General features: G+C 35.4%; 114 protein-coding genes and 5 pseudogenes (2 of these 119 cut by a window edge). 93 read left to right on the top strand and 26 right to left on the bottom strand.

The genetic code is table 11. The annotated features are described in order from the left end of the window. The 11 genes from phnE to F0362_RS17850 all read left to right on the top strand — a co-directional run. Positions 1-593, top strand: the 3' portion of a protein-coding gene (phnE, locus tag F0362_RS17900; protein WP_000047884.1) for a phosphonate ABC transporter, permease protein PhnE. Its footprint begins 211 nt before the window's first position; the window shows 593 of its 804 coding nt (coding positions 212-804); its start codon lies off the left edge, out of view; its stop codon occupies positions 591-593. Between the two features lie 289 nt (positions 594-882). Next, entirely contained in the window at positions 883-2,883 is a 2,001-nt protein-coding gene (gene tkt / locus F0362_RS17895) for a transketolase (protein ID WP_000019759.1), read from the top strand. A gap of 156 nt (positions 2,884-3,039) precedes the next feature. Further along, entirely contained in the window at positions 3,040-3,480 is a 441-nt protein-coding gene (gene sirA, locus F0362_RS17890) for a sporulation inhibitor of replication protein SirA (RefSeq protein WP_000860637.1), read from the top strand. A gap of 78 nt (positions 3,481-3,558) precedes the next feature. Beyond that, complete coding sequence (locus tag F0362_RS17885) at positions 3,559-3,780, top strand: YneF family protein (RefSeq protein WP_001123316.1); 222 nt, start codon at positions 3,559-3,561, stop codon at positions 3,778-3,780. Positions 3,781-3,904: 124 nt separating this feature from the next. After that, positions 3,905-5,656, top strand: a complete 1,752-nt coding sequence (locus tag F0362_RS17880; protein WP_000862305.1) for an ABC transporter transmembrane domain-containing protein — start codon at positions 3,905-3,907, stop codon at positions 5,654-5,656. Next, on the top strand, positions 5,656-7,419 hold the full coding sequence (locus F0362_RS17875) for an ABC transporter ATP-binding protein (RefSeq protein WP_000818435.1): 1,764 nt from the start codon (positions 5,656-5,658) through the stop codon (positions 7,417-7,419). The genes F0362_RS17880 and F0362_RS17875 overlap by 1 nt, the downstream gene beginning before the upstream one ends. Positions 7,420-7,553: 134 nt before the next feature. After that, positions 7,554-8,597, top strand: coding sequence for a GH25 family lysozyme (locus tag F0362_RS17870; RefSeq protein ID WP_001181408.1), 1,044 nt, complete (start codon positions 7,554-7,556; stop codon positions 8,595-8,597). Between the two features lie 276 nt (positions 8,598-8,873). Beyond that, the gene (locus tag F0362_RS17865; RefSeq protein ID WP_000386795.1) at positions 8,874-9,881 is read left to right on the top strand and encodes a nuclease-related domain-containing protein; all 1,008 of its coding nucleotides are present in this window, start codon (positions 8,874-8,876) and stop codon (positions 9,879-9,881) included. A 70-nt stretch (positions 9,882-9,951) separates the two neighbouring features. After that, positions 9,952-10,455 (top strand): hypothetical protein, encoded by a 504-nt coding sequence (locus F0362_RS17860; protein ID WP_002109353.1) that lies wholly within the window; start codon positions 9,952-9,954, stop codon positions 10,453-10,455. 248 nt (positions 10,456-10,703) lie between these two features. Next, positions 10,704-10,850, top strand: a complete 147-nt coding sequence (locus tag F0362_RS17855; RefSeq protein WP_000849372.1) for a BC1881 family protein — start codon at positions 10,704-10,706, stop codon at positions 10,848-10,850. A gap of 108 nt (positions 10,851-10,958) precedes the next feature. After that, positions 10,959-11,714: a sulfite exporter TauE/SafE family protein gene (locus tag F0362_RS17850; RefSeq protein WP_000974639.1), complete on the top strand. Its 756-nt coding sequence runs from the start codon at positions 10,959-10,961 to the stop codon at positions 11,712-11,714. Between the two features lie 318 nt (positions 11,715-12,032). Here F0362_RS17850 and F0362_RS17845 read toward each other — a convergent pair whose 3' ends face one another. Beyond that, a complete protein-coding gene (locus F0362_RS17845; RefSeq protein WP_000624210.1) occupies positions 12,033-12,233 on the bottom strand; it encodes a DUF3903 domain-containing protein in 201 nt (66 codons plus the stop codon). A 140-nt stretch (positions 12,234-12,373) separates the two neighbouring features. On the opposite strand from F0362_RS17845, the gene F0362_RS17840 reads away from it, so the two are divergent. Next, complete coding sequence (locus F0362_RS17840) at positions 12,374-12,787, top strand: NUDIX hydrolase (protein WP_000442987.1); 414 nt, start codon at positions 12,374-12,376, stop codon at positions 12,785-12,787. Positions 12,788-12,798: 11 nt separating this feature from the next. Here F0362_RS17840 and F0362_RS17835 read toward each other — a convergent pair whose 3' ends face one another. Further along, positions 12,799-13,476 carry an LrgB family protein gene (locus F0362_RS17835; RefSeq protein WP_000578968.1) on the bottom strand — a complete coding sequence of 226 codons (678 nt, stop codon included), beginning with the start codon at positions 13,474-13,476 and terminating at the stop codon, positions 12,799-12,801. Beyond that, positions 13,473-13,838: a CidA/LrgA family holin-like protein gene (locus tag F0362_RS17830; protein WP_000872363.1), complete on the bottom strand. Its 366-nt coding sequence runs from the start codon at positions 13,836-13,838 to the stop codon at positions 13,473-13,475. Before F0362_RS17830 ends, F0362_RS17835 begins: the two co-directional genes overlap by 4 nt. Positions 13,839-13,990: 152 nt before the next feature. Here F0362_RS17830 and alsR point away from each other — a divergent pair, with 152 nt between their 5' ends. Continuing rightward, entirely contained in the window at positions 13,991-14,890 is a 900-nt protein-coding gene (alsR, locus tag F0362_RS17825) for an acetoin biosynthesis transcriptional regulator AlsR (RefSeq protein ID WP_000423218.1), read from the top strand. A 92-nt stretch (positions 14,891-14,982) separates the two neighbouring features. Here alsR and F0362_RS17820 read toward each other — a convergent pair whose 3' ends face one another. Then, positions 14,983-15,582, bottom strand: coding sequence for a hypothetical protein (locus tag F0362_RS17820; protein WP_001222411.1), 600 nt, complete (start codon positions 15,580-15,582; stop codon positions 14,983-14,985). Positions 15,583-15,756: 174 nt separating this feature from the next. On the opposite strand from F0362_RS17820, the gene F0362_RS17815 reads away from it, so the two are divergent. The 3 genes from F0362_RS17815 to F0362_RS17805 all read left to right on the top strand — a co-directional run bounded on the left by F0362_RS17815 (position 15,757) and on the right by F0362_RS17805 (position 18,271). After that, on the top strand, positions 15,757-16,332 hold the full coding sequence (locus F0362_RS17815) for an FtsX-like permease family protein (RefSeq protein ID WP_000050640.1): 576 nt from the start codon (positions 15,757-15,759) through the stop codon (positions 16,330-16,332). Positions 16,333-16,422: 90 nt separating this feature from the next. Continuing rightward, positions 16,423-17,334 (top strand): ABC transporter ATP-binding protein, encoded by a 912-nt coding sequence (locus tag F0362_RS17810; protein ID WP_000180632.1) that lies wholly within the window; start codon positions 16,423-16,425, stop codon positions 17,332-17,334. Next, positions 17,327-18,271, top strand: coding sequence for an ABC transporter permease (locus tag F0362_RS17805; protein WP_149889913.1), 945 nt, complete (start codon positions 17,327-17,329; stop codon positions 18,269-18,271). The genes F0362_RS17810 and F0362_RS17805 overlap by 8 nt, the downstream gene beginning before the upstream one ends. Before the next feature lie 37 nt (positions 18,272-18,308). Here F0362_RS17805 and F0362_RS17800 read toward each other — a convergent pair whose 3' ends face one another. Together F0362_RS17800 and F0362_RS17795 are read right to left on the bottom strand one after the other, a co-directional pair. After that, the gene (locus tag F0362_RS17800; RefSeq protein ID WP_000146709.1) at positions 18,309-19,454 is read right to left on the bottom strand and encodes a M20 peptidase aminoacylase family protein; all 1,146 of its coding nucleotides are present in this window, start codon (positions 19,452-19,454) and stop codon (positions 18,309-18,311) included. A 156-nt stretch (positions 19,455-19,610) separates the two neighbouring features. Continuing rightward, complete coding sequence (locus F0362_RS17795; RefSeq protein WP_000947022.1) at positions 19,611-20,519, bottom strand: EamA family transporter; 909 nt, start codon at positions 20,517-20,519, stop codon at positions 19,611-19,613. A gap of 317 nt (positions 20,520-20,836) precedes the next feature. Here F0362_RS17795 and F0362_RS31445 point away from each other — a divergent pair, with 317 nt between their 5' ends. The 3 genes from F0362_RS31445 (at position 20,837) to F0362_RS17780 (ending at position 22,307) form a co-directional block, all read left to right on the top strand. Then, positions 20,837-20,986, top strand: a complete 150-nt coding sequence (locus F0362_RS31445) for a peptidase T (protein ID WP_073990665.1) — start codon at positions 20,837-20,839, stop codon at positions 20,984-20,986. Between the two features lie 16 nt (positions 20,987-21,002). Next, on the top strand, positions 21,003-21,710 hold the full coding sequence (ccdA, locus tag F0362_RS17785; protein WP_001152675.1) for a cytochrome c-type biogenesis protein CcdA: 708 nt from the start codon (positions 21,003-21,005) through the stop codon (positions 21,708-21,710). A gap of 90 nt (positions 21,711-21,800) precedes the next feature. Continuing rightward, positions 21,801-22,307, top strand: a complete 507-nt coding sequence (locus F0362_RS17780) for a CcdC family protein (RefSeq protein WP_001028440.1) — start codon at positions 21,801-21,803, stop codon at positions 22,305-22,307. 70 nt (positions 22,308-22,377) lie between these two features. Here the strand turns inward: F0362_RS17780 and F0362_RS17775 are convergent, their stop codons facing one another. Then, entirely contained in the window at positions 22,378-22,809 is a 432-nt protein-coding gene (locus F0362_RS17775; RefSeq protein WP_000889376.1) for a DUF2621 domain-containing protein, read from the bottom strand. Positions 22,810-22,915: 106 nt separating this feature from the next. Next, a complete protein-coding gene (locus F0362_RS17770) occupies positions 22,916-23,212 on the bottom strand; it encodes a hypothetical protein (protein ID WP_000262403.1) in 297 nt (98 codons plus the stop codon). Between the two features lie 245 nt (positions 23,213-23,457). Between F0362_RS17770 and F0362_RS17760 the strand changes: the two genes are divergently transcribed. Together F0362_RS17760 and F0362_RS17755 are read left to right on the top strand one after the other, a co-directional pair. Next, positions 23,458-24,045, top strand: coding sequence for an AAA family ATPase (locus tag F0362_RS17760; protein WP_002093451.1), 588 nt, complete (start codon positions 23,458-23,460; stop codon positions 24,043-24,045). Beyond that, positions 24,042-24,602 carry a DJ-1/PfpI family protein gene (locus F0362_RS17755; protein ID WP_000725025.1) on the top strand — a complete coding sequence of 187 codons (561 nt, stop codon included), beginning with the start codon at positions 24,042-24,044 and terminating at the stop codon, positions 24,600-24,602. The genes F0362_RS17760 and F0362_RS17755 overlap by 4 nt, the downstream gene beginning before the upstream one ends. Before the next feature lie 25 nt (positions 24,603-24,627). Here the strand turns inward: F0362_RS17755 and F0362_RS17750 are convergent, their stop codons facing one another. Beyond that, a complete protein-coding gene (locus F0362_RS17750; protein WP_001129129.1) occupies positions 24,628-25,575 on the bottom strand; it encodes a class I SAM-dependent methyltransferase in 948 nt (315 codons plus the stop codon). A 195-nt stretch (positions 25,576-25,770) separates the two neighbouring features. Here F0362_RS17750 and hutP point away from each other — a divergent pair, with 195 nt between their 5' ends. The 10 genes from hutP (at position 25,771) to F0362_RS17700 (ending at position 37,776) form a co-directional block, all read left to right on the top strand. Beyond that, complete coding sequence (gene hutP / locus F0362_RS17745; RefSeq protein ID WP_000926519.1) at positions 25,771-26,211, top strand: histidine utilization transcription antiterminator HutP; 441 nt, start codon at positions 25,771-25,773, stop codon at positions 26,209-26,211. 103 nt (positions 26,212-26,314) lie between these two features. Beyond that, positions 26,315-27,832 (top strand): histidine ammonia-lyase, encoded by a 1,518-nt coding sequence (gene hutH / locus F0362_RS17740; RefSeq protein WP_000631856.1) that lies wholly within the window; start codon positions 26,315-26,317, stop codon positions 27,830-27,832. Positions 27,833-27,855: 23 nt separating this feature from the next. Next, positions 27,856-29,514 (top strand): urocanate hydratase, encoded by a 1,659-nt coding sequence (gene hutU, locus F0362_RS17735; RefSeq protein WP_000416716.1) that lies wholly within the window; start codon positions 27,856-27,858, stop codon positions 29,512-29,514. Between the two features lie 12 nt (positions 29,515-29,526). Further along, the gene (gene hutI / locus F0362_RS17730; protein ID WP_149889912.1) at positions 29,527-30,798 is read left to right on the top strand and encodes an imidazolonepropionase; all 1,272 of its coding nucleotides are present in this window, start codon (positions 29,527-29,529) and stop codon (positions 30,796-30,798) included. After that, positions 30,777-31,748: a formimidoylglutamase gene (gene hutG / locus F0362_RS17725; RefSeq protein ID WP_149889911.1), complete on the top strand. Its 972-nt coding sequence runs from the start codon at positions 30,777-30,779 to the stop codon at positions 31,746-31,748. Before hutI ends, hutG begins: the two co-directional genes overlap by 22 nt. Positions 31,749-32,028: 280 nt before the next feature. Further along, on the top strand, positions 32,029-32,490 hold the full coding sequence (locus F0362_RS17720) for a CarD family transcriptional regulator (protein WP_000486323.1): 462 nt from the start codon (positions 32,029-32,031) through the stop codon (positions 32,488-32,490). A gap of 564 nt (positions 32,491-33,054) precedes the next feature. Continuing rightward, on the top strand, positions 33,055-34,182 hold the full coding sequence (locus F0362_RS17715; RefSeq protein ID WP_000204426.1) for an alkene reductase: 1,128 nt from the start codon (positions 33,055-33,057) through the stop codon (positions 34,180-34,182). Positions 34,183-34,249: 67 nt separating this feature from the next. Next, positions 34,250-35,824: an FMN-binding glutamate synthase family protein gene (locus tag F0362_RS17710; RefSeq protein WP_000005149.1), complete on the top strand. Its 1,575-nt coding sequence runs from the start codon at positions 34,250-34,252 to the stop codon at positions 35,822-35,824. Positions 35,825-36,201: 377 nt separating this feature from the next. Then, on the top strand, positions 36,202-37,140 hold the full coding sequence (locus tag F0362_RS17705) for a ring-cleaving dioxygenase (RefSeq protein ID WP_000412734.1): 939 nt from the start codon (positions 36,202-36,204) through the stop codon (positions 37,138-37,140). A gap of 24 nt (positions 37,141-37,164) precedes the next feature. Continuing rightward, on the top strand, positions 37,165-37,776 hold the full coding sequence (locus F0362_RS17700) for an alpha/beta hydrolase (RefSeq protein ID WP_000975464.1): 612 nt from the start codon (positions 37,165-37,167) through the stop codon (positions 37,774-37,776). Positions 37,777-37,829: 53 nt separating this feature from the next. On the opposite strand, the gene F0362_RS17695 is transcribed toward F0362_RS17700, so the two are convergent. After that, positions 37,830-39,362: a BA3702 family sensor histidine kinase gene (locus F0362_RS17695; protein ID WP_000087665.1), complete on the bottom strand. Its 1,533-nt coding sequence runs from the start codon at positions 39,360-39,362 to the stop codon at positions 37,830-37,832. Positions 39,363-39,597: 235 nt separating this feature from the next. On the opposite strand from F0362_RS17695, the gene F0362_RS17690 reads away from it, so the two are divergent. Next, entirely contained in the window at positions 39,598-39,969 is a 372-nt protein-coding gene (locus F0362_RS17690) for a VOC family protein (protein WP_000834553.1), read from the top strand. Between the two features lie 19 nt (positions 39,970-39,988). Here F0362_RS17690 and F0362_RS17685 read toward each other — a convergent pair whose 3' ends face one another. Next, positions 39,989-40,798: a YitT family protein gene (locus F0362_RS17685; protein WP_000617799.1), complete on the bottom strand. Its 810-nt coding sequence runs from the start codon at positions 40,796-40,798 to the stop codon at positions 39,989-39,991. A 144-nt stretch (positions 40,799-40,942) separates the two neighbouring features. Here F0362_RS17685 and F0362_RS17680 point away from each other — a divergent pair, with 144 nt between their 5' ends. From F0362_RS17680 to F0362_RS17670, 3 genes are read left to right on the top strand one after another with little or no spacing between them, the layout of a single operon-like run. Then, a complete protein-coding gene (locus F0362_RS17680; protein ID WP_001223366.1) occupies positions 40,943-41,746 on the top strand; it encodes a protein phosphatase 2C domain-containing protein in 804 nt (267 codons plus the stop codon). A gap of 15 nt (positions 41,747-41,761) precedes the next feature. Then, positions 41,762-42,214 carry a peptidoglycan recognition protein family protein gene (locus F0362_RS17675; protein WP_000402959.1) on the top strand — a complete coding sequence of 151 codons (453 nt, stop codon included), beginning with the start codon at positions 41,762-41,764 and terminating at the stop codon, positions 42,212-42,214. A 17-nt stretch (positions 42,215-42,231) separates the two neighbouring features. Further along, positions 42,232-42,483: a DUF2164 domain-containing protein gene (locus F0362_RS17670; RefSeq protein ID WP_002039315.1), complete on the top strand. Its 252-nt coding sequence runs from the start codon at positions 42,232-42,234 to the stop codon at positions 42,481-42,483. Positions 42,484-42,507: 24 nt separating this feature from the next. Here the strand turns inward: F0362_RS17670 and F0362_RS17665 are convergent, their stop codons facing one another. Both F0362_RS17665 and F0362_RS17660 read right to left on the bottom strand, forming a co-directional pair. Further along, positions 42,508-42,720: a CsbD family protein gene (locus tag F0362_RS17665; protein ID WP_079519475.1), complete on the bottom strand. Its 213-nt coding sequence runs from the start codon at positions 42,718-42,720 to the stop codon at positions 42,508-42,510. 171 nt (positions 42,721-42,891) lie between these two features. After that, complete coding sequence (locus F0362_RS17660; protein ID WP_000061814.1) at positions 42,892-43,704, bottom strand: hypothetical protein; 813 nt, start codon at positions 43,702-43,704, stop codon at positions 42,892-42,894. A gap of 153 nt (positions 43,705-43,857) precedes the next feature. Between F0362_RS17660 and F0362_RS17655 the strand changes: the two genes are divergently transcribed. From F0362_RS17655 to F0362_RS17625, 7 genes are all read left to right on the top strand, one after another. Continuing rightward, entirely contained in the window at positions 43,858-44,061 is a 204-nt protein-coding gene (locus F0362_RS17655; protein ID WP_000810202.1) for a hypothetical protein, read from the top strand. Next, positions 44,058-44,618, top strand: coding sequence for a GNAT family N-acetyltransferase (locus F0362_RS17650; protein ID WP_000634659.1), 561 nt, complete (start codon positions 44,058-44,060; stop codon positions 44,616-44,618). Before F0362_RS17655 ends, F0362_RS17650 begins: the two co-directional genes overlap by 4 nt. Before the next feature lie 266 nt (positions 44,619-44,884). Continuing rightward, entirely contained in the window at positions 44,885-45,673 is a 789-nt protein-coding gene (locus F0362_RS17645; protein WP_000505607.1) for a helix-turn-helix domain-containing protein, read from the top strand. A gap of 143 nt (positions 45,674-45,816) precedes the next feature. Next, on the top strand, positions 45,817-47,430 hold the full coding sequence (locus tag F0362_RS17640; RefSeq protein WP_079519474.1) for a long-chain fatty acid--CoA ligase: 1,614 nt from the start codon (positions 45,817-45,819) through the stop codon (positions 47,428-47,430). A gap of 123 nt (positions 47,431-47,553) precedes the next feature. Continuing rightward, complete coding sequence (locus tag F0362_RS17635) at positions 47,554-48,129, top strand: biotin transporter BioY (RefSeq protein ID WP_001093347.1); 576 nt, start codon at positions 47,554-47,556, stop codon at positions 48,127-48,129. 65 nt (positions 48,130-48,194) lie between these two features. Continuing rightward, positions 48,195-49,658 (top strand): acyl-CoA synthetase, encoded by a 1,464-nt coding sequence (locus tag F0362_RS17630; protein ID WP_000511382.1) that lies wholly within the window; start codon positions 48,195-48,197, stop codon positions 49,656-49,658. Next, on the top strand, positions 49,651-50,742 hold the full coding sequence (locus tag F0362_RS17625; protein WP_001077971.1) for an acetyl-CoA C-acyltransferase: 1,092 nt from the start codon (positions 49,651-49,653) through the stop codon (positions 50,740-50,742). Before F0362_RS17630 ends, F0362_RS17625 begins: the two co-directional genes overlap by 8 nt. Positions 50,743-50,750: 8 nt before the next feature. Here F0362_RS17625 and F0362_RS17620 read toward each other — a convergent pair whose 3' ends face one another. Next, positions 50,751-51,332, bottom strand: a complete 582-nt coding sequence (locus F0362_RS17620; RefSeq protein WP_001247737.1) for a DUF6434 domain-containing protein — start codon at positions 51,330-51,332, stop codon at positions 50,751-50,753. A 104-nt stretch (positions 51,333-51,436) separates the two neighbouring features. On the opposite strand from F0362_RS17620, the gene F0362_RS17615 reads away from it, so the two are divergent. Further along, on the top strand, positions 51,437-51,880 hold the full coding sequence (locus F0362_RS17615; RefSeq protein WP_000432590.1) for an NUDIX hydrolase: 444 nt from the start codon (positions 51,437-51,439) through the stop codon (positions 51,878-51,880). A gap of 199 nt (positions 51,881-52,079) precedes the next feature. Here the strand turns inward: F0362_RS17615 and F0362_RS17610 are convergent, their stop codons facing one another. Continuing rightward, the gene (locus F0362_RS17610; protein ID WP_000435882.1) at positions 52,080-53,282 is read right to left on the bottom strand and encodes a serine-tRNA(Ala) deacylase AlaX; all 1,203 of its coding nucleotides are present in this window, start codon (positions 53,280-53,282) and stop codon (positions 52,080-52,082) included. 136 nt (positions 53,283-53,418) lie between these two features. Between F0362_RS17610 and F0362_RS17605 the strand changes: the two genes are divergently transcribed. Further along, positions 53,419-53,826 (top strand): hypothetical protein, encoded by a 408-nt coding sequence (locus F0362_RS17605; RefSeq protein WP_000965132.1) that lies wholly within the window; start codon positions 53,419-53,421, stop codon positions 53,824-53,826. 67 nt (positions 53,827-53,893) lie between these two features. Beyond that, entirely contained in the window at positions 53,894-55,132 is a 1,239-nt protein-coding gene (locus tag F0362_RS17600; protein ID WP_000676818.1) for an MDR family MFS transporter, read from the top strand. Between the two features lie 50 nt (positions 55,133-55,182). On the opposite strand, the gene F0362_RS17595 is transcribed toward F0362_RS17600, so the two are convergent. Next, positions 55,183-55,563, bottom strand: coding sequence for an Hsp20/alpha crystallin family protein (locus tag F0362_RS17595; protein WP_000516750.1), 381 nt, complete (start codon positions 55,561-55,563; stop codon positions 55,183-55,185). Between the two features lie 125 nt (positions 55,564-55,688). Continuing rightward, positions 55,689-55,811, bottom strand: a complete 123-nt coding sequence (locus tag F0362_RS17590; protein ID WP_000517651.1) for a small acid-soluble spore protein P — start codon at positions 55,809-55,811, stop codon at positions 55,689-55,691. Positions 55,812-55,932: 121 nt separating this feature from the next. On the opposite strand from F0362_RS17590, the gene F0362_RS17585 reads away from it, so the two are divergent. Together F0362_RS17585 and pdaB are read left to right on the top strand one after the other, a co-directional pair. Beyond that, positions 55,933-56,196 (top strand): hypothetical protein, encoded by a 264-nt coding sequence (locus F0362_RS17585; protein WP_001146300.1) that lies wholly within the window; start codon positions 55,933-55,935, stop codon positions 56,194-56,196. A 46-nt stretch (positions 56,197-56,242) separates the two neighbouring features. Continuing rightward, a complete protein-coding gene (gene pdaB, locus F0362_RS17580; protein WP_002039311.1) occupies positions 56,243-56,968 on the top strand; it encodes a polysaccharide deacetylase family sporulation protein PdaB in 726 nt (241 codons plus the stop codon). 39 nt (positions 56,969-57,007) lie between these two features. Here pdaB and sspO read toward each other — a convergent pair whose 3' ends face one another. Then, a complete protein-coding gene (gene sspO / locus F0362_RS17575; protein ID WP_000043210.1) occupies positions 57,008-57,157 on the bottom strand; it encodes a small acid-soluble spore protein O in 150 nt (49 codons plus the stop codon). 290 nt (positions 57,158-57,447) lie between these two features. Between sspO and acnA the strand changes: the two genes are divergently transcribed. Both acnA and F0362_RS17565 read left to right on the top strand, forming a co-directional pair. Further along, positions 57,448-60,171 carry an aconitate hydratase AcnA gene (acnA, locus tag F0362_RS17570; RefSeq protein WP_000238588.1) on the top strand — a complete coding sequence of 908 codons (2,724 nt, stop codon included), beginning with the start codon at positions 57,448-57,450 and terminating at the stop codon, positions 60,169-60,171. Between the two features lie 117 nt (positions 60,172-60,288). Beyond that, positions 60,289-61,946 (top strand): annotated as a pseudogene (locus F0362_RS17565) (ABC transporter ATP-binding protein). Positions 61,947-61,969: 23 nt separating this feature from the next. On the opposite strand, the gene F0362_RS17560 reads toward F0362_RS17565, so the two are convergent. Next, positions 61,970-62,227: a hypothetical protein gene (locus F0362_RS17560; protein WP_001083872.1), complete on the bottom strand. Its 258-nt coding sequence runs from the start codon at positions 62,225-62,227 to the stop codon at positions 61,970-61,972. Between the two features lie 250 nt (positions 62,228-62,477). Here F0362_RS17560 and F0362_RS17555 point away from each other — a divergent pair, with 250 nt between their 5' ends. The 4 genes from F0362_RS17555 to sspN all read left to right on the top strand — a co-directional run bounded on the left by F0362_RS17555 (position 62,478) and on the right by sspN (position 64,580). Next, positions 62,478-63,053 (top strand): redoxin domain-containing protein, encoded by a 576-nt coding sequence (locus F0362_RS17555; RefSeq protein ID WP_000269081.1) that lies wholly within the window; start codon positions 62,478-62,480, stop codon positions 63,051-63,053. 115 nt (positions 63,054-63,168) lie between these two features. Next, positions 63,169-64,116, top strand: a complete 948-nt coding sequence (locus F0362_RS17550; RefSeq protein WP_000528769.1) for a 3'-5' exonuclease — start codon at positions 63,169-63,171, stop codon at positions 64,114-64,116. Between the two features lie 142 nt (positions 64,117-64,258). Next, positions 64,259-64,402 carry an FbpB family small basic protein gene (locus F0362_RS17545; RefSeq protein WP_001254699.1) on the top strand — a complete coding sequence of 48 codons (144 nt, stop codon included), beginning with the start codon at positions 64,259-64,261 and terminating at the stop codon, positions 64,400-64,402. A gap of 43 nt (positions 64,403-64,445) precedes the next feature. Continuing rightward, positions 64,446-64,580 carry an acid-soluble spore protein SspN gene (gene sspN, locus F0362_RS17540; RefSeq protein ID WP_000527987.1) on the top strand — a complete coding sequence of 45 codons (135 nt, stop codon included), beginning with the start codon at positions 64,446-64,448 and terminating at the stop codon, positions 64,578-64,580. 83 nt (positions 64,581-64,663) lie between these two features. On the opposite strand, the gene F0362_RS17535 is transcribed toward sspN, so the two are convergent. Continuing rightward, positions 64,664-65,956, bottom strand: coding sequence for a glycoside hydrolase family 18 protein (locus F0362_RS17535; RefSeq protein ID WP_000614830.1), 1,293 nt, complete (start codon positions 65,954-65,956; stop codon positions 64,664-64,666). Positions 65,957-66,065: 109 nt separating this feature from the next. Here F0362_RS17535 and F0362_RS17530 point away from each other — a divergent pair, with 109 nt between their 5' ends. Next, positions 66,066-66,485, top strand: a complete 420-nt coding sequence (locus F0362_RS17530; RefSeq protein ID WP_000495823.1) for an acyl-CoA thioesterase — start codon at positions 66,066-66,068, stop codon at positions 66,483-66,485. 28 nt (positions 66,486-66,513) lie between these two features. On the opposite strand, the gene F0362_RS17525 is transcribed toward F0362_RS17530, so the two are convergent. Continuing rightward, complete coding sequence (locus F0362_RS17525) at positions 66,514-66,804, bottom strand: HesB/YadR/YfhF family protein (RefSeq protein WP_001054451.1); 291 nt, start codon at positions 66,802-66,804, stop codon at positions 66,514-66,516. A gap of 108 nt (positions 66,805-66,912) precedes the next feature. Then, on the bottom strand, positions 66,913-67,509 hold the full coding sequence (plsY, locus tag F0362_RS17520) for a glycerol-3-phosphate 1-O-acyltransferase PlsY (protein ID WP_000258971.1): 597 nt from the start codon (positions 67,507-67,509) through the stop codon (positions 66,913-66,915). Positions 67,510-67,734: 225 nt separating this feature from the next. On the opposite strand from plsY, the gene F0362_RS17515 reads away from it, so the two are divergent. From F0362_RS17515 to F0362_RS17480, 8 genes are all read left to right on the top strand, one after another. Then, the gene (locus F0362_RS17515; RefSeq protein ID WP_000941742.1) at positions 67,735-69,591 is read left to right on the top strand and encodes an anaerobic ribonucleoside triphosphate reductase; all 1,857 of its coding nucleotides are present in this window, start codon (positions 67,735-67,737) and stop codon (positions 69,589-69,591) included. Next, a complete protein-coding gene (gene nrdG, locus F0362_RS17510) occupies positions 69,588-70,040 on the top strand; it encodes an anaerobic ribonucleoside-triphosphate reductase activating protein (protein WP_000867069.1) in 453 nt (150 codons plus the stop codon). The genes F0362_RS17515 and nrdG overlap by 4 nt, the downstream gene beginning before the upstream one ends. An 18-nt stretch (positions 70,041-70,058) precedes the next feature. After that, positions 70,059-70,736 (top strand): response regulator transcription factor, encoded by a 678-nt coding sequence (locus F0362_RS17505; RefSeq protein WP_001044679.1) that lies wholly within the window; start codon positions 70,059-70,061, stop codon positions 70,734-70,736. 203 nt (positions 70,737-70,939) lie between these two features. Further along, on the top strand, positions 70,940-72,181 hold the full coding sequence (locus F0362_RS17500; protein ID WP_000542629.1) for a S1C family serine protease: 1,242 nt from the start codon (positions 70,940-70,942) through the stop codon (positions 72,179-72,181). A gap of 79 nt (positions 72,182-72,260) precedes the next feature. Continuing rightward, positions 72,261-72,674 carry a CoA-binding protein gene (locus F0362_RS17495; protein ID WP_000151385.1) on the top strand — a complete coding sequence of 138 codons (414 nt, stop codon included), beginning with the start codon at positions 72,261-72,263 and terminating at the stop codon, positions 72,672-72,674. 374 nt (positions 72,675-73,048) lie between these two features. Next, positions 73,049-75,013 carry a DNA topoisomerase IV subunit B gene (gene parE, locus F0362_RS17490; protein ID WP_098647754.1) on the top strand — a complete coding sequence of 655 codons (1,965 nt, stop codon included), beginning with the start codon at positions 73,049-73,051 and terminating at the stop codon, positions 75,011-75,013. 1 nt (position 75,014) lies between these two features. Further along, a complete protein-coding gene (parC, locus tag F0362_RS17485) occupies positions 75,015-77,438 on the top strand; it encodes a DNA topoisomerase IV subunit A (RefSeq protein WP_001147488.1) in 2,424 nt (807 codons plus the stop codon). 267 nt (positions 77,439-77,705) lie between these two features. After that, positions 77,706-78,737 (top strand): oxidoreductase, encoded by a 1,032-nt coding sequence (locus tag F0362_RS17480; RefSeq protein WP_079519467.1) that lies wholly within the window; start codon positions 77,706-77,708, stop codon positions 78,735-78,737. Positions 78,738-78,762: 25 nt separating this feature from the next. On the opposite strand, the gene F0362_RS17475 is transcribed toward F0362_RS17480, so the two are convergent. Next, positions 78,763-79,356, bottom strand: a complete 594-nt coding sequence (locus F0362_RS17475) for a TetR/AcrR family transcriptional regulator (protein WP_001013009.1) — start codon at positions 79,354-79,356, stop codon at positions 78,763-78,765. A gap of 164 nt (positions 79,357-79,520) precedes the next feature. Here F0362_RS17475 and F0362_RS17470 point away from each other — a divergent pair, with 164 nt between their 5' ends. The 10 genes and pseudogenes from F0362_RS17470 to F0362_RS17425 all read left to right on the top strand — a co-directional run bounded on the left by F0362_RS17470 (position 79,521) and on the right by F0362_RS17425 (position 91,261). Then, positions 79,521-80,414, top strand: a complete 894-nt coding sequence (locus tag F0362_RS17470) for an ABC transporter ATP-binding protein (RefSeq protein WP_000626560.1) — start codon at positions 79,521-79,523, stop codon at positions 80,412-80,414. Then, positions 80,407-81,213 (top strand): ABC transporter permease subunit, encoded by an 807-nt coding sequence (locus F0362_RS17465; RefSeq protein ID WP_001041420.1) that lies wholly within the window; start codon positions 80,407-80,409, stop codon positions 81,211-81,213. Before F0362_RS17470 ends, F0362_RS17465 begins: the two co-directional genes overlap by 8 nt. 195 nt (positions 81,214-81,408) lie before the next feature. Beyond that, positions 81,409-81,942, top strand: coding sequence for an RNA polymerase sigma factor (locus tag F0362_RS17460; RefSeq protein WP_000864737.1), 534 nt, complete (start codon positions 81,409-81,411; stop codon positions 81,940-81,942). A 12-nt stretch (positions 81,943-81,954) separates the two neighbouring features. Then, positions 81,955-82,953 carry an ECF-type sigma factor negative effector gene (locus F0362_RS17455; protein WP_000376642.1) on the top strand — a complete coding sequence of 333 codons (999 nt, stop codon included), beginning with the start codon at positions 81,955-81,957 and terminating at the stop codon, positions 82,951-82,953. A gap of 17 nt (positions 82,954-82,970) precedes the next feature. Then, entirely contained in the window at positions 82,971-84,008 is a 1,038-nt protein-coding gene (locus tag F0362_RS17450; protein ID WP_000526735.1) for an LCP family protein, read from the top strand. Positions 84,009-84,027: 19 nt separating this feature from the next. Further along, positions 84,028-84,249, top strand: a pseudogene (locus F0362_RS17445) (cation:dicarboxylase symporter family transporter); the annotation flags it as partial. 347 nt (positions 84,250-84,596) lie between these two features. Then, complete coding sequence (locus F0362_RS17440) at positions 84,597-86,300, top strand: peptide ABC transporter substrate-binding protein (RefSeq protein WP_000730158.1); 1,704 nt, start codon at positions 84,597-84,599, stop codon at positions 86,298-86,300. Positions 86,301-86,604: 304 nt separating this feature from the next. Then, positions 86,605-88,320, top strand: a complete 1,716-nt coding sequence (locus tag F0362_RS17435; RefSeq protein ID WP_000823479.1) for a peptide ABC transporter substrate-binding protein — start codon at positions 86,605-86,607, stop codon at positions 88,318-88,320. 444 nt (positions 88,321-88,764) lie between these two features. After that, complete coding sequence (locus F0362_RS17430; RefSeq protein ID WP_000823458.1) at positions 88,765-90,459, top strand: peptide ABC transporter substrate-binding protein; 1,695 nt, start codon at positions 88,765-88,767, stop codon at positions 90,457-90,459. Between the two features lie 82 nt (positions 90,460-90,541). Next, positions 90,542-91,261: a class I SAM-dependent methyltransferase gene (locus F0362_RS17425; RefSeq protein ID WP_000440863.1), complete on the top strand. Its 720-nt coding sequence runs from the start codon at positions 90,542-90,544 to the stop codon at positions 91,259-91,261. Between the two features lie 40 nt (positions 91,262-91,301). Here the strand turns inward: F0362_RS17425 and F0362_RS17420 are convergent, their stop codons facing one another. Beyond that, on the bottom strand, positions 91,302-91,691 hold the full coding sequence (locus F0362_RS17420; RefSeq protein ID WP_000555014.1) for a hypothetical protein: 390 nt from the start codon (positions 91,689-91,691) through the stop codon (positions 91,302-91,304). 136 nt (positions 91,692-91,827) lie between these two features. Here F0362_RS17420 and F0362_RS17415 point away from each other — a divergent pair, with 136 nt between their 5' ends. From F0362_RS17415 to F0362_RS17390, 6 genes and pseudogenes are all read left to right on the top strand, one after another. Continuing rightward, positions 91,828-92,163 carry a hypothetical protein gene (locus F0362_RS17415; RefSeq protein WP_000842915.1) on the top strand — a complete coding sequence of 112 codons (336 nt, stop codon included), beginning with the start codon at positions 91,828-91,830 and terminating at the stop codon, positions 92,161-92,163. Between the two features lie 160 nt (positions 92,164-92,323). Continuing rightward, positions 92,324-92,656: pseudogene (locus F0362_RS17410) on the top strand (VOC family protein); the annotation flags it as partial. A gap of 257 nt (positions 92,657-92,913) precedes the next feature. After that, positions 92,914-95,013, top strand: a complete 2,100-nt coding sequence (locus tag F0362_RS17405; protein WP_000702105.1) for a vWA domain-containing protein — start codon at positions 92,914-92,916, stop codon at positions 95,011-95,013. A 76-nt stretch (positions 95,014-95,089) separates the two neighbouring features. Then, positions 95,090-98,452: a tubulin-like doman-containing protein gene (locus F0362_RS17400; protein WP_149889910.1), complete on the top strand. Its 3,363-nt coding sequence runs from the start codon at positions 95,090-95,092 to the stop codon at positions 98,450-98,452. A gap of 57 nt (positions 98,453-98,509) precedes the next feature. Beyond that, positions 98,510-98,650 (top strand): hypothetical protein, encoded by a 141-nt coding sequence (locus F0362_RS17395; RefSeq protein WP_001116187.1) that lies wholly within the window; start codon positions 98,510-98,512, stop codon positions 98,648-98,650. A gap of 497 nt (positions 98,651-99,147) precedes the next feature. Next, the gene (locus tag F0362_RS17390; protein WP_000054729.1) at positions 99,148-100,530 is read left to right on the top strand and encodes an APC family permease; all 1,383 of its coding nucleotides are present in this window, start codon (positions 99,148-99,150) and stop codon (positions 100,528-100,530) included. A 79-nt stretch (positions 100,531-100,609) separates the two neighbouring features. On the opposite strand, the pseudogene F0362_RS17385 reads toward F0362_RS17390, so the two are convergent. After that, positions 100,610-101,104, bottom strand: a pseudogene (locus F0362_RS17385) (Ger(x)C family spore germination C-terminal domain-containing protein); the annotation flags it as partial. Then, positions 101,100-102,278, bottom strand: a pseudogene (locus F0362_RS17380) (spore germination protein); the annotation flags it as partial. The pseudogenes F0362_RS17385 and F0362_RS17380, both read right to left, overlap by 5 nt. Before the next feature lie 360 nt (positions 102,279-102,638). On the opposite strand from F0362_RS17380, the gene fdhF reads away from it, so the two are divergent. The 15 genes from fdhF to rarD all read left to right on the top strand — a co-directional run. Next, positions 102,639-105,578 (top strand): formate dehydrogenase subunit alpha, encoded by a 2,940-nt coding sequence (fdhF, locus tag F0362_RS17375; RefSeq protein WP_000999391.1) that lies wholly within the window; start codon positions 102,639-102,641, stop codon positions 105,576-105,578. 14 nt (positions 105,579-105,592) lie between these two features. Continuing rightward, the gene (locus tag F0362_RS17370) at positions 105,593-106,075 is read left to right on the top strand and encodes a helical membrane plugin domain-containing protein (RefSeq protein WP_000729912.1); all 483 of its coding nucleotides are present in this window, start codon (positions 105,593-105,595) and stop codon (positions 106,073-106,075) included. A gap of 115 nt (positions 106,076-106,190) precedes the next feature. Then, positions 106,191-106,535, top strand: a complete 345-nt coding sequence (locus tag F0362_RS17365) for a Na-translocating system protein MpsC family protein (RefSeq protein WP_000163332.1) — start codon at positions 106,191-106,193, stop codon at positions 106,533-106,535. Positions 106,536-106,551: 16 nt separating this feature from the next. Beyond that, on the top strand, positions 106,552-107,349 hold the full coding sequence (fdhD, locus tag F0362_RS17360) for a formate dehydrogenase accessory sulfurtransferase FdhD (RefSeq protein ID WP_000802702.1): 798 nt from the start codon (positions 106,552-106,554) through the stop codon (positions 107,347-107,349). 20 nt (positions 107,350-107,369) lie between these two features. Beyond that, positions 107,370-108,386 carry a GTP 3',8-cyclase MoaA gene (moaA, locus tag F0362_RS17355; protein WP_000836454.1) on the top strand — a complete coding sequence of 339 codons (1,017 nt, stop codon included), beginning with the start codon at positions 107,370-107,372 and terminating at the stop codon, positions 108,384-108,386. Between the two features lie 191 nt (positions 108,387-108,577). Next, on the top strand, positions 108,578-109,357 hold the full coding sequence (locus F0362_RS17350; RefSeq protein WP_000863999.1) for a formate channel: 780 nt from the start codon (positions 108,578-108,580) through the stop codon (positions 109,355-109,357). A gap of 24 nt (positions 109,358-109,381) precedes the next feature. Next, positions 109,382-110,398, top strand: a complete 1,017-nt coding sequence (locus F0362_RS17345) for a molybdopterin-synthase adenylyltransferase MoeB (RefSeq protein WP_000392759.1) — start codon at positions 109,382-109,384, stop codon at positions 110,396-110,398. 18 nt (positions 110,399-110,416) lie between these two features. After that, positions 110,417-111,721, top strand: coding sequence for a molybdopterin molybdotransferase MoeA (gene glp / locus F0362_RS17340; protein WP_000533690.1), 1,305 nt, complete (start codon positions 110,417-110,419; stop codon positions 111,719-111,721). Further along, on the top strand, positions 111,702-112,166 hold the full coding sequence (locus F0362_RS17335) for a molybdenum cofactor biosynthesis protein MoaE (RefSeq protein ID WP_000531609.1): 465 nt from the start codon (positions 111,702-111,704) through the stop codon (positions 112,164-112,166). The genes glp and F0362_RS17335 overlap by 20 nt, the downstream gene beginning before the upstream one ends. Before the next feature lie 4 nt (positions 112,167-112,170). Further along, on the top strand, positions 112,171-112,407 hold the full coding sequence (gene moaD, locus F0362_RS17330) for a molybdopterin converting factor subunit 1 (protein ID WP_000628491.1): 237 nt from the start codon (positions 112,171-112,173) through the stop codon (positions 112,405-112,407). A gap of 118 nt (positions 112,408-112,525) precedes the next feature. Next, positions 112,526-113,575 carry a P-loop NTPase gene (locus F0362_RS17325; protein ID WP_000957522.1) on the top strand — a complete coding sequence of 350 codons (1,050 nt, stop codon included), beginning with the start codon at positions 112,526-112,528 and terminating at the stop codon, positions 113,573-113,575. Positions 113,576-113,590: 15 nt separating this feature from the next. After that, positions 113,591-113,815: a hypothetical protein gene (locus F0362_RS17320; protein WP_000752368.1), complete on the top strand. Its 225-nt coding sequence runs from the start codon at positions 113,591-113,593 to the stop codon at positions 113,813-113,815. A 42-nt stretch (positions 113,816-113,857) separates the two neighbouring features. Continuing rightward, the gene (locus tag F0362_RS17315; RefSeq protein ID WP_000367294.1) at positions 113,858-114,259 is read left to right on the top strand and encodes a hypothetical protein; all 402 of its coding nucleotides are present in this window, start codon (positions 113,858-113,860) and stop codon (positions 114,257-114,259) included. A 182-nt stretch (positions 114,260-114,441) separates the two neighbouring features. Further along, positions 114,442-114,690, top strand: coding sequence for a DUF1294 domain-containing protein (locus F0362_RS17310; RefSeq protein WP_000871326.1), 249 nt, complete (start codon positions 114,442-114,444; stop codon positions 114,688-114,690). A gap of 92 nt (positions 114,691-114,782) precedes the next feature. Continuing rightward, positions 114,783-115,343: the 5' portion of an EamA family transporter RarD gene (gene rarD / locus F0362_RS17305; RefSeq protein WP_000535544.1), read on the top strand. The gene runs 381 nt beyond the window's last position; the window shows 561 of its 942 coding nt (coding positions 1-561); its start codon is at positions 114,783-114,785; its stop codon lies off the right edge, out of view.

The following is a 115,343-nucleotide window of genomic DNA, read 5'->3' as shown; positions in this document are numbered from 1 at the left end:
ATTTATTACATGGTTTGATTGATACGTTGGCAATTGCAATATTAGGTACATTTATTTCTGCCTTTTTATCTGTTCCATTTGCTTTTTGGGCGGCAACGAATATGAGTAGTGGAAAATTAACTTCAGGTGCTGGGAAATTTGTACTTAGTTTTGTTCGTACATTTCCTGAATTAGTTATGGCTCTTTTATTTATAAAAGCTGTTGGGCCAGGCTCTTTTGCCGGAGTTCTAGCTTTAGGGTTACACTCTATCGGAATGTTAGGGAAACTATATTCGGAAGGAATTGAAAATATAGATAAGGGACCGACCGAGGCGTTAATATCAACAGGTGCAAATCGGTTTCAAATACTTTGGTATGCGGTATTACCACAAGTGTTACCAGATTTTCTATCGTATACGTTATACAGGTTCGAAATTAATGTGCGATCCGCTGCGATTTTAGGTGTAATTGGAGCAGGTGGTATTGGTACGCCATTAATTTTTGCATTAAGTTCACGGAATTGGTCTCGTGTGGGAATTATTTTATTGGGCATCATTCTAATGGTAATTATAATCGATTTTATTTCAAGTTCGATTCGAAAACGGATTGTTTAACGGATTTTAAAAGCATCGAAGTCAGATGCTTTTTTGTCTTTTTAAGTGTTTATTAAAAGAAGTCTGTACGTTTGTATAAATATACAGATAATTCCCTTTCTTTTTAAAATAAAAACAATAAAAAAGTATGTCATATTGAATACCCATACATTCCCGAAATCATTGGTTTTTTTATAAAAAATCAAAAAAACATCAACATATTTGTCGATACATGTTGTATAATCTTGCGTGGGAAGCTATCATATAAATGTATAAAACGTTTACTAATATAAGCGAAGGGAAGAATAGCATGTCACATTCAATCGAACAACTTTCTATCAACACGATTCGCACATTATCCATCGATGCGATTGAAAAAGCAAACTCTGGTCACCCAGGAATGCCAATGGGTGCAGCACCAATGGCTTATACATTATGGACTCAATTTATGAAACATAATCCAAACAACCCAACGTGGTTTAACCGCGATCGTTTCGTATTATCTGCAGGTCATGGTTCAATGTTATTATACAGCCTACTTCACCTATCTGGTTATGATGTAACAATGGATGACTTAAAGAACTTCCGTCAATGGGGAAGTAAAACTCCAGGACATCCTGAGTACGGTCATACTGCAGGTGTAGACGCAACTACTGGTCCACTTGGACAAGGTATTGCAACTGCTGTAGGTATGGCAATGGCTGAAAGACATTTAGCGGCTAAATATAACCGTGATGCGTATAATGTAGTAGATCATCATACATACGCTATTTGTGGTGATGGAGATTTAATGGAAGGCGTTTCTGCTGAAGCATCTTCATTAGCTGCTCATTTACAATTAGGGCGTCTTGTTGTGCTTTACGATTCAAACGATATTTCATTAGATGGCGATTTAAATCGTTCATTCTCTGAAAGTGTAGAAGATCGTTACAAAGCATACGGATGGCAAGTAATCCGTGTTGAGGATGGAAACGATATTGAAGCAATCGCGAAAGCAATTGAAGAAGCGAAAGCTGACGAAAAACGCCCAACGCTAATTGAAGTAAGAACGACAATTGGTTTCGGTTCTCCAAACAAATCAGGAAAATCAGCTTCACACGGTTCTCCACTTGGTGTAGACGAAACAAAATTAACGAAAGAAGCATACGCTTGGACTGCTGAACAAGACTTCCATGTAGCAGAAGAAGTATATGACAACTTCCGTAAAACAGTACAAGATGTTGGTGAAACAGCGCAAGCAGCTTGGAACACGATGTTAGGTGAATATGCACAAGCATATCCAGAATTAGCAAACGAACTGCAAGCAGCAATGAACGGTCTTCTTCCAGAAGGTTGGGAACAAAGCTTACCAACTTATGAATTAGGATCAAAAGCAGCAACACGTAATTCTTCAGGTGCTGTAATTAATGCAATTGCAGAGTCTGTACCATCATTCTTCGGTGGATCTGCTGACCTTGCTGGTTCTAACAAAACATATATGAATAACGAAAAAGACTTTACAAGAGAAGATTACAGCGGTAAAAACATTTGGTACGGTGTACGTGAATTCGCAATGGGTGCAGCAATGAACGGTATTGCACTACATGGTGGTTTAAAAACTTACGGTGGTACGTTCTTCGTATTCTCTGACTACTTACGTCCAGCAATTCGTCTTGCAGCATTAATGCAATTGCCAGTAACGTATGTATTCACACACGACAGTATCGCTGTTGGTGAAGACGGTCCAACACATGAGCCAGTTGAGCAATTAGCAGCGCTTCGTGCAATGCCAAATGTATCTGTTATTCGTCCAGCTGACGGTAACGAATCTGTTGCGGCTTGGAGATTAGCTTTAGAATCTACAAAAACACCAACTGCTTTAGTATTAACTCGTCAAGATCTTCCAACATTAGAAGGCGCAAAAGAAGATACGTATGAAAAAGTTGCAAAAGGTGCATATGTAGTTTCTGCAAGCAAGAAAGAAACAGCTGATGTAATTTTACTTGCATCTGGATCTGAAGTAAGTCTAGCTGTTGAAGCACAAAAAGCGTTAGCAGTAGACGGCGTTGACGCAGCTGTTGTCAGCATGCCATCTATGGATCGCTTTGAAGCTCAAACTGCTGAGTACAAAGAATCTGTATTACCAAAAGCAGTAACAAAACGTTTCGCAATCGAAATGGGTGCTACATTCGGATGGCACCGTTACGTAGGTCTTGAAGGAGATGTGTTAGGTATCGATACATTCGGTGCTTCTGCTCCTGGTGAGAAGATTATGGAAGAGTATGGATTTACTGTAGAGAACGTTGTTCGTAAAGTAAAAGAAATGCTTTAATGATTTTAGAAAAATCTCTCCGGCATGGAGAGGTTTTTCTATGTAAATGAGTTTTTTCGACAGAAAAAGTTTTTTATCTCTCCGCAGTCAGACAATCATTGCAAATTTTCTTCTATATAATGAAGAGAAAAGGTTGTCCAGATTGGGAGGCTGAAAATGAAAACGTATGAATTGTATTTAATTCAAGAGGATATTGCGAAAGCTTATTTTGGTCGTGAATATTTGTTTTTTGATTTATTTGCTCGATTTTCAGAATCTGGGTCCCTTTCGGAGAAAAAAGTGTTATATAAACAAATGATGTATATAACGATGCCATTACAAGTAATGAAAATTCATCATAAATTAGAGCAAGCTTTGCGTGTTCTTGGTAAATATGATAGAACACATCATACGCATACACTTTTTACGGGAGCGGAATATGGCGAAATAATAGTGAAACCACACTATATTCGCATGGATACCTCTGGAAATGTCTCTATGGAAACGACTTTCTTTGAGGTGTTAAGAAAGTGTGAACTAACATTTTTAGCTATGGATTATGAAAATACAAAGTACGGATGGTTGAATCCTTTAAAACAAGTACGAACATATGTGTAAAAAATGTCGAATTCTATCTTGTCTTATTGAAAAGGTTTTAGTACACTGTAAGGTAGACAACATGAAGGAGGAAAATATATGCCAATTTGGTTAGGTATTCTAGTGGGCGTAGTAGCACTAGTAGCAGGCGTGGCGTTAGGATTTTTCATTGCCCGCAAATACATGATGAACTACTTAGAAAAAAATCCACCAATTAATGAACAAATGTTAAAAATGATGATGATGCAAATGGGACAAAAACCTTCCCAAAAGAAAATCAATCAAATGATGAGCGCGATGAGCAAGCAACAAACAAAATAAGCGCTAAAGGGCACTCGATAAGAGTGCCCTTTCCTATTGGATTTTGAAAGTATTTAAAACTTTTAAAAATTCTGTATTTTTGTTAAACTGAAAACATCGCTCATTTTAAGGGAGGAGGATAAATATGAAAGTATTTTTTAATTTAGCTTGGTTTTTTAAACAAGAAAAACGAGCGTACATAATTGGGATTATTATGTTATTTGGTGTCGCGCTTCTTGAACTTGTAGCCCCGAAAGTACTAGGTATTGTAGTAGATGAAATTAATAATGGAACATTAACATCTGAAAAATTGTTGAAGTGGGTTATTCTGTTAGTTGTTGTAGGAATTACTATGTACATATTGCGTTATTTGTGGCGTATTATGATTTTTGGATCTTCTTTAAAATTAGCCCGTCAATTACGAAAGAATTTATATGAACATTTTACAAAGATGAGTCCAACTTTCTATCAATCACGTCGTACAGGCGATTTGATGGCGCATGCGACCAATGATATTCAGGCAATTCAGCAAACTGCTGGATCGGGTGTTTTAACACTTGTTGACTCATTAGCAGTTGGAGGATGTGTACTTGTGGCGATGGGGTTTACAATTAGTTGGAAGTTGACATTATTAAGTTTAATTCCGATGCCAATTGTAGCGATTTCTACAAATTATTATGGAACTTTATTGCATAGAAGATTTCATAAAGCGCAGCAATCGTTTTCTGAAATCAATGATAAAGTACAAGAAAGTATGAGTGGGATGAAGGTGATTCGCTCGCTTGGACAAGAGAAAGAGGATTTGGAAGCATTTCGGAAGAAATCAGAAGATGTCGTACATAAAAATATGTTAGTCGCACGTATTGACTCGTTATTCGATCCAACGATTGCACTTATTGTCGGGTTTTCGTTTTTAATCGCAGTTTGTTACGGATCTTTATTAGTAGTACGGGGCGAATTAACTGTAGGAGAGCTAGTAACGTTTACAACATACTTAGGGACTCTTGTATGGCCAATGTTAGCTTTTGGATGGTTGTTTAATATTATGGAACGTGGACGCGCTTCGTATGATCGTGTGGAGAAAATACTTTCACAAACTTCAGATGTAGTAAATAAGGAAAACGCTATAAATACTATAGCAAGTGGTGATGTTTCATTTGCTATTGATTCATTTTCTTATAAGAAAAATGAACTATTAAACTTAAAAGATATTTATGTTAATTTAAGAAAAGGTGAAACGCTAGGTATTGTGGGACGTACCGGTGCAGGGAAGACGACGTTGTTAAAATGTTTAATTCGAGAATATGATCATTTTAATGGTGAATTAAAAGTTGGTGAGCGGGATATTCGAGATGTAACACTTCATGGTGTACGTTCTGCAATTTCATACGTGCCGCAAGATCATTTTTTATTTTCAGCGAGTATTGGAGAGAACATTGCATTCGGAAAGGTCGATGCTACATATAAAGAAATTGCGCGTGCTGCTGAAATTGCTTGTATTCATAATGATATCGTTCAATTTTCAGAAGGGTATGATACGGTAGTAGGTGAAAGAGGTGTTTCACTATCGGGAGGTCAAAAACAGCGGATTTCAATTGCGCGTGCTTTATTAACGAATGCTGAAATTTTAATTTTAGATGATTGTTTATCAGCTGTCGATGCAAAAACAGAAGAAACTATATTATCCGCATTGAAACGGGAAAGAGCAGAAAAAACGACGATTATTACTGCACACCGTTTAAGTGCAATTCAGCATGCAAACATTATTCTTGTGATTGATGAAGGAGCGGTAGTGCAACGAGGAACACATGAACAATTGATGGGAGAAAATGGTTGGTATAAAGAAATGTACGAAAGCCAGCAACTAGAGGCGTTAGTAGAGAAAGGAGGCGTATGATGGCTGAGAAAAAGCGGAGTGATTTAAGAAGATTACTTTCTTATATGAGACCATATAAAAGGTTATTAGCATTAGCATTTTTATTCCTAGTTGGTGCAACTGTAACTGAAATGATGGGTCCTTTTTTAATTAAACAATTTCTTGATGAACATTTAGTACCGCGTAACTTTGATCAATCAGCACTTGTTACTCTATTTGTAGTGTATATAATTGCACATTTATTAAAAGTATTATTTACGTATTTAGATTTATTGTACTTTCAAAATATAGCTTTTAAGATTGTTCAAGATATGCGAGTTGAAGTGTATGAACACGTTCAAAAATTGTCATTAAGTTTCTTTGATCGTACGCCGATAGGTACACTCGTATCTCGCATAACAAATGATACGGAAGCGATTAAGGATTTTTATGTAAGTGTACTATCAACATTCGTAAAAAATGTAGTGTTTTTAGTAGGGATTTTAGTGGCGATGTTTTTATTAGATGTAAAATTAGCACTATTTTCTCTTATATTAATTCCAATTATGTTTGCTATTATGGTGCTATATCGCCGGAAAAGTGCAGCTTTTTATTTAGAAGTACGTAATCAATTAAGCGTATTAAATGCGAAGTTAAATGAGTCCATTCAAGGAATGAATATTGTTCAAGTATTCAGACAAGAAAAACGTATGAGAAAAGAATTTGAAGAGGTGAATAATAAACATTATAGTGCAGGACGACGCACGTTAAAGTTAGACGCATTACTTTTACGTCCAGCAACGGATTTAGTTCATATTGTAGCAATTGCATTAGTACTTGGTTTATTCGGAATTGACGCTTTAAAGAGTCCCGTTGAAGTAGGAGTTTTATATGCGTTTGTTAACTATATTCATCGTTTCTTCCAACCTGTAAATGAGATGATGATGAAATTATCATTTTTCCAACAGGCACTTGTTTCATCATCACGTGTATTTCATTTAATAGATGAGAAAGATTTAGCGCCGGTTCAAAAAGGGGATGGGAATCCTCAAGTAGTTAATGGAGATATTGAATTTAAAAATGTTACTTTTTCGTATGATGGAAAGCGTGATGTTTTAAAAAATGTATCTTTTCATGTGAAACAAGGGCAAACGGTTGCTTTTGTTGGGCATACTGGTAGCGGAAAAAGTACCATTATGAATTTACTAATGCGATTTTATAATATTAAGTCGGGAAACATTGTAATAGACGGTGTAGATTTAGAGAAATTTGAAGAACGAGAAATTAGAAAGAGAATAGGACTCGTATTGCAAGATGCATTTTTATTTGCAGGAAATGTAAAGCAAAATATTCGTATGTACAATGAAGAAATTACAGATGAAGAAGTAAAAGAAGCTGCGCAATTTGTGCAAGCCAATACGTTTATTGAAAAATTACCAAAGCAGTATGAAACAGAAGTAGTAGAAAGAGGAGCTGAATTTTCTAGTGGTCAACGACAATTAATTGCTTTTGCTAGAACGATAGCAACTAATCCGAAAGTGTTAGTATTAGATGAGGCAACAGCTAATATCGATACAGAAACAGAAGAGGCTATTCAAACAGCGTTGCAGCAAATGAGAAAAGGTAGAACGACGATAGCGATTGCTCACAGGTTATCTACAATTCAAGATGCAGATCAAATATTCGTTATGCATGATGGAGAGATAGTAGAAAGGGGAACACATCAAGAGTTACTGAGTGAGCAAGGGTTGTATTATAATATGTATTTACTACAAAATAAAGGAAGCTTGCAAAAGGCCTTGTAATATACAAGGTCTTTTTTACTTTGTATATAAAATATATTTACTCTTTGTTTTTATAGCATACATGTCGTGTCCATTTAGTAAAGTTGTACATATTGTATGTATACGGAATGAAAAAATTTGATAGGAGATTTTATATGCAAAACAGATCGAGTTCAAATGTTACGTTTATCGATGTGTCTCATTGGGAAGGGAGTATTGATTGGAATGCAGTGAAGGCATCTGGCATTCCAGCAGCATATGCAAAAGCGACAGAAGGTGTAAAGTATCTTGATCCTACTTTTGTTCAAAATGTACAAGCGGCACGAAATGCGAATGTATTAATCGGTGCATACCATTTTGCACATCCAGAACAAAATGATGCAATTTCAGAAGCGAAATATTTTGTGAGTATATTACAAAGCAATCAAACAGACTTAATGCCAGTTCTAGATTTAGAGTCACCAACAGATCCGAGTAATAGTAATTTAACTGGTACCGCTATATCTAATTGGGCAAGAAGTTTCATAAATTATGTGAAACAGGCTACTGGAAAAAATGTAATGTTATATACAGGAGTTTGGTATATTAATGAGTTTGGAATTAACGGGTTAAGTGATATTCCACTTTGGATTGCTAGATATTCTAGTACACCGCCTGCTGATGCTGGTGGATGGACAGAGTGGACAGCGTGGCAATACACTGATTCTGGTCAAATTTCAGGTGTAGGAAATTGTGATGTATCAGCAGCAGTTTCATTAGAAGCTTTGCAAGGGAATGGATCGAGTGGTGGAGGGAATGTTTCTCCGCCTAATAATGCAACTCCAGTTTACGGTGTTGCTGTAATTAATGGCGATAATGTAAATTTACGGACTGGACCATCTTTACAATCTAGTGTAATTCGCCAGCTAAATCGAGGTGAATCATATGAAGTTTTGAGCGAACAAGATGGTTGGCTTGCTTTGGGTGGAAATGAATGGATATACTATGATTCGAGTTATATTCAGTATAAACATTATGTGGCGACTATTACTGGTGACAATGTGAATCTACGGGATGCTCCATCATTAAGTGGAAATGTTATAAGACAGTTACATCATGGTGAGGCATATCGAGTATGGTGTAAGCAAGATGGCTGGCTCGGATTAGGTGGAAATGAATGGATATATTATGATTCGAGTTATATTCAGTATGGTGTATAATAAAGTCAACGTAAAAGGTATCTCGCCTGAGATACCTTTTATCCCGCGATTTGCAGGCAGTAAGAATCTCGGCGAATGCGAGGAAGATAGGTGGGAGTTGCCCGTAAAAGGCCGATTGGTGAGGGCTAATAATGAGTGGGTGATAGAACAAAACACTGATTAAAGTGTCACTCTATGAAAAAAGTAATTTTCACAAGTTGTATATTAAAAGCATAGTATAATACAATGGGGATATTTATAAAAAATAATCAAAAATTGAAATAAAGGAGTAAAAATATGGATTATGTGCTAATAGGTGTAATTTTAATATTATTAGCTGCAGTATTCGTACTGTTTTATAAAAATAAACAGTTGGAATCAGAGAGCCAGCAGGTGGAATTTGAAAAAAAGCAAGCGATTGAAACGTATGAAAGTGAAATTGCAGCCACGGTTACAGAACATAAAGAGCAACAAAATACGTTAAAAAATATGGAACAGAAAAAGTATAATGATTTACAAGTTAGTACAGCTAGAGAACTTGAAAATATGCGTATGATGAAAAATCAATTAGCTATGCAACATAGTAAAGAACGTAGTGAAATGCAAGATAAACATAGTAATGAAATACATATGTTTCAAAAGTTAATTGCAGATTTACGAGAGTATACTAAAAATAGCGCTGAAGTAAATACGCATGAAACATTACATTATATGAAGCAAGGATTTTTAGAACAAGAAATCATACAAGAAGATGAATTTCATATTATGCCGAATGTTTTTATTAGAGATAAACTTGGAATAAACGATATTCGAATCCATCATCTTATCTTATATAAAACTGGTATGTATTTACTTGAGACGAGAGAGTGGACAGGAAAATTAATTCATGGTGTAACGAAAGAGAATGCTAGTATATATTCATTTATGCTTGATGAAATAGGTAAGTATCAACAAGAAATTAAAAAAGAAGAGACGCTTGAATGTATTACAGGTGAAGATTCGTTAACTATACAAGTGAAAAATGAAGGGAATCCAGTATATAAAGCGAAGAAACAATCTCAAATTTTATACAATTGTTTGAAAGAATTGCAAGTTGATATTGTAAAAGAAAACGTAAAGCCAATTGTATATTTTTATAATGAGAGTGGTAAAGAAGTACTAGATCTTTCTAATGAGGACACACCTAGATTAAAAGATAGGGAGCAAATCGTAGCGTTTTTCAAAAATGAAGTTTTAACAGGGGAAGTAATATATACAGCGCAAGAGTTACAAAAGATAAGAGAAATGCTTTGCCAGGTGAATTAAAAAGGGGGAGATTTTTCTGGGTGCTCTATTACATGGGATTTTGTATGTTTATTTTTGTTTGTATATAGTCATGTACATTGCGTTTATTTTCGTTATCGATATAGTTCATATGTCATTAAGTGTAAAGAGTATTTTTGTAGTAGTTATGCCATTTATTTTATTAGTCATGATTCAAAGAGTCATCTTACGTGCTTCTACAAGTCGTAATAAAGAAAAGAAACAAATGTTACGTGTAATGATAGTAGGGATCATTCCATTAATAGTGTGTGCTGTACAATTAAGTATGAATGAGTACACTTCCAATTTTAATCGAGATCGGTGGTTAAATGACGAAGAGAAGCGGGTACATATGGTAGATGATTTCATGCAAAAATATAAATTAATAGGGAAATCAAATGAAGAAATTACACAATTGTTAGGAACGCCTACTGAAACGAGAAATGAGGAAGAAGGGGTCATCACTTTGTACTATCTTGGGACAGAACGTGGCTTCATTCCAATAGATAGTGAACAGCTTATTTTCCAATTTGATAGAGATGGTAGAGTTTTGACATATAAGGTACAGAGAGGGTAAAGAAACTTAGAGAGAAGCTATATGTTATAGCTTCTTTTTATTTTTCAATATGTTATAGAAAGGGAATATGAATTTTGGATGGAATAAGGAATGAAAGTGGAGGTGATGCATATATATGGATGTATTGGGTTGTTTTTATCTCGCAAAAGCCTGGTTGATGAGGGCTAATAATCAGTGGGGGTGGCCAAAACCCCCACTGATTAAAGTGTCGCTTTATCATATTGTATAAATGAAAAGGAGGTAAGACGGTGAAGACGATACCGACTGAAGTCCTGAGTAAAGAATTGATGGAAAGAGAAGGTGTTATATCTATTACAGTAAAGGAATTTGAAAAGATAGAAGTAGCTGGAGTAGTCGTTGCTGGTCCTGCTGTTATTTTAATTAATCAAGATTGATTACATATTTTCAATATAGAAAAGTAGTGAAAGCATCCGGATAGGATGCTTTTTATTTGTATGGAAGAGGGCGTATAGTAGATAATTGGGATACTGGAGGGAGAGTATGTGGCAATTATTATAACGATGTTATTAATGGGTATTTTATTAGGATTTGTTGGAGCAGGGGGAGCTGGATTTATTATCGCGATACTCACTTTAGTATTTCATATTCCTATTCACGTTGCACTTGCAACATCTTTAACTGCTATGGCATTTACGACGTTATCTGGAGTTATAAGTCATTATCGTGAAGGAAATGTTGTACTTATGATAGGCGGGATTGTTGGTGGATTTGGAGCGCTTGGTTCTTATATCGGTTCAAAGTTTGGTTCGCTTATACCAGCACATCTTCTCCATTGGTTTACAGCTGGGATGTTATTTTTATCAGCAATTTTTATGTTTATTAAATTGATTATGTCTCTAAATAAGCAACAGCCACCCTTATGTGGACAGAAAAAACTTTCAAAAAACAACTTGATGAAATGTATATGTTTAGGATTAGTTACTGGAATGTTGGCTGGTTCATTCGGGATTGGTTCAGCCCCTTTTATACAACTTGGACTAATGGTTCTTTTAGGATTAACGATACAGCAATCTGTAGGAACGACTATGCTTGTTATATTACCCATTGCAATTGGAGGCGGGATTGGATATAGTTCGGAAGGGTATTTAGATTATATATTGTTATTGCAAGTATTAATTGGGACGATGTTAGGAGCATATATCGGTGCGAAGTTTACAAATTATGCACCACGCATGCTGTTGAGATTTTCAATGATTATGACGCCAGTTTTAGCCGGATGTATGTTATTGATGGAATAAAACTACTATAGCAAGATATTAATATATTTTACGAATGAATTATATAAGTAATTCATATTTCCCATATAAAAGAATTTGCATTAATATTATGAGTATAAAGTTCGAGTATTCGAAGTACTACTTGAATTATATCCCTATCCCTTTTCTAAAAATGCGAACAAGTTTTGCCCTATTCTATTCAATACTTAATTGCATAGAAATATATTGTTCGATGACCATTATGGAACGTACATAATGGGAAAATCCCGATCCTTAAAGAGGATGCCCCTAATCTTCATGTGAAAATATGATCGGACAAGAAAGCTGGCCAATTGATGGTCAGCTTTCTTTTTGTTCCAAAACTATTTCTTCTTTAACCTCTGTTTGCAATAATAACGTTTTTCCAAAGCGACGTTTACATTCAGCTCGAACTTTTTGAATAGCTAGTAGTTGAGAAGTGGCGGGAACTGTGACGGTAGCTTGGCGAGGTTTTCGATTTTCTTCACAAAAGACACATTCCACAACATATTTAGAAATCATAATTTCATCCTTCCGTTTTTAATTTCTAAGAAGGGACTGCCTATGAAGTTGATGTATTCTTTCGTCACCGTTTATTTTTTTCCTCTTTTTTCAAGGGGAAAATAAAAAAGAAGGCGAATTTTAGTAGGGGAGGGATGTTTATGGAGAGATGGATAGGTACGGCAGCTATATGTATGAATGACAGAAATGAAATTTTAATGGTGCTGCAAGGCAAAGAAGGGGAAGAAAAAAGGTGGTCTGTACCAAGTGGAGGACTTGAAAAGGGAGAAACACTAGAAGAATGTTGTATCAGGGAAGTTTGGGAGGAAACAGGCTACAATGTGGAAGTTGTAAATAAAATATACGAAAAAGAAGGTATTACATACGGAATTCCAGTGTATGTTCATTATTACTTTGTTAAAAAAATAGGCGGTAGTATGAAAATTCAAGATCCTGATGAGTTAATACATGAAATTGACTGGAAAGGGATACAGGAAGTTGAAAAATTATCGCTAGCTTTTCCGGAGGATTACGAGTTAATATGTCAATATATAAATGAAAAAGCAAGTATGTAAATACTTGCTTTTTAATGTATCCAAGATAAGAAAAGCGGAACGATAACTAAACTAGCACCCGCTGTTAAAAGCATGGATAAACTTGCGATTGTTCCTTCAACAGGGCCGATTTCGAATGCTTTTGATGTACCAGTTCCATTTGCGCTCGTTCCTAACATAATACCTTTTGCGAGCGCGGTTTTAATGCGGCAAATACGTATAAGGGAAGGGCCGAGTAATGCTCCTGTTAAGGCAGTTAAAACGACAAATACAGCTGTTAATTGTGACATGCCACCAATCATTTCTGAAATAGCCATTGCGATTGGTGTCGTTACAATATGCGGTGCTAAACTATGTTCTAGTGACGAATCAATTTGAAAATAATTTGCTAGTAGTGCCGAAGTAATAACTGATAAAAATGAACCAACGATGACGTTAAGTAAGATGGCGATTCCGTGTTTCTTTAATAAATCAAAGTATTTATAGATTGGCCATGCAAAAGCAACTGTTGCAGGTTTTAATAATTCTGTTAGCCATTGACCACCAGATTCATATGTTTCATAAGGTGTGTCTAGTCCAAGCAATAAAGCGATTAAAATAATGGGACAGACAAGGAGAGGAGAAAGTAAGCTCCAATTCCAACGTTGATATATTTTTTTAGATATCCAATATGTCAATAGTGTTAATAGTAAACAAAGAAAGCCGATCATTGCGTTGATCCTTTCCGCTTAAGTAGCAATTCTGTTAATAGTCCTGTTACGAGAGTAACACAAAGTGTACTAATCATAATAATTAAAATGAGATCGATTCCATATTGTGATAGTGTATCTTTGTAACGAATAACAGCGACTGCAGAAGGAATAAAAAATAAAATAAGTTCTTTTAATAAAAAGTCTGCTCCGTCCTGTATCCACTCTTTTTTAACTAGGTTAAATTTTAATGAAATTAATAATAAAAAAATACCGATTATACTTCCTGGAACTGGGAGGTGTGCCTGTTTTGCGATCCATTCACCTGTCCAAGCGAAACAAAATAATAATAAAATTTGTCCACTTAACTTCCACCATTTCATACAGTAACCACCTCTTTCTTTTTTTACATAAAAATTGTAAAAAAGAATTAACAATTTCTACTATACGTTCATTCAAAATATTTGTCTAATATATAAATTATATGTTATTAATATATTAGACGTATTAATTGAAATTGAAAAGGGTGTCCAAAATGGAATTACGGCATTTGCAATATTTTGTTGTTGTGGCAGAAGAGTTACACTTTGGACGAGCGGCTGCTCGTTTACAAATGACACAACCGCCACTTAGTCAACAAATTCAGCAATTAGAAAAAGAAATGGGAGTTCTGTTATTTTCAAGAACGAAGAGAAAGGTTGAATTAACAGAAGCAGGAGAAATGTTTTTAAAAGAAGTAAAAAAAGCGTTTGAGCAAATTGAAAAAGCAGTAGAAGTTGCACAAAGTGCGCAAAGGGGAGAAGTTGGATCACTCTCAATTGGTTTTGTAGGTGCGGCGATATATGATATTTTACCGTCTATCGTCAGGGAGTATAGAAAGAAATTTCCGAGAGTGTCTGTCGCATTACATGAATTATCTACACCAGATCAAGTGCATGCACTTCATGATAATCGTATTGATATTGGATTTTTACGGCCGCCAATTTCAACACAATTATTAGAGTTAGAACCAATTCAAAGGTTATCTTGTACTTTATGTTTGCCAAAGGCACATCCACTTGCAGAGAAAGATGAAATACATATAGAAGATTTACGCGATGAACCGTTTGTTTTTATTACGAGACCAGTATGGCCGGCGTTGTATGATACAATTTTATCTCTTTGTCGAGAGGTTGGCTTTAGTCCTCAAATTGTACAAGAAGCAACAGAATATCAAACAGTTATGGGGCTTGTAGCAGCAGGGATTGGGATTACAGTAATCCCTGTATCGGCAAATAAATTATATAAAACAGAAGTTGTATATAAAGAATTATATGATTCTAATTTTGTTGCAGAAATGTCGGTAGCTTATAAAAAAATGAATAGTAATCCAGAGCTGTTAGAGTTTTTAAAAATTGCAAGAGAGAAGAAACGAATAGAAGTAGAAGATGAGTAATATTAGTAACGGTAAATAGATTTAATTCGAATATATAAAAGTACACCTTATTAAACAATAAAGCGGAAATGCAGCTTAAGTGCATTTCTGTTTTATTTTTCTTTTTTTAGCTCGATACTGAAAAGATAAACGTGTTCATTTTCTTTTAAGAGTAGATCAATACCTGTTTCTTCATCAATTGTAGGGACGCTTACAGTTTCTTTACTTGTTTGGATTACAGCAGCTAAAATTGTTTTCTGATTATATCTTAAATTTTTTGCAGATTGAATTGTAATAGTTGCAGAACTATTTACACCTAGAGGTGCTTCTTCAGGAGCAAGCGTTGAACCACCGTCAATATTAATATACCATTGACCTTTTTCTTTTACATCTTTATCAAATTGGAAATGTGGTGGTATGAAAGAGAGTTTTATTTTCTTTTCTAGAAAATGTGATGAAGCGATGTTAGTAATCTCTTTTACTTTTTTACCATTTTGATAATAATCAATCGTAGCATTTATTTCATCTTTATCATTATTAAGTGTAACGTTATAAAACATACTATTTCCTTCTTGAATAGGCGTCATTTGTAAAATAGAAGACTGTTCTTTTGTTAACTTGTAAGCTTCTACAGAAGCAACTTCATTATTTTGTATTTGGTTACAACTAGTAAAGAAAAGTAAAGATAAGATAAATAATACGTTTATACGCATAGTATAAACCCTCCTCTTTTTACAATTATAATTTAAATATGAATAAATTCCCATTTTCCTTTCTAGGACTAAAGACTTAGAAAAGATTCAGATTGTAGTGCGATGTTTGTAATGTCATATTTTTATACACTAGTAGTATAGAATGCGTATGTTATAAGGTAGGGGAAGAAATTTATGTCTTTATGTCGGTTAGCGAGAAAAAATATAAGAACATTTGCTGTCAAAAGGATGAAGCAATTCATGTGGATTGCCATGTGTACTGCAATTTTGTTTTTTATGATGTCGCTACAATTTAATGAACTAGCGACTGGGAAAGTAGGGGCAACATTTTTGTTTCAAATGTGTTTTTACACGCTGTTTATTTTATTGATTTTTATATGTATTTTTATTGCGTATAAAATGACGAATTCTCTTCTGCAAGTGAGGAGAGAGGAATTTAAATCTTATGTAGTAGGGAATATGAAAAAAAATGAAATACTATGTTTATTATGTCAGGAGCAATTATTCATTTATGGAGCAGCGTCTGTTTTCGGTCTAGTTCATGGGATGTTATTTTTGAAATTATTCACGATTATCTTTATGAAAATAGCAGGGATACAAGGGATAAATAGTGCACCAATTACAATATATGCAATAGCAGTTGTTAGTATAATTATGATGGCTGTCGTCGTATTATCGATGATGCAATGTTGTCGATTTGTTCGAAGTTTAAAAGACGGAAATTTGTTTCAGTTTGAGAAAAAGGCATGAGAAATCATGCCTTTTTCTATTTTACACATGAAAATAATCGTGTTAGAGTGAAAAGACCTGACAAAGAATGGGAAGGAAAGGTTGTATAGAATGACAAATGAACAATCAATTGTAAAAGTTGAGCGGTTAACGAAGCGAATCGGTTCAAAGACACTTGTAGAAAATATTAGTTTCGAAGTTAAAAAAGGTGAAGTTGTTGGCCTGCTAGGACCAAATGGTGCTGGAAAAACGACTTTAATGAGAATGATGGTCGGTATGATCCGTATGACAGAAGGTGAAGTATGGATTGATGGTCAATCTGTAAAACAGCAATTTGAAAAAACTGCTGCGAAAATTGGTGCAGTAATTGAGACACCGGAATTTTATCCTTTTTTGAGCGGCTACGAAAATTTAACATATTTCGGCCGAATGAATGGGAATGTGACAGAAGAACGTATCGATGAAGTAGTGAAATTGTTAGGAATGGGACAAGTAATTGACCGTAAAGTAAAAGCATATTCACTCGGTATGAGACAACGTTTAGGGATTGCTCAGGCGCTTATTCATAATCCAGATGTATTGGTACTAGATGAACCAACGAATGGACTAGATCCAAGTGGAATACATGAAATGAGAATGTACATAAAGAAAATTGCACATGAACAAGGAAAAGCAGTACTTGTATCTAGTCACTTACTTTCAGAAGTTGAATTAATGTGTGACAGAGTTATTATTATTCAACACGGAGAATATGTAGCGACGCAAAATATTCAGCATAGTCATAGTGAAGAGATGGAGACGATCCGTATACGTGTAGATGATGCAAATAAAGCAGCGGAAATGTTAGAATGTGATGTTGTAATAAAAGGTAATGATCTACTTATCAATGTAAAAGATGAAGAAATCCCAAATGTTATTCGTACTTTGCTTGAGAAAAATATTCAAGTTTATCGTGTATATGAAGAAAGAAAAACGTTAGAAGAGCAATTTTTAGAATTAACAGGGGGAAAAGATATTGTTTAATTTAGTGTATAACGAGCTGTATAAAATATTTAAGCGTAAAAGAACGATTATTCCTTTTGCGGTTATTGCAGTATTAATAATTGGATTAGGATGGGTTACGGTAAAGTATTTAGAACCAGAAACAAAGGGTTGGAAAGCAGATTATATAGAACGTACGGTAGAAATTGAGAAAAAGCTTGGTATGAAAAAAGAAGCTATTTTAGCAGAAAGGTCGGGGGACGAGCTTGTAAAGGAATATCAGCTTAAAATGAAGCATTTAGATACGGATATAGCACCAGCAAGCAGTTCTCCACTTTCTTTCATGAGAGATACAGGTTTTATCGTATTTCCAATTTTGCTTCCATTTATCCTCGTGTATGCAAGTACAATTTTTGCGAATGAATATAGCTGGGGAACATATAAATTTTTAACAATCCGTCCGGCAAGTCGATTTAAAATTTTAACAGCAAAATTTTTAGCAATCGTTATATTTGCAGCTTTATTGTTTATATTTAATATGATTTTCTCCGCTTTAAGTGGACTTGTTATTTATAAATTCCAACAGCCTGCATGGAGTGAATTTATTTTTCAAGATGGAAATATTATAAAACAAAATATTTTTGTGGAAGTAAGTAAATATTACATTTTATCGTGGTTGCCAACTCTTGTGTACGCAGCGTTTGCATTTATGATTTCTGTGTTAACAAGATCTAGTGGGGGCGCAATCGGTATTTCACTGTTTCTTGCTTTATCAGGAAATATTGCGTTACTAGCAGCAACTAGATATAATTGGGTGAAATATTTATTGCCGGCAAACACAGATTTATACGGTATTGCCAAGAATGGAAGTTTTATTGAAGGAGTAACCTTCCCATTTGCTTCATGTATGTTATTGCTGTATTTATTTGTATTTTTAAGTATTTCCTATACAGTATTTTTAAAACGCGATTTAACTTAATAAGAAAAGCCGTTAAGTACCCCTTAACGGCTTTTTTCTATGAGAATTGTTTAAGAGCTTTTTCAGCTAGCAAAGCAAAGTATTTTGCACTTATAGGGAGTGCTCGTTCATCAATTGTAAAAGAAGGATGATGCCACTCATGTGTACCGCTCGTTCCCATAAAGACGAATGAACCTGGTATTTCTTGTTGGTAAAAGGAGAAGTCTTCTCCGGCCATTGATGGGTTAGGAGAAATAATATTTAAATTCATTTTTTCGGCAACTTGAGTAGATAAGTCGGTTAGAGATGTATCGTTATGAACAGCAGGAGGACCTGAATAAAAACGGAATTCTGTTTTTACGCCTAATGCATCAGAAACTCCTTTAATAATACGTTCCATTAAAGCTGGTATCTTTTCTCGTGTTTCATTTTGGAATGTACGAACTGTTCCTTCTAATGTTGCTTTTTCAGGAATAACGTTCCACGTATTTCCTGAATGAATGTTTGTAACACTTACAACGGCATTATGTGAAGAGCTAATATTTCGACTTACAATTGTTTGTAGTGCCATAACAATTTGAGAGGATGCGACGATAGGGTCAACACCAGCATCTGGTACAGCTGCGTGCGTCCCGACACCGTGAATTTCAATTTCAAATCGATCTACTCCAGCCATTAGTGGACCATCTTTAATGCCAATTGTACCTACTGGTAAATCAGGTTTATTATGCATACCGAAAATAGCTTGTACATCATGTAAATGTCCAGCTTCAATAACTTTGCAAGCACCGTTGCTACTTTCTTCAGCTGGTTGGAATATAAAGCGAACCGTTCCATTTAGGGAAGATTCCTTTTCTTTTAATAAGAAAGCTGTACCTAAAATAGCTGCTGTATGAAAATCATGTCCGCAAGCATGCATTTTACCTTGAATTTTTGAAGTGTATGGTAAGTTTGTTTCTTCTTGAATAGGAAGGGCATCAATATCAGCACGAATTGCTATAATTGGACCATTTTGATTACCAGAAATTTCTGCGATAATTCCTGTTTCTAAATTGGAATCAATAATAGTAATATTTGCTTCTTCTAACCAAGTTTTTATCGCTTTTGTTGTTTCAAACTCTTCATATGATAGTTCTGGATACTCATGTAAATGTCGGCGAATGGAAATAAGTTTTTCTGTTAGTTGATTTGGAATAGATGCCACGTATTATGCCCTCTTTCTTAAGCGAAGTATTTACTATAAGTATACAACAATAAAAGAGAGGATTCTCAAATGAAAATCCTCTCTCGTTAATGCCCGAGTGGTGTGAGCTAATAATCAGTGGGGATGAACAAAATCCCCACTGATTAAAGTTTTACTTTATGCTGCCACTTTTTTATGTGTATGATGTTTTTGATAACGTCCACGCCTTGCATATGCAATTTGCGGAATTGCAATACCGATTAAAATAAGTGATACACCTATCCACTGTGAAGATAGTACAGCTTCTTTTAAAACGAATACAGACATAATTGTTGTAACTGGTAGCTCTGCTGCACCAAGAATAGTCGCTAAGCCAGAACCGATTTTTGGAATACCAATTGTAAAGGCAATAGACGGAATAACGATACTAAATATTCCTAATCCTAAGCCGTATTTCCAAAGTCCTTGAGAAATGGCACCGTTCATAATAAATGTTGGTGGGAATACGATCATAACTAAAGTTAAAGCGCCAGCCATTAACAGGACACCACGTGGTAATGAAGGTACTTCAACAGCAACTTTTCCGCTCACAAAAATGTATGTTGCAAATGTAATAGCAGATAATAGCCCTAAAATGATTCCTGTTGTATCGAAAGTACCTGCCGATTTTTCCAGTAAACCACTTGATAAAAATGTACCTACAAGTAAGAAAATAACCGAAATAACTTTTTCCCTTGAAGGTAATGTTTTTGTTACAATAGCTTCAATAATAATACCGACCCAAACGAATTGGAACAAAAGAATAATTGCGATAGAAGCTGGTACAGTTTTTAATGAAGCATAATAAAAAATTCCAGTAAAACTTGCAGATGTTCCTGCAACGAATAAAATTAATGCTTGTTTTAATGGAACGCGGTGTCTAGAAAATAGAAGTGTAATAGCCAGCAAAATAATCCAACCGAACAAATATTGGCTGCCAATTACCTCTCCAAGTGAAAATCCTTCTGCATATGCAAGTTTAACAAAAATAGCTAAAATTCCATAACTACACGCTCCTAATAAAACTAAAAGAGAATAACGAAGCATGAAAAATTCCTCCCATCTATGTGAAGTTGTTCCGTAACGAAAATATATCTAGAGGGAAGTATACAAAATTAAAAATGTAGGGTCAAATAAAAGAAAAGTGCGACATTTTATAGAATAATAATAAAAGTATGATATTTATGCATAATCTTGAAATTGTTAATTATAAAAGTATTGTAAAATCAGCTTTGTATTGTATAAAGACAGCATTTGAAAAAATATTTTTTAAATCAATATGTATATAAACGTACGTATACGTGCTAATCATTTGAGAAACTATGTTACCTTTGTTATGTTAATAACAATTAAAGGGTTTCCTAATCCAATTGAGATTTTTCTATATAATAGAAGGAAATGAAAACGTTTTATTAGAAACTGTGAGAAAGAGTGGTTTTTCTTATTACCACGTTGTAAAAGTGAGTTCACGAATTGTTCATAGTATTTTTATGTGTTTTTGCTACAATATGTAAGGAGAGGAGTGGAATTATGCAAGATATTAGTATTTTTTTAGCGTTTGGCGCTGGGTTCTTATCATTTATTTCCCCATGTTGCTTACCGCTTTATCCGGCATTTTTATCGTACATAACAGGTATGTCGGTTTCTGAATTGAAAGAAGAAAATGCAATGCTTCGCAAAAGAAGTATGATACATACAGCGTTTTTCTTACTTGGATTTTCAATTATATTTATTGCAATTGGATTTGGTACAAGTTTTATTGGAGGAATCTTTACAGATTATAAAGATTTAATTAGACAGCTAGGTGGTATATTTATCATCGTGTTCGGTCTTATTATTGTTGGGGTATTTAAGCCGAAGTTTTTAATGCAAGATCGCAAATTTACATTTAAAAATCGTCCGAGTGGCTATTTTGGATCAGTTCTAATTGGATTGGCCTTTGCTGCAGGATGGACGCCATGTACTGGACCTATTTTAGTGTCCGTAATTGGATTAGCAGCAACAAACCCAGAATCAGCAATGATTTATATGATTGCTTACATACTTGGATTTGCTATCCCATTTTTCGTGCTTTCATTCTTTATTACGAAAATGTCTTGGATTAAAAGAAATAGTATGGCCTTTATGAAAGTCGGAGGATACATTATGATTGTCATGGGTATCTTCTTATACTTTAATTGGATGACGAAAATTATCGTATATTTCTCAAGTTTATTTGGTGGTTTTACCGGTTTTTAGTATTATTCTGTGAAAATGTTGGAAATACTAACGGAAAAGCATATAATGAAAGTATATTTTGCATATAGCCACAAAAAAGGATGAGAAAATATGAACATAGTTCTTTTATCAAGTATCGTTGCTGTTTGTATGGCTGTCGGTGCGATGTTTATTCGTTTAAAAGCAGCTAAGAAACCTGCAACATTGAAAAAAATTATACTTCCGCCATTTTTTATGAGTACGGGAGCATTGATGTATGTTTTTCCTGAATTTCGATTAACTCCAGCAGAAATGTTAGAAGCAATTGGTGTTGGTTTGATTTTCTCTATTTTTCTTATTAAAACATCTAAATTTGAAATTAGAGGACAAGAGATTTACTTGAAGCGTTCAAAAGCATTTGTTTTTATATTAATTGGATTACTTGTAGTACGGATTGTATTTAAAACATACTTAAGTCAATCTCTTGATTTAGGACAACTTAGCGGCATGTTCTTCTTACTTGCGTTTGCGATGATTGTATCATGGAGAATTGCGATGTACCGTTCCTTTACGAAATTACAGAAGGAAATGGAAAAAGAAGATGGTTTTTATAATGAAAAAGATATGAAGCTAACTTAAAACTGTATATGTATAAAATAAAAAAGACAGCGTCAAAGGCGCTGTCTTTTTTATCGAAAATAATGTGAAGTTATTTTGCGAGTAAAGACTTGTAGTTTGAATAATCAATCTCTTTTTCTTGTAGTTTTTTTACTAAAAATTTATGATCACGCTTTGGTGTGGCAATAATATATCCTTTAATAATTAAGTCTTGTGTAATTTGAGAGGCATTTTCTTGTAATGCAAGTTCTCCAATTTTACCAGCGATTTTGGATTTGGCAACGTCGCGAAATAGTTCTGGAACAGGACTTACAAGCTCTTCTAGCAATTGTTTTTGTTCGTCAGCCCATAAATGTCTCGTTTTATTTATGTAGTGTTCTTCCCAATCTAAAATGGACATACCATCTTCTTTTGGTAATCGTTTTAAAAATTTTCTGAACATAAAGTATCCACCGATAGACATAAGTCCTAATAAAATGACAGTCCATAATACAATGAACCAACTGAACCATCCTTCGAGCAAGTATATCCCCCCCCTTAAATGATTTCGATTTTCTTTTATTCATATTATAAACATTGAGATTCATAGAAAGCAAGAACGCTTGGTCATTTTGACCAAGCGTAATCATTTAAACAAAGTATAGTTGTTCAACACATAAATTATTATTATCGTCTTCAACATACTCAATAATAAGTGTGCCAACTTTACGATCTTTATCTTCAGTTGTGAAAATAGAGTAAGAAGTAAAACGTGCTGTTGATAGGCCGCTTATATGTGTAGGTAAAGAAATGTAGTCGTTATCGCGGAAGAATTCCATTAGTTCAATATCTTCAAATTCTTTTCGGTCAACTTGTTTGTTTGTATAGCGGCGTTGAAGTTGTTTTAAAGATTCATTCCAAGAAATTGCTTTTGTGTCGTATACCATTGTTCTATCTCCTTACTGTATGTAATCGTTAAGAACATACGTTCTAATTTAGTATACTCTTTTTATTAGAAAAGGGAAAGCAAAAAATAATGTAAGCTTGGATTTCCAAGCTTACATTATTTTTGCGTTCGTCATAATCTCTATCTTTTATTATAAGTTACATAAGAATAAGAAACAAGATGATATATATTTTGTTGATAGTTTTCAAAATTATGTATATTATCAATATATTATATGGAAAGGGAATGAGTGGGATGGCATATGTAATTTCACTACAAGGACCGATGGCAAGTGGGAAAACAACAGTAGCTAAAAGGCTAGAGCAACATGGGTTATCGGTTATATATGAAAATCCATATCGAATTGTAGAAAAGCGAATAGAATTAAATTTAGATATGAATTCAAAAGATGGTTTTATAACAAATCAAAAAATGTTCATTGGAGCAAAAATAAAAGAGTTTCAAAATATCCAGGAATCAACGGTGATTTTTGATCGTGGGCCAGAAGATATTGAGTTCTATACACTTTTTTATCCGAAATTAATAGGAAAAGAGTGGGATATAGAAACAGAATTGCAAGATGATTTATGTGAACTAAGAAAATGCCGTTCGGATGCAATTTTTTATTTAGACGTTTCGAAAGAGAATGTATATGATAGAAAAAATAATGATAGGGTAAGAAACCGAAGTACATTTGAAGAACAACTTAAATTAGTAGAAACTGAAAAAGAATGGTATAAACAATTTCCTGTAACTTATGTGGACACGAATGCATTATCAGTGGACGAATTAGAAGCATATTTTATACGATGGCTAAAGGAGAGAGGGCTATGAAGAAAATAGTATTATTCGTATACCCAACATTTGCGGAGTTTGAAATAACGGTAGCAACGGCATTGCTGAGAAATAAATATGAAATCATTACAGCAGGTTTAACTAAGGAATTGGTTATAAGTGAAACGGGGTTGCAAGTGCAGCCGCATATAGAATTAAGTGAAGTGCGTGTAGATGAGTATGAAGGGATACTTATTCCAGGTGGAGAAGAAGTACAGTTGAAAGATGCAAAACCTCTTTTTTCAATCATTCATCAATTTTATGAACAAGAAAAATTAGTGGCAGCAATTTGTGCTGGACCGTATGCGTTGGCAAAGGCAGGCTTATTGAAAGGGGGATCTTATACAGCGACCATAGATTATAAAAGATTCGATTGTTTTCCAGTAGAAAATTTCGTGTATAAAGAAGTTGTGCAGCACTCAAATATAATTACAGCACAAGGGCATGCATTTGTACCATTCGGAATAGCGATTGCTTCTTATTTTGGAGTAGCAGACGAACATAATACAAATTTTTATTGTGGTAAAGGCAATGTAGTGATGGAGAAACTTTTATGAGAAAACGTGTAAAAGCTAGCATTTGCTAGCTTTTTTCTTTTTTACATCGATAAATCGCTACCGTTTTCGGATCATGCCATATACCGTTATGAAGTGATAATTCATTTTCTATTTCTTTTTGTAGCCATTCCTTCATTTCGGCGTGAAGATACATATTGTCTGGTATATTCAGTGATGGGAACATGCTAGAAATATAGTTTACGATCGGAGTAGCGTGATGAAAAACGAGTGCATTATGAATAACTGTTTCTGCAACAGTTGGAAAAACAGATTGTAATATCTCCTTACCATTTTCTAAACAAAATGGAGCAACCGCTGCTGATGTTTGCGGTAAATCAAATGCGGCTAACATCTTGTTACACATTTCAACTATACGAGGTAATGAAACGTTAGAATTTGTTGTAGCTAAAAGTGTACCGCCAGGACGAATGACTTTATAAAAGTCTTGAATGGTTCTTTTTACATCTTTCACGTGGTATAACATATGTCTTGCGATTATCCAGTCATAACAATTATCTTCGAATGGAAGTTTACTAGCATCACCCTGTTTCCATTCAATTCTATTACTTTTTTTAGCGGCTTCAGAAAGCATGGCTTTCGATTGATCAAATCCGGTTAATTGGCCTTTATGACCGTTAGTTTGTAAAAGGGAAAGGAATTTTCCACTCGCGCACCCAACTTCTAATATGTTTTCTTTTCCTTGAAGTTGTAAATGTTCAAGGACGACTTCATCTAAATTCACTTGTTTCTCTTCGAAACGTTTATGCGTATGGATACGTGTTTGTAAATGGTTGCTGACGCTGTATTGGCGTTTTACATCATTCATTTTTTCGGATTCCACCTTCGTGCAAAATTGCTGAATCGCATGTGTTAATACATCTGTCTTCTTTAAGCCTTCGTAATGGAGTGCTGCTTCAAACCTTTCAAGTAAATTTTCTTCAATTCGAAAATGAATATCTTTTCGTTTCGCCACTGAAAACTCGCCTCTTTTCATCTGTTAGTGAAAATATAGCATGCCTGGAAATTTTGTGTAAATAATTTGTGTACACAAAATTAGGGGAGGTGAAAAAATGTTTGAATATGAGTTTAAACTATTGACGATTTAACCGTTTTCATTTATTCTTAAATTAAGAAATATTCAAATAATTAAAAGAAATGAGAGAGTCACATGCTTCTTCAAGGAACACATCGAATTGGTCGTATGGCCATGCTGTTGGCACTTGCGGATGAGAATGAAAGCCCTGTATTATCTATTCCAAAAGGTTGGAAATATTGTACAGGGAAAGTGGGTTCTATGAATTCGCAAAAGGTCGTAGCGGCAATGGAAACAGCGGCTAAAAGCAACCGAGTTATTGAAACGGATGTTTACAGAGAAACACATGCACTTTATCATGCAATAATGGAAGCTTTGTACGGAGTGACGAGAGGTCAAATTCAGTTAGCAGACGTTCTTCGTACAGTAGGACTTCGTTTTGCAATTGTGCGCGGTACACCATACGACGGAAAAAAAGAAGGCGAATGGGTTGCTGTTGCACTTTATGGAACGATTGGTGCACCTGTAAAAGGATCTGAGCATGAGGCGATTGGTTTAGGAATTAATCACATATGATTTGCCCATAGTCTATTAGTTAGAAGGGGGCCTTACTTTTTAGGACAGAAGTCTGTCTTAAAAAGATAAGGTCCCCTTTTGCCTTTTTAAGGAGGAAAAAAGAATGATTACGTTAACAGGACATACATTGACAGTTGAAGAAATGAAGAAGTTATTACTTGAAGGGGAAGGTGTAACAGCTTGCCCAACTAGTATGCAAAAGGTGGCGGAGTGCCGCGAAGTAGTTGAGAAAATCGTAGAAGACGGGAAAGTTGTTTACGGTATTACAACTGGATTTGGAAAGTTTAGTGATGTGTTTATTCAAAAGGAGGATGTAAAGGCACTTCAACACAATTTAATTCAGTCACATGCATGCGGGATAGGCGATCCATTCCCTGAAGAAGTATCACGCGGTATGTTAATTTTACGAGCGAACACGATGCTTAAAGGAGTATCTGGCGTTAGACCGCTTGTTGTAAATATGCTTCTTGAGTTTGTAAATCGCAAAATTCACCCAGTCGTTCCGCAACAAGGTTCACTTGGTGCGAGTGGAGACTTAGCACCTTTATCTCATCTTGCGCTCGTATTATTAGGCGAAGGTGAAGTGTTCTATAAAGGGAAAAGAGTCCATGCAATGGTTGCTCTTACAGAAGAAGGTCTTGAACCGATTGAACTTGAAGCGAAAGAAGGGCTTGCATTAATCAATGGTACACAGGCGATGACAGCGCAAGGAGTTCTTTCTTATATAGAAGCAGAAGCAACTGCATATCAAGCGGAATTAATTGCTTCGATGACAATTGAAGGATTACAAGGCATTATTGATGCATTTGATGAAAATGTTCATAAAGCACGTGGTTATAAAGAGCAAGTGGAAGTCGCGAGCAGAATTCGTGACATCCTTCAAGATAGTAAGTTAACAACAAAACAAGGAGAACTACGTGTACAGGATGCATATTCACTTCGCTGTATCCCGCAAGTACACGGTGCTTCTTGGCAAGTTTTAAATTATGTGAAAGAAAAATTAGAAATTGAAATGAATGCAGCAACAGATAATCCGCTTATCTTTGATGGCGGAGAAAAAGTAATTTCGGGTGGTAATTTCCATGGTCAACCGATTGCGTTTGCGATGGACTTCTTAAAAGTAGGAATGGCGGAACTTGCAAATATTTCAGAACGTCGTATTGAGCGTTTAGTAAATCCGCAATTAAATGATTTACCTCCATTTTTAAGTCCAGAACCAGGACTGCAGTCTGGTGCAATGATTATGCAATACGCAGCTGCGTCACTTGTTTCTGAAAATAAAACGTTAGCACATCCGGCGAGTGTTGATTCAATCCCGTCATCAGCTAACCAAGAAGATCACGTAAGTATGGGAACAATCGCTTCACGCCATGCACATCAAATTATTCAAAATGTAAGACGTGTTCTTTCAATTGAGATGATTTGTGCGATGCAAGCAGCGGAATATCGCGGAATTGAAAACATGAGTACAGTGACGAAGAGCTTCTACCATCAAGGCCGTCAGCAAGTACCTTCTATTACAAATGACCGTATATTCTCAACAGATATTGAAAATATTACGCATTGGTTAAAAACGAATGATTTGATAAAAGAAAGATTAGATGTAAACGCAGCACTATAAAATGAGAAAAGGGAGAGATTGAAATGGAAAAAGTAAAACAAACAATTCGCGCGCCAAGAGGTACGGAGTTACAAACGAAAGGGTGGGTTCAAGAAGCTGCACTTCGTATGTTAATGAACAATTTAGATCCTGAAGTTGCTGAAAAACCAGAAGAATTAGTTGTATATGGCGGAATTGGCCGTGCAGCTCGTAACTGGGAAAGCTATCAGGCAATTGTAGATTCATTAAAAACGTTAGAAAGCGATGAAACGTTACTTGTTCAATCAGGGAAACCAGTAGCAATCTTCAAATCACATGAAGATGCACCTCGCGTTCTGTTAGCGAACTCAAACTTAGTACCAAAATGGGCGAACTGGGATCACTTCCGTGAATTAGAGAAAAAAGGTCTTATGATGTACGGACAAATGACAGCGGGTAGTTGGATTTACATTGGAACTCAAGGGATTTTACAAGGAACATATGAAACGTTTGGTGAAGCGGCTCGTCAACATTTCGGTGGTTCATTAAAAGGTACATTAACACTTACTGCTGGTTTAGGTGGGATGGGTGGTGCACAGCCTCTTGCTGTAACGATGAACGGCGGTGTTGTCATTGCTATTGATGTTGATAAGCGCAGCATTGATCGTCGTATTGAAAAGAGATACTGTGATATGTATACAGAATCATTAGAAGAAGCGTTAACTGTTGCGAACGAGTATAAAGAGAAGAAAGAACCGATTTCTATTGGTTTATTAGGAAATGCGGCAGAAATTTTACCAGAACTAGTGAAGCGTAATATTACGCCAGATTTAGTTACGGATCAAACATCTGCTCATGATCCATTAAACGGTTATATTCCAGTAGGTTACACATTAGAAGAAGCAGCGAAACTTCGTGAAGAAGATCCAGAACGTTACGTACAATTATCAAAAGAAAGCATGACAAAACATGTGGAAGCAATGCTTGCGATGCAAGAAAAAGGCGCAATTACATTTGATTATGGAAATAACATTCGCCAAGTTGCTTTCGATGAAGGTTTGAAAAATGCTTTTGATTTCCCGGGATTCGTTCCAGCATTTATTCGTCCATTATTCTGTGAAGGAAAAGGACCATTCCGCTGGGTAGCACTTTCTGGTGATCCAGAAGATATTTATAAAACAGACGAAGTAATTTTACGTGAGTTCGCTGATAATGAACATTTATGTAACTGGATTCGTATGGCTCGTCAGCAAGTTGAGTTCCAAGGTCTTCCATCACGTATTTGTTGGTTAGGTTACGGTGAGCGTGCGAAGTTTGGCCGCATTATTAATGAAATGGTGGCGAATGGTGAATTATCAGCACCGATCGTTATCGGCCGTGACCATTTAGATTGCGGATCAGTAGCATCTCCAAACCGTGAAACGGAATCGATGAAAGACGGTAGTGATGCAGTAGCAGATTGGCCAATTTTAAATGCATTAATTAACAGTGTAAACGGTGCAAGCTGGGTATCTGTTCACCACGGTGGTGGCGTTGGCATGGGGTATTCACTTCACGCTGGAATGGTTATCGTTGCAGATGGAACAGAGGCGGCAGCAAAACGTATTGAGCGCGTATTAACTTCTGACCCTGGAATGGGTGTTGTTCGTCACGTAGATGCTGGATATGACTTAGCTGTTGAAACAGCGAAAGAAAAAGGCGTTAACATTCCAATGATGAAATAAGGAGGAGAAAACATGCTGGACACTTTACTAATAAATATCGGTCAATTACTAACAATGGATCAAGAAGATGGCTTGTTAAGACGGGAAGCGATGAACACGCTTCCTGTTATTGAAAACGGTGTGGTTGGAATTGAAAATGGCGTAATCACTTTCGTTGGAACAGCGGAAGAAGCAAAAGGAATACAAGCGAAAGAAGTTATTGATTGCGGCGGTAAAATGGTTTCTCCTGGTCTTGTTGACCCGCATACTCATCTTGTATTTGGTGGATCTCGTGAAAATGAAATCGCGCTAAAATTACAAGGAGTTCCGTACTTAGAAATTTTAGAACAAGGTGGAGGCATTCTTTCGACTGTAAATGCAACGAAACAAGCATCGAAAGAAGAACTTGTTCAAAAAGCGAAATTCCATTTAGACCGTATGCTATCTTTCGGTGTGACAACTGTAGAAGCGAAGAGTGGTTACGGATTAGATGATGAGACGGAATGGAAACAATTAGAGGCAACTGCACAATTACAAAAAGAGCATCCAATCGATTTAGTTTCAACATTTTTAGGTGCCCATGCAGTTCCGAAAGAGTATAAAGGAAGATCAAAAGAATTTTTACAATGGATGCTAGGCCTACTGCCAGAAATGAAAGAGAAGCAATTAGCGGAATTCGTTGATATTTTCTGCGAAACAGGTGTGTTCTCTGTAGAAGAATCAAAAGAGTTTTTATTAAAAGCGAAAGAACTTGGCTTTGACGTGAAAATTCATGCAGATGAAATCGACCCTCTTGGTGGTGCGGAAGCATCAGCTGAAATTGGTGCAGCATCAGCGGACCATTTAGTTGGCGCTTCTGATAAAGGAATTGAAATGCTTGCAAACTCTAATACAGTAGCAACGCTATTACCAGGAACAACTTTCTATTTAAATAAAGAAAGCTTTGCTCGCGGTCGTAAAATGATTGATGAAGGTGTTGCAGTTGCGTTAGCTACAGACTTTAATCCAGGCAGCTGTCCAACTGAAAACATTCAGCTTATTATGAGCATCGCAATGCTCAAACTGAAAATGACACCAGAAGAAGTTTGGAACGCGGTAACAGTTAACTCTTCGTATGCTATTAATCGAGGTGATGTAGCTGGGAAAATTAGAGTTGGTCGCAAGGCAGATTTAGTTTTATGGGATGCTTACAATTTTGCTTACGTACCGTATCATTACGGCGTAAGTCATGTGAATACAGTATGGAAGAATGGTAATATCGCATATACAAGAGGTGAACAATCGTGGGGCACGGCCACTATTTAAAGAAAAATGCAAAGTTTATTGATCGTGAAGTGACGAAATGGAGTGAGATGATTAAAGATTGGGAGGAAGGCGTGGAAATATTCGGTGCTGCCTTAATTGGAGCACCCCTTTCTAAACCATCTATTAGTCATTCAGGAGCAAGTTTTGCTCCAAAAACAATTCGTGCGATGTTAGATGCATATAGCACGTATGCAATTACAGAAGAACACGATATGAAAGAAAGTGTTTTATATGATTGCGGTGATATTACGATGCATGTGACAAATATAAAAGAAAGTCATGACCGAATTGCGAAAACGGTTGGGCATCTAACGAAAGTAAATCCAAACATGATACCAATCGTTCTTGGTGGGGACCATTCGATTAGTTTTCCGAGTATAACAGGATTTGCAAATAGTAAAGGAAAGATCGGTATTATTCAATTTGATGCTCATCATGATTTGCGCAATTTAGATGATGGTGGTCCATCAAATGGTACACCGTTCCGTAGTTTACTAGAAAATGGTGTCATTACAGGAAAACAACTCGTTCAAATTGGAATTCGTAATTTTTCTAATGCACGTGCGTACCATGAATATGCAAAAGAGCACGGTGTGACAGTGTATACAATGAAAGATGTACGAGAGCGAGAAATAAAAGATATTATGACAGAAAGCATTGAAGTATTAAGAAAACAAGGTGTGACTTCTATTTACATTTCTCTTGATATGGATGTACTAGATCAAGCATTCGCGCCAGGTTGTCCAGCAATTGGCCCTGGAGGAATGGATAGCTCAACTTTACTTGATGCGATTGAATTTATTGGCAAAGAACCCCTCGTGCAAGGGATGGATATAGTAGAAATTGATCCAACTCTTGATTTCAGGGATATGACGAGCAGAGTAGCTGCGCAAGTAATTATGAGTTTTCTTTTAGCGCGAGAAACGATTCGTAAGCAAGTTAGTATATAGGTTGGAAATTAAAAATGAATCTTTAGCTATGTCTTATAAAAACACATTACTACTTATATTGTAGTAATGTGTTTTTGTATTGTAAGAGGTTTGTAAAATTAAAATGGGTGCTTATGAAAAAGTTGGAGGAATTGCGGTTTTGTAGTGTTATTTTGTGGATTAATTAAATTGTTTTGAATGAATTGACACGGGAAATAATTTTATGATAAAATAAAAATTTTGCTAAAAAAATGAATATATGTTAAGCTTGAGAAGGTTACCATATATGGAGGTGGATTATTTGTTTCAAATTGGGGATAACATTGTGTATCCAATGCAGGGAGCAGGTATAATTAAAGCCATAGAAGAGAAAGAAATCGCAGGAAAAAAACAACAATATTATGTTATAAAAATGTCGGCTAATAATATGGAAATAATGATTCCTGAAGGGAAAATATTGAATTCAAATATACGACCAGTTACGGATATCACGGCATTAATACACATAATAGATATTTTTCAGCATGGGGAATCAGATAGATTACTTACGTGGAAACAAAGGTATAAAGTGAACACTGATAAAATAAAAACGGGTAAAATGCAAGAAGGTGCTGAAGTTGTGCGTGATTTAATGCGTATACAAAAAGAAAAAGCACTTAATGCAAGCGAAAAGAAAATGTTAGATAACGCACATGAATTTTTGATTAGTGAACTTGGATTAATTGAAGGTATCACAGAAAATCAAATAAAAAGCTTTTGTTAAGGTTCATTACAAATAATGTATTGCATCCCAAAAAAGGTCTTGAATTTTTTGGGAACATAATTATAGGCAATTAATCATTTCAAAGACATTCAACTCTTTCAAACCACTTTTAAAGCATTAACCTCTTTTGTTATTACTACAATCAAATCCATTTTTATTTTAAATTTCTTTTACGAATGTTCGAAGTTTAATTCAATACTTCGATAAAATAGTTACTTGATTTTTGCAATCCTGATTCACACTGGCACGGACGAGGAGCCGTAAGGATGAAAGAGAGGTAGGGCTTTCATTGTTTTAGGTATATGAGTTATTATTTTTAGAAGAATACAGAACCATTTTCACTTCTATTGATAAGGGATTCTTTATGTTAAGGAGATAGACGAATTGATAGCCATATATGGTCAACTAAAAAGGTTTCCTACTAAGGAAACCTTTTTAATTTTATTTAGAGCATTCTATTTTTTTGATATTCGAATGTTTCATGGCAAAGTCGTATAAATTGACGCTACTATTTAAAAGTAAGTATGATGCAATTATAGTAAGAATTTTTTAGGGGGAAGAAAAATGACAAGTTCAAATAATAAAACCGCAAGTATTTATGAAGGAACGAATATAAACGCTGGTGGAACTTTTGAAAACGTTGAAGAAACGAAGTTATTTAATCCGATACAAATTGGGTCTTGGTCTCTTCGTAATCGCATAGCGATGGCACCGATGACGAGATGCTTTGCAGACAGTGAAACGGGTGTAGTTGGTGCTGACGTAGTTGAGTATTATCGCAAGCGTGCTGCTGATAGCATTGGGTTAATTATTACAGAAGGAATTGTCATTAGCCCAAGAGCAAAAGGGAACCCAGGGGTACCAGGTATGTATACACAAGCACAAATAGATTCTTGGAAACCTGTTACGGAAGCAGTACATAAAGAAGGCGGGACTATTATTGCTCAAATATGGCATGTTGGACGTATGAGCCATCACGAAATAATTGGCGGTCAATTACCACAAGCACCGTCAGCAATCGCTGCAGAGGGAAATGTTCCGCGTTTCCGTAAAACGTTTGATACACCAGAAGCAATGACAATAGAAGAAATAAAAGAGGTTATTGGTCAATACGCACAAGCAGCGAAAAATGCGATTGAAGCAGGATTCGATGGTGTAGAGATTCACGGTGCGCACGGATATTTAATAGATCAATTTACTTATGAATTTGCGAATAAGCGAACAGATAAATATGGCGGTGATTTAAAGCAAAGGTTAACATTTATGAAAGAAGTAACTGAGGCTGTAATAGAAGCAGTTGGAGCTGATAAAACACTTCTGCGCTTCTCTGCTTTCAAAGGTGATAATCCTACTTATATGTGGGGAAATCCAGAACTTGCAATTGAAACGTTTGTAAATATGTTCAAAGAAGTTGGATTAACGATGATTCACCCTTCAACGATGAATTATACGCAAGTGATTGCTGATGGCAAAAATTTTCATCAATTAGTAAGAAAATATTGGGATGGCACGATTGTTGGGGTTGGTAATTTAAATCCGAAAGAGGCTGAAGAAGCGTTGCAAGAAGGAACGATTGATGTAGCGGCATTCGGAAGACCATTGATCGCTAATCCAGATTTTGTTCATCGAATTAAACATGCTGAAAGTTTAGTTGAATATGACGCGAAAGAGCATCTTGCTACATTAGTGTGAATAAAGATAAAAGGAGAACATATAAAGTGTTCTCCTTTTATTATGGAATTTCATAGGGGGAAGCGGGATGAGTGAAACGCTACTCGTTATTATTAGTATATTGCTTTTTTTGATGTTGCTTTTAATCGTATTTTTTATTATTACATTTTTTATAAAAAAAAGAACGCATCACTCTATATTAAAACTTCATCCATACTTAGGGAGAATGCGCTATTTACTTGAAAAAATAGGGCCGGAATTTCGGCAATATTGGTTTGATCATGATACGGATGGAAAACCTTTTTCACGTTACGATTTTCAAAGTGTTATGTTTTTAGCGAAATATCGTTCTGAAATACTTGGTTTTGGATCGAAACGAGATTTTGATGCATCGGGCTATTATATTGCGAATACATTGTTTCCAATTTTAACAGATGAATTAAGTGTGAATCTTAGGCAAGAACGTGAGGGGAAAAAATATGTGATTCATAAAGAAGGGTTATTTTCAAGAAGAGAGAAATTGACAGCGGATACAACAAATCTTTGGTTATATGAAGATGACGATGCAATTATAGTCGGTGAAAATCGCAAATACCAATGGGAATTACATGGAATGTTTGGAGCATCAGCGACATCTTACGGTGCGATTGGAGAGAATTATATTTTAGCGAGCGGTTTTGGTGCGAAAATGGCAGGCGGATCGTGGATTAATACTGGAGAAGGTGGCGTAATTCCAGAACATTTACATACAGGTGCGAATATCGTTGCACAAATTGGCCCTGGATTATTTGGATACCGTGATGAGAATGGCAATTTTTCAATGGAGAAATTTATGGAGAAAGCGAAAGAAAGTAATATCAAGGCATTCGAATTAAAATTTGGGCAAGGTGCGAAAATACGTGGTGGTCATCTAGAGGGACAAAAAGTAAATGAGAAAATTGCCTCTGTTCGGAATGTACGAGAAGGAGAGACAATTAATTCGCCGAATCGATTTTCATTTTTAAATAATGCAGTGGATACACTTTCTTTTATTCAGCAGTTGCAAGAAAGTGGTGGTAAACCAGTCGGGATGAAAATTGTAATTGGTCAGCAGGAGCCTTTGGAAGATTTAATAAAAACAATGAAAGAATTAAACATTTATCCAGATTTTATTACAATAGACGGTTCAGAAGGCGGATCAGGGGCAACGTATAAATCGATGGCAGATAGTATGGGACTGCCGCTTATTCCAGCATTACTTACATTTATTGATACAGCGAATCATTATAGTGTCCGTGATAAATTCAAAGTGTTTGCTTCTGGGAAGTTAATAACACCGGATAAGGTGGCAATTGCTTTAGCAATTGGAGCGGATGCTGTAAATTCAGCCCGCGGATTTATGATGGCGAGCGGCTGTATTATGGCGCTTCAATGTAATTCCGGACAGTGTCCATCTGGGGTTGCAACGACGAATCCGCACTACCAAAAAGCGTTAGATCCGTATGAGAAGAAATGGCGAGTGATGAATTACATTATTAGTATGAGATATAGTCTGTTTTCATTAGCGGCAGCAGCGGGGGTGAAAAGCCCGCGCCATTTAACGAGGGAGCATATTATATTTAAGGATGAAAGAGGAGGAATTGTACCGCTGTCAGAATTGTTCCCTATAGTAAATAGGAGATAAAATATATGTGTTAAAAGTCATACATTTGTATGACTTTTTTATTCGATAATAAAGTTAATCAAGAGAACAATAATTTAAATAAGGAACAGATTGACAATGAAAAATAAGTAACTTATAATAAATCTTGAGTTCGAGATAAATCGTATTCTAAATAAAGACTTATTATGATTATAAATCGAACAAATATATTTTTGTGAATTATCTCGAATTCGAGATAATTCCAGTGAATCGAATGTTAATGTGTAATTTTAAAGTGTTTATCTCGGATTCGAGATAAAATTATAATAGCGGATTTTACTTTGCAGTATCGACAAAATGAATAATGAATTTGAATGTAAAACAAATTTTTATAATGAAATAAAAAAGGAGTGGCAGAAATGGAAAAGAAAACAATGGGGATTCATCATATTACAGCAATTGTAGGGCACCCACAAGAAAATGTAGACTTTTATGCTGGTGTATTAGGATTACGTTTAGTGAAACAAACAGTGAATTTTGATGATCCAGGTACATACCATCTTTATTTTGGTAATGAAGGAGGAAAACCTGGAACAATTATTACGTTTTTCCCATGGGCAGGTGCTCGCCAAGGAATTATTGGAGACGGTCAAGTAGGCATTACTTCATATGTCGTACCAAAAGGTGCAATGGAGTTTTGGGAAAGTAGACTAGAAAAGTTTGATGTTTCATATACAAAGATGACTCGATTTGGGGAGCAATATTTAGAATTTGATGATCCACATGGTTTGCATATAGAATTAGTTGAAAGAGAAGAAGGCGAATTAAATAATTGGACTTTTGGAGAAGTTACGCCAGAAGTAGCAATTAAAGGATTTGGCGGTGCTGTTCTTTTATCTGCACAACCTCAAAAAACAGCTGAATTGTTAGAACACGTTATGGGTCTTGAGAAAATTGGAGAAGAGGGTGAATTTGTCCGATTCCGTTCTTCTGCTGATATTGGAAATATTATTGATTTAAAATTATCAACAATTGGACGCGGTCAGATGGGCGTTGGTACAGTTCATCATATTGCTTGGAGAGCGAGCGACGATGCTGATCAACTAGATTGGAGAGAACATGTATCTCGCTTTGGGTACGGTGTAACTCCTGTACAAGATCGAAATTATTTTAATGCAATTTATTTTAGAGAACACGGTGAAATTTTATTTGAAATTGCAACAGATCCTCCTGGTTTTGCTCATGACGAATCGTTAGAGACGATGGGTGAGGAATTAAAGTTACCGGAGCGATATGAACCAAATAGAAAACAGATTGAACAAACACTTTTACCATTTGAAGTGAGAAATTTAGATTAAAGTAATTGAAAGGGGAAAAGGATTATGATGAAACATGTTTTTCAAAAAGGAAAAGATACTTCAAAACCAGTGTTGTTATTACTTCATGGTACGGGCGGTAATGAACTAGATTTATTACCACTTGCAGAAATAATTGATCCGGGAGCTTCGGTATTAAGTGTTCGTGGAAATGTATTAGAGAATGGGATGCCACGTTTCTTCCGTAGATTAGCAGAAGGTATTTTTGATGAAGAAGATTTAATTTTCCGTACGAAGGAGTTAAATGAATTTTTAAACGAAGCGGCAAAAACATATGAATTTGATAGAAATAACATTATAGCTATCGGTTATTCAAATGGAGCGAACATTGCAGCGAGCTTATTATTCCATTATGAAGATGCGTTAAAAGCTGCTGTTCTTCATCATCCAATGGTGCCTAGAAGAGGAATCCAATTGCCTAATTTAGCAGAAACAGCGGTATTTATCGCAGCTGGGACAAATGATCCAATTTGTGCGCCTTCTGAGTCAGAAGAATTGAAGACGTTATTAGAAAATGCAAACGCTAATGTAACAATGCATTGGGAAAATAGAGGGCATCAATTAACAATGGGTGAAGTAGAAAAAGCAAAAGAATGGTATGACAATACAGTATTATAGAAGGAAATAAAAAAGAAGCATTTGCTAATCGTTAGCAGATGCTTCTTTTTTATTTAAGACTGGATTGCAAGATGGGATGAAGAAAGTGGTAATTGAATATCAACGATGGTACCTTTGTTTAGTTCACTTGAAATGTGTAATTTACCATGGTGCTCTTCAATTATTTTGTAACACATCATGAGTCCTAGGCCGGTACCTTTTTCTTTTAAACTATAAAACGGTTCACCTAAACGTGATATACGATCTTCTGGAATGCCACAGCCTTCGTCAATTATACGAATTACGATGAAATTATTGTCTAACGATTTGATTTGAATGAAAATATTACCGCCATTTGGCATCGCTTCTATTGCGTTTTTTAATATGTTAATAAAAACTTGTTTTAATTGATTACCGTCGCATTGAATGTCATGTTTATGGTTAAAATGATCCATAATAATATGGACGCTATGCATGATGGCAGTCGGTAAAAGAAATGTGACTACCTCTTCAATTAAAGTTTGTATGTTGTAAGTTTGAACGGATAAAACTTGAGGTTTAGACATCGCCATAAATTGACTCGTAATGGATTCCATTTGTGATATTTCACTTAGCATAACATCTACATACCATTTATTCTCCTCATTTATTTCAGGAAGTAGCAATGTTAAAAAACCTTTTAGAGAAGTGAGTGGATTTCGAATTTCATGGGCAATTCCAGCTGTCAGTTGTCCAACTACGGCGAGCTTTTCTGATTTCCGTAATAATTTTTCAGTCTCTTTTAGCTCGGTAACGTCCCTTCCCATCACGATAAGGCCTTTACGGGAACCGTCAGGATGATAAAGAGGGACTTTTGATATACTTAAGATGAGGTCGAAATCATCTCTGTGTATAATAAATTCCTCCCCGTGAAGAATTTGTCTTTGTTGCCATGCTAGTTCATCTACTTCTTCACAGTGTAAAAAAGCTTCTCGGTACGCTGCATTATATTGAATGAGTTCACTGTCCTTTTTCCCGTGATAAGGTACATGATGGAAATTAAAGCAGGAAAGTGCATAGTCATTTGCTTCAAGCCAGCGACCTTCATGATCTTTAAATATAACAAACGCAGGCATTGCATTCATTAATGTACGTAATCTTTTCTCGCTTTCTTGTAACATTTTTTCGATTCTTTCTGATTTTTCAAGAGGTTTCATAATCGCATAGACACCTGTTAGACGATGTTGGACAAAAATAGGAACTAGTTTTGTTACGACGTCTAATAAATAGCCCTCTTTATGATAAATAGATAGGATATACTCTTGCTGATTGTCTGCTTCGGTATTCTTTATATACTGTAATACTTGCTCAGAAATATGAGCTTCTAAAATAGAGATAATGTTTTTCCGTTCTAATTCTAAAGAAGTGTAGCCTAGTATTCTTTCTGCAGAAGGATTGATATGTAGAATAGTTCCCTCTAAATTCAATGAAATAATACTATCAGGATTATGTTCGAACAGAGATGCGTACATTTCTGCTAAAGAACGATCTTGTATATGGTTTCGCAAACGTCCAGAAATGTTCGGATGACGTTTTCTTAGAGTTGATGAATATTTTTTACGACTCATAATATTTCCTCCGTACAACTAGCATCTAAAAGATTTGTCTAATAATAACTATAATATAGATGTAATGTGTATTTCTATAAAAAATGGAAGTTACAGAAAAAAATTTGTTTTCTTTATTTTTTGCAAAAGGAATATAAGGTGGTAATAAGGGAAGCTTATATTGTTTTATAAAGTTTTTGTAAGTTACAGGGGTGTGTTTTCTTTATAATATTAGAATAGAAGAGGGGGAGAGAAAATGAAAAGTTTTATTCAAGGAATCGATCATGTACAAGTAGCTGCACCTGTAGGGTGTGAAGAAGAGGCACGTGCATTTTATGGTAAAAAAATTGGTATGGAAGAAATTCCAAAGCCAGAAGAGTTAAAAAAACGAGGTGGATGTTGGTTTAAGTGTGGGAATCAAGAAATCCATATTGGTGTGGAACAGAATTTTACACCAGCTAAAAAGGCACATCCAGCTTTTTATGTGACTCAAATTAATGAATTTAAGCAAATGCTTATAGAACAAGGGATTGAAGTGATTGATGATCATGCCCGGCCAGATGTGATTAGATTTTATGTGTCTGATCCATTTGGAAATAGAATTGAATTTATGCAAAATAAAGACTAGGTGGCTTCCCACCTAGTCTTTAACCTCTTCTGAAAAGCCCTAATACTTCTACAGTTTCTGTAATATTAACGAACGCATGCGGATCAATTTCAGAAATTGTTAGTTTCATACTTGCTAATTCTTCACGAGAAACGACTGTCATAAGTACACGTTTTTTCTCGCTTGAATAAGCACCTTCTCCATCAAGTAATGTAATACCACGTACAACAGTTGAAAGAAGCTGTTTTTTCATTTTTTCCGCTTCATTTGTTACAATCATAAGTGTAACTTTACGATGTTTCGTATGAACAGCATCAATTACTTTACCAGTTACATAAATTGAAAGTAAACTTGTAAGTGCAACATCCCAAGTGAAGAAGAATCCTGCAATTACTACAACGACTGCATTTAAAACAATAAGGAATCCACCAAGTTTAATGTCACGCTTACGAGATAACAACATACCGATAATATCAAATCCACCAGTGGATCCATTACAATTAAAAACAAGACCAATACCAGCTCCGGCAATAACACCTCCGAAGATAGATGATAAAAGTGGATCTGTTGCTACGATTTTTACTGGAACGTAGTATAATGCAACAGATAATACAATTACAGAGATAACTGTGTTAAAAATTACTTTTTTTCCAAGACCTATGTATCCTAAAATAAGGATAGGTAAGTTTAATACGAAGTTAATAATACCTGTGTTTACAGGAGTTACAATCCCTAAAATAATAGCAATTCCGCCAATTCCACTACTTAAAATTTTGTGGGGGATAAGGAAAAGATTAAAGGCAATCGCAATAATAAAAGAACCAATAATAACACCGAGAAATCTGATCATCTTTTTCCCGTCCTTCACTAAAAAATTCATATTATTTCAAGATTATATATGATATTGAAAGTTTTGGGTAAAAACAGTTTATTTCGGAAAATTAGATTAATCGAAACAATTTGATTGTTTTGTAATTTGAAAGGGGATACAGAAATGAGGATAACGACTTATCAACAAAAAAGCCCGTTGAAGCAAGAGTGTGAGGATTCTTATTTTTGTAATGAAGACAAAAATATTTATGGTGTATGTGATGGTGCAACACCGCTCGTTCCGTTTCGTGACGAAAAGGAACATAATGGAGCATACATCGCTTCACATTTATTTGCAAGACATTTTACTTCATTACGGGAAAATCTTAGTTTACAAGTCGCAGTTGCAAGAGCAAATGAGTTATTGCAGAACAAGATGCTAGAATATAAGGTTGATACGAGAAAAAAAGAGCATTTGTGGTGTACATGTATTGCAGCAGTTCAAATAAATGGTGAGAAAATTGAATATGCGCAGTTAGGGGACTGTATGATCGTTGCAATTCTTCAAAATGGAACGATGCAAGTAGTAACGAAAGACACAGTTAAAGGAATTAGTAAACGAGCTAAAAAGAAGAGAGAAGAAGATCGTAAAAAAGGTTTATTTGTGCCAGAAGAACATGTTTTTCAAGATGTTCGAGAACAGTTAAAATACAATCGTTATCTTGCAAATATGGAGGGCGGGTATTCCGTTGCAAACGGAATGAAAGAAGCCATCCATTATTTACAACACGGTGAATTACATATAGATGAAGTGAGTGGGATTTTTATTTGTTCAGATGGGTTATTTCATCCAGATTGGTCACTCGAACAAACTGTTGCATATATAAGAAAGAATAGTATAAACGAATACGTAGCAATCATTGAAGAGTTAGAAGGGAAAAAGAGAATAAGGCCAGATGATAAGACAATTATTATGATCGATTTTTAAGAGGAGGAAGTTCATATGGAAATTAAATGTGTAAATTTAATATTTCAAGATGAGTTAGTTCCTTTAGGGAAAGTAAATAAACTTATTATTCACCATACGTCAGAAGATGGATGGGATGTGTATAAAACACATGAATTTCACCAAACTGTAAGAGGGTGGAGCGGGATTGGTTACAATTATTTTATTGAAGAGGACGGAACGGTAATTGAAGGAAGAGGGTTACATATTGGAGCACATGCGAAAGACAATAATCGAGATACAATTGGAATATGTATGACGGGTAATTTTGATAAGTATGATCCAACTACTGCACAAATGAATGCATTATATTCTTTATGTAAAATGTTTATGAAACAGTTTGCTATAAAGAAGGAAAATATACTAGGTCATAGGGAGCTAGTAGGAGTAACAAAAAGTTGTCCTGGAAATCGTTTTTCTATGGTAGAGTTAAGAAAAATAGTATCTTAAATATAGAGGAGTAACAAATGATGATGAATATAAAAATACCAAATGATAAAAAAGAAGAGCTTGTAGCACAAATTCAGCAATTCTTCATGGAAGAAGATTTAGATGAAATTGGACGTTTCCAAGCAGAACGTTTAATAGAAGAAATGATAAAATTAGTTGGTCCATTTGCCTATAATCAAGCAATTGGAGATGCAAGAAAGCTTGTAAGCGAGAAATTAACGAATATTGAAGAAGATTTGTATGTGTTAGAGAAGAATGAAGGGAAATAAAAAAAGAGCCGAATGGCTCTTTTTTTATTTGTCTTCTTTATGTTCTTTATACTCGTGTGCTTTTTCTTTTACATTACCGACAGTGCTTTTTGCATTGCCTTTTATTTTATCCCATTTTCCTTCGGCTTGTAATTTTTTGTTATCCGTTACTTTCCCGACAACTTCTTTTACTTCACCTTTTACCTTATCAATGGCACCTTCTACTTTTTCTTTTAAACCATGATTATGCTTTGTCATACATTTCTCCTCCTTGTAGTTTGATTAGAATTCTCTTTTCATATTGCAAGTTGAATGATGTATCTAATAATAGCGTAACAAATCTAGTTTGAATATTCAAATGATTAATAGGATAGAAAAGGAATTGTCAAACAATGTATAAAATTGTAATGGAAAGAGAAAGAATGTTAATTACATGTCTTTTGCAGTCCATATTGATTTTGTATAAGCGATTTTCAAATGAGCGCGTTCCATATTATTTTGACTACTACTACCGAACCTTGCTTGTCCAATTATTAAATTACAATCGGATTTAATAGCTGCCTCAATTCTTTTTTGAATTAATGTAGTGTGACAGCCTATACGCTGAAATTCTGGCAAAGTAGCAGAAGCAGCTAATGATGCAATTCCCTTATTTATATATAGGACACCAATGCCCGCAGGAATATTTTGAACTTCTGCTATGAAAAAATACCAGCCTGGTTCATTGTAAAGAATTTCGTTATTTTGACGTACACCATCCTTTGTAAAGGAAGGCATATTAAATCCGCGTACATATATGTCTGCAAAAATATCAAATTCATTTTTTTTTAGTTGGCGCACTGAAATGTTAGAAGGAATAAGGGATGGATCTTCTTTCGGTATACTATATAAAGCGGTATGGAAGCTAGATTGATAAAAACCTTTTTTTGATAAGTATTGAAATAGTTCAGCTGTACCTTGCGCTGGTGTAATTTCAAAACGGCAAGGGATTTGTAGTGATTCATAATAAGAGATGATTTCATCTATCGCATCTGTATTTGTATATGTAATGCCTTTTACTGTATTAAAAGCAGGACCAGTAATTACTTTTGATGAAAAGGCAGTGGCACTCCCGAAATTTTTCATTTGTATTTGCATTGGATTTCCGCTTATTGCTTGTAGTAGCGCTAATCTAGAAGAGAGCATATCTATTTCTGCGTTTTCAATTTCTTGTGCTACATTGAATGTCATAATCATACTCATAAGATTCCTCCGTCAATTAATATAGTTCATAGTACATATACGATTTTTATTCTGAGATTCCTGTTGAAATGTAAGAGAATAAGAGGTTTTTTGGAAGGGAAATGGAAGTGAACTGTCGAAGGGAAGTGGAAACAGATTAAAGGTGGTGCTCTCATGAAACAGAAAGACGTGCAGACATGCCCTAATTGCGGCTCTCAAAACATAGGAGAAGGTGAGTTTATCGGTTATGCACAAATACGGAAAAAGGAAACGATGTTCACATCTTCACCAGTAGATGCTTATATTTGTACAGATTGCGGGAATATCCTTTCATTGAAGGTACGGAATTATGAAAAGTTTAAGCAGAAGCCGTTATGATTGTTGAGAGGTGGTCATATCCAGCGTTGTATACGAAACATCTTATATTACGGGGAATTAATATGAGTGATATTTTACATATATATGAGTATGCCTCAGATAAAGAAATGTCAACGTATACTGTATGGGATGCTCATCAATCGTTACATGACACACAAAAATATATAGAAGAAATTGTGAGTCAATATGAAAAAGAAAAAGTAGCCCCCCTTGGAATTGTATTAAGAGAGGAACAAAAACTCATAGGGACTTGTGGATTTATAAAATATGATGTAATTGAACATAAAGCGGAAATTGCATACGCCTTATCACGAAAATATGGGGGTAGAGGATTAGCTACTGAGGCGGCGTCAGCTTTTTTTAGCTATGGTTTTAATGAGTTACGTCTTAATAGTATTGAAGCAGGATGTAATTCAGAAAATGAAGCATCTGAAAAATTAATGAAACGTTTGAATATGGAATACGAATGTACAATTCAAAAGGATTTGTTCATTAAAGGTAAGTATCGTGATACGAAAAGATATTGTATATCTAGGGAAAGATATATGAATCAATGAAATATTTTATATTGAAAACTCCTTTAATTTAATAAGGGGGTTTTTATTTTTTATAACAATAATTACCTTTAATTGTTATAATTGGTTATTGAAAGGTATTGTGTTTCTTAATATCACAATTATAGAAGAAAACTAGCTAAATCGTATAGAAAACCTCTATATAACATGATCGCAACCGTAAGTTGACAAAGTGCAACCGCAGGAAGATAGAGATAAAGACAATGTTTACATACAATTTAGTTAAGAAAATAAAGGGGGACACACATATGGGATTTGGTGAAAAGCTTTTTAAATTAAGAAAGGAAAAGGGCCTTTCTCAAGAAGCGTTAGCTGAGAAACTAAACACGACAAGGCAAGCAGTTAGTAAATGGGAAAACGGTCAAGGTTTTCCTGAAACTGAAAAGTTAATAATGATTGGAAATGTATTTGAAGTCTCTCTTGATTACTTATTAAAAGAAACTGCCGAGCAAAGTAATGAAAAGGAAAATGGTTATTATGTAAGTAAGGAAATGGCGGAAGGGTATGTAGTGTATGGACAAAAAATTTCTAAATATATCGCATTAGGATTTAGCTTGCTTATTTTATCTACAATACCGTATTTATTATTTAAAGAAAATGCAACACTGTCTACATTTCTTGTCATTATCATTGCGGTCCTTGGAATTGGAGCAATGATGGTACCTGTAACACTAGAAGAGAGTCGATACAATGTATTAAAAAAGGAAGAATTACTGTTTGATCAAAACTTTCTAAAAGAATTGACAAAAAGATATGCGACTATTAAGAAGAAGTATGCAGCAGTAGTGATCGTTGGATTTTGTTTTATCGCAGCAGGAGCAATACCATTTTTATTTGAGAAAAAACGAATCACGTCAGGAGAGCTCGTGCAGTATTACCCTTATTGTGTTGTACTTATTGCTATTGGAGTTTATCTTTTTGTTCGTGTGTTAGGCGTGTTAGAGACGTATCGAATTTTAGTAGAAAATAAAGAATATAGTAATCGTTTTATCTTTAAACTCAAAAAGAAAGTAAGAAAAAAGGTAGATAGTTTATAAGCAAGAGAAAAACATGTTTTTTATTGTTCTGAATTATTTCCAAAGAAATAATTCAGAAAATACAGAAAAATATCGTAATTATTTGTAGAAGTCTGTTATAATATACGAAAATGAAAACGCTTTAAAGGGAGGCTGTAAACAATATGATGATGAATGTACCGCTAACAATTAGTTCTATGATGGAAAGAGCAGAGAAACTGTTTTCGAAGAAAGAAATTGTTTCACGGACACATGATACAGTTACAACGTTAACGTATAAGCAGTTAGGGGAAAGGACGAGAAGACTTTCAAGTGCGCTAAAAAAATTAGGAATAAAAGAAGGCGAGCGTATAGGAACGTTAGCGTGGAATCATCATCGACATGTGGAGGCGTATTTTGCTATTCCAGGTATTGCTTCCGTTTTACACACAATTAATATTCGTTTATCTCCTCAACATATTTCATACATTATTCAGCACGCAGAAGATCGCATTCTACTTATAGATGAAGATCTCGTACCACTCGTTGAAAATATTCAATCACAATTATCAACTGTACAAGCCTACATTATTATGACTGATAAAGATGAACTTCCAAATACTACGCTAGAACCTGTATATCATTATGAAAAGTTATTAGAAGAAGGCGATCCAAATTTCCAATTTGTAAAAGATATTGATGAAAATACACCTGCTGGTATGTGTTATACGTCAGCGACTACAGGAAACCCAAAAGGTGTTGTATATACGCATCGTAGTACTGTATTGCATTGTATGGCACTTGGTTTAGCGGATACAGCTGCTTTATCGGAAAGTGATGCGGCGATGGCAATTGTACCGATGTTCCATGTGAACGCTTGGGGGCTTCCTTTCGCTGCTACTTGGTTTGGAACAAAACAAGTTCTCCCAGGACCGATGTTTACGCCAAAAATTTTATTAGAAATGATTCAAGCTGAAAAAGTAACGATAGCAGCAGGTGTGCCGACAATTTGGCTCGGTGTATTACAAGAGTTAGAAAATAATAGTTACGATTTATCTAGTATAACGAGAATATTATGCGGTGGTGCAGCTGCACCGAAAAGCGTTATTAAAGCATTTGAGCAAAAATATAATGTTCCTTTCGTACATGCATATGGTATGACTGAAACGAGTCCACTCGTAACGCTTGCACGTTTAAAAAGTTATGAAACAGAATTATCATATGAAGAGCAATTAGAAATCCGCTCCAAACAAGGATATCTTGTACCTGGTGTAGAGATGAAAGTAGCCGGTACAAATGGTGAAGTGAAGTGGGATGGTACGGAGATGGGAGAATTATGTTTACGAGCACCTTGGATCGCTGAAAGCTATTATAACGATGATCGTACTGTCGAAGGATTCCGTGACGGTTGGTTATATACTGGCGATGTCGTTACAGTTGATGAGGAAGGCTGCGTGAAAATTGTTGATCGTACGAAGGATGTTATTAAAAGCGGGGGCGAGTGGATTTCTTCAGTCGATCTTGAAAATGCTTTAATGGCACATGATGCTATATTTGAAGCGGCTGTCGTTGCAATTCCTCATCCGCAGTGGCAAGAACGCCCAGTTGCCTGCGTTGTTCAAAAGAAAAATAGTACGGTTACAAAAGAAGAAATATATGAGTTTTTAAAACCGCAGTTTGCGAAGTGGTGGTTACCAGATGATATTGTATTTATGGAAGAAATACCGAAAACATCTGTTGGAAAGTTTTTAAAACAGGCACTTCGAAAAGAACTTGAGCATTTGCATAAAGAGAAATAACAGAATTGTCATTTGTAAACTTATATTAATTTATGGTTGACAAAAGAAAAATAGGAAGATAATATAACTCCTATAATATGTTATCTAAAAACGATTTTAAGTTTACAAATAGGAGAAGCAAATATGAATACAAAAAATTTAGTTTTCGTCGCTTTATTTAGTTCTATTATGGGAGTGTTAGGGTTAATACCTCCAATTGCTCTTTCTATCACACCAGTTCCGATTACATTACAATCACTTGGTGTTATGCTTGCAGGTGGCCTGTTAGGATCACGTCTTGGGGCATTAAGTCAGCTCGTTTTCTTACTTATAGTTGGAGTTGGAGCACCATTACTTGCGGGTGGACGTGGGGGTCCAGGTGTATTTGTTGGACCAAGTGCAGGATATTTACTTGGTTATATCGTTGGAGCGTTTGTAATTGGATATTTAATTGAGCGTTTACGTGAAGTTTCTATTATAAAAGTATTATGTATTAATATAATTGGTGGTATTTTCGTAGTTTACGTATTTGGCATTACTGTACAAGCTTTCTTAATGGATGTTTCTGTATGGGAGACAATGAAAGTGAGTGCTGTGTTTTTACCAGGGGATTGCATAAAAGCAATTATTGCAGCAATTCTCGTGACAAAATTACATCGTTCATTGAAACACATTATTACGCCCGCTTTAAAGAATGGAAAATATACAAATGCGGGATGATAAAGAGAAGAAACACGTTCATTACGTGTTTCTTTTTGTTATTTTGTAAAGAAAGGACATCTCAAATGGGGATTATAAAAGAATATAAAAAGCATGCCTCTTTACAACCGAATAAAATAGCGATAAAGGAAAATGATAGAGCTTTAACATATAAAGAGTGGTTTGAATCAGTTTGTAAAGTAGCAAACTGGTTGCGCGTAACAGAATCGAAGAATAAAACAATAGCAATTGTATTAGAAAATCGTATGGAGTTTTTACAACTATTTGCGGGTGCTGCTATGGCTGGGTGGGTTTGTGTACCATTAGATGTGAAATGGAAAAAGGATGAGCTAAAAGAAAGACTAGCAATTAGTAATTCGGATATGGTTGTGACGGAAGGGTATAAGTTAAATGATATTTTAGATGAAGAAAGAAGAGTATTTGCAATTGATGAATGGAAACAAATAATAGAGAACTACCTTCCTAGAGATTATCTCGGAGAAAATGTACAAAATGCCCCTTTTTATATGGGGTTTACATCAGGATCGACTGGAAAGGCAAAAGCATTTTTGCGTGCACAACAATCGTGGGTTCATAGTTTTGATTGTAATGTATATGACTTTCATATGAGAAAGGAGGATTCTATTTTAATAGCTGGAACGCTCGTTCACTCTCTTTTCTTATACGGCGCAATAAGTGCATTATATGAAGGACAAACGGTGCACGTTATGAGAAAGTTTATTCCAGATCAAGTGTTGGATAAGTTAGAGACTGAAAATATTTCGGTCATGTATACAGTACCAACAATGCTGGAGTCTTTATATAAAGAAAATAGAATAATAGAAAATAAGATGAAAATTATTTCGTCAGGAGCAAAATGGGAAGCTGAAGCGAAAGAAAAAATAAAGAGTATATTTCCTTATGCAAAAAAATACGAATTTTACGGTGCATCGGAACTAAGTTTTGTAACAGCATTAGTCGATGATGAGAGTGAAAAAAAGCCAAATTCAGTAGGGAAACCCTGTCATAATGTGCAAGTTCGAATATGTAATGAAGCAGGAGAAGAAGTACAGCTAGGTGAGATAGGAACAGTTTATGTGAAAAGTGATCAGTTTTTTATGGGATACATATTAGATGGTGTTTTAGTTCCAGAGCTAACTGAAGAGGGCTGGATGACAGTACATGATGTAGGCTATCAAGATGAGGAAGGGTTTATATATATAGTTGGTAGAGAGAAAAATATGATTCTATTTGGTGGAATTAATATTTATCCAGAAGAGATAGAAAGTGTGTTATATACGCATCAAGCTGTTGAAGAAATTGTTGTTGTTGGTGTAAAAGATAGTTATTGGGGTGAAAAGCCTGTCGCTATCGTAAAAGGAAGTGCTACGAAGCAACAATTAAAGAGCTTTTGCTTACAGAGATTATCCTCTTTTAAAATACCGAAAGAATGGTATTTTGTAGATGAAATACCTTATACAAATAGCGGGAAAGTAGCCCGCATTGCAGCCGAAAGTATAGTTAGAAATCAGGAGAAGATACATGAATAGAGCAGTTATTGTAGAGGCGAAAAGAACGCCCATTGGTAAGAAGAATGGGATATTGAAAGACTATGAAGTTCAGCAATTAGTAGCACCACTTCTTTCATTTCTAGGTAAAGGAATTGAGAGGGAAATAGACGATGTTATATTAGGGAATGTTGTTGGACCAGGGGGTAATATTGCAAGATTATCTGTTTTAGAAGCAGGACTTAGTTATCATATTCCTGGTGTAACGATTGATCGGCAATGTGGTGCTGGTTTAGAAGCGATTCGTACCGCGTGTCATCTCATTCAAGGTGGGGCAGGTAAGTGCTATATCGCCGGGGGAGTAGAGAGTACAAGTACGTCACCTTTTCAAAATAGAGCGCGATTTTCACCTGAAACAATAGGTGATCCTGATATGGGAGTAGCGGCTGAATTTGTTGCAGAGCGTTATAACATAACGAGAGAAATGCAAGATGAGTACGCTTGCTTAAGTTATAAGCGGACGCTACAAGCATTAGAAAATGGATATATACAAGATGAAGTATTGTCACTTAATGGATTACTAGATGAAGTAATAAAGCGAGAAATGCAGTATGAAAGAATGATTAAGAGAACAAAACCTGCATTTTTACAAAATGGAACGGTGACGGCAGGGAATTCGTGTGGTGTAAATGATGGGGCGTGTGCTGTACTTGTAATGGAAGAGGGGCAAGCTCGAAAATTAGGATATAAGCCAGTTCTTCGTTTCGTTCGCAGTGCTGTAGTTGGAGTGGATCCAAACCTCCCGGGAACTGGTCCGATATTTGCCGTGCAAAAACTACTTAGAGAAATGAATTTAGCAATAGAAGATATTGATTGTATTGAGATGAATGAAGCGTTCGCTTCGAAAATTGTTGCTTGTGCAAAGGAATTACAAATTCCATATGAGAAGCTCAATGTGAATGGTGGTGCAATTGCGCTCGGGCATCCGTACGGTGCATCTGGCGCTATGCTTGTGACACGTTTGTTTTATCAGACAAAAAGAGATTCTATGAAATATGGAATGGCGACATTAGGAATTGGGGGCGGAATAGGACTTGCTCTATTATTTGAGAAAGTAGAAGACTAGCAAGATAACTAGTTTTCTACTTTTTGAGGAATATAAGCATTGCTACCAGGTTTTACTTTTATTTCGTTCCAAGCAACGATAACGTCAGCTTTTGATTTTCCTTTGTTATTTGGATCTTCAAAAAAATCGCGAATAAAACGATTGTATTCAAACTGTGTACCAATAGTTGTTTTATACGCAGGGTCTTTTTTACGTTCGTTTTCCTCATACCAAAACGTTATAGCGTCTTCATATGTTCTTCCGATATTTTCTTTAAAAAACTTTTGAAGAGCTACTGTAAAGCGGAAGTTTTCTCCAATTTTTTCTTTAAAAAAAGCACGTACATCTTCGCTACATCGATGATTTTCAGTGATAATCGTTTGCAGGGAAAGATCTTTATTGGATAGGGAAGCTTTACTCACCTTTTGATGAGAACTGTTTTTTAATACTTTACCTGTAGTTAAATAATGTGAGATACGACCGCTTATTTCGATCTTAGAGCCACTAGCTGGTAAATCATACTCACGACAAAATATTTGTAGTTCAGCTTTCAACCAATAATAGTTTTGGAAATCTTCAAGAGATATAGACTTTGTTAAAGGTGGACGCATGAATGTAACAACTTCTTTCTTCCATAATTTTCTTTAATTATAAAACGTACGTTCTTTTTGTGGAAGGATTAATTTGTAAATGTAATAGGAAGAGGAGATTACATATGGAAAATGTAATGCAAGTTCGTGTTACTGGAATTTTAATTGAAAGCGAAAAGGTATTGCTAGTAAAGCAAAAAGTTGCTAATCGAGATTGGTCTTTACCTGGGGGAAGGGTAGAGAATGGTGAAACGTTAGAAGAAGCGATGATTCGAGAAATGAAAGAAGAAACGGGATTAGATGTTAAGGTTAAGAATTTATTGTATGTTTGTGATAAACCAGATGCTCTCCCGTCTTTATTACATATTACATTTCTGCTTGAAAGGATGGAAGGTGAAATCACTTTACCTTCTAACGAGTTTGATCATAATCCAATTCAGGATGTACAAATGGTGCGAATAGAAGAATTAAGTAGTTATGGTTTTTCTGAGAAATTTACTAAACTTGCATCTGAAAAATTTCTGAATGCAGGAAGTTACCAAGGTTTAAAACAAAATATTGGCTTGTAAATATAAACTACTTTGAATATTGCTTTTTTCGGTAAATCGATATTTCTTGTCGAATCGTCGATATATGGTAAGTTATGATTGATAAAGTCAAAATGTCGTTCCTGAAATTTCATTTATCGTATTACTATGTATGAAGCAAAAAATAAGGAGATGTCCCTAGTTTGAAATTTCGCTAGAAGACATCTCCTTAAGAAATGTTTTACACTGCAGATTGTAAAGAAGAAATAAGCTGATGTAAAAACTCATCACCGCTCATAATCGCTTTCCCACCACCGCGAGCGCTCTTTTTATTTCCGCCACCTTTTCCTTCAATTGCAGGAAGTGCATCTTTTAAAAGAGCATTCATATCGAGCGTTACTGTTTTTCCACAAGCGAGGATGCATTGTAGTTTGTCATCATTTTCAATGACGAAATATGTAATTGCATGCTCTTGTTGTTCTATAATGATAGCAGATAGTTTGGCAACTTCTTGCATAGAACGATTTGTAAATACTTTAGAAATAAGGAATCCAGCATGTATTTCTGCAGGCTGTTGTAATAGTTCATTTGCCTCTGCAAATAATAATTTTTCATTTATTGTCTGTATCGCTTTTTCGTTTTCTTTTTGAGAGATAAGAAGTTGTGCTACTTTTGCTGGAATATCAGTTTCGCTACTATTTAATTGTTTAGAAACATCTTTCATAATTTGTTGCTGTTGTCCCATTAATTTCAGTGTGCGCCAGCCAGCGATAAACGTTAATCGAATACCACCTTTATTGCGCTCCCAATTAAGTACTTGAATAAGACCTACTTCACCTGTACGTCTCGGATGAGTTCCACCACAGCCGTTATAATCAAAGTTTTCGATAATAACAACGCGTATGTTTTCGGTTAAAGTCGGTTCTTTACGAAGAGGTAACGTTTTCGCTTCCTCTAAGTTCATCCACTGAATACGGATTGGGTGGTTTTCAAAAACAATATTGTTGGCAATTTGCACTGCTTTTTCAATCGTTTCTGCAGGAAGATTTTCTGTTTCTAAATCAATTGTCACCGTTTCTTTTCCAAGATGGAATCCGATAGTGGGTATGTTAAAATGATCCCAAAAAGCAGCAGATAAAATGTGCTGAGCTGCATGTTGCTGCATATGATCAAAACGGCGCTCCCAATTAATTTTACCTTCTACTTCTGCTGTTTCTAATTGTTCTGCAATGAAGTGGCGGATTTCTCCATTTACTTCTTCAACATTAGTGACTAAGGTACCATTTAGTGTGCCAGTATCATATGGTTGTCCACCGCCTGTTGGGTAAAATGCCGTTTCATTTAAAACAACATATAAGTTATCTTCTTTATCATAATCTTGCTTTATAATTTTCGTAGTAAAGTCTTTCGTATAAGCGTCGATGTAATATAATTTTTGCTCCAATTTTCTTTCCCCTTTCGTATTCACTAGTTTCATTGTAAAACAATTGAAATAAGTTTCCTAATATTTCAGAAGAAAGAAACTATTTTTAGAATTTTCTTGCTATAATAAGAAAAAGAAAATGCGGGGGTGGAATGAAATGCTATATGAAAACGGCGTAGATAAACTGCTTAGTTTAAACAGAAATATTTCTGAATTATACCGAGAATTAAATGAAATGACCCGGATTTTAACGGAGTGTAATCGAGAAAGCGTGAAATTTGATCGGTTATATGTAAAAGAGTTACTGTGGAAAAAAGAAGATGTGATAGAGAAGTATGATCAATTACTTGTGCAGCTTTGTATGAATGAATGCTTTGATTTAAAAAGTGTAATTACTGGCGAATATAAGTATACATATGAAGAAGTAGAAAGTATTGTTTTACAATTTAATGAAAAGTATAACGTAGCAATTTTAATTAAAGATATTTGTAAAGAATTACAGTTTACATATGGAATTGATATGGACATATCGAGAGCGGCTCGGGTGCAAACATCTCAAGTATAAAAAGGAAAAAGAAAGCAGATCCTTTGCTTTCTTTTTTTATGTAAGAAAAGGGAGAGTAGGTTTAAAGATGAAGGGGAAGTTACAAAATATTCATCCACTTGGCATGACAATTATAATAGGGACATTATTTGCGAGGTTTGCAACTTCAATGAGTATTCCTTTTTTAGCAATTTATTTAACAACTGTTAAAGACGTTTCAGCTGGAATGACGGGTGCTATTATTGGAACGAGTGCGCTTGTTGGAGTGTTTGCTAGTTTTATTGGGGGCAATTTATCGGATCGATTTGGTCGGAAGATGATTATAATATGGTCCATGATTGTTTGGGTGTTTGTATTTATCGGATTTTCAGTTGCAGATCATGTTTTGAGTTTCTTTTTATTAAACGCTTTGAATGGATTATGTCGTTCTTTTTTTGAACCGACATCAAGAGCGTTATTATCAGATTTAACAAAGCCAGAGTATCGGTTACTCGTCTATAACTTACGATATGGTGCAATAAATGTTGGGGTTGCGATTGGACCAATTGTTGGATTACAGCTCGGAAGTGCAAAATCAACAATTCCTTTTTTAGTAGCCGCTGGAGTTTACATTCTATATACAGCTATATTAGCACTGCAATTTAAGAAATATCCACTTAATAAAAAGAAAATGAATACAGAAAATCCTGTTACAATGCTAAATGCAATTCGTATATTGCGAAAGGATGTAGTATTTTTAGTTGCGTTAGTCGGTATTATTTTGAGTAATAGTGGTTTTTCACATTTAACGACGACAGTATCTCAATATTTTGCTAATGCACATATATTTCAGGATGGGGTAAAGTTGTTCTCATATATGCTAGCTTTAAATGCAATTGTAGTAGTGGTTATTCAATACCCTGTCATTCAAATGTGTAAAAAGTATACACCGTTAGCATCAATTATGGTTGGAACGTTATTTGTGAGTGGGGGATTATTTGGATTTGGACTAGTAGAATCTATGTTAGGAGCAGCTATTTGTACCATTATTTTCACATTTGGAGAAGTTTTAATGTTTTCAATGACAGATGTATTTATTGATGAGATCGCTGATTCCAACCTGAAAGGAACATACTTCGGAGCGATGGGCTTTTCAGGAATTGGAGGAGTAATTGGTCCTTGGTTTGGGGGAGTACTACTCGATTATTACGGGTATCAAAATGGGTTTGTAGTATTTTTAGCGCTAGCCCTATTTTCAACTGTAGCATTTCCTGTACTTTTAGTTACAAAAGGTTTATTGAAAAAAAGGTACGATAGAAATTATAATATAGAAATACAAGTGAAATAAAATAAGCCCCAGCAACTTGCTGGGGCTTATTTTTGTATTTACGTTAACTCTCAATTTGAAAAAAGAACCTTCTTTTCATGCTTATTGGCAACTTCATTTTTGGAAATATGAATGGCTAAAAATCCATTCTCTAAGCAGGCTAGCATCTTCTTATAAATGATAGTAGTAGGTAAAGAGATTGTTCGCTGTAAAGAAGTATTTTTATGAAGTATGCATATATTTAGGCCTGTCTCCATCTTTTTAATGCGTACATTTTGTTCAGTCACATTTGGTACATCTGTTTCCAAAATGTATTCTTCCTCTGTTTCACAAAGATCGATATGAATTTCATTTGGAAAACTAAAGTTGCTACAAGTATCAGAACAAAATTGATCCATCCATTCTTCGAAACCATCAACATGAAAAAGACAATCCTTCTTTTTCTTGCCCATGTAAGACACCCTCCGTAAAATATCAATTCATATCATGTTATGCATGAATGAAATAGAGGTGAAGAATAAATGGCAAAATATAAACATTTTATGTCGAATATACACAGTATGTGAATATTTTCTTATTACATATCATGATGCGCATGGTTTTTTTGGCGTGAATGGTTACGATTTTTTACTTTATGAGATCCGCTTAATGGTTCAGGTTGTCCTTTTTTTTCTTTCGATTCACGATTGTTTTTTCCCATTGTATGTGACACCTCCTCTTTCTATTTAGAATGAGAGAAGTTTGTAAATTTATACGAGAATGTTTTTAGAAAAAAGGGTAAAGATAAATGGGACTAACTATTATGGAAAGGGGATTGTATAATGCCATATCATAAAGATAAGCAACAAGCTTTTCAAGCAGCGCAGCAAGGGGTTACACAAGCAGAAAATTCATTTAACAATATCGTGAAAAATGATCCGAACTACGGTCATGATTTAAAAGAGTTACGTCAAGAGGTTCAGGAAGCGTATGAACAAATTCAAAATGCACTAGAAGTAGCTTCGGAAACACAACGTCCACAACTTGAGCAATACGAAAATAATCTTCAAAATATTATGCGAAATGTAGATCAACTAGAAAAGTAAAAGAGGTTGTTGCGTATTCGACAACCTTATTACTTTAACGAACGCTATGTTAAAACAAAAGGTTTTTCTATTAGTTTTTTCTTTACTATGTGCAGTACATATATTTCAAGTGGAAAAAGTGGAAGCGAAAATGTTGCTTAGAAAAGAGCTAGAACCAACTGGCTATGTAACGTGGGAAGTACCTAATAGTGAAAAAATTATCGCAATTACATTTGACGATGGACCTGATCCAACTTATACACCACAAATATTAAATTTATTACGTCAATATAAAGCAGAAGCGACTTTTTTTATGATTGGATTCCGTGTGCAGCGTAATCCATATTTAGTAAAGCAAGTGTTAAAAGAGGGGCATGAAATTGGAAATCATACGATGAATCATTTGTATGCGAGTAATTCATCTGATGAAAAATTAGAAAATGATATTTTAGATGGAAAGAAATACTTTAAAAAATGGGTGAAAGAACCTTTGTTGTTCCGTCCTCCAGGCGGATATATTAACGATGCTGTATTTAAAACAGCTAAAGAAGCTGGTTATCAAACTGTTCTATGGTCGTGGCATCAAGACCCTCGTGATTGGGCGAATCCAGGTACTGAGTCCATTGTAAATCATGTTGTGAAACATGCTAAAAGTGGAGATATTGTACTGTTGCACGATGGAGGAAGTGATCGTAGTCAAACAGTGGCAGCGTTATCGAAAATTTTACCTGAGCTTAAAAAGCAAGGATATCGATTTGTAACGGTTTCGGAGTTATTACGTTATAAGCATTAGAAAAAAACCAAAAGGCAGACATACCTTTTGGTTTTTTTGTTACTGATTCTTTTTACGTTTCTTATTATTTTGTCGCTCTGCTGGAGTTAAAGCCTCATTTGAAAACTCTTCGTTATAACCAGCACCTTGTCCTTGTGCGGATGCAACATTCATTCCTGAAATAGTATGATTTGCTTTTTGTTTACTCATTTTTCTCACCTCTATAATGTTTTTTTATAGATAAAACATGAGTTGTTCATAACATATATGAACGTAAAGTAAAGCGCTGAAAGAGTACTTTACTTTATGGTAATAGTATTCATAAGGAGCATGAACACTATTCAAATTTAGAAATATAAAGAAAACTTATGATAATCCATAAGTTTCTTATTATTTACTTATTTAGAAAGTTGTAATAAGATATTATCGTAAGGTATTGAAAAGTTTGTCTACATTTTATATTCAGACAACTTAGTCACGTTTAACAGGGGGGAAACATAATGGTCAAACATAATCCATTTCAATCACGCGCAACTTTCGAAGTAGATGGAAAAACGTATCATTATTATCAATTGAAAGCGCTTGAAAACGCAGGGGTTGGCAACGTATCTCAATTACCATATTCCGTGAAAGTTTTACTTGAATCTGTACTTCGTCAAGTAGACGGACGCGTAATTACAGAAGAACATGTTACAAATTTAGCGAAATGGGGAACGAAAGATGTTCAAGATATCGATGTTCCATTTAAACCATCTCGTGTAATTTTACAAGACTTCACAGGTGTTCCAGCTGTTGTAGATTTGGCTTCGCTTCGTAAAGCAATGGCAGACATGGGCGGAGATCCTGATAAAATTAATCCAGAAATTACTGTAGACCTTGTAATTGATCACTCTGTACAGGTTGATAGAGCGGGTACGGCAGATGCGCTTGCATTCAACATGGACTTAGAGTTTAAACGTAATGAAGAACGTTATAAATTTTTAAGCTGGGCACAAAAATCATTTGATAACTATCGTGCAGTTCCACCAGCAACAGGTATCGTACACCAAGTAAACCTTGAATATTTAGCACCAGTTGTTCACGCGGTGAAAAATGCTGAAGGCGATTTAGTTGCATACCCAGATTCATTGGTTGGAACAGACTCACATACAACGATGATTAACGGTATCGGCGTTCTTGGATGGGGCGTTGGTGGTATTGAAGCAGAAGCAGGAATGCTTGGACAGCCTTCATACTTCCCAGTACCTGAAGTAATCGGTGTGAAATTAACTGGCACACTTCCAAGTGGTACTACAGCAACTGATGTTGCATTAAAAGTAACACAAGTATTACGTCAAAAAGGTGTAGTTGGTAAATTCGTTGAGTTCTTCGGTGATGGACTAAAGAGCATGCCTTTAGCTGACCGTGCAACAATTTCAAACATGGCACCAGAATACGGTGCAACTTGTGGATTCTTCCCAATTGACGATATTTCATTAGAATACTTACGTTTAACAGGTAGAGATGAAGAACAAATTCGCGTTGTTGAAGAATATTGTAAAGCGAACGGCTTATTCTATACAGCGGGCAGCAAAGATCCAATTTACACTGATCTTGTTGAAATTGATTTAAATACAATTGAATCTAACCTTTCTGGACCGAAACGCCCACAAGATTTAATTCCACTTTCAGATATGAAAGATGCGTTCCACAAAGCTGTTGTAGCACCAGTTGGAACACAAGGACTTGGATTTAATGCGCAAGAGTTCGATAAAGAAGTGAAGGTTACATTAGAAGATAAAGAAGTAACGATGAAAACAGGTGCAATTGCAATCGCTGCAATTACAAGCTGTACAAATACATCAAACCCATACGTATTAATTGGGGCAGGTCTAGTTGCGAAGAAAGCAATTGAAAAAGGGCTTGTAGTACCTGAGTACGTAAAAACATCATTAGCACCAGGATCTAAAGTTGTTACTGAGTACTTAGATAAATCAGGTTTAACAACATATTTAGATCAATTAGGTTTCCAAACAGTTGGTTACGGCTGTACGACTTGTATCGGTAACTCTGGTCCACTAGCAGAGGAATTAGAAGAAGCAATTGCAGCAAACGATTTATTAGTAACATCTGTTTTATCTGGTAACCGTAACTTTGAAGGTCGTATTCACCCGCTTGTAAAAGCAAACTATTTAGCATCACCACCACTTGTTGTGGCATATGCACTTGCAGGTACTGTTGATATTGACCTGAAAAATGATGAAATTGGTAAAGATGCAAATGGCAATGCTGTATACTTCAATGATATTTGGCCATCAGCTAAAGAAATTGAAGATGTAGTTCAAAGTGTTGTTACATCTGAACTGTTCAAGAAAGAATATGCACAAGTATTTAATAGCAATGAGCGTTGGAATGAAATCCAAACTTCAAATGAAGCTTTATATACCTGGGATAATGATTCAACATACATTCAAAACCCACCATTCTTTGAAGGATTATCTAAAGAACCAGGTGAAGTTGAAACATTATCAGGTTTACGCATTGTTGGTAAATTTGGAGATTCTGTAACGACAGACCATATTTCACCAGCAGGTTCAATTGGTAAGCACACACCAGCTGGACGCTACTTATTAGAAAATGGCGTACAACCAGTTGACTTTAACTCTTACGGTTCTCGTCGTGGTAACCATGAAGTTATGATGCGTGGTACATTCGCGAACATCCGTATTAAAAACCAAATCGCACCAGGAACAGAAGGCGGATATACAACATATTGGCCAACTGGTGAAGTAACATCTATCTATGATGCTGCTATGAAATATAAAGAAGATGGCACAGGCCTTCTAGTTGTTGCTGGTAAAGATTACGGTATGGGAAGTTCTCGTGACTGGGCTGCGAAAGGTACAAACTTATTAGGTATTAAAGCAGTAATCGCCGAAAGCTTCGAGCGTATTCACCGTAGTAACTTAGTGTTAATGGGTGTGTTACCACTTCAATTTAAAGATGGCGAAAGCGCTGAAACGTTAGGTCTTGTTGGTAACGAGTCATTTGAAATTCAAATTGACAAAACAGTTAGACCACGCGATCTTGTAAAAGTAGTTGCAACTGATGCAGATGGCAACGAAAAACAATTTGAAGTAGTAGCTCGTTTCGATAGTGAAGTTGAAATTGACTACTACCGTCACGGTGGTATCTTACAAATGGTTCTTCGTGAGAAAATTGAAGAATCTAAAGTGTCGAACTAAATAATTGAAATGAACGAGAAGGAAGCTAACAACTGTTAGCTTCCTTATTTTATGGAAAGGGATGAAACCATTTGGTTTCATCCCTTTCTTTTTACTATAAAAAATGGAGGAAACGTCATGAAAGAATATAAAAGAATACTGTTACCGTTACAGAAAGAAAAATTATTAGTAATAGCAGCTGTATGTAGTGGATGCTTTGCTGCTTTGCTGCTATTTTAAACTTATCCCGTCCACTATTCATGGGGCTAATTGTAGATAACCTGATTCAGCGGGAGTTAAAAGCTGCGTATGTATATATTGCATTGTTTGCGGGGAGCCGCTTGTTGATGTGGGTGAACAATCTTTCATTTGATTATGTAAGCTCAAAAGCGAGTCAACGAATATTGCGAAAGAAGCGTATATATGTATTGCGTCATTTTTTCTTATTACCATTTGAAGAGAGTGAGAAGATTAAGCAAGGAGAGTTAGAGACGCTAGTTGTGTCTGATATTCCGAATTGGGTCAGATTATATGGTTCTATATTAATAGAATATATACACGCTATTGCGCAATTTATAGGTGCGTTCATAGCACTACAACATATAGATATGAAGTTTATATTGTGGGTAACTCCGTTTTTATTTTTTAGTGCAATGGTTCCGATGTTGATGGGGAAAAAGGTCAGGAATATCGCAAGCATCGCTCAAAACAATCAATCAAGTGTTGTAGAGATGGTGTCGCAGTTTGTAAAAGGCGTACAAGATTTACGTAGTTTGCAAAAAGAAAAGTGGGCCATTCGCTTATTTAAAGGAGTAACAGCACAATCCTATAAAACAGAAGTAAAGAAGACGATGATGCAACACTGTATTGGAGTAGTTGGAACAGTGATTGAAACAGGGGCATATATCGTTGTTCTCATTATAGGCGCGCAAAAAATAATGAAGGGGGAAATGGAAGTTGGCGCACTTGTTGCCGTGTTAGCTACAATTGAAATGCTCTTTTTTCCAGTTCGTTACGTTGGCGATTTATTAATGATGACACAAGTTGCAGCTGCTTCGGCAAATAGAGTTTTTTCTTTTTTAGATAAACGAGGGGCAGATAGTAAGGTAGAAAGAGCGATGGGGATGACGATAACAAATGTTTCATTTCAGGAAAGTGATGGAGAGAAATGCAGAATTCATAATATTGATTTGCAAATTCACCCTGGTGAACTTGTTATTATTGTGGGAGAAAGTGGCGCAGGAAAGACGACGCTTTTAAAATTAATGACAGGTTTGTATAAACCATCTAACGGTAGCATTGTTTATTATGGTAATGAGGCTCGTATGACTACAGTGTGGCAAGAACCTTGTTTCTTTCGGACGACAGTAAAAGAGAATGTGCATTTCGGAGAAGAGTATTTAGAAAATCAATTAGAAAAAAATATTGAACTTGTAAATGTGAAACCGATTATTAGAGATTTATCAGAAGGGATTGAAACTGAACTACATAAAAGCGGTGTAGAATTTTCTGGAGGGGAAAGAAAACGTCTTGCATTATTACGTGCCATTGTTTCAAATCCGAATCTTATTATTTTAGATGAACCAACTGCGGGATTAGATCCGAGCAACCAAGAAACTGTTTGGAATATGATAGAAGGATTAGGAAGAGAGGTCACGAGAATTGTGGTAACACATGATGTCGAGAAAGCGATATTAGCAGATCGTGTTGTCATAATGAAGGAAGGACGTATTGTTGCAGGTGGAAGTCCTGAAAAATTAATAAATAGTCATTCGTTTTTACAAAGATATGAATAAAGATAAGAGCAATGCCCTTATCTTTATTCAGCGTCATTTATTTGATACTCGATAGATTCGGAGTGATTTAGATCAATGTTAAAAGTAGCAGTCATAAGGAAAGTTGTAATTCCAAGGATTACGAAAAGGACGAATGAGACTAGAGAGATGTAGAGACAAATACGCCCTACTTTCTTTTTTTTAAGATCTTTACTAAAGAGTGAAATGATCCATGTAATAATGCCGATTGGGTATAAAAGAAAACTAAGAATATATAATGTTATTTTTTCGAATGAATTCATAAACAATCCCCCTTTTGTTGAAGGTTATATAACTACGAGAGTAAATAGGTAAGTGGGTCAATAAGAAGATAAAATACCTCATCTGTTTTTCTAATTATATGATAAAAAGGAAAAAAACTCACTTTAAATGAGAATATTCTAATTATTTTGACTGTGAATATTTCCAAGCTCGTCCGTATAAGCTAAAATAAGGTATATAGTATTTTGATGAATTTGTTAAAAGTACATAAACACGTTAGGGTGATATAAAATGTGGCGGAAGCTTACGATTATTGTAGTGTTACTTTGTTTAGCGGGATATGCAGCTTATGAACAGTTCGGTAATAAAGATCAGGCGGTACAAGGGAAGCAAGAAAAAAGTGAAGCTGCTATGAAAGAGATGATTGCAAGTAATGGTATTGAAGTAGGAAAGAGTGCACCAAACTTTGAATTAACTAAGTTAGATGGAACGAATGTAAAGCTATCGGATTTAAAAGGAAAGAAAGTTATTTTAAATTTTTGGGCAACGTGGTGTGGGCCTTGTCAGCAAGAAATGCCTGATATGGAGGCTTTCTATAAAGAACATAAAGAAAACGTAGAAATTTTAGCAATAAATTATACGCCTTCAGAAAAAGGTGGGGGAGAAGAAAAAGTAAGCAATTTTGCTAAGGAAAAAGGGATTACTTTTCCTATTTTATTGGACAAGAACATTGATGTGACAACAGCTTATAAAGTAATTACGATCCCAACTTCGTATTTTATAGATACGAAAGGCGTCATTCAGGATAAGTTCATTGGACCGATGACGCAAAAAGAGATGGAAAAACGAATTGCTAAATTAAAATAACGGTGAAAAGGTAGAGGTGGAGAGTTCCCATTTCTGCCTTTTCTTTTTCAAGTAGTAATAACTTCATGATATGATGTAAGAAATATAAACGTTTAGAGATAAAGGAGTGTATGGAGTGGGGAATGTATCCTTACCGTTAGATTATGTTGTAATTGATTTTGAAACAACAGGATTTAACCCTTATAATGATAAAATTATTCAAGTTGCAGCTGTGAAATATCGTAATCATGAACTGGTAGATCAATTTGTTTCATACGTGAATCCAGAGCGTCCGATTCCGAGCCGAATTACGAGTTTAACAGGTATTACAAATTATCGTGTTTCAGATGCACCCACGATTGAAGAAGTTTTACCTTTATTTTTAGCATTTTTACATACAAATGTTATTGTGGCTCATAATGCTTCTTTTGACATGCGCTTTTTGAAAAGTAATGTAAATATGCTTGGGTTTCCTGAACCTAAAAATAAGGTGATTGACACTGTGTTTTTAGCAAAAAAATATATGAAGCACGCACCTAATCATAAACTTGAGACGTTAAAGCGAATGCTTGGAATTCGTCTAAGTTCTCATAATGCATTTGACGACTGTATTACGTGTGCAGCTGTTTATCAAAAATGTACATCTATTGAAGAAAAAGGGAAACGAAAAGTAAATAAGGCTGTGCTTGATGAAACTGCGGTATACGAAGCGGTGAAAGAAATACTTGTCCGCAATAAACGCAATGTAGAATGGCTGCGTTGTATGAACGTAGGAAGTTATTTAGATATAAAAGCTTTTTATCCAGTTATGAGATTAAAAGTAAAAGGACGAAAGAAATACGTATTAACAGAAATAGTAGAAGATGATGTGAAAGAAATATGTACGAGCTTAATATGTGAACCAGCTCTAAAAAGTGAAGTTGGTAATACAAGAGTTATGCTTAATAGCTTAGCGGATGTCTTGAAATTAGAAAGTTATATTTTAGAACAGTATGATTTTGTATTACAAGCACTTGATACGTATAGAGAAAATGAAACGAATGCAGATGAGAAGCTCAAAGAGTATTTAAATGTTATGGTATAAAAAACGCTATGTACAAATTATTGTACATAGCGTTTTTTTTTTAGGAGTACTAAAACATAAAATTTTCTTGCAAATCTGATTAAAGAGTTTTTTGTTTGCTCATACTATGTAGTAAGAATGAGAAAGAGAGAGGGTGAACAGCATGAGAAGAAGTCGCCGCAAATCGTTTGAAGAACTTGTAAATGAAAATAAACAACAATTATTAAGCGATCGTGATGCAATTGATCGCATTGAAGAGCGTATTGAGAAACGTTATGAAATGAAACTTTTTAAGCAAGCTGAATAATTCTTAACACTAGTACGATACTAGTGTTAAGGAGGCGATAGTAATGGGTAATCCGAAAAAGAATTCAAAAGATTTTGCACCGAATCATATTGGAACGCAATCGAAAAAAGCTGGTGGCAATAAAGGAAAACAAATGCAAGACCAAACTGGTAAACAACCGATTGTTGATAACGGTTAAAAGGAGAATGTTATCATTCTTCTTTTTTATGAGGGAATGAAAGACGTTTTGTAACAGTAATATGAAAAAAGGGCTGACAAAAGTCAGCCCTTTTTTGTAATCGTAAAGTTTTCAACGAGTAAACGCCAATTTTGCGGGAATGGTAAACCAATCTTCCAATAACTAATACCACCGATGCCCTGTTCTTTCATTAAATTAAATTTACTTTGTACGGACCGTGAATCTTCAAACCAAACTTCGTGTTGTACGCCGTTTTCGTCAAAGTAATTGAAATGAGGAGCTTGAGCCGTGAAATCATAGCGGATAGGAACATTATATTTACGAGCTAGTGCAACAGCTGCAACAGAGCTGATTGCTTTTGCAGGTGGATTTCCTTGTTTGAACGGAAGTTTCCAATCGAAACCATATAAATTTTGCCCCATCATAATTTTTTGTGGTGGCATTTGAGATTTCGCATATTGAAGTACTTCTTTCACAGGACCAATAGGAGAAATCGCCATCGGTGGCCCGCCTTGCCAACCCCAGTCGTATGTCATAATGACGACGAAATCAACAATTTGTCCTTGTGCTTTATAATCGTGAGCCTCAAAAAATTTCCCTTTTTGATTGGAACTTGTTTTCGGTACAAGCGTTGTACTTAATGTGTACCCGCTAGGTAAGCGTGTTTTCACATTTCGTAAAAAGCGATTGTATGCCTCGCGGTCTTCGGGTGCCACACTCTCGAAATCGAAATGAATGTCTCGCATGCCATATTTTTCAGCTGTTTGCAAAATGTTAGTAATAAACTTGTTTTGGATTGTTGCATCGCGTAAAATAACCGATGTCAGATCGGCACTGAAATTTCCATTTTCAATATTTGTAATAACGAGCATAGGGATGGTTTTACCTTGCGTTGCAATATTAGCGATTTTCGCTGTTTCCGTTGGTTCTTTTAAAGTGCCGTCTCTTTTTGCTTCAAAGCTGAAGTAGGCTAAATATGTTAAAAATGGATTAATAGCACGTGTAGCATTTACTAAACTTTCTTTTATCGGTATTGTTGAAGGCTGTAAATAAGCGATGGATTCTACTGCTCGTTTTGTACCTTTTGGTATATATAATTGTTGTCCGACATGGAGAATAGATTTTAATGAAAGATTATTAACTTTAGCTAAGCTAGCGAGAGGAACGTTATACGTTTGAGAAATTCGATATAAGCTGTCACCAGGCTGTACATAATAATTATTTCCTTTTGTATTAACGATAAGTGCCTGACCAACAACGAGTGTTTCAGCAGGATTTAGTCCATTGTCTTTTACAATTTCTTCAGGTGTAGATCCGTACTTTGATGCTAAACCATAAACACTATCACCGCTACGAACAGTTACAATTTGGATCATGTGTTTGCCCCTTTCGGTAAAAGATTCACTGTTTTTATTTTATTTTTGATTCCACTGTATTATGATTAAATGTATGCAAGGTAGCAGAAGTGAAAGAAGGCGAATAGAAATGTTTGTAGCAGAATATGAAGTTGAAATCCGCTATGCGGAAACAGACCAGATGGGTGTTGTTTACCATTCAAACTATTTAGTGTGGCTGGAACTTGGGCGCACGAAACTTATACAAGAATTAGGATTTTCATATGTTGAAATGGAGAAAGAGGGAATTATTTCTCCTGTATTAGACTTGCAAATTTCATATCGTAAAGCGATGCGTTACGGAGAAAAAGCAATTGTGAAAACGTGGATTGATACTGTGAGCCCGCTTCGTGTTGTATATGGTTATGAAATATATAACGGTGATGGTGAGCTTTGCATTACTGCAAGTACAACGAATATTTGTGCGAAAAAAGAAGGGTTCCGCCCTGTATCATTTAAAAAATTATATCCTGAGTGGTATGCGAAATATGAGGAAATTAAAAAGAAATAAAAAAAGCGTGGCAGAAGCCACGCTTTTTTTATTTCTCATAATTAAATTGAGGGAAATCATCACCGTCGTTAAGTGTAACAGATAAATTATGTCCATCGAAGAACCACTCATCATCGCCTTCAATAAAGAAGTTAATACCTTCTTCTTGAGTTTGAACAGCAGGATGTGCAGGGTCATCTTTACGAATACCTAAAGAAAGTCCTTTTTGCACAGTACTGCAACCGCCGTATTGTACGAAAAGGCGTAGTGTTTCACCTGATTGTAAATTTAATTCGTTTTTATACCATTGTGCTGCTTCTTTTGTTACGGAAAGATTCATGTATAGTTCCTCCAAATTATGTTGCCTTTTCTTTAGTATAAAAAATAACGCAAAAAGACGCTATTAATATGCTTCACGTTTTCTTTTTGCGTTATGTGGGTTACAACCTTATTTTTGCTTTTTTGAGAAGTTTGCTTTCGGTTCAGTTTTATTTATAATTCGTCCGATATTTGCACGGTGTTTATAAATAACCATACCTGCTAATAAACACATCGCAATAATGAAGATTTTATCCCCGCTAACAATGGATGCAATAACAGCAACGACAGCTGTTACCATAGAAGAAAGTGATACGTATCTTGTTGTAAATAAAAGGGTGAAAAATACAACAGCTAATATTGCAAAAACAACTGGTGAGTAGCATAATAGCACCCCGGCAGAAGTTGCAACTGCTTTACCACCACGGAATTTTGCAAAAATCGGATATACATGTCCAAGAACAGCTGCTAATCCGAACCATAGTGGGTGAATATCTAATCCGAAAATTATCGGTAGACCTGTTGCTAATGTCCCTTTTAAAATGTCAGCAATTGTAACGGTAAAACCTGCTTTTTTCCCTAATGTGCGGAATGTATTTGTTCCGCCTAAATTACCGCTTCCGTGCTCACGAATGTCGATTCCATAGCCGATTTTTCCAACGACTAATGCAAATGGAATCGAGCCAAGTAAGTAGGCAACGATAAATAAAAGATATGTAGTAACCATAAGTTCAGTCTCCTTTATTCAAATGTGTTGATAAAGGGTAAAAAGAGTTTTTCCCGTTTATTGTACCATACATTTGTAAAGAGCACATTTCTTTTTTGTAAATGAAAAATTCATTATTTCGTGAAAAAAAATTCACAGGAATGTTACATTTCTCACAGAAACAACAAGACTATATGTTGTAACATTTTAATCAAAAGATAACAACATATTGATGGAGGGTTATAAATGTTACAACGAAATACACGTGGAGAAGAATTAATGAAAGTGTTTGGGACAATTGTCCACGGCAATGAACAAGATTTAATGCAAGAGAATGCAAATGTAGATGGGCGCTCTCCGATGGGAGTAATGGGAACGTTCGCATCTGAGAGTGCAAAATATTATGCAGTTGAAAATTTATTGTCAGACCAAGTGAAAAAAGCGATAAATGAAAATATATTATATCCACATGATTTAGATTTTTATGCGACAGGAACGACGACTTGTTCGCAAATTCCGTTAGCGCAAATGCTTGCGAACGGTTTTCATACCGGACATGGGCATATGAGACAACCGCAGGATATTAAAAGTGCATTGGCTCTTTCGTCTATTATTTTTCAGGCGAATCAAAATATGCAGCACGGTGGTCAATCGTTTGCACTCTTTGATATTGATTTAGCTCCATATGTGAGAAAAACAGTAGCGAGACATAAGAAACGATTACAGTCATATTCGCTTACGAAAGAACAAATAGAAGAATTTGCATGGAAAGAAACAGAAAATGATACGTATCAGGCGTGTGAAGCTTTCGTTCATAATTCAAATAGTATGCACAGTAGGGGCGGGGGACAAGTACCGTTTATTTCTATTAATTATGGAACAGACACATCAAAAGAGGGACGGTTATTAGTTAGACAACTTTTAAAAGCGACACAAGCTGGTCTTGGTAAAGGAGAAACACCAATTTTTCCGATTCAAATTTTTAAAATGAAAAAAGGTGTGAACTTTGAAGAATGTGATCCGAACCATGATTTATTTGAATTAGCGTTAGAGACAACGGCTGAACGATTATTCCCTAACTTTTCATTTTTAGATGCGCCATTTAATGCAGTGCATTATGACGGACGACCGGAAAGTGAAGTATGTTATATGGGATGTCGTACCCGTGTCATGTCTAACATACATGGAGAAGAAACAGCGATTGGGAGAGGAAATTTATCATTTACGTCTATCAACTTAGTGAAATTAGCGTTAATTAGTGGTTCAAAAGAAGCATTTTTTGAAGCGTTAAATTATTACTTAGATTTAGGGATTAAGCAATTATTAGAGAGATTTGAGTATCAATGTACGAAGCGAGCAAGAGATTTTCGATTTTTATATTCACAAGGTGTATGGCGCGGTGGAGAGAAGTTACAGCCTGAAGATTCTGTAGCATCCATTTTAAAGCAAGGGACGTTAAGTCTTGGTTTTATCGGTCTTGCGGAGTGCTTAGTAGCTTTAACAGGAAAGCATCATGGAGAAGATGAAGAATCATGGAAACTCGGGTATGAAATCATTTCCTTTATGAGAGATAGAATGGATAAAGCAACGGAAGAACATGAACTGAATTTCTCAGTAATTGCAACTCCTGCAGAAGGGTTATCAGGGAAGTTTGTGAAAAAAGATAGAGAAGAATTTGGGGTGATTAGCGGTATAACGAACCATAATTATTATACGAATTCATTCCATATCCCAGTTTACTATAGCATTCAAGCGATAAATAAAATTCGTTTAGAAGGACCTTTCCATGCTCTATGTAACGGGGGACATATTACGTATATTGAGCTAGACGGAGCAGCGATGCATAATCAAAAGGCGTTAAAACAAATTGTACAAGCGATGGCAGAGCATGGCGTTGGGTACGGTTCAATTAATCATCCTGTTGATCGTTGTACATGCTGCAGCTATCACGGAGTTATTGGAAATGAATGTCCAAGCTGCGGAAATGAAGACGAGACCAATATAGAAAGAATTCGCCGTATAACTGGCTATCTTGTGGGAGATATGTCGAAGTGGAATAGTGCGAAACGTAGCGAAGAGATGGATCGGGTGAAGCATAAATGAAAGTGATGAATATCATTCATGATAGTGTAGTAGATGGAGAAGGGTTGCGGACAGTCGTGTTTTTTGCGGGCTGTCCGCATCGTTGTTTCGGGTGTCATAACCCGAAATCTTGGAATATTTGCAATGGAACTGAAATGACGGTAGAAGAAGTTGTGAAAGAGATTGCAAGTAATCCATTAACTGATGTAACATTTTCAGGTGGAGATCCGTTTTTTCAAGCTGTTGAAGTGAAAAAAGTAGCAAAAGCCGTGAAAGATTTGAAAAAAAATCTATGGATGTATACAGGTTATACGTTAGAAGAGATACAGAGTTCTCAAAATAATGATATGATAGAGTTGTTACACTATGGGGATGTTTTAGTCGATGGAAGATTTGAAATCGAGAAAAGAGATTTAACACTTCCATTTCGCGGAAGCTCCAATCAACGTATTATTCGATTGAAAGAGTAAAAAGGCGGGATAGATTATATGAATAAAACAGTATTACTTGTTGAAGACGAAAGAAGATTACGTGAAATTGTTAGTGATTATTTTCGTAATGAAGGCTTTGAAGTGATTGAAGCAGAAGATGGAAAAAAAGCGCTAGAGTTATTTGCAGAGCATGAAATTGATTTAATTATGTTAGATATTATGTTACCAGAAATAGATGGATGGTCTGTTTGTAGACGAATTAGAAAAGAATCAGCAGTACCAATTATTATGCTAACAGCACGTTCGGATGAGGATGATACATTGCTAGGTTTCGAATTAGGTGCAGACGAGTATGTAACGAAACCATTTAGCCCGAAAGTGTTAGTAGCTCGCGCGAAGACGTTATTGAAACGTGCGGATGGTGCGGTAGGAGTAGCGGAGGAAAATGCTATGTCTTTAGCCGGAATAGAAGTGAATCGTCTATCTAGAACTGTTTTAGTAGATGGAGAAGAAATTATATTGACGCATAAAGAATTTGAACTTCTTGTTTATTTAATGGAGAACAAAGGAATTGTGTTGTCACGTCAACATTTATTAGATCAGTTATGGGGATATGATTACTACGGTGATGACCGAACGGTTGATACGCATATTAAAAAATTGCGAAATAAGCTAGGAGATAAAGCGAAGCATATCGGTACTGTTATTCGAGTTGGTTATAAATTCGAAGAATAATCTGGAATGACTTGTGCACTTTAGCCTGGGAATTTAGCAATTTTATATCCTCTTTTTGAAGGTAGAATGTTCAAAAAATAATTTTCTTGTCTACAATGGTAGATAGGAGTATTTTTTTAATTGGATTTCACGATGAGTTCACAAGAAGGACACAAAACGTGACTATACTGAAAATACGAATTCACCAGAGAGGGGAAATAAAAATGGGATATTACGACGGACCAAATTTGAATGAAGAGCATAGTGAAACGAGAGAAGTGAAAAAATCAGGAAGTAAAAAAGGTTATTTCTTCACAGGTTTAGTGGGAGCTGTAGTCGGGGCGGTTTCGATTAGTTTTGCAGCACCTTATATGCCATGGGTGCAAAATAATGGAGCGGCAGTTTCATCATTCAATTCTAATAAACAAGTAGAAGGTACTGTAGTTCCTGTTGTCAATAAATCAAAAAACGAAACTGATTTGCCAGGTATGGTTGAAGGTGCGAAAGATGTTGTTGTAGGTGTTATTAATATGCAACAAAGTGTCGATCCATTTGCAATGCAACCGACAGGTCAAGAACAACAAGCTGGTTCAGGATCAGGTGTTATTTATAAAAAAGCAGGAAATAAAGCATATATCGTAACGAACAACCACGTAGTAGATGGAGCGAATAAACTTGCTGTGAAACTAAGTGATGGAAAGCAAGTTGATGCAAAACTAGTTGGTAAGGATCCTTGGTTAGACTTAGCTGTTGTTGAAATTGACGGATCTAATGTAAATAAAGTTGCAAGTCTAGGTGATTCCAGTAAACTTCGTGCTGGTGAAAAAGCGATTGCAATTGGAAACCCACTTGGATTTGATGGCAGTGTAACGGAAGGTATAATCAGTAGTAAAGAACGCGAAATTCCAGTTGATATTGATGGGGACAAACGCCCAGATTGGCAAGCACAAGTTATTCAAACAGATGCAGCGATTAACCCTGGTAATAGTGGTGGTGCATTATTTAACCAAAACGGTGAAGTAATCGGTATTAATTCGAGTAAAATTGCGCAGCAAGAAGTTGAAGGAATCGGATTTGCAATTCCGATTAATATTGCAAAACCAGTCATCGAATCGCTTGAAAAAGATGGAGTAGTGAAACGTCCAGCGCTTGGAGTAGGTGTCGTTTCATTAGAAGATGTGCAAACTTATGCAGTAAATCAGCTGAAAGTGCCAAAAGAAGTAACAAATGGCGTTGTATTAGGTAAAATCTATCCAATATCACCGGCAGAAAAAGCAGGTTTAGAGCAATATGATCTTGTAGTAGCATTAGATAATCAAAAGGTAGAGAATGCTCTTCAATTCCGTAAATATTTATATGAAAAGAAAAAAGTTGGCGAGAAAGTAGAAGTTACATTCTATCGCAATGGTCAAAAAATGACGAAATCAGCTACGTTAGCAGATAATTCAGCTACTAAGAATCAATAATCGGAATAAAAGAAAGTCTCTTTCATGTTGAAAGAGACTTTCTTTATCGGATATACTAAAGGAATAGGAGGGACTAATTATGACAATTGAAAACCCAACTCGTACGGAAATTGGTGAAGTATTGAAGAAAAGTAAAACGATTGCGGTTGTTGGATTATCAGATAAACCAGAACGTACATCGTATATGGTTTCAAAAGCGATGCAAGATGCAGGGTACCGCATTATACCGGTAAATCCAACAGTTGATGAAGTACTTGGAGAAAAGGCAGTTCCTTCACTGGCGGATATTAAAGAACATGTTGATATCGTAAACGTATTCCGCCGTTCAGAATTTTTAATGGGTGTTGCGAAAGAGTTTGTAGAGATTGATGCAGATGTTTTTTGGGCACAACTAGGAGTACAAGATGAAGATACGTATAAACTTTTAAAAGAAAAAGACTATACTGTAATAATGGACCGTTGTATTAAAGTAGAACATGCGATGACAAAATAGTATAGATTTTAAAGATAGAAAGATTGATTCAGCCCTCGTTATAGATAAGTAGGGCCGATGAACGAGGTGTTCATCATGAGATTTTTTAAAGGCTGTTTTTGGGGATTGTTACTTGTTATCCCGTTTTGGATATTGATCATTTGGATCATGATAAAGGTTTGGAATGTGTAATCTTGGAATACATATCCATTTCTCGTTGACAAACGATTATTTTTCTGAAATAGTAGCCTAGAGGAATCCTTGTGAAAAAACAAGGATTTTTCTATTGAAAATGGTATATAAAAGAGATAAGATAACTTGCCAAAACTATAGTCGAGGCGTTATTCTATAATAGAAACATATGTTCTGATTTGATTAGGAAAGGGGCAAGGAGTTTGGCGAAGCATCAGTTCCAATACAATGAAGATGCAATTCAAGTGTTAGAAGGACTTGAAGCCGTTCGAAAACGCCCGGGTATGTATATCGGGAGTACGGATAGCCGTGGATTGCATCATTTAGTATATGAAATAGTAGATAACTCCGTTGACGAAGCGTTAGCGGGATTTGGCGACGAAATTTCTGTCGTAATACATAAAGATAATAGTATTAGCGTTATTGATAAAGGGCGAGGAATGCCTACGGGAATGCATAAACTTGGGAAACCTACACCTGAAGTTATTTTAACTGTACTTCATGCAGGTGGTAAGTTTGGTCAAGGTGGCTATAAAACGAGTGGTGGTTTACATGGTGTTGGGGCATCAGTTGTAAACGCCTTGTCAGAATGGTTAGTAGTAACAATTAAACGTGATGGTAACATTTATGAACAACGCTTTGAAAATGGTGGCGTTCCTGCAACGACGTTAGAGAAAATCGGGAAAACAAAAGAGTCTGGTACGACAATGCACTTCAAACCAGATACAACGATTTTCAGTACGACAAATTACAATTATGAAACATTATGTGAGAGATTACGTGAATCTGCATTCTTATTAAAAGGAATGAAAATCTCGATAAAAGACGAACGTAATGATTTAGAAGATATATTTCATTATGAAACAGGAATTGAAGCTTTCGTTTCATACTTAAACGAAGAAAAAGATTCAATTCATCCAGTTGTATATTTCACTGGTGAACAAAATGGGATTGAAGCAGAACTAGCATTCCAGTTTAATGATGGTTACTCAGAAAATATTCTTTCGTTTGTAAACAACGTACGTACAAAAGATGGTGGAACACACGAAGCTGGATTTAAAACAGCGATGACACGTGTGTTTAATGAGTATGCTCGTAAAGTTTCATTATTAAAAGAAAAAGATAAAAACTTAGAAGGTACAGATATTCGTGAAGGTGTAGCGGCTATCGTTTCTGTACGTGTACCAGAAGAAGTACTGCAGTTTGAAGGACAAACGAAAGGGAAACTGGGTACAAGTGAAGCTCGTTCTTCTATTGATGCAATTGTATCAGAGCATTTAGCTTACTTTTTAGAAGAAAACCCGGATGTAGCTACACTTCTTGTAAGAAAGGCAGTTAAAGCAGCGCAAGCACGTGAGGCTGCTCGTAAAGCGAGAGAAGAAGCACGTAGTGGTAAGAAAAAGAAAAAATCAGAAGGTACTTTAAGCGGGAAGTTAACACCTGCACAATCACGTAACCCTCAAAAAAACGAATTGTATTTAGTAGAGGGTGACTCGGCCGGCGGTTCAGCAAAGCAAGGGCGAGATCGTCGTTTTCAAGCGGTACTACCGTTGCGTGGTAAAGTAATTAACACGGAGAAAGCAAAGCTTGCTGATATTTTTAAGAATGAAGAGATTAATACAATTATTTATGCAATTGGCGGCGGAGTAGGAAATGAATTCGTTGTTGAAGATATTAACTACGATAAAGTTGTTATTATGACCGATGCAGATACGGATGGAGCTCATATTCAAGTATTGTTATTAACTTTCTTCTACAGATATATGAAACCACTTATCGAAGCTGGTAAAGTATTTATTGCACTTCCACCTTTATATAAAGTAAGTAAAGGGAAAGGGAAAAGTGAAGTAATTGAATATGCATGGTCTGATGAAGAATTAGATGGTGTAACGAAAAAGGTCGGTAAAGGTTATATGTTGCAGCGCTATAAAGGACTTGGTGAAATGAATGCAGATCAGTTATGGGAAACGACGATGAACCCTGAAACGCGTACATTAATCCGAGTGAAAATTGATGATGCAGCAAGAGCAGAGCGCCGCGTTACGACATTAATGGGTGATAAAGTAGAACCGCGCCGTAAATGGATTGAGCGTAATGTACAATTTGGTATGCAAGAAGAAGGAAATATTTTAGAAAACGAAATGATTATGGAGACGGAGGTGGAATAACATGCAGGCAGAGAAGTTTCATGACCTCCCGCTTGAAGACGTGTTAGGTGACCGCTTTGCACGTTATAGTAAATATATAATTCAAGACCGCGCGCTTCCAGATGCGCGTGACGGTTTAAAGCCAGTACAAAGACGTATATTATATTCTATGTATGTAGAAGGAAACGTACATGATAAAGCGTTTCGTAAATCAGCTAAAACAGTTGGTAACGTTATTGGTAATTACCATCCACATGGTGATTCCTCTGTATATGAGGCGATGGTACGTTTAAGTCAAACTTGGAAAGTACGTAATGTTTTAGTTGAAATGCATGGTAATAATGGTAGTGTTGATGGTGATCCAGCAGCGGCAATGCGTTATACAGAAGCCCGTTTATCACCAATCGCATCAGAGTTATTACGTGATCTCGATAAAGAAACAGTAGAATTCGTTTCAAACTTTGATGATACGAGTGAAGAACCAGTTGTATTACCTGCAATGTTCCCGAACTTATTAGTGAACGGTTCTACAGGGATTTCTGCTGGTTATGCAACAGAAATTCCACCGCATCATCTTGGAGAAGTAATTGATGCTACAATGATGCGTATCGATCAACCGAATAGTTCTGTGGATGACTTGTTAGCGGTTATTAAAGGACCAGATTTCCCTACAGGTGGTATTATTCAAGGGATAGATGGCATTAAAAAAGCATATGAAACAGGTAAAGGTAAAATTATTATTCGCGGAAAAGCAGAGGTTGAAACGATTCGTGGTGGAAAGCAACAAATCGTTATTACAGAAATTCCGTATGAAGTAAATAAAGCAAATCTTGTTAAAAAAATGGATGAATTACGTCTAGATAAAAAATTAGATGGCATTGCTGAAGTGCGTGATGAAACAGATCGTACAGGTCTCCGCATCGTTGTAGAATTAAAAAAAGAAGCAAATGCTGAAGGTATTTTAAACTATTTATATAAAAATACAGATTTACAAATTCCATATAACTTTAATATGGTAGCGATAAATAATCGTCGTCCAACACTTATGACATTACCTAAAATTTTGGATGCGTATATTGGCCATCAAAAAGAAGTTGTTACGAGACGCTCACAATATGAATTAAGAAAAGCAGAAAATCGCCAACATATTGTAGAAGGTTTAAAGAAAGCATTATCAATTTTAGATGAAGTGATTGAAACGATTCGAGGGTCTAAAGATAAACGTAATGCGAAAGATAATTTAAGCGCACGATTTGGATTTACAGAAGCTCAGTCAGAAGCAATTGTTTCACTGCAACTATATCGTTTAACGAATACGGATATTACAGCGCTAGAGCAAGAAGCAGCTGAACTTAATAAGAAAATTATAGAGTTACAGGCGATTTTACAAAGTGAAAAAAGACTTCTTCAAGTTATTAAAACAGATTTGAAGAGAGTAAAGAAAACATATAGTGATGATCGTCGTGCGATAATTGAAGAGGAAATTGAAGAAATTAAAATCGATGTGGAAGTTATGATTCCGCAAGAAGATGTCATCGTTACTGTAACGAAAGAAGGATATGTGAAACGAACTGGTTGGCGTTCGCATAATGCATCGAACGGGAAAGACTTCGGTATGAAAGAGGGTGACATCTTACTTGAGCGTTTCGATACCAACACGACAGAAACCGTTCTTTTATTTACGAACAAAGGAAATTATATTTATCTTCCTGTATATGAAATGCCGGAAATTCGTTGGAAAGATTTAGGTCAGCACGTTGCAAATATTGTTTCACTTGACCGAGATGAAACAATTATTTGGGCAACTGTCATACCGAACTTTGAGGAAGAAAAACGATTTATCGTATTTGTAACGCGGAATGGTATGATTAAGAAGACGGAATTAAATCAATATAAAGTTCAGCGCTATTCAAGGGCATTCGTTGCTGTAAACTTGAAAAAAGATGATGAAGTTGTTGATATATTTGCGACAGATGGAACGAGTGATATCGTTCTTGCGACACATGGTGCATATGCACTGATTTTCCATGAAGATGAAGTAAGTCCAGTTGGTGTAAGAGCTGCTGGTGTAAAAGCGATTAATTTAAAAGAAGATGACTATGTCGCTTCTGGTAAACCGTTAAATGGTGACAAAGATCAACTTATTCTCGTAACGCAACGCGGTGCTATAAAGCGTTTAAAAGCATCAGAAATTGAAAAGTCAACGAGAGCGAAGCGAGGTCTTGTTATTTTCAAAGAGTTAAAACGTAATCCATACCGTATTGTAGGTATTGAAATTGTACGAGACGATGAACTAGTTTACATGAAGACAGAGAAAAATATTGTAGAAGAGGTTGATCCGAAAGCGTATCGAAACAAAGACCGGTATAGTAATGGTAGTTTAGTACTAGATGTTAATGATACTGGTGAAGTAGTAGAAACGTGGACGAAGAAAAGACCGGAATAAAGGAAGCATCTTGCTATGAATAATAGCGAGATGCTTTTTTCTAAGCGAATTATTATGTATATGAAAATAATCTTGTTATAATAGTGAAATGAAATCGTTCTCATAAAGTGAAACTTTAATCAGTGAGGGGCTTTATTCCCTACTGATTATTAGTTGAACTAATCGGGCTTTTACGGACAGTAAGGCCCTCACCTAACTTTTTAGTTTTCGCTGAATTTTGAGGAGGGATCTTACTGTCCGTTAGTGCGGGATAATTGGAGGGGCAACATGAAAAAAATAGGTGTAGGGATTGTAGGATTTGGATTTTCTAGTACAACATTTCACATCCCGCTATTACAAACGATAGAAGAATATGATATTCGAGCTATTTTATCTTCAAAAGAAGAAGTAGTGAAACAAACTTTACCAAATGCTGCTGTTGTTGACACAGTTGATGAATTAGTAAAGCGATCTGATATTGAACTAGTTGTCATTACTTCACCGAATACAACTCATTTTCCATATGTAAAAGAAGCGATTTTACATGGTAAGCATGTTGTAGTGGAAAAACCATTTGTTGTTTCAATTGAAGAAGGGGAAGAACTTATCTCATTAGCAAAGCAGTATAATGTGATGTTAAGTGTATATCATAATCGTCGTTTTGATAATGATTTCCTAACAATTAAGAAATTGTTAGAAGAAAATAGAATAGGAAATGTATACGCATATGAAGCGCATTTTGATCGTTTCCGTCCACATGTACGCGATCGATGGAGAGAAAAGAATTTACCAGGTTCAGGTATATTATATGATTTAGGATCGCATTTAATTGACCAAGCGCTATCATTATTCGGAAAACCAGATGCGATAAGCGCAGATGTAATAAAACAAAGGCCAGGTGCGGAGATTGATGACTATTTCCACGTAATACTTCATTATGGAGTTAAGCGTGTCATTTTACGTAGTAGCAGTTACGTGAAACAAGCAGGACCGCATTTTACATTACATGGGGACAAAGGTTCTATCGTGAAATACGGTATGGATTCGCAGGAAGAACAATTAAAAAATGGAATGAAGCCAGGCGATATAGGTTATGGGGTAGATGCTGAAGAGAATTTTGCTACTTTAGAAACAGAAGAAACTTTAAATCGTATTTCAACAGAAGTCGGTTGCTATGACATGTACTATAAAGGTGTAAGAGATAGTATATTAAATGGTGAGAAACTACCTGTAACAGCGCAAGATGGTTTAAATGTTATTAAACTAATTCAATTAGCGGTTGAAAGTAGTGAAACGGGTAGAGTCATTTCGGTAAAATAAAAAAGACACGAATTTCGTGTCTTTTTTATTTTGTTGGAACAGAAAGGCCGTAAAAGAACATCGTAACGATATCTTGTATATGTTTTTCTCGATCTCCTTCAAGAAGCTGTGCCCCGAAATCATCACCTAACTTAGTAAACATTTGAATGTAAAGTAACATCATTTCTTTCGTAAGGTGTGGATTAATTTCGTTTTTACGCTGAGCTCGTTCTAATATTTCTAAATACCAGGGAAGGATTTTTTCATTTTGATAACTATAAATAAACTTACGGAGTTCTTCGTCCCTTTGCATCATTTGTAGTAACATATCAGGTTGAAATAACCCGCCAGTATTCATTTTTCTTACAATCATTTTTTGCATCATATCATGAAAAGGTAATTTTTCTTCTGCAAGCCCTTTATAATATTGAAATTCAGATATGATAAATTCTTGTATAAGCTCCCTAAATAACGCATCTTTACTTCCGAAATGATTATAAATTGTAACTTGAGAAACGTTTGCTTCTTTTGCAATATGTTCTATTTTTACTTCATTAAATCCACGTTCTGAAAATAATACGAAGGCCGCCTCTTTAATGGCGCGTTTTTTCTTTTCTTTCACTTTTTCAAAGCCGTTCAATGTAATCACCTCACTTAAAATATACAAGAAAAAATAATGGAAAACAATATTTTTGAAATATGGACTAATAAATATTTCAAAAAGTTGTTGCGAATATGAAAGATGAGGAGTACAATAATTTTGAAATATCATATATTAAATATTTCAAAAAATGAGGTGGACTTATGATTTCAGTTCAAGATGTTACAAAACAGTTTTCGAATGGAAAAGGTTTGTTTCATATTACATTTGATGTAAAAGAGGGAGAAGTATTTGGTTATTTAGGACCGAATGGTGCCGGAAAATCAACGACAATTCGTAATTTAATGGGATTTATAAAACCGACAGCTGGTAAAGCGACAATTTTTGGATTAGATTGTTGGAATGAAGCAGCGAAAATTCAAAGGGAAGTTGGTTATTTACCGGGTGAAATTTCTTTTATTGACGGAATGAACGGATTAGAGTTTTTAAAATTAATGCAAGGAATGCGTGGATTAAAGGATACGAAAAGACGAGATGAACTGATAGATCGTCTGCAATTTGATGTGAAAACACCGATTCGCAAAATGTCTAAAGGAATGAAGCAAAAAGTAGGGATAGTCGCTGCATTTATGCACGATCCAGAGGTGTTAATTTTAGATGAACCAACATCTGGACTTGATCCACTGATGCAGCAAGTATTTATAGAACTAATAGTAGAGGAAAAACAAAGAGGAAAAACGATTCTTATGTCTTCACATATTTTTACTGAAATTGAGAGAACTTGTGACAGAGTAGCTATTATTAAAGATGGTCGACTCGTAACAGTTGAAAATATTCATGATTTACAAAGTATGAGACGACAGGTAATAGATGTAACTGTATCATCGCAAGAAGAAATTGAATCTCTTACAAAGTGTAATTTGCAATTTGAAGCGGTAAAAGGCAGAGAGGCATCTATTATTGTACAAGGAAACTATCAAACTGTTTTACAAACACTTTCAAACTATAATGTAACGGCACTTCAAACGAGAGCGATGGATTTAGAACATTTATTTATGCATTATTACGATAAGAAAGAAGGGGTAACGCATGAATAAGCAATTGTTTTTAGCTAGTTTGAAAGAAACACAAAAAAGTATTTTTAGTTATGCGATTGGTGCGGCTCTCTATTTATGGTTATTAATTTGGATATTCCCATCAATGGTATCAGCGAAAGGATTAAATGAATTAATAAGTGCTATGCCTGATAGTGTGAAAAAAATTGTTGGTATGGAAAGTCCGATTCAAAACGTAATGGATTTTTTAGCTGGGGAGTATTACAGTCTATTGTTTATTATCATTTTAACAATTTTTTGCGTAACAGTTGCGACACATTTAATTGCGCGTCATGTAGATAAAGGAGCGATGGCATACTTGCTAGCAACGCCTGTATCCAGAGTGAAAATTGCTATTACGCAAGCTACTGTTCTCATATTGGGGCTACTTATCATTGTAATTGTCACGTATGTAGCAGGTATAGTAGGAGCAGAATGGTTTTTAAAAGATAATAATTTAAATAAAGAATTATTTTTGAAGATTAATGTAGTCGGAGGGCTCATATTTTTAGTCGTTAGTGCATATTCATTTTTCTTTTCTTGTATATGTAATGATGAAAGAAAGGCACTTAGTTATTCAGCAAGTTTAACTATATTATTTTTCGTACTAGATATGGTAGGGAAATTAAGTGATAAGTTAGAGTGGATGAAAAGCCTATCTTTATTTACGCTGTTTCGTCCGAAAGAAATTGCTGAAGGAACATATAATATATGGCCGGTAAGTTTAGGTTTAACCGTTGGGGCAGTTTGCATCTTTTTGTTAGCAATAGTTATGTTTAGAAAGAGAGATTTACCGTTATAAAGTAGCAAGTCCACTGTGAAAGTGGACTTTTTTGTTTGTAAATTTGAACCGATATGTTCATTGTGTGCCACCATAAAAAGGATATTTATCTTTTTATTTACAAAAATATTCGAAAAAATGAACCTTTTTATAGGCTACGCAGTCTAATACGTGTAAAGTTAAATTTGAAGTGAGGATGAAACAGGAGGAGCAATTGTGAAAGTAATCCCTTTATATAAAATGATTGTAAAAGAAGAAACGGATGTTTCCTTAGCGAAAAAAGGTGATCATGAAGCCTTTATGGCGCTTATACATACGGAGAAAGTGAAGATGTATCGCATTGCAAAGGCGATGTTACATGATGAGACAAACATAGAGGATGCGATACAGACAACAATTTTAAAAGCTTATGAAAATATAAAAAAACTAAAAAAAGAAGCGTTTTTTCAAACTTGGTTAATTCGAATTTTAATAAATGAGTGTAACAATATAATTAAGTCATATAAAAAACTAATTATAATCGAGGATCATGATAGTAGTATGGTAGCGTTCGACCGATATAAAGATATTGATCTTTGTAATGCCATTCAGTCTTTAACGGAAGAATTAAGAGCTGTAACTGTACTTTATTATTATGAAGATATGAATCAAGAGAGTATTGCGTCCCTTTTAGAAATTCCAAAAGGGACGGTTAAGTCAAGGTTGTCACGTGCAAGGGAACTATTAGAAGAGCGATTAAAGATGGAATAGGGGGTGTATAGAATGGATAGTGAAAAATCATTTGATGAGAAATTAAAAAAGAGAATAAAAGATGAAAATGTTATTTTACCGCCAAAGTTAAATGGAAAGATTAATGATACACTGCATAATCTTCCAGTAAAAAAGAAGAGTTACAGAGTTCATATGATGGTAATTAGTGCCGCGGTTCTAGCGCTTTCTATTGTTTCTATGTCTGAATTTTCTATACAAAGCTTTGCACAAAATGGTGGAGTATTTGAATATGTGAAGAAAAAGGCGTTTTCTGATTATGAAAATGAAGAAGAAATAAAATTGAATGTAAATTATCCAGATAAGGAAAAAATTCATATAAAGATGTTGGATTCAATTGATCATTTTAAAAATATTTCAGGACAATTTGAGGAATATTCTAGCTCTACAAGAATGGCTACAACATACAAGTATGCGATTGATACGGAGAAACAAAGAGGCATTGCATCTCAAGAAGATAAACGATTGAAAAAAAGAACGATTATATATAACGAGGGTAGAAAAAAAGAGTTTGATGATGAGAACTATACATATAAAGAGTCAAAATGGAGCCCAGAGGAAAGAAATAATGAACTATTAAAACTAAATCCTACGGAAAGATTGTTGAGAAAATCAGGTGAGAGGAAACGGTATGATGGCGAATATGTGGGATTGGCTAAGCATAGTATTCAATCAGAATTCGCAGATTTGTTAATTCGATATAAAGATTGGAATTATAAAGAAACGAAATATCTAGGACTCGATTGTTACAAAATTGAAGGGGTAATTAATATAGAGATGCCTATTAGCGCCTCTGAAGATGTAAGAGGGAAATTTGAAATGGTTGTGGAGAAAAACACAGGGGTTATGTTAAAGTTTCTTAGTTTTCATGAAGGTATGATTCAATATTCAGTTACTACCGAATGGATACAAATAGATAAAGGGCTGAAAGAAAGTATGTTTCAAAAGGATAGCACGAAATATGAAAAAATGAAAAATATATTGGATGAATAGAAACAGGAGGAGAATAAATGGGGAATCATTCGTCTTCAAGAGAAGAGAAAAATAAGCGGAAATATAAAAAGACAACGATAATAAGTTTACTACTAGGAGTATTACTATTTGGCGGGGGTGGATATGGCACCTATGTATATATGAAAACTTCTAATCTTGTACAAAAATCTAATTTGAATTTAGCGCGTGGTGAAAAATCAAATTTACGTGAGAAAGCAGTAAAACCAATTGCAAACAATGTTTCACTTTTAATTATGGGCATTGATGAAAATCAAGAACGTCAAAAGGAGTATAGTGGTGCATTTCATACAGATGCGTTATTGCTGGCAACTTTTAATAAAGATGATAAGACAGTGAAATTAACAAGTATACCACGTGATACGTATACATATGTCCCGATTGAAAAGAAAAAGGATAAAATAACGCATGCATATGGAAGAGGGCTTGTTAAAAATGGTAAAGATGGAGGGCCACAAGCATCTGTTGAAGCAGTAGAAAAATTGTTACAAGTCCCCGTTGATTATTTTGTGAAGTTTAATTTTAGCTCATTTATTAAAATTGTTGATGGATTAGATGGTATTGAAATAGATGTCCCAGTTGAATTTACAGAACAAAATAGTAAAGATGAACCTGATGCGATTCATTTGAAAAAAGGACTACAAAAATTAACAGGAGAAGAAGCACTTGCGCTGGCAAGAACGCGTCATATTGACAGTGATGCAATGAGAGGGCAACGTCAACAACTTGTTATTGAAGCGATGTTAAATAAATTAAAAAGCGCGGGTTCGATTACAAAACTAGAGAAAATGGTTGAGGCGGTTGATGGTGATTTTAAAACAAATTTAGCCATGGATGATATTTTATCTTTTTATAAATATGGTTTAAATGGTTCAGTTGAAAAGACTCAATTAGCTGGTGATGATCTTTATTTACCTAATGGCCCAAATGGACAACGTGTCTATTACTATAATCCTAATAAAAAAGACCTACAAAGTTTGAGTGATACTCTTAGAACACATCTAGGATTAAGTGCGAAGCAGATTGAGGAGAATTAAAGCAGACGAAATGTCTGCTTTTTTATTAGCATCTACTCTATCTGCAATGAATGTTATCTCATTAGAAGGGTTAGCGCTACTACTTGGGGGAGATCGTTTCATGTCAGAAGCACGTGCTATCGTTAATTTAATTGGTAACGGTATTGCGACTGTAGTTGTTGCAAAAAGTGAAAATGAGTTTGATGATGAGAAGTATAAGAGAGTGGTAGAGGAAATGAAAAGAGAAAAAATTGCCGGGTAAAAAAGTCAGTTTAGCTGACTTTTTTATTTTTGTAGAAAAGATGTTTTTAGATATATGCATTATTTATTAGCAATAATTAACAAGTATTCAAGCGGTAAATGAGATGAAAGTGATTAAATCAATGAATGTGTATAAAGGAGAAGTAAGGTTTGAACAACTTATGGCATTTTTATGAATATTACTGTAAAAAAATAATTTTTTAAAAATTTTCAATAATAATACTTTACAAAAATTAAAAAATTAGTAGAATAAGAATTAGTAAGAATCGTCTGATAAATATATAAAGAAAAACAGAATTATCAGAAAATTCTTTAATAGCTATCGTTAAGAATTAGGGAGGGTACAAAATGAAAAAGAAACAAATGAAAAAACTAACAGCAGTTGTAGCACCAGTTTTAGCAATGAGCATGGCGTTAACAGCATGTTCTACATCAGGTGGAGATAAGAAGACAAGCACAAACTCTAGCTCTAGTGGAGATAGTAAATCTGAAGGAAAACTAGCAGCGAAACAAGTGCTAAATCGTACAGAAACAAATGAGATCCCAACAATGGATACTTCAAAAAATACAGATACATTAGGTTCTCAAATTTTAGGGAACACAATGGAAGGGTTATATCGATTAGATAAAGATAATAAACCAATCCCAGCTGCAGCAGAATCTAGCACAAAAAGTGAAGATGGTAAAAAATATACATTTAAACTACGTAAAGATGCAAAATGGTCAAATGGTGATCCTGTAACTGCAAAAGACTTTGCGTACGCTTGGCAACGATTATTAGATCCAAAAACAACTGCAGAATATGCGTTTATCGCATTCCCGATTAAAAATGCAGAGGCAATTAATAAAGGTGAAAAACCAGTAACTGAACTAGGAGTTAAGGCGGTAGATGACTATACATTAGAAGTTGAATTAGAACAAGCGGTACCATACTTCTTAAACTTAGTTGCGTTCCCATCGTACTACCCATTAAATGAGAAGTTTGTAAAAGAAAAAGGGGATAAATTCGGTTTAGAGTCTGATACAACAGTATATAACGGACCATTTGTTCTTACTGATTGGAAGCACGAGCAAGGCTGGAAACTAAAGAAAAATGATCAATATTGGGATAAAAAGACTGTAAAGTTAGATGAAATCAACTATAGTGTAGTAAAAGAAATAAATACAAAGGTCAACTTATTTGATACAGGTGCAATTGATTTCGCACTTCTATCAGGTGAATTCGTTGATAAATATAGAAATAACAAAGAGGAGTTTGGCACATACTCACAAGTAAGTACATACTTCTTACGTATGAACCAAAAACGTGGTGGACAAGATACACCATTAAAGAGTCAGAAATTACGTGAAGCAATCGCGCTTTCTATCGATAAGAAAAACCTAGCAAACGTTATTTTAAATGACGGATCTAAACCAGCTGACTTCTTAGTACCGAAAGGGTTAGCGACTGGACCAGACGGCAAAGACTTCCAAGAAACATTTAAAAATGGTATCAAACCAGATGCGAAAAAAGCTGCTGCTGCATGGGAAGAAGCGAAAAAAGAACTTGGTAAAGACCAAGTTACAATTGAGCTATTAAACTATGATACTGGTAATGCGAAAAAAGTAGGGGAATATGTAAAAGACCAAATTGAGAAAAATTTAAAAGGTGTAACAGTTAATATTAAACTTCAGCCATTCAAACAAAAACTAAAACTAGAAACAGAGCAAGATTATGATATATCATATGCTGGTTGGGGACCTGACTATGCTGACCCAATGACATTCTTAGATATGTTCCAGTCTAAACATTCTCATAACCAAATGAGCTTCGCTGATCCGAAGTATGATGATATGATCAAAAAAGCTGGCACTGAATTAATGGGTGACGCGAAGAAACGTTGGGAAGAGTTAGGGAAAGCTGAGAAATTACTTCTTGAGCAAGATGTAGCACTTGTACCTTTATACCAACGTGGTGATGCATATGTTCTAAAACAAAATATTAAAGGTATTGTAAAACATAATATCAGTCCGGAATATAGCTTTAAATGGGCATATGTTGCTGAAAAATAAAAGAGTTGAAAAAGCATTTCAAAGTAGCTTAGCTACCTTGAAATGCTTTTTTGTATATTGGAAATTAAAATGTAAATTTGTAGTATAGCAAAATAGAGAAGAATAAGGAGTAAAGTATGTACATATGGTAGATGGGGGATAAATCATACTAAATTACGAAGTTTAAAATCAGAATATTTAAAATAAAACTATTTACAAATGTGAAAAAAAGAGTAGAATAACATTAGTTGTAATTTTCTGAAAAATATTTAACAAGGAGTCTCTCAAGGTTGGTAATGTACATATAATTAGGGAGGGTTAAAAAATGAAGAGAAAAAAAATGAAAAAATTAACAGCAGTTGTAGTACCAGTTTTAGCGATGAGTGTTGCATTGACAGCGTGCTCTAGTTCAGGTGGAGAAAAGAAAACGACTACTACATCTAATAGTGGGGAAGAAAAAACATCTGATATTAAATATGCAGCGAAGCAAGTATTGAATCGTACGGAAAATCAAGAAATTCCGACGATGGATACTTCTAAATCTACTGATACGTTAGGGGCACAAATTTTAGGAAACACGATGGAAGGCCTATATCGTCTTGATAAAGATAATAAGCCAATTCCTGCTGCGGCAGAATCTAGTACGAAAAGTGAAGATGGTAAAAAGTATACGTTTAAACTGCGAAAAGATGCAAAATGGTCGAATGGAGATCCTGTAACAGCGAAAGATTTCGTTTTCGCATGGCAGCGCTTACTTGATAAGAATACTGCGGCAGAATATGCATTTATTGCTTACTATATTAAAAATGCAGAAGCGATTAATAAAGGTGAAAAACCTATAACTGAATTAGGAGCGAAGGCGGTAGATGATTACACGCTAGAAGTAGAATTAGAAAAACCGGTACCGTATTTCTTAAATTTATTAGCATTCCCATCATACTATCCATTAAATGAAAAATTCGTAAAAGAAAAAGGCGATAAGTACGGTTTAGAAGCAGATACAACTGTATATAACGGGCCATTTGTTATGTCTTCATGGAAACATGAACAAGGTTGGCAGCTGAAGAAAAATGATAAGTACTGGGATAAAAAGACTGTGAAATTAGAAGAAATTAATTATAGTGTTGTAAAAGAAGTAGCTACAAAAGTAAATTTATATGATACAGGATCAATTGACTTTACATTACTATCAGGAGAATTTGTAGATAAATATAAATCGAATAAAGATGAGTACGGTGAGTATGCAGAATCAAGTACATTCTTCTTACGTTTAAATCAAAAACGTAACGGACAAGATACGCCATTAAAGAGCAAAAAGCTTCGTGAAGCAATTGCATTATCAGTCGATAAAAAAGGATTGGCGAATGTAATTTTAAATAATGGATCAAAAGCAACGGATCAATTGGTTCCGAAAGGGCTTGCGACAGGACCTGATGGAAAAGATTATCAAGATACATTTAAAAATGGTCTGAAATATGATCCGAAAAAAGGTGCAGCAGCTTGGGAAGAAGCGAAAAAAGAACTTGGAAAAGATCAAGTTACAATTGAATTACTAAGCTATGATGATGGAACTGCGAAAAAGATTGCTGATTATGTTAAAGATCAAATTGAGAAAAATTTAAAAGGTGTAACGATTAATACGAAAATTCAGCCGTTCAAACAAAAATTAAAATTAGAGACTGCACAAGATTATGAAATCTCTTATGCAGGTTGGAGTCCAGATTATGCGGATCCAATGACATTTATTGATATGTTTGAATCGAAGAGCCCGTATAACCAAATGAGTTATTCAAATCCAAAATACGATGAAATGGTAGGAAAAGCAGGTAATGAATTAATGAGTGATGCGAAAAAACGCTGGGAAACGTTAGGGAAAGCTGAAAAATTATTCCTTGAAGAAGATGCAGGATTAGTTCCTTTATATCAAACAGGAAGATCGTACGTAATGAAACCGAATGTAAAAGGAATCGTGAAACATAACATCAGTCCAGAATATAGCTTTAAGTGGGCGTATGTAACTGAGGATGGCGGAAAAAAATAAAGTGAAAGCATTTCAAAAGTGGCTGAGCTGCTTTTGAAATGCTTTTTAGTATGTATAAGGGAAATATATCTCGTTAGCCTATTGAGAAACGGGTAGGGAATTAGGAAGATTCTATCGGAGGACATTAGAGAGAGTTCAGTAAGTAGTAAGACAGATGAATGATAGTAAGAGATCTCATGCTAATAAGAAAAATATAGAACGTAGTAATAGAGTGGAATAAGGGGAGGGATGTTTACATATAGTAGACGGGGGATAATTCATAAAGTAGTTAAAACAACAAGTTACTATCACAAAAAAATAAATATTTAGAAAATTTACAAAAATACTTTACAAAACTCAGAAAAATAGTAGAATATTAATTAATAAGAATTTTCTGATAACGAAAGTTAATAGAGAATTTCTAAATGTTAATATCGTACATATAATTGGGGAGGGTACAAGAAAATGAAGAGAAAAAAGATGAAAAAATTGACAGCGGTCGTAGCACCAGTTTTAGTAATGAGTATGGCATTAACAGCTTGCTCTGGATCAGGGGAAAAAGATAAGGCAAGCACAACACCAAAAAGCGGTGAAAAAGAAGGCGGAAAATTAGCAGCGAAGCAAGTGTTGAATTTAACAGAGAGCCAAGAGATTCCATCTATGGATTCTGTTAAAGCGACAGACCAAGTATCGTTTCTTGCTTTAAACAACGTAATGGAAGGTTTATATCGACTGGATAAAGATAATAAAGCAACACCAGGGGTTGCTGAATCATATAAAAAGAGTGATGATGGTAAGAAGTATACATTTACATTAAATAAAAATGCAAAATGGTCAAATGGAGAGCCTGTAACAGCGAAAGATTTCGTATTTTCTTGGAAACGTGCTGTAGATAAAAATACAGCAGCGGAATATGCATACATTATGTTCGATGTAAAAAATGCAAAAGCAATTAATGAAGGAAAAGCAGCGCTTGATACGTTAGGTGTAAAAGCTGTAGATGACTATACGTTAGAAGTAGAATTAGAAAATGCAGTTCCTTACTTTGTTGAATTAACTTCATTCGGAACATTCTATCCACAAAATGAAAAATTCGTAAATGAAAAAGGTGCAAAATTCGGTTTAGAAGCAGATACAACATTATACAACGGACCATTTACATTAACAGACTGGAAACATGAAGAAGGTTGGAAATTAAAGAAAAACGCACAGTACTGGGATAATAAAACAGTTAAGTTAGAAGAAATCAACTTTAACGTAGTAAAAGATAGCGGTACACGTGTCAACTTATATGAAAGTGGACAGATTGACCGTTCAGGATTAGTATCTGAATTTGTTGACAAATATAAATCGAATCCAGATTTCTATACACAAAAAACACCATCAACGTTCTTCTTACGTTTAAATCAAAAACGTGGTGGTCAAGATACGGTGTTAAAGAACAAAGATTTACGTTTAGCAATTGCAAAGGCGTATGATAAAAAAGGTTTAACGAATGTTATTTTAAATGACGGATCTACACCTGCAGATTACTTAGTACCAAAAGAATTTGCTAAGAGTCCGGATGGAAAAGACTTCCGTAAAGAAAATGGAGATATTTTAAAAACGGATGTGAAAAAGGCAAAAGAGCATTGGGACAAAGCGAAAAAAGAGCTTGGAAAAGATCAAGTAACAATTGAGCTGCTAAACTATGATAGCGATAATGCGAAAAAAGTAGGGGAGTTCTTAAAAGGAGAGCTTGAGAAAAACTTACCAGGCTTAACAGTGAACTTGAAAAACCAGCCGTTTAAACAAAAATTAAAATTAGAATCAGATCTAGATTATGATTTATCTTACGCTGGTTGGGGACCTGACTACTTAGATCCAATGACATTCATTGATATGTTCGTTACAGATGGACCTCATAACCAAACTGGTTACTCAAATAAGAAATATGATGAAATTGTAGAAAAAGGTAAAGGTGAGCTATTAACGAAAACGAAAGAGCGTTGGGATAGCTTACTGAAAGCTGAGAAAATGTTACTTGAAGATGCAGCAATTGCACCATTATATCAACGTGGTGATGCAATTGTTCAAAGAGCGAAAGTAAAAGGAATTGTTCACCACCCAGTTGGTGGAGATTACAGCTACAAATGGGCATATATCGGTGAGGAAAAATAAGCTGAGGGGGCGCGTGATGCGCCCTTTTTTTATGCACTTTTCATTCTTCCTTGAATATATAAAATAAAAAAGGGAGAATCCCATGGAACGAAATACTTACATCGATTTCTTAGCTTATTACGGAATAGGAAGTGCTCATCCTGGTGGTTTTACGTTAACAAAACAATTGCTAGCACAACTGCCTCTTAGACAAGGAGCGGATGTCCTTGAGATAGGTTGTGGTACGGGGAAAACAGCGGCTTACATGACAAAAGAATTCGGTTATAAAGTAACAGCGATTGAAAAGAATGAAATTATGATTCAAAAAGCGAAAGATAGATGGTTGTTTGAAAGATTGAATGTACAATTGATTCAAGGTGATGCAGAGCGATTACCTTGTTTAAATGATTCATTTGAGTTTGTGCTTGGGGAATCGATACTCGCTTTTACAGATAAAGAAAGGGTTATATCAGAGTGCTATCGTGTATTACAGAAGGATGGTAAGCTTGTTGTCATTGAAATGATTATTAATACACATATTGAGAAGAGTGAGGAAGAAAAAATTGCCCAATTATATGGCATGAAAGAATTATTAACTGAGAATGAGTGGGTACAACTATTTCAGAAAGCAAATTTCAAAAGAATTACAATTGCTGGCGGTGGTACAATTGCAGAAACGATATCTAGCTATATAGAAGAGCCGGAATGGAATGTATCAACATATATTCCGAATGAGTTATATGAGGCATGGGTACAACATGAAAACGTACGACGTATGTACCAACATGTTTTAGGACACCGTATATTTATATGTGAAAAGTAGAGAAAAAGAGTTGGCTAAAGGTAGTCAACTCTTTACTATGTTAAATGAAAAATAATGCAGCTAAAGTAATTCCGAAGATGAAACCAAATCCAAGTTCAACGCCCCAGCCACAACCGCCACCCCAGCCGCCACCACAATTACCGCAACCACGACCGCCACATCCACAGCTACTGAATCCACCACCGCAACCGAATCCGCAACTATCACATCTGCTAATGCCGCCGCAAAGATCACAACCACCGTTTGTATATGCATCATAGTATCCGAATCCTGTATCAAAAGATGAGCGCTGTTGCATTGGTTCGATCCATACAGATTCATTTGTCACATCGATTATTTTGCCTAAGTGAATGCGACCATCACGATCTTCAATTCGAACAACTTTACCGAAATAACGTCGGCACGTATCATAACATCTTTGTCTATGCATGTTCTGTCCTCCTTCCCCCTTACAGTAATACGATATGTAAGGGGGACAAGTGCGGCTTGTACGAATGACCTACCTATCATAATTGTTATATGAAAGGGGAAATATAAAGAAAGGATATAGTAAGGAGGGAAAGGCAATGAAATCTACAGATCAGTTTCAAACATACGAAGTACCGTGGAAAGAATTTATAGAAGCATTGCGAGATGAAATGAAGAAAAAAGTAGGAGCGGATATTATTGATACAGTAGTTTGCAATTTAGAAGATGGATTTGAAGTGTATACATATATACAGGGGGATTTAGAGTTTGAATATAAAGAAGCGCTTGAAAGAAAATACGGAAGTGATGCTAAGACTCCTAATTTGTTAACGATTATGCTATTAGCCAGCATTTATAATACGAGTGAAGCGAATATACGCTTACATGCAGATAACAAAGATAATCCAATTGTTGAAGTATATGTGAAGCAATGAAACACGCTGTGAAAGGCGTGTTTTTTATTTATTCCGCTATTTTTGGGCAGTAAAACTCCTACCAAAAAATTTGGCTGGAGCAAAAAAGTTAGGGGGAGCCAGACTGTCCGTAAACGCCCCACTGATCAAAGTTTTACTTTGTATGATAAAGTATTAGAAAGTTAGGCATCTTAATTTAACGGTTACAGATGTAGTAGCTACTAGAGAATTTTTAGAAAAATATTTTGGATTAATTTGAAGTGGAACGAGGGGAAATGGCTTTGCAGTTATGCGTGATAAGGATGGGTTTATACTAAATTTAATGAAAGGGAAAGAAGTTCAGTATCCTAAAACATTTCATGTAGGATTTCCGCAAGAAAATGAGGAACTAATAAATAAAATGAATCAAAGATTGAAGGAAGATGGATTTTTGGTTGAACCTCCTAAACATGCACATGCGTATACGTTTTATGTTGAAGCGCCTGGTGGATTTACAATTGAAGTAATGTGCTAATTAAAAAATCAAACTTTTTGTTGTGTGTTTTTAATATGAAAAGTAGGAAAAGTCTGTTTTAAGTATGAAGCTTAGACAGGCTTTTTTGCCTATATAATTGGATAGAAAATGCTATAAAGAATATTACCAAGTGTATATATATGTTTACATAATAAAGTTATGGTAGGTTAGTTGTCCTAAAATACAAGTCATATATCTTGTTTCCTCTCATAAATTTAAACATAGGAATTTGTCTACAAAGGTGGCGAAGCCTCATCATGAAAATTCGAATTTGTGCCACATTCATGTTGTTTCTATTTATATGGTTACATCCTTATTGGACTTTTGCAAAAGGAGAGGAGGCAAAGGAAAGGGTCGTTTCACTTGTATATGATGATTCGGGCAGCATGAGAAATAACGATCGCTGGAAATATGCCAATTACGCTTTGCAAAGTTTAGTTGCGCTATTAGATGAAAAAGATACATTTTCTTATGTTCCAATGAGCAAGCCGAATAATCCGTTAAACATTTCGTTAACGAAGGATAAAAGGCAAACAGAAATTGAAGGAATTGGAGCGTGGAAAACGTATTTAAATACTCCTTTTAGCGCAGTAGAGACGGCGATGCAATCTATAAAAAAGGAAGCAGATATAGATGGAAAACGTGAATTTTGGCTTATTGTATTAACTGACGGGGCATTTAATGATCTAGAAAAAGATAAAGTTGGCGGAAAAGAACAAATTACAAAGAAACTAACAGACTTTAAGAAAGAAATGGATGTAAAAAAGATATCTTTACATCCTATCTTAATTACGATGGAAGAGGATTTAGGGCAGCAAGAAAAAGAACAATTAAATACGTTTAAAGAAATATGGAAGAAAGAGATAAACGGAGTTACAATGCCGTCAAGCGGAGAGGATGGTATTGTAAAAAGTGTAAATCAAGTGGCAGCATTAGTTGCGAATCGTGATCCATTCTCCTCCGTTGAATCGATTGTAAAAACGAAAGTAGTAGGAAAGAAAGTAGAGATTACAACGCCGTTCCCATTAAAGCGTATGACACTTGTACGACAATCGCCTTCGCTGTCTAATTATCAGGTCACACAAATTTCGAAACCATTACAGTTACAGTCTTCTTTTTCCATACATGCACCCGGAGAAGCGAAATTATTCGGAAATATAGTTCATATAAGCACGGAAAATCAGGAAGTCATTAAACCAGGAACATATACGATAGAAGTGGATCGGGATATTGAGAAAGAAGGATTGCAAGTACTTGTTGAACCAGCGCTTAACTATACGGTTTCTACTTATGACAAAGATGATAATAGTCAAAAAAATGTTGAACAAATGTACGAAGGTGTTACTGCTGTTATTGAAGCAAAGCCTACTGAGTTACCAATTCAGTCTTCTTACTTTCAAGCAGAAGTAGAAATAGACGGAAAACAATATCCGATGAAGTGGAACGATAAGAGGCATGTGTTTTATTACGAAACGAAGATTGGTAAAGGGTTAGTACGTGGAAAAGTTCATATGAATATAAAGGGATTTTACAGACAGACGAAAGAATTCAAAATTGAAACAACAGAAAAGCCAAAATTATCACTTCAAACTGTTACGAAAGATTATGAAGAAAAAGTAACGAATTTAGAGAATAGTAAACCGTTTATTTTACAACCAAAGTTAGATGGTAAGCCGATGACAGAAGGGGCTGTAAAGAAACTATTAAAATCTACTGGTGTCACATCTAAACAATCAATCAACTATGAAATAAAACAACGTGGTAATCAAATTTACGTTTATCCTCGTCCTTATTACTCCGACACATTCAATTTCACAGATACTGGCACCGTAGAAGCTACCATCGTTATACAAGATGCGAAATTACAAGAAGTAAAGAAGCAAATATCACTCCATATTCAAAGTGCGCCGTTTTATGAAAAGTATGCGCTTATTTTTAAGTTTGTCATTCCTATCACTTTATTGCTGCTAGTAGTAGGCATAATCGTTTTAGGATGGATTGTTCGTCCAAGATTTCACCGGAAAGCACTATTGTATTACGAATGGGATCAAGAAGTAGCGAAAGATTGGTTATATCAATCTGAACCAGAATTACTTCGAAATAAATGGTGGAAACATTATTTTGGTATCCCATTTCGAGCAGAAAGAAAAACTGTGCAATCCGTTACGTTTATAGCGAAGAAAGGTTCGAAATCTGTCTTTGTAGCGAAAGAGTCACAAGTAGTAGGAATGATTATTGATGGGATGTTTATAACAGAGGAAGAAGTAGGAATGGAGCATAAGACACTATATCCAAATGAACTTTTATTAATTGATAGAGGATATGGTAAGGAGATTTACAAATATGAATGTGAATAGTAGGTAGGGATAAGAGGGGAGTCTTAGCTTTCTTTCCCTTTCTTTTTAAACAAGCAAGAATAGGAAGGTGGTTCACATGACATTACAAGTTCCAACGATATTAATTGGATTAGGTGGAATCGGTAGTACTGTGACGCATCAAATATATGAAAAACTGCCTGAAGAGCGCCGAAAAAAGGTAGCGATGCACGTATTTGATACAGATGTGAATACATTGAGTAAATTTGATCATATTCGAAAGTTTAAGACACAAACGAGTTCAAGTAAAACGCCTAGAGAGTATATTGCAGGAGATCCAACGATTCCAGAGTGGTTTCCAATGGATCCAACTATACTTGATAAACCATTAACAGAAGGAGCAGGACAGTTACGCGTCATTTCACGTTTAGCGTTACGTGCTGCGATGAAAGAAGATAAATTGACGTCCTTTTGGCAAGAAATTGAGAAGATTTTTCCGGTTACAAGTGATCAAACGGAATATGGTGTGCGAGTTATTATTGTAACATCACTAGCAGGCGGAACAGGTTCGGGGATGTTTCTGCAAATTGCATTATATTTACGTGAAATGCTTCGGAAAAAACTGCAGCATCATAACATTTTAATACGCGGTGCATTTTTAATGCCTGATGTGTTAGTGAAGACGAGAACGGTTAGTGCGAAAGAATTTGAAACGGTGCAAGCAAATGGTTATGCGTCTTTAAAAGAATTGCATGCCATTACGCTCGGTTCAACTGGAGAATTATCAAAACGCGGTGGTGTAACGATTGAATTAGAATACCGTCCGGATCAAGTAGATGAGGATGGAAGAACGAATCATACGATTAAACAACATCATTTACCGTACAATTATTGTTTCTTATACGATTACGAAAACTTACATGGACACCATTTACACAATTTATCGGATTATATGGAGCAGATGGCAAATACGATTTATTTACAGTTATTTAGTCCGATGTCCACAAGTCATTTTGCACAGGAAGATAATCAAATTCAGCAATTGGCAGAATCAAGCGGGAAAGGACGATATTGCGGGGCAGGAACAGCAAAGCTCATTTATCCATATGAACATGTGTTAAAATATTGTGCTTTAAAATGGGCTGTGCAAGGTTTAGACGAATCGTGGCTTCATTTGGATCAACTCTTTCAAGAAAAGAAGCAAAGGTACGACCAAGATGTAAAACGTGGTATGCAGCGTGAAAAGCCAGAGCGTGGCAAAAGTTATTTAGAGGATTTAGAACATCTTGCTACCCGTCCAGAACAAGCCCATATTTTCTATAGACAAATGTACAATGAAACGCGTGAAGGAGCAGAGGGCGGTAAGCTCGGAGTTGCGAAATCTAAACTGTTTTTAGAAGCTGTAGAAAGCTATGTACAGCGCACAGTGCAAAAAGATGAGGAATTAAATCGTTTGCAGCACGAGTGTAAAATTTCAGCTACGAAACTAAAAATGATGGAACAAATGAAAGGAGAAGTAGCGAGAGTAGATCATGCGGTTCGTTTATATGCGTATGCGATTCCGAGCCGTGTACATGAACATGTAACGACACTTTTATATGACATGATTGAATCAGACCGTTTTTCACCAAGTGGGTCTGAAGGACAGTCCTATCAATTAAATACATGGTTTTTAAAGAAAACAGACCCTGTTCATCCAGTAGCAGCGCGTTTTATGTTATATGAAATTCGAAAGCAGTTAGTAGAAAAAATGAATCGACTACATGAAAATAATGAACAGAAGCGTAATGTAATTCAAAATTATGATAAAAAATTTAATGTAGGTAATATAGATGGAACGGTAACTGCTGTACGCCGCGTTGAAATCGCTCAGCAACAAGGTTGGTTTGGAAAAATGGTGAATAATCAACAACGTTTATTTAAAAAAGAATTTGAAGATATCGTAACGCAATATGTACACAAATTAAATGAGTACAGAAAAGAAATGCTGTTAGAACTCGTTTATCAATCGTTATATCAAGCAGTTAATAAAATGATTCAATATTGGGAAAGGTTTTTTGATAATTTACATGAAACACGTGAAAATTTATTGTTTGAAATTCAAAAAAGAAGTAAGGAGTTTGAAGGGAAAACAAACCCAACGAATGTATACGTATTAGCGGAAGAGAAGTTGCAAGAAAAAATATGGCAAGATATGCAGCAACATTTAAATTTAGGTGTATTGCCGAAAGATATATCAGCAGAAATTTATATGAGTTTGTATGGGGAATATTGTCGGGATGCGAAAACGGAAGAGATTCAATCGAAAAAGGTAGAAGATTTTTATCGTGAACATATATTGAGCTATTGTTATGATGAATTACAAGTACGTTATCGTGATAAATTAGAACTTAATATTATAGAGGCATTGCGAAAAGAAGCGGATTATAAGAAGCGTGATCGTGATGAATACGTTCGTGAAAAAATTGAAGATCTGTTCCATTTAGCTAGTCCATTCGTGCCGAAAGTTTCTCACCATAGGGAATTACAATATTGGGGTATACATCCAACTTTAAAGAAAGAACTGCAAGAAGAATTAATTCAAGAAATGTTTAAAGAAAAAGATACAGTACATGAAGCTTTTTCACCATTTGAAGTGATCTGTTACCGGGCACATTACGGTTTATCATTGCAAGATTTTCCTAAATTATCATCAGGACACATTGCGAACGGTTTTATGAATGATAAAGGTGACTACTTCCAATCATATTATCGCCGTGTGAACAAATTAAATAGTAAAAAATCTAGTTTAACGCCGCATTTAGATAAGTATTGGCACTTACCAGCCTTTATGCCCGACTTGAATGCGACTCAAACGAAGTTAGACTACGATAAATGTAATCGTGCCCTTCTATATGCGTATATGTATCGCTGGATTAGTTTAGTTGCTGTTGATGGGCAGTTTGTGTATCAATATAACGGCGTTGGACGTAGCTTCTTAATTCAGTCGATGGGGAAAAATATTTCAAGTGAAAGTTATAAATTACACAGAGCATTACTTCATAATCCGTTTATTTATGAAAACATCTTGTCCAGATTTGAAGAAGAGCAAGAAAAGGCAATGATTCAAGGTGGACATTTATATACACATCCGTTCGTATTAGGAGCTCAAGATGTAAGATGGCTTAGAAAAGAACATGTTCACAATCTTTTAGATATGATTTTAATGTATGACCGTGAGGCGAAGTATGATCCGACGTTAGAAGAAACGTCAGATGAATTATTAAGATTATTCCTTGATGAAATCGAACTATACTTCCAAAACTATTACGGTACAGGTGCAGATATGGTTGCGAAGAAAGAGAAAGAAATGTTTATTAAACAATTGTGGGATCGTTCGTATGCGAAAGGGTATGTGGATCCAAATAGCGCTCCTTATAAAAAGTGGCAAAATTTATTAAGTGTTCAAGATGAAGAAGAAACGCCAAAAACGAATGTATAATGAATGAAAAGGGAATCCTTAAAAGTGGCAATACAACTTTAGAAAAGAGGGATTCTGATGCCGTTTTTAGGAAGTGTATATCAAATATTTGGATTGTATCCAGAACTTTATTATGGAATGATTTCAGCTGAGATAGAAGAAGAAGCTCAGAAAGAGAATCTTGAAAATAGTAGTGCAGAAGCTGAAATGAAAGAATAAAAAAAGTGCAGATGAAAATCTGCACTTTTTTATTCGCTTAAAAAGGTTGCATAACTTCAAATGAATTATTATTTAAAGATAGTATTTTGATTAAAGGTATGATGATTTCATTTGAATTCTATGTAATGAAAATTGTATGAAAATCAGTGAGGGAAAATGAATATGAACATGAAAACAGAAAAAAACAATGTTTTCGAGAAAATAATTATGTTTAAAAATAACATTTGATACATAATTAACCGTCTTTGTTTAATTAATTATATTGTTGACAATATAATTAATTGTATGATAAATTCAATCAGCATTCTTAGAGATGTATTTTCGCAATAATTATTTTTAAAATTTACTATGAGTTAAAAAGATTGATTTTTCTGTTTTTAAGTTTGCTAAGTCTATAAGAGAAAAGGAGTAAATTGTGTATAATTTTATTTTCTAAACAGAACAGTAATAAAGATTGTAATTAGTAAGAGATAAACTTGAAAAAGAGGTTTCAATGAATGAGTCTTTTAATAAAGAAAACAATGGATGAAGAAAAGAAAAAAGTATTGAATCAAACTTTAGGAGCGATTGATTTAACTCTTTTAGGAATTGGAGCGATTATTGGTACAGGGATTTTTGTATTAACTGGTATCGTAGCGGCGAAACATGCTGGTCCAGCGATTGTATTATCATTTATATTAGCGGCCATTGTATGTGCATGTGTAGCTTTCTGTTATGCTGAATTTGCATCTGCAGTCCCAGTTTCAGGAAGTGTATATTCGTATACATATATGACATTAGGTGAGATTTTTGCATTTATAGTTGGTTGGTGTGTGATGTTGGAGTACTTATTAGCAACTTCTGCGGTGGCAGCAGGATGGTCAGCTTATTTTCAGTCATTGCTACTAGGGTTTAATATTCACATCCCTACAATCTTTGCATCAGCACCTGGCATGGGGAAGGGTGGAATTATTGATTTACCAGCAGTTCTGATTATTTTAGTTGTAACATTTTTATTAAGTCGTGGTGTAAAAGAAAGTGCCCGAATTAATAATATAATGGTTATTATTAAACTGGCTGTTATTGTAGGATTTATTATTGTAGGGACACAATATGTAAAACCAGAAAATTGGCAACCATTTCTACCGTTTGGTTTTCACGGTGTGGTAGGAGGAGCAGCCACTGTATTCTTTGCTTTTTTAGGATTTGATGCAGTTGCAACAGCTGCAGAGGAAGTGAAGCGTCCACAGCGTAACGTACCGATTGGGCTACTTGTTTCTTTATTCATTTGTACCGTTCTATATGTAGGAGTTTCATTCGTGTTGACTGGAATGGTTCCGTTTACGGAATTGAATGTTGCTGATCCAGTTGCATATGCGTTGCGCACTGTAGGAGAAGATAGAATTGCTGGCTTGTTATCGGTGGGGGCAATAGCGGGGCTAACGACAGTTCTGTTAGTAGCTATGTTTGCATTTGTTCGTGTATCTTACTCGATGAGTCGAGATGGGTTGTTACCAAACAGACTTTCCAGTGTTCATAAACGTTTACAAACGCCATTTTTTAATACATGGGTTACAGGTATACTAGCAGCTTTATTAGCGGGATTAGTGGATTTGAACTTATTGGCTAATTTAGTGAATATGGGAACGATAACAGCATTTGTTTTTGTATCTATAGCTGTCATTGTACTAAGAAAGACACATCCTAATATGAAAAGACCATTCCGTGCTCCCCTAGTACCTTTTTTACCTATCGTTTCAATAGTAAGTTGTATATATTTAGCTTTGAACCTTTCTAAGCTTACTTTAATTAGTTTTGTGGCATGGATTATAATCGGTGTTTTTATATATTTTATATACGCAAAAAAACATAGTAATGTTAGAAACGGAAATAGAGTATAGTCTGTTGAAATAATACTTGTCATGTAAATGAAAACACGCTATCTGTTCTTTATACTTATAAGAACAGATAGCGTGTTTTTTATTTAATAATCCCACTTTCTAAAATTTTGATAGTCGGTGTTACTTTTGCGCTAGCTTTGGAAAAGGAATTAGGCCAATCGTCTTCAACCTTCTTCCATTCTTTATATTGAAAAGCCCTCGCATAATCACCAAATCCGAATGGATCCAGTTGCTGTTTTTGAATTTTGTGAATTAATTCGTTTAAATCTTTGTTTAGTTGTTTTGCGATAAATGAAGTTAATTTCTTTTTATCTTTATCTAAATCCATATTGAATGTAATCTCAGATATAGCAATTTTTAAATTCATTTTAATATTAAATTTGAAACGGTTATCGCTATAGCCTGAACGAATGTTACGATTCATGCTAAGAACATTTATAGTTACGAAATCGTTGCCTTCTGTATCTTTTAAATTACTATTACTTTCAACTCGAGTAGAAGGGATCTTCATTGTAAGAGAAACTGGTGTATTAGCCTTCTTTTGTAATAGAAGAAGTGCGCTTTCATAACGATTTCACTGCAGCCTGTCCAATTACAATTCCTCCTACGACGCCGATCGTTTGTCCAACGGGACCCGGAAGCCGAACCGCAGCTTCACGGAGCATTTCAAGTACTAATTCCATCAAAAGTGCTTCTAATATAGGTGGAAAAGGAATTTTAGCACGAGACTCGCCGATTGTTAACAATAATTTAAGCGGAATCACTTCATAATGAAAGGAAATCATAGCAATATAAAGAGCAGGAGCAAAAATTGCAATAAATAACCCTGTGAAACGAAGGAGACGTATAAAAGATGGAATCATTGGCCTGAAGCTGTAATCATCTATTGTTTGAAAAAAAGCTGAAAAGGTCATAGGTCCAATTAATACGCCGGGTGAGCGATCTACAACAACAGCGATTCGCCCATTCAAAATGTGATGGGCCGTCGTATCAGGACGTTCGGTTATTGATAATTGTGGAAAGAGCGTGTATGAATTATCTTCAACAAAACCTTCTAATTCACCGGTAGTAAGAATAGCATCCACTTTTATTGATTCAATGCGGCATGTCATTTCTTGTATGACATCTTCGTTTGCGATGTCTGCTAGGTAAAGTAAAAAAACTTTAGAACTTGCTCGCTCGCCAACGGTGAATTCCTTCACCTTTAATTCGCGATTTGGGATATATCGGCAAATAAGAGCGAAACTGTCGCTCGCTACTTCATTAAATCCTTCATGTGAGCTTTTTATTGATGTCTCTGTTGTAGGTTCTTCAATGCTTCTTTTTGGTGCCGCTTGCGTATCTAGTTCTAAAGCTGATAGTTGCCCATCTATAAATAAAATACTTTTACCATGTAAAAGGGATTGTTCAATGTCTGTCCACTTCTGAACCTTTTTTATATTTCCGATAGAAACGGAAGATTCCCAAAAATCGTCCTCATTCCACTCTTTAAATAAAAGAGGACGAAGAATATCTACATTAATAACAGTTTTATCTACAAGTCCTTCCATATATATAAGAGCAACCTCTTGGCCGTTTTTTAACGGAAAAGTACGTGTAATTAATTCTGGAATACCACTAAATAACTTGGACAAGTGTTTTAAATTAAGTGGAAGAGAAGAAGAAATAGGCTTATGTAATGTATGATCAGCTTGCTCTTGTGCAGAAAAAGATTTTTCACCGCGTATCCATTTGTTAAAAGACCCCATTTGTTCACTTTCTCCTTGTTATGTTTTATCCCGGATTAACGGGCTGCCCGTAAAAGCCCGATTGGTTAAGGCTGATTAAAGTTTCACTTTATATGGGTTATTATGGATAGTTGCATGCAGACATATGCGTAGTTTAAATTACATATTGTATATTTTTAACTTTAACGCTATAATAATAGTGTTAAAGATGGAATCGTGATATGACCTGTTATGAATCTATCGTTTTATTTATGAATAAATGGATTGGTATTTTAGCAAGATGTGCTAATACACTACTCCACCATGATGATAACGTGCCCAAAATGTGGTGCGTATATTTTCGTGGTGGAGTTTTTTTATTCTCAAAAAGGGGGAAAGACCATGAATGACAACATGGTTCATATTACAATTGACGGAAAAAAGTATACAGCGGAGCCCGGTTCAACGATATTAGGCATCATTAATGACAACGGGATTGAACATCCGCAAATTTGTTATGTACCAGAAGTAGACCCTATTCAAACGTGTGACACTTGTATTGTAGAAGTTGATGGAAAGTTGATGAGATCTTGTTCGACAGTGGCGACGGAAGGTATGGACATTGAACTCGGTTCTGGTCGTGCGAAAGAAGCACAAACAGAGGCGATGGATCGATTATTAGAAAACCATTTATTATATTGTACGGTATGTGACAACAATAATGGGAACTGTAAACTGCATAATACTGCAGAATTAATGGAGATTGAACATCAAAAATATCCTTACGAACCAAAAATAGATGTAAGTGAAGTTGATATGACTCATCCGTTTTATCGCTACGACCCTAATCAATGTATCGCATGTGGTCAATGTGTAGAGGTGTGCCAAAACTTACAAGTAAATGAAACGATATCTATCGACTGGGAAGCCGAGCGTCCTCGTGTTATTTGGGATAATGGTGTAGATATCAATGATTCTTCATGCGTGAGCTGTGGGCAATGTGTAACGATTTGTCCTTGTAATGCTTTAATGGAGAAATCAATGCTTGGTGAAGCTGGATTTATGACGGGATTAAAGCCGGATATTCTTGAACCGATGGTAGATTTAATTAAAGAAGTTGAGCCTGGATATAGCGGTATTTTTGCGGTATCAGAAGTGGAAGCGGCCATGCGTGAGACTCGTACGAAGAAAACGAAAACAGTATGTACATTTTGCGGTGTCGGTTGTTCATTTGAAGTGTGGACGAAAGGGCGTAAAATCCTTAAAGTACAACCATCTTCAGATGCGCCAGTTAACGCAATTTCAACTTGTGTAAAAGGGAAATTTGGTTGGGACTTCGTAAATTCTAAAGAACGAATTACGAAACCATTAATTCGTAAAAATGGAACGTTTGTTGAATCTACATGGGAAGAAGCACTGAATGTAGTTGCAAATAAATTAGGCGCTATTAAAGAAGAGTACGGCAAAGGTTCTATCGGATTTATCTCTTCCTCTAAAATTACGAATGAAGACAATTATGCCATTCAAAAATTAGCTCGGCAAGTATTTGGAACGAATAATATTGATAATTGCTCACGTTATTGCCAATCACCAGCAACGGATGGTTTATTCCGTACAATTGGTATGGGCGGTGATGCAGGAACGATTAAAGATATTGCGCAATCTGGTCTTGTTATTATTGTAGGATGTAATCCGACAGAAGGTCATCCTGTTTTAGCTACACGTATTAAACGGGCACATAAATTACACGGACAAAAGTTAATTGTAGCGGATCTTCGTAAAACAGAAATGGCAGAGCGATCAGATGTCTTTATTAGTCCAAAACAAGGAACAGACCAAGTATGGTTAATGGCTGTTGCGAAATATATGATTGATCAAGGTTGGCATGATCAGGAGTTTATTAATGAAAATGTAAACTTCTTTGAAGATTTTAAAGAGAGCTTAAAAGAATATACACTTGAATATGCAGAAGAAGTAACAGGTATTTCAACAGAAACACTTATCCAAATGGCTGAAATGATTCGTGATGCAGATGGTACATGTATCCTTTGGGGTATGGGGGTAACGCAAAATACAGGTGGTTCTGATACTTCCGCTGCAATTTCAAACTTACTTCTTGCAACAGGGAATTATCGTCGTTCAGGTGCAGGTGCCTACCCACTTCGAGGTCATAATAACGTACAAGGTGCTTGTGATATGGGAACTTTACCAGGATGGCTTCCTGGATATCAGCACGTTACGAACGATATGGAACGTACGAAATTTGAAATGGCTTACGGAGTGGAAATTGATAGTGAACCAGGTCTTAATAATATTGAAATGCTTCACGCAATTGAAGAAGGAAAGATGAAAGCTATGTATCTTGTCGGAGAGGATATGGCTCTTGTAGACTCGAATGCAAATCATGTACATGAAGTGTTATCAAGCCTTGATTTCTTCGTTGTACAAGATGTTTTCCTTTCTAAAACTGCTCAATACGCAGATGTTGTATTACCGGCAGCACCATCTCTTGAGAAAGAAGGTACTTTCACAAATACAGAGAGACGTGTGCAAAGATTGTATCAAGTTCTTCCTACGCTTGGTGATGCGAAGCCAGACTGGTGGATCGTGCAGGAGATTGCGAATAAATTAGGTGCAAACTGGAATTATAGTCACCCAAGTGAAATTTTTGCTGAAATGGCAAGCTTATCACCGCTATTCTCACAAGCAAACTATGAAGTACTTGAAGGATGGAATAGTTTCCATTGGGGAAGTTTTGATGGAACGAATACACCGCTACTTTTCCAAGATGGATTTAATTTCCCAGATAAAAAAGCGCGTTTTGCGATTGCTGACTGGGTACGTCCAGCTGAATTCCCAGCGGAGTTCGACCTTCACATTAACAACGGTCGTATGTTAGAACATTTCCATGAAGGAAATATGACAAATAAATCAACAGGTATTCAAACGAAAGTACCTGGCGTTTTTGTTGAAGTTTCTCCAGAACTTGCAAAAGAACGTGGCGTGAAAACAGGTTCATTAGTGCGCCTTGTTTCTCCTTTTGGAGCACTAAAATTACGGGCACTTGTAACGGATCGTGTAAAAGCGAATGAGTTATATGTACCGATGAACTCTACAGATAATGAATCGGCAATTAATTTCTTAACAGGCCCTGCTGTTGACGTACGTACGAATACACCTGCTTATAAACAGACGAAAGTGCGCATGGAAGTGTTAGAAGTTAATGGCGAAAATCCGATGCCAAAAGCGAACCCGCGTAATAAAAAACGTCATCCTCAAGCTGGTATTGAGGTAGATCGTAAGTGGGCACGTCCAGGGTATGTACATTTAACGGATAAGTAGGGAGGAGAAAAAATATGGCTGCACCTATTAAAACGATTCAAAAACATGAATTAACTGAGGAAGAAATAAAACAGCAAAAGTTAGAGGATTTAAAGGAGCTTCTAGCTAATAATGAAGAAGCTTTAAATCAAATGTTTCATATTGTCGGGGAATTAAATGATATTGGCATGCTAGAAGCAGCAAATTCTATGCTGAAAGCGAAAGAACCAATCGCAAAGATCGTTCTCGGTCAAGTAACTCGTAAACCTGTTACAAATTTAATTAATAATATGATGGGTGCTGCAGGTGCTTTAACAGAACTTGACCCAGAACTTACGAAAAAACTTATAGGTAGTTTATTAGTAGGACTGGAAGAAGGTAATGAGCATCTAGAAAGTAATAAAAAAGTGGGGATATTCGATCTTATGAAAGTATTAAAAGATCCAAATATTAACCGTGCTATCGGGTTTGGTCTTCATTTCCTAAAAGGTATGGGTAAAGGATTAAAAGACGAATAAACTTCATGAAGTTAACCTTTTCGTCCAAATATTTGTACGAAATAGTTTGGGCGAAAAGATCATTTTGGTAAAATATATAATAAAGTAAAATGAGGCTTTTAGGAGGTATGATTTTATGACGAAAAAGGTACATGAATTTAATGATATGATACGAAAACTCCGAAAGGAACTATTCGGAAAAGGACCAGAACGAATTCATACTGTATTTGCTGAAAATATGGCGATTGCAACACTGTATGGGAACTTAACACCTACTGAGAAATTCATTTCAAGTACGATGGATGGCGCGGAAATGGTTCATATGGCTAGAACGAAAATGATTCAAGAAGTTTACGCTGCGAATTCTCGTGAACATTTGGAGGAACTTGTTGGAGCGAACTTAGTGAACTTATTTTCAGATATGAAAGTAGAAGAAGATATTGCTGTTTCGGTATTTGTTTTTGATAAAAATATAACGTGAGAGAAGGATGCTGATCGTGAAACCGATACAGGTAGAAAGAGAAGTTTTCCGTTATGAACAAGGGGTGTTTAAGCATATAGAGGACAGCATTGTAACAGAGTTTCCAGTCACAATTAAAATGAACGGACAGGAGTTTGTTACAATGGTTAGTACTCCAGAATATATAGAAGATATGGTAATAGGCTTCTTAGCATCTGAAGGAATTATTCGGAAGTATGAAGATATTGATCACATATGGGTACAGGAGAAAGAAGGATTTGTACATGTGACGACAACAAAAATAAACCCGTATTACGAACAAATGCAAAATAAACGTTATATTACTTCGTGCTGTGGTATGAGTAGGCAAGGGTTTGTTTTTGCAAATGATGCACTAAGCGTAAAGAAAATGAATGGTGTCCATGTAAAGGTTGCTGTCGAAGATTGTTTTCGTTTAATGAATGAAATGCAGCAATCTGCGGATACATTTCGACATACTGGCGGAGTGCATAACGCAGCTTTATGTGATGTAAATGGTATTATTTTAGGCCGAATGGATATTGGTAGGCATAATGCGCTAGATAAAATTTACGGTTATTGTTTAAAAAATAATATTTCTATAAAAGATAAAATCATTGTTTTTAGTGGTCGTATTTCTTCAGAAATATTATTGAAAGTTGCAAAAATCGGCTGTGAAATTATACTGTCAAAATCAGCGCCAACTGAATTAGCTTTGCAGTTAGCGGAAGAGTTAGGGATTACTACGATAGGGTTTATTCGTAATCAGTCTTTAAATATATATACGCATCCAGAACGTGTTTTAAATATAAAATAAGTAAAAGTGAGGCAAGGAAGATGAAATCAATTACATTAGACAAATTGCATCGTCCGTTAAAGGATTTACGTATTTCAGTTACTGATCGCTGTAATTTTCGCTGTCGATATTGTATGCCAGAAGAAATATTTGGTCCTGATTATTCGTTTTTGTCTAATGATAAAATTTTATCTTTTGATGAGATTGAAAGGATAACACGTATTTTCGTTTCTTTAGGTGTGAGAAAGTTACGGATTACAGGCGGAGAGCCGTTACTTCGAAGAGGGCTTCCAGAGCTTATTGAGCGGCTTAATAAAATAGATGGTGTGGAGGATATCGGTTTAACAACAAATGGATCGTTACTTAAAAAGTTTGCACCTGATTTATATAAAGCGGGGTTATCACGTGTGACAGTTAGTCTGGATTCCTTAGAAGAAGAGCGCTTTTTCTATTTAAATGGTAATAGAAGCAAAGTGCAAAGGGTTCTTGAGGGGATACAGGCTGCGGCTGAAGTTGGTATGAAAATTAAAATAAACATGGTCGTTCAAAAGGGGAAAAACGAACAGGACATCTTGCAGATGGCGCAATACTTTAAGGAAAATAAGCATATTCTTCGTTTTATTGAGTATATGGACGTTGGAAATTATAACGGTTGGGAGTTAGGTGAAGTTATTTCCAAACAAGAAATAGTAAATACAATTCGTGAAGTTATGCCGTTAGAACGGATAGAAGCAAATTATCCAGGTGAAGTAGCTACTAGGTACCGTTATATAGGCAGTGATGAGGAAATAGGTATCATTTCATCTGTAACTGATTCTTTCTGCTCATCATGTACGAGAGCTCGCATTTCTGCAGAAGGAAAATTGTATACTTGTTTATTTGCTTCTAAAGGAAATGATTTGAGAGCATTGCTTCGATCGGGGGATACGGATGAGGAAATTACAGCTGTAATTCACGACATTTGGAATAATCGAGAAGATCGATATTCAGACGAACGCTTAAGTCATACTAATAAGAAAACAATGCCTAAAATTGAAATGTCACATATCGGTGGTTAATATATAAGGCTGACATAATAGTGGAAAATGGAAAGTGTGCAAGAGATGTGGACTTTCTATTTCATAGTAAAAGTGATGATTGATCTCTCTGTAAAAGATGTGCAGAGACATTAAGCAGCATTCAAAAACCTTTATTTTCAGGAGGTTTTTTGAAGCTGCTTTTTTATTTGGAGAAAATGGAGGAATTGGTAATGGCATTTCATAAACCGGAACAAATTGCTGAACTCGTAATCGAGGCCGGTGTTCAAAAAGTAAGCCAGACGCTGCCAGCAATGCTTATTCTCGGTTTTTTAGGAGGAGCATTTATATCATTAGGGTTTTTACTTAACATTCGAGTATTAGGTAATTTGCCGGAGCATTGGGGAAGTTTAGTGAATGTTTTAGGAGGAGCAGTGTTTCCTATTGGGCTTATGCTCGTAGTGTTAGCAGGAGGAGAATTGATTACAGGAAATATGATGTCACTGTCTATGGCGCTTTATGCAAAGAAAATTACATTGATAAGTGTACTGAATAATTGGGCTTGGATTACTGTAATGAACTTTGTTGGTGCAATTTTCGTTGCGTATTGCTTTGGACATCTTGGCGGATTAACAGAGGGAGATTATTTAAATAAAACGTTAGCGATAGCGGAAGGAAAGTTACACGAATCGTTTGGGAGAACTTTAATTTTGGCGATTGGTTGTAATTGGCTCGTTTGTCTTGCGCTTTGGCTCGCTTACGGGACGAGTGATTTTGTCGGAAAGATAATTGGGATTTGGATTCCAATTATGGCATTTGTAGTGATTGGATTTCAACAAGTAGTAGCAAATATGTTTGTCATATCAGCGGTTATTTTTGCAGGTCATCTGACGTGGCTGGACCTCGCTAAAAACTTTGTTCCTGTTTTTATCGGAAATGTCATTGGAGGAGCTGGATTTGTAGGGTTTGCTTACTTTGCTTGTTATCAAAAACAAGACTCTAATGTGAAATAGATTTCTTGAAAGGAAGGGTATGCAATGGAGGAGCGGTATTCTCGGCAACAGTTGTTCAAACCAATCGGGAGTAAAGGGCAAGAAAAAATTCGGAATAAGCATGTGTTAATTGTAGGAGCAGGTGCATTAGGAAGTACAAGTGCAGAAAGTCTCGTGCGTGCAGGTATTGGTAAGTTGACAATTATTGATCGTGATTACGTAGAGTGGAGTAATTTACAAAGACAACAACTTTACTCTGAAGAAGATGCAAGAGGGAAAATCCCGAAAGCAATTGCTGCTAAAAAACGGTTGGAACAAATTAATTCAGAAGTACAAATACATGCTTTCATAATGGATGCAAGTGTAGAAAACATGGAAGGGCCATTAGAAAATGTCGATGTAATCATTGATGCTACAGATAATTTTGATATTCGATTTATCATAAATGATTTATCACAAAAACATAATATTCCGTGGGTATATGGATCTTGTGTTGGATCGTACGGTATGAGTTATACGATTATTCCGCAAAAAATGCCGTGTTTACATTGTGTACTGAAGAATGTTCCCGTTATAGGTGTGACGTGCGACACGGCTGGGATTATTAGTCCAGCTGTTCAAATCGTTGCGGCATATCAAGTGGCAGAAGCACTCAAAATTTTAGTGGAAGATTACTCAGTAATTAGAAAGACGTTTTTCATGTTTGATATATGGAGTAATCAAAATCATTTTATAAAACTAGGAAAAATAAAAACGGACGATTGTCCATCGTGCGGTTTAAATCGAGCTTATCCTTATTTATCATACGAAAACCAAACGAAGGTAGCTGTTTTATGCGGAAGAAATACAGTTCAAATAAGATCAATAGAAAATAGGCAATACAATTTTGATGACGTAGAAAAAGTATTAAAAAAACTTGGGGAAGTAGAGCGGAATCCATATTTACTATCTTGTCAATTAGAGGATTATCGCGTCGTTATTTTTCAAGATGGTCGTGTGTTCATTCATGGTACAAACGAAATTCCAAAAGCGAAACAACTATATTATCGCTTATTCGGTTAATAGAAAGGATTGTCAATAATGGGAAGAAGAGTGCCAATTACGGTTGCAGAAGCTATTCGAAAAGTGATGGGATTTGCTAACAATGGCTTAAAAGAGCTACTACCTATTGAATTAGCTTACGGACGTATGTTAGCGGAGGATTTAGTAGCTGATCATGACGTACCTTCATTCAATCGTTCACCGTATGATGGGTTTGCTATTAGAGCAGAAGATACGAATTTAGCAAGTTATGAAACGCCAATTGTATTTGAAGTAGTTGGTGAAATTGGTGCAGGATCACTATTCGATGAGAAAGTAGGTTCGTTTCAAGCAGTTCGAATTATGACAGGAGCACAAATTCCAAATGATTGTGATGCGGTTGTTATGTTAGAACTGACTCGTCAATATGAGGATAATGGGAACGATTATATGGAAGTGAAACGCTCATTCAAAACGGGTGATAATATTTCTTTTCAAGGTGAAGATGCTCGTAAAGGAACGGTGCTTGCAAAGAAAGGATCGTACATTAATCCAGGTATTTCAGCTCTTCTTGCTACATTCGGTTATAGTGAAGTGCCAGTTGCGAAAAAGCCAGTAATTGGACTATTAGCGACTGGTAGTGAATTACTTGATGTAAATGAGTCGTTAGAGCCAGGGAAAATTCGAAATAGTAATACGTACATGATACTGTCTCAAATTCGAAGAGTGGGCGGAAGAGTAAAATACTTTGGGAAGTTTAGTGATGATTTTGATACGTGTTTTACAGCTGTGAAAGATGCGTTAAGTCAAGTAGATATGCTCATTACAACGGGCGGTGTATCAGTAGGAGATTACGATTATTTACCAGCTATATATGGAAGGTTAGGTGCATCCGTTCTTTTCAATAAGGTTGCAATGCGACCAGGAAGTGTAACGACTGTAGCACAATTAAATGGCAAGCTATTATTTGGTTTATCAGGAAATCCATCAGCATGTTATGTAGGATTTGAGTTGTTTGTAAGACCATGTATTCGTGCGTATATGTTTAGTGAAAAAGCGCATTTGAAAAGAGAAAAAGCATTATTAGGAAAAGATTTTCTGAAACCAAATCCATTTACAAGATTTGTACGAGCAAAACTGACATGTAATGAAGGGCAATTAATTGCATATCCATCAGGATTTGATAAGTCTAGCTCGGTTTCTTCATTAGCAGAATCGAACGCTTTTATCGTATTGCCAGGCGGGACAAGAGGATATAAAAAAGAAATGTTTGTCGATGTTCTTTTATTAGAAGATAACGAAGGTAGTGAATGGCCTTGGACATTTTATAAGAGAGGTGTTTCTAATGGGGCAATCACTATTTGAGATTGTAGAAAAACCAATTTTAGTGGAAGAAGTAACGAATAAAGTCGCAAGAAGAGAAGCGGGTGCGATTACAACATTTATTGGTACGGTGAGAGAATTAACAAAAGGAAAACGAACGCTACATTTAAAGTATGAAGCATATAAACCGATGGCAGTAAAACAACTTACAAGAATTGGTGAGGAAATTAACGGGAAATGGCCGGACGCACAAGTAGCCATTACGCACCGTGTAGGGCTGCTGGAAATAATGGATATTGCGGTAGTTATTGCAGTTTCATCACCGCATCGTAAAGTAGCTTATGAAGCGAATGAGTACGCGATTGAACGCATAAAACGCATCGTTCCAATTTGGAAAAAAGAATTTTGGGAAGATGGAACGATGTGGATTGGAGATCAACTTGAAAATACATCATATCCAGAAGGAAAACCGAAGAAGGAAGAATGAGAAAATGATTACAATTTTACTGTTTGCAAATTTGCGTGAGGAAGTCGGATCGGATCAATTAATAATTTCAGAAAAAAAAGAAATGACTGTTGGACAATTAAATGAATGGTTGAAAGATAGTTATCATTTGCAATCTTTGGATACAGTAATGGTTGCAATTAATGAAGAGTTTGTAACGAATGAAGAGATGATAAAAGCTGGAGATATCGTCGCATTAATCCCGCCTGTAAGTGGGGGATAATAATGCTTTCTCGCAACGATGACTATTAAAGACATTAAAAAATAGATGGAAACTTTCATCAGTTGAAGTAATAAGAAGATGCTATATATAAATTAGAATAAGAGAAGGGATGAGCTCTATGCTTACTCAAGAACAAATAATGAACGCATTACAACATGTAGAGGATCCAGAGTTACACAAAAGTGTTGTAGAATTAAATATGGTTAGAAATGTACAAATACATGGAACAGAGGTTAAGCTTGAAGTAGTGTTAACCATTCAAGGTTGTCCGTTAAAGGCGAAAATTCAACAAGATGTGGAAGAGTCCCTTCACGCAATTGGTGCATCTAAAGTGGATGTAACATTTGGTTCGATGACACAAGAAGAAAGAGCTATGCTAACAGAAAAATTAAAGAAAAATAGTAGAACAGAAACAGGTATGCCAAGCATGCTCCGTCATGATTCAGGTGTACATTTTATTACTGTAACGAGTGGGAAAGGCGGAGTCGGAAAATCAACGGTGACAATTAATCTTGCTACTGCCTTAGCTAGAATGGGTAAAAAGGTTGGGATTTTAGATGCAGACATATATGGTTTTAGCATTCCGGCTATGATGGAAACGAATCAAAAACCAACAATGATTGATCAAACAGCAATTCCAGTCGTTAGTCATGGTGTTAAAATTATGTCAATGGGATTTTTTACAGAAGGAAATAATCCAGTCATGTGGCGTGGACCGATGTTAAATAAATGGATTCAAAACTTCCTTGCGAATACACACTGGGGAGATTTAGATTATTTACTTCTCGATTTACCACCTGGTACAGGAGATGTTGCCATTGATGTTGCAGCGATGATCCCACAAGCGAAAGAAATTATCGTTACAACGCCGCACAATGTAGCTTCATTTGTAGCTTCTAGAGTAGGTGTAATGGCAAAACATACAAAACACGAGATTGTAGGAATTGTGGAAAATATGGCTTATTACGAAGAGCAAGATGGATTTAAAAATTATCTCTTCGGAAAAGGGGGCGGCGAAATGTTAGCAGAACAATTGCAAACGGAAGTAATTGCACAAATACCTTTTGCAAAACGTGAAGAAAATAACGATTCATCTGTATATGATGAAGACTCTCTCGTTGGAGAAGTATTTACTGCATTAGCAGAAGATATTATTTATAGAGGATAGAGGAGGAAGTTTAATATGGCATGTAATATTGATCATTCTATTGAAGATGTAATGAATAAGCTTGAAAGTCAAAAGGATTTTTTATCTGAAATTCTTTTCAAAGATTTGAATGGATTTTTGCAAAATAAACATTCACAGGAAATATTAAACGACATCTTTCATTTATTAAAAAAGTATGACTTAGTCAGTGAAGAAGAACGAGAGAAGAGAAATGCACAATTATTGCACATTATGAATTAAATACTCTCTGGCTTTAAAGTTTTTTCAGAAGGGGTGAATGTGATGGATATGAAAAAGATGATTGAAACGATAGAAACAACAAAAGTGACTGACGTAGAATTATCGATTCATACTTTACATCAAATGCTTGTGAAACTGTATAGCGAAAAAAATGTTACAAATTATACAGAGCTCTTAAAATATAGTTTGTCTTTATCTATAAATCTTAAGTTAAATCTTGTGTTGAAATATTTTGGTGTGCGTCCGATCGTTGCTTCTGATGAACGTATGCAATTTCAAGAGATATTTAAATGTTTAGCTAAGCAAGATGATAATGGGGAATGGTTTTTGAATTTCGTTTCTTTATATGTAGGGTTAATTGTTGTTCTTCATTTTGATGAGAAAGAGATTGAGAGAAGTTTTTTTGATGATGTGGTTGTGGTGGGTGAAGGAAGTGAAATATAAAGTTCTGTTCATAACATCTTTCTTTTTAATAGTTGTAATCGCGCTTTATATTGATTATATAAATGTAAAGATAATCAATTAAAATAAAGGAATGAAACTAGTTTGCTAAAAAGTGTTCTTCAGTTGTTTCTATCGTTTTTTCATGTTACCATTAAGCGAATTTTTCATAGGGAGAGAAAGCGATGAAATGGATTTATTTTATTATTATTAATGTTATAGCTTTTAGCCTTATGGGGCTTGATAAACGAAAAGCCAAGAAGAAACAGTGGAGAACGCCAGAAAGCACGTTGTTTTTATCAGCGGCAGCTGGAGGAGCGGTTGGAGCTTGGATCGGTATGTATATGTTTCACCATAAAACGCATAAAAAGAAATTTGTTTTCGGCATACCGTTACTTGTTGTAATAACGGTATGTTTATTTTTCGCTATATGAGAAATGTCGAAAGAATTACAGATTGATTATTGGTAAAGTGAGCATAAGAAACCGTATAATGGAGAAAAAATGAGAAGAGGAGAAAAAGGAAGATGGGGAGTCAATCAGCACAGCAAAAAAAAGGGATTATATATGCGGCTGGTGCTTATACGATGTGGGGAATCCTACCGATTTATTGGAAATGGGTTGAGGAAGTTCCAGCAGATGAAATATTAGCACACCGCATTGTTTGGGCGTTCGTTTTTATGTTAATCGTATTAGCTGTTACGAAGAGGTTTCGCCAGTTTATTGGGGAATTTGTGAATCTTTTTAAACGACCTAAATTATTAATGTCATTAACAATTGCTTCAATTTTGATTAGTGGGAACTGGTTTGTCTACATATGGGCCGTTAATCATAATCATGTCATTGAAGCGAGTCTTGGGTATTATATTAATCCACTTATTAGTATTTTACTTGGTACAGTCGTATTAAAGGAAAAGTTAAACTTTTGGCAATATGTTGCAGTAGGTTTAGCTGGAGTAGGGGTTATCATTTTAACAGTACGTTTCGGGGCTATCCCGTGGGTTTCTTTATCACTTGCCTTTTCATTTGGATTATACGGATTAACAAAAAAATTGTTAAACTATGATGCGACGATTGGGCTTACGATG

The sequence above is a fragment of the Bacillus sp. BS98 genome, assembly GCF_008432245.1.
Classification (GTDB): Bacteria; Bacillota; Bacilli; order Bacillales; family Bacillaceae_G; genus Bacillus_A; species Bacillus_A toyonensis.
Note: the sequence above shows the minus strand (reverse complement) of the source record. Positions and strands in the feature narration are given on the sequence as shown.

Excerpts from the sequence above, each read along its gene's own strand:
- tkt (WP_000019759.1), top strand. The coding sequence starts at position 883 with ATGTCACATTCAATCGAACAACTTTCTATCAACACGATTCGCACATTA.
- sirA (WP_000860637.1), top strand. The coding sequence starts at position 3,040 with ATGAAAACGTATGAATTGTATTTAATTCAAGAGGATATTGCGAAAGCT.
- F0362_RS17885 (WP_001123316.1), top strand. The coding sequence starts at position 3,559 with ATGCCAATTTGGTTAGGTATTCTAGTGGGCGTAGTAGCACTAGTAGCA.
- F0362_RS17880 (WP_000862305.1), top strand. The coding sequence starts at position 3,905 with ATGAAAGTATTTTTTAATTTAGCTTGGTTTTTTAAACAAGAAAAACGA.
- F0362_RS17875 (WP_000818435.1), top strand. The coding sequence starts at position 5,656 with ATGGCTGAGAAAAAGCGGAGTGATTTAAGAAGATTACTTTCTTATATG.
- F0362_RS17870 (WP_001181408.1), top strand. The coding sequence starts at position 7,554 with ATGCAAAACAGATCGAGTTCAAATGTTACGTTTATCGATGTGTCTCAT.
- F0362_RS17865 (WP_000386795.1), top strand. The coding sequence starts at position 8,874 with ATGGATTATGTGCTAATAGGTGTAATTTTAATATTATTAGCTGCAGTA.
- F0362_RS17860 (WP_002109353.1), top strand. The coding sequence starts at position 9,952 with ATGTACATTGCGTTTATTTTCGTTATCGATATAGTTCATATGTCATTA.
- F0362_RS17845 (WP_000624210.1), bottom strand. The coding sequence starts at position 12,233 with ATGATTTCTAAATATGTTGTGGAATGTGTCTTTTGTGAAGAAAATCGA.
- F0362_RS17840 (WP_000442987.1), top strand. The coding sequence starts at position 12,374 with ATGGAGAGATGGATAGGTACGGCAGCTATATGTATGAATGACAGAAAT.
- F0362_RS17835 (WP_000578968.1), bottom strand. The coding sequence starts at position 13,476 with ATGATCGGCTTTCTTTGTTTACTATTAACACTATTGACATATTGGATA.
- F0362_RS17830 (WP_000872363.1), bottom strand. The coding sequence starts at position 13,838 with ATGAAATGGTGGAAGTTAAGTGGACAAATTTTATTATTATTTTGTTTC.
- alsR (WP_000423218.1), top strand. The coding sequence starts at position 13,991 with ATGGAATTACGGCATTTGCAATATTTTGTTGTTGTGGCAGAAGAGTTA.
- F0362_RS17820 (WP_001222411.1), bottom strand. The coding sequence starts at position 15,582 with ATGCGTATAAACGTATTATTTATCTTATCTTTACTTTTCTTTACTAGT.
- F0362_RS17815 (WP_000050640.1), top strand. The coding sequence starts at position 15,757 with ATGTCTTTATGTCGGTTAGCGAGAAAAAATATAAGAACATTTGCTGTC.
- F0362_RS17810 (WP_000180632.1), top strand. The coding sequence starts at position 16,423 with ATGACAAATGAACAATCAATTGTAAAAGTTGAGCGGTTAACGAAGCGA.
- F0362_RS17795 (WP_000947022.1), bottom strand. The coding sequence starts at position 20,519 with ATGCTTCGTTATTCTCTTTTAGTTTTATTAGGAGCGTGTAGTTATGGA.
- ccdA (WP_001152675.1), top strand. The coding sequence starts at position 21,003 with ATGCAAGATATTAGTATTTTTTTAGCGTTTGGCGCTGGGTTCTTATCA.
- F0362_RS17780 (WP_001028440.1), top strand. The coding sequence starts at position 21,801 with ATGAACATAGTTCTTTTATCAAGTATCGTTGCTGTTTGTATGGCTGTC.
- F0362_RS17770 (WP_000262403.1), bottom strand. The coding sequence starts at position 23,212 with ATGGTATACGACACAAAAGCAATTTCTTGGAATGAATCTTTAAAACAA.
- F0362_RS17760 (WP_002093451.1), top strand. The coding sequence starts at position 23,458 with ATGAGTGGGATGGCATATGTAATTTCACTACAAGGACCGATGGCAAGT.
- F0362_RS17755 (WP_000725025.1), top strand. The coding sequence starts at position 24,042 with ATGAAGAAAATAGTATTATTCGTATACCCAACATTTGCGGAGTTTGAA.
- hutP (WP_000926519.1), top strand. The coding sequence starts at position 25,771 with ATGCTTCTTCAAGGAACACATCGAATTGGTCGTATGGCCATGCTGTTG.
- hutH (WP_000631856.1), top strand. The coding sequence starts at position 26,315 with ATGATTACGTTAACAGGACATACATTGACAGTTGAAGAAATGAAGAAG.
- hutU (WP_000416716.1), top strand. The coding sequence starts at position 27,856 with ATGGAAAAAGTAAAACAAACAATTCGCGCGCCAAGAGGTACGGAGTTA.
- hutI (WP_149889912.1), top strand. The coding sequence starts at position 29,527 with ATGCTGGACACTTTACTAATAAATATCGGTCAATTACTAACAATGGAT.
- F0362_RS17715 (WP_000204426.1), top strand. The coding sequence starts at position 33,055 with ATGACAAGTTCAAATAATAAAACCGCAAGTATTTATGAAGGAACGAAT.
- F0362_RS17710 (WP_000005149.1), top strand. The coding sequence starts at position 34,250 with ATGAGTGAAACGCTACTCGTTATTATTAGTATATTGCTTTTTTTGATG.
- F0362_RS17705 (WP_000412734.1), top strand. The coding sequence starts at position 36,202 with ATGGAAAAGAAAACAATGGGGATTCATCATATTACAGCAATTGTAGGG.
- F0362_RS17700 (WP_000975464.1), top strand. The coding sequence starts at position 37,165 with ATGATGAAACATGTTTTTCAAAAAGGAAAAGATACTTCAAAACCAGTG.
- F0362_RS17695 (WP_000087665.1), bottom strand. The coding sequence starts at position 39,362 with ATGAGTCGTAAAAAATATTCATCAACTCTAAGAAAACGTCATCCGAAC.
- F0362_RS17690 (WP_000834553.1), top strand. The coding sequence starts at position 39,598 with ATGAAAAGTTTTATTCAAGGAATCGATCATGTACAAGTAGCTGCACCT.
- F0362_RS17685 (WP_000617799.1), bottom strand. The coding sequence starts at position 40,798 with ATGATCAGATTTCTCGGTGTTATTATTGGTTCTTTTATTATTGCGATT.
- F0362_RS17680 (WP_001223366.1), top strand. The coding sequence starts at position 40,943 with ATGAGGATAACGACTTATCAACAAAAAAGCCCGTTGAAGCAAGAGTGT.
- F0362_RS17675 (WP_000402959.1), top strand. The coding sequence starts at position 41,762 with ATGGAAATTAAATGTGTAAATTTAATATTTCAAGATGAGTTAGTTCCT.
- F0362_RS17670 (WP_002039315.1), top strand. The coding sequence starts at position 42,232 with ATGATGATGAATATAAAAATACCAAATGATAAAAAAGAAGAGCTTGTA.
- F0362_RS17665 (WP_079519475.1), bottom strand. The coding sequence starts at position 42,720 with ATGACAAAGCATAATCATGGTTTAAAAGAAAAAGTAGAAGGTGCCATT.
- F0362_RS17660 (WP_000061814.1), bottom strand. The coding sequence starts at position 43,704 with ATGAGTATGATTATGACATTCAATGTAGCACAAGAAATTGAAAACGCA.
- F0362_RS17655 (WP_000810202.1), top strand. The coding sequence starts at position 43,858 with ATGAAACAGAAAGACGTGCAGACATGCCCTAATTGCGGCTCTCAAAAC.
- F0362_RS17650 (WP_000634659.1), top strand. The coding sequence starts at position 44,058 with ATGATTGTTGAGAGGTGGTCATATCCAGCGTTGTATACGAAACATCTT.
- F0362_RS17645 (WP_000505607.1), top strand. The coding sequence starts at position 44,885 with ATGGGATTTGGTGAAAAGCTTTTTAAATTAAGAAAGGAAAAGGGCCTT.
- F0362_RS17640 (WP_079519474.1), top strand. The coding sequence starts at position 45,817 with ATGATGATGAATGTACCGCTAACAATTAGTTCTATGATGGAAAGAGCA.
- F0362_RS17635 (WP_001093347.1), top strand. The coding sequence starts at position 47,554 with ATGAATACAAAAAATTTAGTTTTCGTCGCTTTATTTAGTTCTATTATG.
- F0362_RS17630 (WP_000511382.1), top strand. The coding sequence starts at position 48,195 with ATGGGGATTATAAAAGAATATAAAAAGCATGCCTCTTTACAACCGAAT.
- F0362_RS17625 (WP_001077971.1), top strand. The coding sequence starts at position 49,651 with ATGAATAGAGCAGTTATTGTAGAGGCGAAAAGAACGCCCATTGGTAAG.
- F0362_RS17620 (WP_001247737.1), bottom strand. The coding sequence starts at position 51,332 with ATGCGTCCACCTTTAACAAAGTCTATATCTCTTGAAGATTTCCAAAAC.
- F0362_RS17615 (WP_000432590.1), top strand. The coding sequence starts at position 51,437 with ATGGAAAATGTAATGCAAGTTCGTGTTACTGGAATTTTAATTGAAAGC.
- F0362_RS17605 (WP_000965132.1), top strand. The coding sequence starts at position 53,419 with ATGCTATATGAAAACGGCGTAGATAAACTGCTTAGTTTAAACAGAAAT.
- F0362_RS17600 (WP_000676818.1), top strand. The coding sequence starts at position 53,894 with ATGAAGGGGAAGTTACAAAATATTCATCCACTTGGCATGACAATTATA.
- F0362_RS17595 (WP_000516750.1), bottom strand. The coding sequence starts at position 55,563 with ATGGGCAAGAAAAAGAAGGATTGTCTTTTTCATGTTGATGGTTTCGAA.
- F0362_RS17590 (WP_000517651.1), bottom strand. The coding sequence starts at position 55,811 with ATGGGAAAAAACAATCGTGAATCGAAAGAAAAAAAAGGACAACCTGAA.
- F0362_RS17585 (WP_001146300.1), top strand. The coding sequence starts at position 55,933 with ATGCCATATCATAAAGATAAGCAACAAGCTTTTCAAGCAGCGCAGCAA.
- pdaB (WP_002039311.1), top strand. The coding sequence starts at position 56,243 with ATGTTAAAACAAAAGGTTTTTCTATTAGTTTTTTCTTTACTATGTGCA.
- sspO (WP_000043210.1), bottom strand. The coding sequence starts at position 57,157 with ATGAGTAAACAAAAAGCAAATCATACTATTTCAGGAATGAATGTTGCA.
- acnA (WP_000238588.1), top strand. The coding sequence starts at position 57,448 with ATGGTCAAACATAATCCATTTCAATCACGCGCAACTTTCGAAGTAGAT.
- F0362_RS17560 (WP_001083872.1), bottom strand. The coding sequence starts at position 62,227 with ATGAATTCATTCGAAAAAATAACATTATATATTCTTAGTTTTCTTTTA.
- F0362_RS17555 (WP_000269081.1), top strand. The coding sequence starts at position 62,478 with ATGTGGCGGAAGCTTACGATTATTGTAGTGTTACTTTGTTTAGCGGGA.
- F0362_RS17545 (WP_001254699.1), top strand. The coding sequence starts at position 64,259 with ATGAGAAGAAGTCGCCGCAAATCGTTTGAAGAACTTGTAAATGAAAAT.
- sspN (WP_000527987.1), top strand. The coding sequence starts at position 64,446 with ATGGGTAATCCGAAAAAGAATTCAAAAGATTTTGCACCGAATCATATT.
- F0362_RS17535 (WP_000614830.1), bottom strand. The coding sequence starts at position 65,956 with ATGATCCAAATTGTAACTGTTCGTAGCGGTGATAGTGTTTATGGTTTA.
- F0362_RS17530 (WP_000495823.1), top strand. The coding sequence starts at position 66,066 with ATGTTTGTAGCAGAATATGAAGTTGAAATCCGCTATGCGGAAACAGAC.
- F0362_RS17525 (WP_001054451.1), bottom strand. The coding sequence starts at position 66,804 with ATGAATCTTTCCGTAACAAAAGAAGCAGCACAATGGTATAAAAACGAA.
- plsY (WP_000258971.1), bottom strand. The coding sequence starts at position 67,509 with ATGGTTACTACATATCTTTTATTTATCGTTGCCTACTTACTTGGCTCG.
- F0362_RS17515 (WP_000941742.1), top strand. The coding sequence starts at position 67,735 with ATGTTACAACGAAATACACGTGGAGAAGAATTAATGAAAGTGTTTGGG.
- nrdG (WP_000867069.1), top strand. The coding sequence starts at position 69,588 with ATGAAAGTGATGAATATCATTCATGATAGTGTAGTAGATGGAGAAGGG.
- F0362_RS17505 (WP_001044679.1), top strand. The coding sequence starts at position 70,059 with ATGAATAAAACAGTATTACTTGTTGAAGACGAAAGAAGATTACGTGAA.
- F0362_RS17500 (WP_000542629.1), top strand. The coding sequence starts at position 70,940 with ATGGGATATTACGACGGACCAAATTTGAATGAAGAGCATAGTGAAACG.
- F0362_RS17495 (WP_000151385.1), top strand. The coding sequence starts at position 72,261 with ATGACAATTGAAAACCCAACTCGTACGGAAATTGGTGAAGTATTGAAG.
- parC (WP_001147488.1), top strand. The coding sequence starts at position 75,015 with ATGCAGGCAGAGAAGTTTCATGACCTCCCGCTTGAAGACGTGTTAGGT.
- F0362_RS17480 (WP_079519467.1), top strand. The coding sequence starts at position 77,706 with ATGAAAAAAATAGGTGTAGGGATTGTAGGATTTGGATTTTCTAGTACA.
- F0362_RS17470 (WP_000626560.1), top strand. The coding sequence starts at position 79,521 with ATGATTTCAGTTCAAGATGTTACAAAACAGTTTTCGAATGGAAAAGGT.
- F0362_RS17465 (WP_001041420.1), top strand. The coding sequence starts at position 80,407 with ATGAATAAGCAATTGTTTTTAGCTAGTTTGAAAGAAACACAAAAAAGT.
- F0362_RS17455 (WP_000376642.1), top strand. The coding sequence starts at position 81,955 with ATGGATAGTGAAAAATCATTTGATGAGAAATTAAAAAAGAGAATAAAA.
- F0362_RS17450 (WP_000526735.1), top strand. The coding sequence starts at position 82,971 with ATGGGGAATCATTCGTCTTCAAGAGAAGAGAAAAATAAGCGGAAATAT.
- F0362_RS17440 (WP_000730158.1), top strand. The coding sequence starts at position 84,597 with ATGAAAAAGAAACAAATGAAAAAACTAACAGCAGTTGTAGCACCAGTT.
- F0362_RS17435 (WP_000823479.1), top strand. The coding sequence starts at position 86,605 with ATGAAGAGAAAAAAAATGAAAAAATTAACAGCAGTTGTAGTACCAGTT.
- F0362_RS17430 (WP_000823458.1), top strand. The coding sequence starts at position 88,765 with ATGAAGAGAAAAAAGATGAAAAAATTGACAGCGGTCGTAGCACCAGTT.
- F0362_RS17425 (WP_000440863.1), top strand. The coding sequence starts at position 90,542 with ATGGAACGAAATACTTACATCGATTTCTTAGCTTATTACGGAATAGGA.
- F0362_RS17420 (WP_000555014.1), bottom strand. The coding sequence starts at position 91,691 with ATGCATAGACAAAGATGTTATGATACGTGCCGACGTTATTTCGGTAAA.
- F0362_RS17415 (WP_000842915.1), top strand. The coding sequence starts at position 91,828 with ATGAAATCTACAGATCAGTTTCAAACATACGAAGTACCGTGGAAAGAA.
- F0362_RS17405 (WP_000702105.1), top strand. The coding sequence starts at position 92,914 with ATGAAAATTCGAATTTGTGCCACATTCATGTTGTTTCTATTTATATGG.
- F0362_RS17400 (WP_149889910.1), top strand. The coding sequence starts at position 95,090 with ATGACATTACAAGTTCCAACGATATTAATTGGATTAGGTGGAATCGGT.
- F0362_RS17395 (WP_001116187.1), top strand. The coding sequence starts at position 98,510 with ATGCCGTTTTTAGGAAGTGTATATCAAATATTTGGATTGTATCCAGAA.
- F0362_RS17390 (WP_000054729.1), top strand. The coding sequence starts at position 99,148 with ATGAGTCTTTTAATAAAGAAAACAATGGATGAAGAAAAGAAAAAAGTA.
- fdhF (WP_000999391.1), top strand. The coding sequence starts at position 102,639 with ATGAATGACAACATGGTTCATATTACAATTGACGGAAAAAAGTATACA.
- F0362_RS17370 (WP_000729912.1), top strand. The coding sequence starts at position 105,593 with ATGGCTGCACCTATTAAAACGATTCAAAAACATGAATTAACTGAGGAA.
- F0362_RS17365 (WP_000163332.1), top strand. The coding sequence starts at position 106,191 with ATGACGAAAAAGGTACATGAATTTAATGATATGATACGAAAACTCCGA.
- moaA (WP_000836454.1), top strand. The coding sequence starts at position 107,370 with ATGAAATCAATTACATTAGACAAATTGCATCGTCCGTTAAAGGATTTA.
- F0362_RS17350 (WP_000863999.1), top strand. The coding sequence starts at position 108,578 with ATGGCATTTCATAAACCGGAACAAATTGCTGAACTCGTAATCGAGGCC.
- F0362_RS17345 (WP_000392759.1), top strand. The coding sequence starts at position 109,382 with ATGGAGGAGCGGTATTCTCGGCAACAGTTGTTCAAACCAATCGGGAGT.
- glp (WP_000533690.1), top strand. The coding sequence starts at position 110,417 with ATGGGAAGAAGAGTGCCAATTACGGTTGCAGAAGCTATTCGAAAAGTG.
- F0362_RS17335 (WP_000531609.1), top strand. The coding sequence starts at position 111,702 with ATGGGGCAATCACTATTTGAGATTGTAGAAAAACCAATTTTAGTGGAA.
- moaD (WP_000628491.1), top strand. The coding sequence starts at position 112,171 with ATGATTACAATTTTACTGTTTGCAAATTTGCGTGAGGAAGTCGGATCG.
- F0362_RS17325 (WP_000957522.1), top strand. The coding sequence starts at position 112,526 with ATGCTTACTCAAGAACAAATAATGAACGCATTACAACATGTAGAGGAT.
- F0362_RS17320 (WP_000752368.1), top strand. The coding sequence starts at position 113,591 with ATGGCATGTAATATTGATCATTCTATTGAAGATGTAATGAATAAGCTT.
- F0362_RS17315 (WP_000367294.1), top strand. The coding sequence starts at position 113,858 with ATGGATATGAAAAAGATGATTGAAACGATAGAAACAACAAAAGTGACT.
- F0362_RS17310 (WP_000871326.1), top strand. The coding sequence starts at position 114,442 with ATGAAATGGATTTATTTTATTATTATTAATGTTATAGCTTTTAGCCTT.